Consider the following 89,617-nt stretch of genomic DNA (forward strand, 5'->3'; position numbering starts at 1 on the left):
CGCACCAGAAGGCGCGCGGTCGCGCCGGCCGCGGCCTCGTCGTGCGCCGGGACGACCTGCGCCAGGCCACCCGGGAGGGCCGCGAGGGCAACCTCGTGCTGTTCTGCGTCGACGCCTCCGGCTCGATGGCCGCCCGGCAGCGGATGAGCGCCGTCAAGGGCGCGGTGCTCTCCCTGCTCCTGGACGCCTACCAGCGCCGGGACAAGGTCGGCCTGATCACCTTCCGCGGCGCGGACGCCGAACTGGCGCTGCCGCCCACCTCCTCGGTGGACGCGGCCGCCGCCCGGCTGGAGAAGCTGCCCACCGGCGGCCGCACCCCCCTCGGCCCGGGCCTGCTCAAGGCCCGCGAGGTGCTGCGGATCGAGCGGCTGCGGGACCCCTCGCGCCGCCCGCTGCTGGTCGTCGTCACCGACGGCCGGGCCACCTCGGCCGGGTCCGTCGGCGGCGACCCGCGCGAGCTGTCGGGGCGCAGCGCCCGGCTGCTGGCCGCCGACGGCATCGCGTCGGTGGTCGTGGACTGCGAGTCCGGGCCGGTCCGGCTGGGGCTCGCGGGAGCACTGGCCGCCGATCTGGGCGCGCACGCCGTGACCCTCGACGGGCTGCGGGCCGACTCGCTGGCCGGGCTCGTGAAGAACGTACGTACCGCAGTGACCCACACGGCGTCACTGAACAGCATCCCCAGGAGGGCCGCCTAATGCCGCAGGGACAGCCGACCGTCGTTCCGGACGACGGGCTCACGACGCGCCAGCGCCGCAACCGCCCGCTCGTCTTCGTGCACACCGGGCCGGGCAAGGGCAAGTCGACGGCCGCGTTCGGCCTGGCGCTGCGCGCCTGGAACCAGGGCTGGCCGATCGGGGTGTTCCAGTTCGTCAAGTCGGCGAAGTGGAAGGTCGGCGAGGAGAACGCGCTGAAGGTGCTGGGCGCCTCCGGCGAGGGCGGGTCCGTCGTCTGGCACAAGATGGGCGAGGGCTGGTCCTGGGTCCAGCGGGACGCCCAGCTCGACAACGAGCAGGCCGCCAAGGAGGGCTGGGAGCAGGTCAAGCGCGACCTGGCCGCCGAGACGCACAAGCTGTACGTGCTCGACGAGTTCGCGTACCCCATGCACTGGGGCTGGATCGACGTGGACGAGGTCATCGAGGTGCTGCGCGACCGGCCCGGCACCCAGCACGTGGTCATCACCGGCCGCAACGCCCCCGAGAAGCTGCTGGAGTTCGCGGACCTGGTCACCGAGATGACCAAGGTCAAGCACCCCATGGACGCCGGCCAGAAGGGCCAGAAGGGCATCGAGTGGTGACGTCCGTGAACGTGCCCCGGCTGGTCATCGCCGCGCCGTCCTCCGGCAGCGGCAAGACCACCGTGGCGACGGGCCTGATGGCGGCCTTCGCGGAGCGCGGCCTCGCCGTGTCCCCGCACAAGGCCGGGCCCGACTACATCGACCCCGGCTACCACGCGCTGGCCACGGGCCGGCCGGGCCGCAACCTCGACGCCTTCATGTGCGGGCCGGAGCTGGTCGGGCCGCTGTTCGCGCACGGGGCGGCCGGCTGCGACCTGGCCGTGGTCGAGGGCGTGATGGGGCTCTACGACGGCGCCGCCGGACGGGGCGAGCTGGCCTCGACGGCACAGGTGGCGAAGCTGCTGCGGGCGCCGGTGGTGCTGGTGGTGGACGCCTCCTCGCAGTCCCGGTCGGTGGCGGCGCTGGTGCACGGCTTCGCCTCGTTCGACCCGCAGGTGCGGCTCGGCGGGGTGATCCTCAACAAAGTGGGCTCCGACCGGCACGAGGCGATGCTGCGGGAGGCGCTGGAGGAGGCCGGGATGCCGGTCCTCGGCGTCATGCGGCGGGCCCCGCAGGTGGCGACGCCGTCCCGGCACCTGGGCCTGGTCCCGGTGGCCGAGCGGCGGGCCGACGCCGTCGCCGCCGTCGCGGCGCTGGCCGAGCAGGTGCGGGCGGGCTGCGACCTGGACGCGCTGATGGCGCTGGCGCGGACGGCTCCGGCGCTGGAGTGCGAGCCGTGGTCCGCGGAGGAGGCCGTCACCCCCGTCGGGGGGCCCCGTCCGCGTCCCGTCGTCGCCGTGGCCGGCGGCCCCGCGTTCACGTTCTCGTACGCCGAACACGCGGAGCTGCTGCGCGCCGCCGGTGCGGAGGTGGTCACCTTCGACCCCCTCCACGACGAGGCGCTCCCCGAGGGCACGAGCGGGCTCGTGATAGGCGGCGGCTTCCCCGAGGTGTACGCGCCGGAGCTCTCCGCGAACGAGCCCCTGCGCAAGGCCGTCGCGGACTTCGCGGCGGCCGGCGGGCCGGTGGCCGCCGAGTGCGCCGGGCTGCTGTACCTGGCGCGGTCCCTCGACGGGAAGCCGATGTGCGGGGTGCTCGACGCCGACGCCCGGATGTCGGAGCGGCTGACCCTCGGCTACCGCGAGGCCGTCGCGGTGTCGGACAGCTCGCTCGCCGCCGCCGGGACGCGGCTGCGCGGGCACGAGTTCCACCGGACGGTGGTCGAGCCGGGCGCCGGAGCGGCGCCGGCGTGGGGCTTCACGCATCCCGAACGCCGCGTCGAGGGCTTCGTACGGCAGGGCGTGCACGCCAGTTACCTGCACACCCACTGGGCGGCGCAGCCGTCGGTCGCCCGGCGCTTCGCGGAAGCCGCGGCAGCGCACCGGTGACCGGCCTCCCCGGCCGGGGGTCAGTCCGCGAGGCCGACCACGAGCCAGATCCCGGCCACCCCGCCCACCGTGCACATCAGCGTGGACAGGGCGGGGTGCTCGTGGTGCGCCTCGGGGAGGATCTCGGCGGCGGCCAGGTACAGCAGGGCCCCGCCGAAGAACCCGAGGTACGCCCCGAGGGGTTCCTCCGGAAGGGTGAACAGCAGGGTGGACGCGGCGCCGACGACCGGGGCCACGGCGTCCGCGAAGAGCATCAGCAGGGCCTTGCGGCGGGCGTTCCCGTAGAGGCGGGTGAGCGTGTACGTGTTGAACCCGTCGGCGAAGTCGTGGGTGATGACGGCCAGCGCCACGGCCACGCCCATGCCGCCGCCGACCTGGAAGGCGGCGCCGAGGGCCACTCCGTCGGCGACGCTGTGGCCGACCATCGCGGCGGCCGCGGTGAGACCGACCTGCGGGACGCGTCCGCCGCCGTGGCCGTGCCCGTCGCGCCCGCCGTGGCCGTGCCCGTCGCGCCCGCCGTGGCCGTGGCCGCCGTCGTCCGCGGCGCCGTGCGCGGCCTGGCGTACGGCGAGCAGGCGCTCCACCACGTGGGCGACGAGGAAGCCGCCGACGAAGAGCAGCAGGGCCAGCGGGACGCCGAACACCTCCTGGCCGGCGGCGTGCATGGCCTCCGGGAGCAGGTCGAGGCCGACCACGCCGAGCATCAGCCCGCCGGCCAGGCCGAGCACCAGGTGGCGGCGGTCGGTGACGCGTTGCGCCGTCCAGCCGCCCGCCAGCGTCATGAGGAACGCGCCCAACGCCACGATCACCGCCATGTGCCCCTGAATACCGACTGGCGGCCGGGTGCGCACTTCCGCGCGCGGGTGGCGGGCGGCAGCGTGTTGACGAAGACAGACGGACGAGGGACGGAGGAGGTATCCCGGTGGGCGAGTACGTGACGCGGCTGGTGGTCGGGGTCGGCGGGCGTGCGGGGGTCTCCGTCGAGGAGGTCTGCGCGCTGGTCGAGGAGACGCTGCGGGGGGCCGGGCTGGCCACCGGGGCGGTGACGGCGCTGGCCACGGTGGAGTCGAAGACCGGGGAGCCGGGCATCGCGGGGGCGGCGGAACGTTTCGGCGTACCGCTGGTCGGCTATCCGGCGGAACGCCTCGCGCTGATCCCCGTACCGCACCCCTCGGCGTCGGTACGGGCCGCCTCCGGCACGGCTTCGGTGGCGGAGGCGGCGGCCCTGGCGGGCGGCGGGGAACTCCTCGTGCCGAAGCGGCGGTCGGTGGCGGCGACGTGCGCGGTCGCCACCGCCGAGGAGCACGACCTGCGCCACCACGGCGACGCGGAGGTCGCGGACGCGGGCGCCGCCCTGATCGACCTGGCGGTGAACGTACGCTCCGACACGCCGCCGGAGTGGCTCAAGGAGCGGATCGCGGCCTGCCTGGGCGACCTGGCGGCCTACCCCGACGGACGGGCGGCGCGCGCCGCGGTGGCGGCCCGGCACGGGCTGCCGGTCGAGCGGGTGCTGCTGACGGCGGGCGCGGCGGAGGCGTTCGTACTGATCGCGCGGGCCCTGGGGGCCGTACGGCCGGTCGTGGTGCACCCGCAGTTCACCGAGCCGGAGGCGGCCCTCCGGGACGCCGGGCACCGGGTGGAACGGGTCCTGCTGCGCCCCGAGGACGGCTTCCGGCTGGACCCGGCGGCGGTGCCGGAGGAGGCCGACCTGGTGGTGGTCGGCAACCCCACCAACCCGACGTCGGTCCTGCACCCGGCCGGTGTCCTGACGGCACTGGCCCGGCCCGGGCGGACCCTGGTGGTGGACGAGGCGTTCATGGACGCCGTCCCGGGCGAGCGGGAGGCACTGGCGGGGCGGATGGACGTACCCGGGCTGGTGGTGTTGCGGAGCCTGACGAAAACGTGGGGGCTGGCGGGGCTGCGCATCGGGTACGTGCTGGCCGAACCGGAGGTCATCGCGAAGCTGGCCGCCGCGCAGCCGCTGTGGCCGGTGTCGACGCCGGCCCTGGTGGCGGCGGAGGCCTGCGTCTCGCCCCCGGCACTGGCGGAGGCGGAGGCCGCCGCACGGCGGATCGCGGTGGACCGGGAGCACCTGCTGGCGGGGCTGGCGGAGTTCGAGGAGGTCACGGTGTCGGGCGTCGCCGAGGGCCCGTTCGTCCTGGTCCGCATCCCGGGCGCGGCGGACGTACGCACCCGCCTGCGCGCCCTGAGCTTCGCGGTGCGCCGGGGCGACACCTTCCCGGGCCTGGACCCCGACTGGCTCCGCCTGGCGGTCCGCGACCGAGCCACAACGGGCCGCCTCCTCCAGGCCCTGGACCACGCGCTGGCGCTGGGGGGGCGGTAGGGGGGTTTCGGCGCGGGCCGGCTATCTCCCCCTCGAGGGGGTGGGGGCTGGGGCGGGGGTTGCCCACCCGTCTCCCCGTCTGCGGGCCGGGGGTGGGGGGCGGTACCCCCTCGGGCGGTCTCACAGAAGCGTGGGGGCTTCCCGTCAGTCCCATCGTCCTTCCGGTTCGGGCCGGTCCCTCAAGGGCGCTCCTTCGTCGCGTCGCTACGCGATCGCCTTCGGCGACCCTTGACCGACCGACCCGAACCGGAAAGCCGAAAGACTGCCGGGAAACCCCCAAAGAAACGGCACGGTCCAGAGGAGCAGGGACGGCCGTATCAGCGATGAGACGAGGGGCCGGGCGCCGGCCCGCCAGGCATCCGGGCCCTCAAGAGTCGCGAGTCCGGACCAGGTGTGCGACTACCCGCACGAGAGGTTGACCAGAGCGACCTGCGGAGCCCCCAGGCGCAGCAGATCGCTACGCGCTCCTCAAATCTCAGCGTCCGACGACCGCCTTGAGCTGATACCCGCACCAGAGGACGAACAGAGCATCCCAGGCAGCGGACGGGCGCGACAGATCGCTACGCGCTCCTCGGATCTCGGCGGCCGGCGGCTTTCGGGGGTCCTGACGTGGCAGCGGGTTTCTAGCCTCCGTGGACGGCTCGGACGAGCAAGGTGCCTGTGCGCCGGCTCCCGGAGGGAGGGGCAATTACGGAGGCTGACACGTCGGTGTAGCCGTGTTCCTTGAGGATCAGCGCCCACACATCGGGTTCGAAGTCCCACCGTTTGACGACGGCGGGGTCTTCCTCGGGCCCGCGCGGGATGTAGGAAGCCTGGCAGCCGTAACAGCCCGTGATCGGAGGCCGGTGGGAGAACGCGAACACTCCACCGGGTTTGAGGTTGGCGTGGACGATCGGCAGCAGCAGGCCGGGGTCGGTGAACCAGGCGGCACCGAACACGCTGTAGATCGCGTCGAAGATCGTGAACGTGCCGCCGAGGTAGGTGAGTGCGTCAGCCTGGTGGAGTTCCATGCCGTCCGTGCCAGGCCATCGGTCGTGTGCCTTGTCGAGTTGGCGGGCGGAGAGATCGACACCTACGGCCTTCATACCGAGCGTGGCGAGGTGCGCGGTGTTTCCTGCGGACCCGCAGCCGAGGTCGAGTGCGGTGTCTCCGGGGTTGAGGTTGAGCACGTCCGCCCCGGGTCCGTGGTCCGGGTACTGAGTCCAGTTGAACCACGTGGTCTCGCCCTTGGCGTTGGCCAGCCGTCGTTGGGGCTTGCTCTGTGAGTAGGTGTCCCATGCGGCGCTACGAGCGTCAGTCATCACGTGTCCGTTCTCGTTCATGGCGACAGCCGCCCGGCACGATACCGGGCGGCTGAGGCAGTGGGGCTACTTCGCGACGGGGCTGTCGCCGCATCCGGCGTAGGACTGGCTGCAGTCGGCAGCGTTGTCGGCGGGCCAGAACTCGGGATCGGTTTCGAAGCCGTTGTCACGGATCATGTCGGCCGTCCGCCGCATCGCCGTTCGGCCCTCGGTCGGGTTGTGGCCGCTGTTGCGGTCCGGATGAACCGGCCGGCGACCGCTTCGCGGAAGTCGGCGTAGGGCTTGGTGTGGAGGACGAACGCGTGCCAGAAGAGGTCCACCCGCAGGCTCGGGGTCGCCTTCTGCGTGCTGTTCGCGGCGACGGCGAGGAAGGCCGCCATCTGATCGACGCCGCGTTCGCCCTCGTCGTCGGTCATCTCCGGCCAGGAGTCCTCGCGGACCATGGTGATGAGGTCGGTCCGAAGTTCCGGGGTGATGAGGTCGTACACGGTCTTCGCCGTGTCGGTGATCGTCACGTCTGTGCCTTCCTGGTCTGTGAGGAGCATTGGGGGCACCCGCAGGGCGGCCAGGCAGCAGAGTCCATGGGGGTCAACGGCTTCTCGGCGCTGCTGCTGGGGTAGATCACCTCAGAGCCGAACGTCTGGCCGGAGTCGTGAGACACCCGCACGGTCATGGTCATCGCTTGCCTTCCTCTGCCCGATCCGGTTGGTGAAGCGATGTTCCCGCCCGTCGGCCGGGCAGAGCGACGACGTTCCGGGCGTCTCCCAGGCGTCAATCACTGAGACGTCAATGACGCCCACTGAGGCGTCAAACCGGTGTCATTTCAAGACTGTTGGGTCTAGCGTTGAGCCATGACGACGACCGCCGTGGTGCCGAACGATGTGCTGCGGGCCGTGCGTATCGGCCTGCGCTTAAGCCAGGACGACTTCGCCAAGGCCCTCCGCCGGGCAGGTGTCGAACTGGGGGAACCGAACGAGGCTTCCAAGCGGCTGGTGCAGCGCTGGGAATCCGGCACGAGCAAGACGCCTCGGGGCGTGTACGCCAGGGCGTTGGAGCGGGTTACCGGCCGGCCGGTCGAGGCGCTGGGATTCGCTCTGCCGGTACCGATGGCACGAGTCCACGCAGACGGGAAGGGAGGACATGACATGGAGACCAGCGCAACCGGTGTCGCGTCTGCCGCTGTGGGCGCGCAGACAGGTGACGAGACCTTTTCGGGGGTGTGGCTCAGCCGCTACGAGTTCTTCTCCTCGAGCCGGGGCGACGCTTACGAGGGCAAGCACTACGTGGTGATCGTCCAGCACGGGAACCGGCTGACCGTCCAGAGTCTGCCCGGGGCGAGCAGCCACCCGGACAGCCCGCTCACGCTGGACCTCACCGTCGACCGCAACGTGGTCACGGGTACCTGGGTCGAGCAGACCGCCGCAGACGGCTACTACAACGGGGCCCGCTACCACGGGGCCATCCAACTCCTCGTCGAGCCGACCGGACGACGCATGGCCGGCAAGTGGGTCGGCTTCGGCAAGGACTTCGACGTGAACACGGGCCCCTGGGAACTGCGTCTGGTGGACCGATCCACGTCCAAGGCGACCCTGGAGAGGTACAGCCGGCCCCCGGAGTGATGCAACGGGCGATCGGTGCGAATATCAGCCCAGGACGGCCGCCGGCCGCCGAGATCAGAGAAGCGCGTAGCGATCCGTCGCGCCCACCGGCTCCTGTGGCTGCTCTGTTCGCCCTCTGGTGCGGGTAGCAGCCCCAGGCGGTCGCCGGACGCCAAGAAATGAGGAGCGCGTAGCGATCTGTCGCGTCTGGGGGCTTCCTGGGCTGCTCTGTTCGCCCTCTCGTGCGGGTAGTCGCGCACCGGCTCCGGATCTCGACTCTTGGGGGCCCGGATGCCCGGCGAGCCGGCCCCCGGCCCCTCGTCTCATCGCTGAGACGCCCGTCCCTCCACCATGGACCGTGCCGTTTCTTTGGGGGTTTCCCGGCAGTCTTTCGGCTTTCCGGGGCGGGTCGGTCTGTCAAGGGTGGAGCGAAGCGACATCGCGAAGCGACGCGACGAAGGAGCGCCCTTGACAGGCCGGCACGAACCGGAAGGACGATGGGACTGACGGGAAGCCCCCACGCTTCTCTGAGACCGTCCGAGGGGATCCCGCTCCCCGAACCACCGGCCCGCACCCAGGGAGGCGGGTGGGCAACCCCCGCCCCACCCCACGGGGTCGAGGGGGAGATAGCGGGCCCGCACCACAAGCCCCCCGCCCTCCGGGCGCGGGGCGCGGGGCGCGGGGCGCCGGCGGCGCGCCTAGCATGGCCGGAGCTACGAGACACAGGGGGCAGGGCATGAGGACGGCGGCGCGCGTGGGGATCGGGGTGGCGGCGCTGGCCTTGGTCGGCGGGGGCGTGTATGCCGTGCCCCGGGTGCTGGGGGACGGGGTCGAGGGTGCCGCCGAGCAGCGGTTGCAGGGGAAGCCGGGGACCGGGAAGGCCGCTCCGGCCGGGACGCCGTTCACGCTGGTGGCGACCGGCGACATCATTCCGTACCCGTCGATCATCCAGCGCGCGGCGGACGACGCCGGCGGCAAGGCCGGCGAGTACGACTTCCGGAAGATACTCGCGGGCGTCAAGCCCATCGTTTCCGCCGCCGATCTGGCGATATGCCACCACGAGATACCGTACGGCCGGCCCGGCGGCCCCTACACCGGCTATCCCGCCTTCAAGGCCCCGCACCAGCTGGCCGACGCCCTCAAGGACGCCGGGTACGACAGCTGTTCCACCGCTTCGAACCACACCCTCGACGACGGCTACGACGGCCTCACCCGCACCCTCGACCACCTCGACCGGGTCGGCCTGAAGCACGTCGGTTCGGCGCGCAGCGCCGAGGAGGCCAAAGCACCGGCCCTGCTCTCGGCCGGCGGCGCGAAGGTCGCCCAGCTGGACTACACGTACGGGACGAACGGCATACCGGTCCCGGCGGGCAAGCCGTGGGCCGTCAACCTGATCGACCAGGCCCGGATCGTCGCCGACGCCCGCGCGGCCCGGGCGGCCGGCGCGAACGTCGTGCTCCTCAGCATCCACTGGGGCACCGAGTGGCAGACGGCGCCCGACCAGCAGCAGAAGGACCTGGCGCAGGCGCTGACCGCCTCGCGGGGGGCGGACGGCCTGCCCGACATCGATCTGATCCTCGGTACGCACAACCACGTGCCGCAGCCCTACGAGAAGATCAACGGCACCTGGGTGGTGTTCGGCATGGGCGATCAGGTCGCGAGCTTCTACGAGCCGGAGAAGGCGCGGGGCAACATGTCCTCGATCCCCCGGTTCACCTTCGCCCCGTCGGCGAAGGACAGTGGCCGCTGGGAGGTGGTGAAGGCCGAGTACCTGACGCAGTTCTCGGACATGAAGCCGCCGTTCCGGGTCGTCTGTGCCTCCTGTACGCCGGACCGTGCCGACTACGCGAAGGTCGACAAGGAGGTCACGGCGGCCGTCACCTCGCGCGGGGCCGCCGGTCAGGGGCTGGAGCGCGCCACCCGCTGAGGGGGCGGGCGGTTACCGGGTCCTGCCGCGCCGGGTCACGACGAGGGCGCCCGCGCCGACGGCGAGCAGGAGGATGGCGCCGCCCGCGACGTACGGGGTGACCGAACCGGCGCCGGTCTCGGCGAGGTTCGCCTGTGCGGTGGTCTGCTTCGTGTTCGTGGTCTGCGCCGCCGTCTGCGGCTTGACGTCGGGCTTGCTGTCGGGCTTGCTGTCGGGCTTCGTGTCGGGCTTGGCCTCCGGCTTGGTGCCCTTGGGGGCTTCGCAGTGGGCTTCGGCCAGGACGACCTCGCCGTCGACCTGGGCCACGTTCAGGTCCAGCGGGTTGACCGACACCTTCAGGCGCAGCGCGGCCGCGGCGGCTGTGGTGGAGGTGGTCTGCGTGCCGGAGAGTTCCAGGGAGACGGATCCGACGCCGGGGACGTCGATCTTGGTGGCGGGGCCGCCGGCGGTGACGGTGACCTTCTTGCCGAGGGCGGTGACGGTGCCGAGGACGTTCGAGGTGGCGACGGGCTTCTTGCCGGCTTCGCAGACGGCCTTGGAGGTGACCTTCTCGACCTCGATGAGGGAGAGCCGGGGCAGGCCGGGGACGTGGACCTTGGCGTGGGCGAGGTTCGATTCGGCCTGGGCGGTGTTCTTGTCGGCGGTGGCCTTGGCGGTGGCGACGTCGGCCTTCAGGACGCTGACGGGCTGTCCCTGTTCGGCGCCGTCGAGGGTGACGGTGAGGGCCGTCTTCTCGGCGGTGGCGGGGGCGGTGACCTCGTTGAGGGTGGTCTTCAGCGGGACGTGGACGGCCTTGTTGAGCATGCCCACGTCCAGTCCGGCCCGCAGGACGACGGCTCCGGACGTTCCCTCGCTCCCGGCGCCGCCGCCCGTGGCGAGGGCGGGCGGCGCGGCGAGCAGGGCTACCGCCCCCGTGGCGAGCAGAACGGCCGCGGGCATGCGGAAGGTGTTGCTGTTCAAGATGGTGGAACCCCCGGGGAGTTGGGTGCCGCCGGGGGGCCAATGGGGGACATCGCGCGCGCCGACGGCTTCGACGTTCGAATCCTTGCGCACGGGGAGTGAACGGTCAGCGACCCGACGTGAGTTCACCCCAAAGGGTGGATTCCACGCGTGTTTTCGATTTGTGACGCCCCATCCAAAAGGGGGCGCCAGGCCGAGCCCAGACGCACCGGCCTTCGAGGGCGTCATGGCAGGCATCCGCGTCCCGCGAAACGGCCCGGGAAGACCCAGGGCCCCGAAACCGAGCGGCGGGGAACCTAACCAGAGGTGTCGGGAAGCCAGCTGGTAGCGCCGACCACTTCGCGCGCTATGTCGACCACGGAACGTCCGTCGGTCGCGACTCGCACCGTGTCCAGGGGTGTCTGCTCATCCAGAATTCGCGCCTTACGGGCGCTGCTCTTCAGCTCGTGCTCCAGCTCCGAGCCCAGTTCCCGACCCGTCAGCCGCTCCCGGGTGGTGGCATCGGACGCGGTGAGCACCACCCGTACGATCCTGACGTTCGCACCCATGGCGCGCCGGAACATGCCCTCGTTCTCGGCCAGAACGCTGACAGTGTGCGTGTAGATCAAGCGGTGGTACCCGAGCTCGGCGTAGTTCGACCAGAGCGCCGTCAGATTGCGCTCGGCGATCTTCTTGCGGCGGGGGTCCCCCTCCGGAGCAGGATGTGCCTGCCCCATGAAGTCACCTTCGATGACGCAGTGAGCAACCATCGCGGCGCGCAGACGCGCTGAGACCTCCCACCCCACCGTCGTCTTGCCGACGCCGGCGCGCCCTCCGATGAGCAATACCTCTGCTTGATCCATGACTGCACCCTGCCACCGAGCAGTCGAACCGCGCGAATCGCGCGAACCAGATCTGCGCGGATCGGGGAGACAGGTCCTAGGCCCGGACCACCCCGTTGACGATGACCCGGTCCGGCTGTGCGAGGGCCCGTACGTCGGCCCGCGGGTCGGTGGCGTAGACGACGAGGTCGGCCGGGGCGCCTTCGGTGAGGCCGGGGCGGCCGAGCCATGCGCGGGCCGCCCAGGCCGTCGCCGAGAGGGCGTCCAGCGGCGGGATGCCGGCCTTCACGAGCTCCGCGACCTCGGCGGCGACCAGGCCGTGCGGCAGGGAGCCGCCGGCGTCCGTGCCGACGTACACCTGGATGCCCGCGTCCCAGGCCGCCCGGACGGTGTCGTAGCGCCGCTCGTGGAGCCGGCGCATGTGCGCCGACCAGCGGGGGAACTTGGCGTCGCCGCCCGCCGCCAGCTTCGGGAACGTGGCGATGTTGACGAGGGTCGGGACGATCGCCACGCCGCGCTCCGCGAAGAGCGGGATGGTGTCCTCGGTGAGCCCGGTGGCGTGCTCGATGCAGTCGATGCCCGCCTCGACGAGGTCCCGCAGCGAGTCCTCGGCGAAGCAGTGCGCGGTGACCCGGGCGCCCAGACGGTGCGCCTCGGCGATGGCCGCCTCGACCTCGGCGCGCGGCCAGCACGCCGTCAGGTCGCCGGCGTCACGGTCGATCCAGTCGCCGACGAGCTTGACCCAGCCGTCGCCGCGCCGGGCCTCCCGGGCGACGTACTCGACGAGCTGCGGCGGTTCGATCTCGTGGGCGTAGTTGCGGATGTAGCGGCGGGTGCGGGCGATGTGCCGGCCCGCCCGGATGATCTTCGGGAGGTCGTCGCGGTCGTCGATCCAGCGGGTGTCGGAGGGGGATCCGGCATCGCGGACGAGGAGCGTGCCGGCGTCCCGGTCGGTGAGGGCCTGCGCCTCGGCGGTGGGGGCGTCGACCGGGCCGTGGGCGTCGAGGCCCACGTGGCAGTGCGCGTCGACCAGGCCGGGCAGGGCCCATCCGGTGACCGTGGTGACCTCGCGGGCGGCGGTCGGCCGCTCGTAGGAGATCCGTCCGCCGACGACCCACAGTTCGTCGCGCACCTCGTGGGGCCCGACGAGTACGCGTCCCTTCACATGGAGCACACCGTTGTGATCACTCATGTCCGCACTGTACGTGCGTGCTGGGTAGGCTCGGCCGGTAACCCCGGACGAAGAGAGCACCGCCGTGACCCACCCCCTGCTGGACCTGCCGCCGCTGACCGCCGAGCGCTTCGCGTCGATCGAGCGGGGGGTGGCGCGGCTGCTGGACACCCGGCACGACGTGGTGGTCACCCAGGGCGAGGCGCTGCTGCCGCTGGAGGGGTGCATCCGCTCGGGGGCGCGGCCGGGTTCGACGGCGCTGAACGTCGTCACCGGGCCGTACGGGACCACTTTCGGCAACTGGCTGCGGGACGCCGGGGCGAACGTGGTGGACCTGGCGGTGCCCTTCGACACGGCCGTCAGCGGTGAGCAGGTGGCGCGTGCGCTGGCGGAGCACCCGGAGATCGACTTCGTGTCGCTGGTGCACGCGGAGGCGGCCACCGGCAACACGAATCCGGTCGCGGAGATCGGTGAGGCGGTACGGGCGCACGGGGCGCTGTTCATGCTGGACGCGGTGGCCTCGGTGGGTGCGGAGCCGCTGCTGCCGGACGCGTGGGGCGTGGACCTGTGCGTGATCGGGGCGCAGAAGGCGATGGGCGGCCCGGCGGGGGTCTCGGCGGTGTCGGTGAGCGACCGGGCCTGGGAGCGGTTCGCGGCCAACCCGGCGGCGCCGCGCCGCTCGTACCTGTCGCTGCTGGACTGGAAGGAACGCTGGATCGACGGTGGCCGCAAGGCGCTGCTGCACGCGCCCGCGCAGCTGGAGATGCTGGCGCTGGAGGCGTGCCTGGACCGGATCGCGGCCGAGGGGCCGGCGCGCGTGCTGGGGCGGCACGCCGCGGCCGCCCGGGCCACCCGGGCGGGCGCGGCGGCGCTCGGTGTCGCCGCGTGGGTGGGCGACCCGGCGCAGGCCGCTCCGGTGGCGACCACGCTGCGGGTCGCGGACGCCTCGCTGGTGGTGGCGAAGGCGGTGGCGGTGGATCCGGCGGCCCCGCTCGCGGCGGGCGGCGGGGCGCTGGCGGGGGAGATGGTCCGGGTCAACCACTACGGCCCGGCCGCGTCGCCGGAGGCGGTCGGGGCCGCGCTGGGGGCGCTGGCGCGGGCCCTGGACGCCGATCCGGCGCCGGCGCTGGCCGCGGCTTCGGCGGCCTGGGCGTAGCTCGGGCGAGCCCGGGCGCGGCTTCGGCGGCCTGGGCGCGGCTCGGGCGAGCCCGGGCGCGGCTTCGGGGGCCTGGGCGTAGCTCCGGGCCCGCCGGACGTGACCGCGGCCCGCCGGACGGGACCGCGGGGCGGCGGGCGCGTCCGGAGGGCGGTCGGCGGATGCGCGTCCGCCGGCGCCGGTCAGCCGGTCAGCCGGTCAGCGCGTCCAGCAGGCGGTCCACGTCCGCCTCGGTGTTGTAGAGGTGGAAGGAGGCCCGCAGGGCGCCGTCGCGGGCGGAGGTGTGGATCCCGGCGGCCCCCAGGCCGGGCTGGCGGTGGGCCAGGCCCGGTACCGACACGATGGGGGCGTCGCCGGGGACGGGCTCGTGGCCGAGGCGGGCCAGCCCTTCCCGGTAGCGGGCGGCGAGGGCGGTGTCGTGGGCGTGGACGGCGTCGATGCCGACGCGCTCCAGCAGCGCCAGTGAGGGCTCGGCAGCGTGGTACGGGAGGAAGGCGGCGGACTCGTCGAAGCGGCGGGCGTCCCCGGCCAGTTGCCGCATGGGGCCGTAGACGGCGTCCCACTTGGACTCGGCCGCCACCCAGCCGGCGTGCAGCGGGGTCAGTCCCGGCTGGGCCTCCTCCGAGACCGTCAGGTACGACGCGCCGCGGCCGCCGAGCAGCCACTTGTAGCCGCCGGTGACGGTGTACTCGTACGGCGAGGCGTCGAAGGGCAGCCAGCCGGCGGCCTGGGTGGCGTCCACGAGCATCCGCGCCCCGTGCGCGGCGGTCGCCGTACGGACGGCGGCGAGGTCCGCTGTCCGGCCGTCGGCGGACTGGACGGCGCTGAGGGCGACGAGGGCGGTGTCGGGGCGGACGGCTTCGGCGAGGGATTCCAGCGGGGCGAAGCGGACCTTGAGGTCGCCGCGGAGCACGAAGGGGTTCATGACGGAGGCGAAGTCCCGCTCGGGGAACAGGATTTCTGCGCCGGGGGGCAGGGAAGCCGCGATCAGCCCGACGTGGACGGCGACGGACGAGCCGACGGCGACGCGCCGCGGGTCGGTCGAGACCAGCCGGGCGAAGGCGGCCCGCACCCGCTCGACGACGTCGAAGTCGCCCGCCCCGGCGGGCAGTCCGGCGCCCGCCGCCTCGGCCAGCTCCCGTACCGCGGCGATGGAGGCCTTCGGGAGCACTCCGGCGCCGGCGGTGTTGAGGTAGGTGGTGGAGTGCGCGAACTCGGCGGCGCACACGCGGGACAGGTGGGAGAGCGGAAGATCCATGCCGTCCACTCTGCGCCGACGCCGCCTGAAAGTCCATTGCCTGTTTTTGCGTGTGAGCTCCAAGCAGGACTTATATGAGGGTGCTCGGGCGGGTCAGCGCGGGCACCCCGGATGCGGGAGGGGCGGTCAGCCCTGGGGGACGGCGCAGGCGCCGTCGGGCTCGCAGGCCTCGGCGTCGGGGGCCGTCTCCACGGCCTCGCGCCCGGCCCAGGCCTGCTCCAGGGCCCGGGTGAAGACCTCTGCGGGCTGGCCGCCGGAGATGCCGTAGCGCCGGTCGAGGACGAAGAACGGCACGGCGTTGGCGCCCAGTTCGGCCGCCTCTCGCTCGTCGGCCCGCACCCGGTCCGCGTAGGCGGAGTCGTCGGCGAGGACCTCGCGGGCCTCGGTCTCGTCCAGTCCGGCCTCGACGGCCAGGGCGAGCAGCACCTCGGGGTCGAAGACGGACCGCTCCTCGGCGAAGTTGGCCCGGAAGGCGAGGTCGAGGAGCTGCTCCTGCCGGCCGCGGGCAGCGGCCAGGTGCAGCAGGCGGTGGATGTCGAAGGTGTTGCCGTGGTCACGGCCGTCGGTGCGGTACTCCAGTCCCTCCGCGCGGGCGCTGGCGGCGACGTGCTCCTCCATCGCGCGGGCCTCGTCGAGGGTGCGTCCGTACTTGCGGGCGAGCATCTCCAGCACGGGGGCGGTCACGCCCTTGGGGCCGTTGGGGTCGAGCTCGAAGGACCGGAAGACGACTTCCACCTCGTCGCGGTGCGCGAACTCGGCCAGGCCCTTGGCGAAACGGGCCTTTCCGATATAGCACCAGGGGCAGGCGATATCGGACCAGATCTCGACGCGCATGTTCCTTCTTCTCTCCGGGTGTGACTGAACGGTTTCCAGTTCAACCATCCGGGGCCCCGTCTCATTCCCCGGACGCCGGGCCGACCTCCAGCCAGAGCGTGCGATGGGAGCCCGCGGGGGTGCCGGCCGGGTCGGGGCGCCAGCCGTGGGAGGCGTAGAAGGCCTGGGCGCGCAGGTTGTGCTCGTAGACCTCCAGGCGGACCCGCTCGATTCCGGCCCGCCGCCAGGCGGCGAGGCAGGCCGCGTGCAGGGCGGCTCCGGTGCCCCGGCGCCACTGGTCGGGGTCCACGTGGAGCTGGGTGAGGGTGGTCACGCCGTCGGCGGTCAGGAAGGCCGCCACCCCGGTGACCCGGCCGTCCCGCTCGGCGCACAGCACCTGGCCCTGTGCCGCAGGCCGGGCCACCGCCCGCTCCCAGCCCTCGCGGGCGCGCGCCGCCTCGGTCTCACCCGCGTAGGCCTCCTCGGGGACGCGGCCCCGGTAGTACGTGGCCCTGGCCCTGGTGTGCAGGGCGGCGATGGCGTCGAGGTCGCTGGCGAGCGCGGTCCGGATCACGGGAAGGGGAACGCCCCGGGAACCATGTCGGTTCCCGGGGCGCCGCCCCCGGCGTTCGGCGGCTACTTCTTCAGCCACGCCGCCATCATCTTCTGGGCGATCGGCGCGGCCAGCTTGCCGCCGCCGATCTCGGAACGGTCGGTGTCCGAGTTCTCGATCATCACGGCGACGGCGATCTGCTTGCCGCCCGCCTTCGCGTACGAGGTGAACCAGGCCAGCGGCGGGATGTTGTTGTTGACGCCGCGCTGGGCCGTCCCGGTCTTGCCGCCCACCTCGGCGCCCGCGACCTGGGCGGGCTTGCCGCCGCCGTCGGTGGCCACCGTGCGCATGGCGTCCTGGAGCATGGAGGCCGTCTTCGGGCTCATCACCTGCTCGGTCTTCGGGTCCTTGAAGTCCTCCAGCACGTTGCCGTCGGCGTCGGTCACCTCGGAGACCATGTGCGGGGCGACCAGTTTGCCGCCGTTCTCGATCGCGGCGGTCACCATGGCCATCTGGAGCGGGGTGGCCTGCACGTCGAACTGGCCGATACCCGTCTGCGCGACCTGGTCGACCGACAGCTTCTTCGTGGGGTACTTGCTCGGCGGGTTGGTGCGGACCGGGGTGTCGATCTGCGTGTTGAAGCCGAGCTTCTCCGCCATCGCCCGCATCTTGTCCTGGCCGAGCTTGGAGGCGAGGTCCGCGAAGACGTTGTTGCAGGACAGCTTCAGGGCGGTGCGGGCCGAGACGTTGTTGCAGGCCTCGTCGCCCGCCTCGCTGGGCAGCTTGGTGCGGGTTCCGGGGATCGTGTACGCGCCCTGCACGCCCGTCGGCGTGTCGATGCTCGTCACCAGTCCGTTCTCGATGGCCGCCGCGAGGGTGACCAGCTTGAACGTGGAGCCGGGCGCCTGCGGCTTGCGCAGTGCCACGTTCTCCATGGCCTTGCCCTTGTCGGCGGACAGCTCGTCCCAGGCGGCCTTGTCGTTGGCGCCCGTGATGCGGCCCGGGTCGTAGGACGGGTTGTTGACCACGGCCAGGATCTCGCCGGTCGCCGGGTCGAGGGCCACGGCCGCGCCCTGCTTGCCGCCCAGGGCGTCGTAGGCGGCCTTCTGCACGCCCTTGTCGAGGGTGGTGAGGACGTTGCCCGGGTCGGCCCGCTTGTTGGTGAGCATGTCCATCACCGTCTTCAGCCGGGTGTCCGAGCCGTTGAGGACGTTCTTGTAGACGCCCTCCAGCATCGTCGTGCCGTAGGCCTGGGAGCTGTAGCCGGTGATCGGGGCGTAGAGCGGGCCGTCCACGTAGGTCCGCTTGTACCCGAAGTCCTTGCCGCCCGTCTGCGTGGAGCCGGTGATCGACTCACCGCCCACGATGATGTTCCCCAGCGGGTTCTCGTACTGCCCGATGAGATTGCGCCGGTTGTTCTTGTCGTCTGCGAGGGCCTGGCCTTGGTACGCCTGCACCCAGGTGACCCGCACCATGAGGGCCAGCACCAGAAGCAGACAGAAGACCGACGCACGCCTGATCGTCTTGTTCATCCCCCAGAAGGACGTACCAGCGGCCCGGGCCGTTCCGCTCTGCCCCGATTGTGGCCGGGTTCTCAGCCTTTCTTCATGATGAAGCCCCCCTCGTAGGCGGCGATCACGGCCTGGGTGCGGTCGCGGGAGCCGGTCTTGGCGAGGACGGCGGCCACATGGGTCTTGACCGTCTGCGGGCCCACGCCGAGGTGCTCGCTCATCTCCTGGTTGGACAGTCCGGTGGCCATCAGGCGCAGCACGTCGGCCTCCCGGTCGGTGAGCCGCGCCGCCCAGGCGGGTGCCGGGGGCTCGGCGGCCGCCGTGTGGGCGGCGGCCAGGGCACGGACCGCCGCGGGGAAGAGCAGCGAGTCCCCCCGGGCGACGAGGCGGACCGCGCCGATCAGCTCGTCGGGGTCGGCCCGCTTGAGGAGGAACCCGGAGGCGCCCGCGCGCAGCGCGTCGTAGACGTAGGAGTCGTTCTCGAAGGTGGTGACGACCACGATCCGGGGCGGGTCGGGCATGGAGCGCAGGATCTGCCCGGTGGCCCCGAGGCCGTCGATCTGCGGCATGCGGACGTCCATCAGCACCACGTCGGGGGTCAGCGAGCGGACCAGGGCGACGGCCTCGGCGCCCGTGGCCGCCTCGCCGACGACCTCCATGTCGGGTTCCGCGTCGAGGATGACCCGCAGTGCGGTGCGGACCATCCGCTCGTCGTCGGCGACGACGACGCGCAGCGGCGGCCGGCTCATCGCCCGGCTCCGCCGGCCGCGCCGGCCGGGGTGGCCGCGGAGCCGAGCGGGAGGACCGCGCGCAGCCGCCACCGGCCCTCGTGGGGGCCGGCCTCGACGCGGCCGCCGAGCAGGGCGGCCCGCTCGGCGGCGCCGCGCAGTCCGCGGCCCCCGGTGGTGCGCCGCCGCTCGCCGTCGGGGGCGGGCGGGTCCTGAGCGGGCGCGTTGGTCATGGTGATCTCCAGTTCGCGGTGGCCGTCGGGTGTGTGGACGCGGATGTGCAGGGCGATGGGGCCCAGGCCGTGCCGCAGGGCGTTGCTCAGGCCCTCCTGGACGATCCGGTAGGCCTCGCGGGAGGTGATGGCCGGGAGCTGCTCCCAGTCGCCGACCGGGCCGGGGTCCTGGCTGGCGGTGACGGTGGTGCCGCCAGCGCGGGTGCGGGCCAGCAGCCCGTCGAGGTCGGCCGCGAGGGTCGGGGCCGGCGCGGCGTCGGCCCGGGCGGGGTCCCCGTCGCGCAGCAGGCCGAGGACCGTGTCGAGCTCGCCGACGGTGCGCCGGGTGGTCTCCTCGATCGCGGCGAGCGCCTCCCGCACGAACTCCGGGTCGCGGTCGAGCACCCGCCGGGCCGCGCCCGCCTGGAGGGTGACGGCGCTCAGGGCGTGCCCCACGGCGTCGTGCAGCTCCCGGGCCAGCCGGTTGCGGACGGCGAGGTCGGCGGCCCGTTCCTCGGCGGCGGCCAGCCGGTCCGCCGCGGTCGGCCCGAGGAGCACGGGTGCCAGCCGGGCCAGCAGTGCCCCCGCCGCCGCGGAGCTCACGACGACCAGGACCAGCAGCCCCACCCCGAGGAAGGGGGTGACGTACGGGTTCACCCCGCTGCTGAACCAGCCCGCCCCGAGGGGTGCCCGGCGCAGGGTGGCGGAGAACGGTACGAGGATCAGCACCAGCGCCATGGGCGTGGCCGCGAGGGTCATCCCGCTGATCACCGCCCCGACGCCCAGGTGCAGGGTCCACCAGGCGGCGGCCCGCCACCGGGAGCCCCACGAGCGGGCCGGCCCGCCGGCCGACAGGTCCCCGGGGACCCCGCACATGGCCCGCACGGCCGTCACCGACAGCGGGCGCACCAGCCCGAACAGCCCGGTCACGGCGGCCAGGGGCAGCGCGGCGGCGTAGGAGGCGAGGGTCAGGGTCGGGGAGGCCAGGACGTTGCCCCGGCCGGCCACGATACCGACCCATACCTGGCTGAGCAGGAAGTAGGGCATCAGCAGGGCTCCGCCGAGTATCAGGTGCACCCAGCGCAGCCGGGCCCGTGCCCCCAGCGCCGCCCCGGTCAGCCGGCGCGCCGCCCCCGTGCCGCTCACGTCCGTACCCCTCCCCGTCATGGTCCGTGTCCCCCCGGGCCGCTCTCCCCGGCGGCCTGCCGCGCTCAGCGCGCCCGGCCGGCGGGGAGCCTGCGTATGAGGACCGCCCCCGCGAGCAGCCCGGTGATCATCTGGCCGGCGTAGGTCAGGGCAGTCCACGGTGGTGGCCGGTTCGCCCTGCCTGAAGTCCAGCCCGTACGCGCGCGGCCAGCATGAACGCGCCCCAGGTCAGCATCGCCGCCGAGCCGATCCAGGTGACGGCCTGCCACTGCCGCGCACGCCCGCCGCCCCGGGCCAGCATCACGGCGCCCACCGCCGCGGCGAGCGCGCACAGCCCGTACGCCGCCGACACCACGCCCGTCTCCGCCGAGTACGCCGCCACCCGCTGGGCGGACAGCCCCGCGCTCCCGCCGAAGGCCCAGTAGAGGAACGCCGCGCCCACCGCGGTGCCCGCCAGCGCGGCGGCTCCCGCCACCACCCCCGTGGGAGACGGGAGCCGCCGCTGCGACGCGCCCTGCCCGGCCCCGCCCCAGCGCTCCCGCGCATAGGCGACGAACAGCCCGGCGAGGGCCACCCCCTGGAGGATGAAACCGCCGTAGACGACGGTGAACACCCAGGGGTCGAGGAAGGGTTCCCGGGCCGCCTTGACGGCTTCGCCGGCGCCCATGCCCAGGGCCTTGACGAGGCTCTGGGCCGGGAACCCGAGGGCTATGGGGGCGAGCAGCCCGGTGGCGACGTACGCCGGGACGGTCAGCAGCCATCCCGGCAGCCGTCTGCCCCAGGGCCTGGTGAGCGCCAGTACGAGCACGATGACGGTGGCGTCCATGGCCAGCGTCACCGCGTTGGCCACGGTGATCGGGAGACTGCCCGTCAGCAGCTCGCTGCCGTCCGGTATTCCGATGTGGCTCCCGGCCAGCCAGGCCGCCTTGAGCGTCAGGTACGGGACGGTGGCCGCCAGCCCGACGGCCCGCAGGACCCGCCGCCCCGTCCCGAGACGGGGGGAGGGGATGCCCGTGGCGCCGGTGGTTCCGGTCGGGTGGATCGCGTGGACTGCTCGTGTCGTCGTCATGTCCCCACGGTCGCCCGCGCAGACCCCCCTCCGCCTCCCCCGCGAAGGTGAACCGCCTCCCCCGCACGGGGGAGGCGGTACCCCGGCGGGGTGCGCCGGGTCACCGAGGCGGCACCCCGGCGGGGGTCTCACATGCGCCGGGTCACGACCGACAGCCGGTCCCGCGCCTCGAACAGCGCCGCCTTGATGGCCCGTTCGTGGTCCTCCGTCAGCCGTGCCACCGGCACCGAGCAGCTCACCGCGTCGCGGGCCGGCGTCCGGTACGGGATGGCCACGCCGAAGCAGCGCAGGCCGAGCGTGTTCTCCTCCCGGTCCACCGCGTACCCCTGCTCCCGGACCAGCGCGAGCTCCTCCACCAGCTGCTCCCGGTCGGTGATGGTGTGCTCCGTGACCGCCTCCAGCCGCTTCGGCAGCAGCGCGCGCACCTCCTCGTCGGTGTGCGAGGCCAGCAGCGCCTTGCCGAGGGCCGTGGAGTGGACGGGGAGCCTCCGCCCCACCCGGGTGAAGGGCCGCAGGTAGTGCTGGGACTGGCGGGTGGCGAGGTAGACCACGCTCGTCCCGTCCAGCCGTGCCAGGTGGATGGTCTCGGTGGTGTCGTCGGAGAGCCGGTCCAGGGTGGGCCGGGCCGCCGCGACGACCTCGTCGCCGTCGATGTACGAGCTCCCGACCAGCAGCGCCCGTACGCCGATGCCGTACCGCGTGCCGGTGGCGTCGGTCTCCACCCAGCCCAGGTTCACCAGCGTGCGCAGCAGCATGTAGAGGCTGGACTTGGGCAGGGAGAGGTCGTTCTGGATGTCGGCGAGGCTGTGCAGGCCCGGCCGTGCCGCGAAGTGCTCCAGCAGCAGGACGGTGCGCACCGCCGACTTCACCGGCGCCGCCGGCACGGGGACCCCCGGTTCGGCCGGACCGGCCGTCTCCGCTGTCGTCATACGCCTCTTCCCCTCTGGTCGGCTCTGATCGCCCCTTGTCACCCGGTGGACGCGGAAATAGAGTCCGCAGCAGAAGTGATCATTCATCCACCGGAACGGCGTTCAGAATACTGAACGGTCCAGGAGGTAGCGGGCCATGGCAGGGACACCAGTCTGGAGTGTGGACCCCCGCACCGGGAAGCAGCTCGAAGAGGTTGCGGCGGAAGCCACACCCGAGGACGTGGACCGGGCCGTACGCGCGGCCCACGGGGCCCGCGGGGCGCTGGCGGACGCGGCCCTGCGGGCCCGTTTCCTGCGCACCGCCGCCGAGCTCCTCGACGGGGCCGGGCAGGACGTGGTGGAGGCCGCCGACGCCGAGACCGCGCTGGGCTCCGGCCGCCTCACCGGCGAGCTGGCCCGCACCACCGGCCAGCTGCGCGCCTTCGCCGACGCCGTCGAGGAGGGCTCCCACCTCGACATCCGGATCGACCGGGCCGACCCCTCCCTCAGTCCGCCGCGCCCCGAACTGCGCCGCTACAAGGTGCCGCTGGGCGTGGTCGCCGTCTACGCCGCCTCCAACTTCCCGCTGGCCTTCTCCGTGCCCGGCGGCGACACCGCGAGCGCGCTGGCCGCGGGCTGCCCAGTGGTGGTCAAGGCCCACCCCGACCACCCGGCCACCTCCGAGCTGTGCGCCTCCCTGCTGCGCCGGGCCGCGGTGGCGTGCGGGCTGCCGGCCGAACTGGTCACCGTCCTCCACGGCTTCGACGCCGGCGTGGAGCTGGTCCGCCACCCCCTGGTGTCCGCCGCCGGGTTCACCGGGTCCATCCGGGGCGGCCGGGCGCTGTTCGACGCGGCCGCAGCCCGACCGGTGCCGATCCCCTTCCACGGCGAGCTCGGCTCCCTCAACCCCGTCGTCGTCACCCCGGCGGCCGCCGCCGAGCGCGCCGAGGAGATCGGCTCCGGGCTCGCGGGCTCGGTCACCCTCGGCGTGGGCCAGTTCTGCGTCAAGCCCGGCCTGGTCCTGGTCCCCGAGGGGCCCGACGGCGACCGGCTCACCGGCGCGCTCGCCAAGTCCCTGGGCGAGACCGGCCCCGGGGTCCTGCTCGACCACCGGATGCGGGAGAACTTCCTGGCCGGCGTCCGGGAACGGGCCGCCCTCCCCGGGGTCACCGCGCCCGTCACCCCCGGTCCCGGCGGCGAGCACGCCGTCGGCGCCGGCTTCCTGAGCGTGTCGGCGGCCACCCTGCTGGAGGGCGGCGCCCACGGGGTGCTCCTGGAGGAGTGCTTCGGGCCCGTCACCGTCGTCGTCCGGTACGCCGGCCAGGGCGAGGCCGCCGCGGTCCTGGACCGGCTCGGCGGGAACCTGAGCGCCACCCTGCAGCTCTCGCGGGCCGAGACCGAGGGCGCGCCCGGACCGGCCGCCGCGCTGATCGCGCAGGTCACGGGGCTGGCGGGGCGGATCGTGGTGAACGGCTGGCCGACCGGCGTCGCGGTGGCCCCGGCCCAGCACCACGGCGGCCCGTACCCGGCGGCCACCTCGCACTCCACCTCCGTCGGCGGCACCGCGATCGAGCGGTGGCTGCGCCCGGTGGCCTACCAGTCGGTGCCCGACGCGCTGCTCCCGCCGGAGCTGCGCGAGGCCAACCCGCTGGGCCTGCCGCGCCGCGTGACCGGCACCGCGTAATTCCGTTGCCGCCCCGCCTCCCGGCGGGGCAGGCTGCGCTCCATGCCGAAGCCGCAGGGGTTCACGTACGAGGTGCTCAGCGACCGCACCGTCCGCATCACGCACCGGGGCCGGGCCGCGGGCACCCTGCGGGGTGCCCGGGCCGACAAGTTCCTGGCCGAGGTCGGGTCCGGTGACGCGCAGCTGGTGATGGCCCGCTGGACCGGCTCCTACAAGTTCGGCAACGAGCGCACCGCCCGCTACCACCCCCGCAACCGGCGGTCAACTTGACCCGGCCCTGAAAGGACCCGGGCTTGGAGGTAGGGCGCGGCTGGCTGCCGCGTGGTCTCCTCCGTCCAGTCACCCCTACGGGGTGGCAGGGACGCGTGACTCACGCCCCGCAATCCACACGGTCTCGCCCTTGCGGCCGATGTTGTGGGACGCGTTGTCGTCCGCGTGCATGAGGGCCCCGCAGGACCGGCACGCGAACGTTGCCTGATCGATCCGGTTCTTCCGGTCGATGTGGCCGCACTCGGAGCACTGCTGGCTGGTGTACGCCGGATCGACGTACACCAGCGGTACCCCGGCCCGCTTCGCCTTGTACTCCACGAAAGAAGCGAGCTGGTGGAAGCTCCACGAGTGCAGTGTGGTCCGCTGGTCCTTACGGTGCCGTACCCGGTCGCGGATGCCCGTCAGAGTTTCGAGGGCGATTCCGCGTCCGGTGCGTTCAGCGGTGGTGACGATGGTCTTCGAGACGATGTGGTTGACGTTGGCGGCGTGCCGGGCTTCCTTGCGGGAGCGCTTCTTGAGCAGCCGCTTCGCGGACTTGGTGCCCTTGGCCTGCAACTTCTTCCGCAGGTCGAGCTGCCGCTTGCGATGCCGGTTCAAGCCCCGTCCGGCAGCCCGGTAGCCCGTCGAGGTGGTGGCGATGTGGGCAATGCCGAGATCGACACCGAGGAACCCGTCCGGCTCGAACACCTCAGGCTCGGGCAGGTCGATCGTGGCGATCAGGTAGAACAAGCCGTCGCGTTCCATCAGGTCCGACTCGCCCTTGCGGTGCTCGCGCAGCATCCTGAGCGCATCCGGCGAACACGCGAAACGGACCTTCTTGAGCCGCCCGGCGGTGGTCCAGATCGAAACCGTCTGCTGGTCGTACTGCCAGGACAGGCACCGGTCGTCATACGGCTGCGCGGCCTCGGGCCGGAACGCGATCGGCTTCGACTCCGCCTTGCGGCGGCGCTTCGATCCCGGCCTGCCCAGGTTCCCGGCCCTGATGTTGGCCCTGAGTGTCGCGTACGCGTCGCGCGTCTTCTTGATGACGTGCTGCGCTGTTTGCGCCCCGAGACCCCGCGCCTTCAGCTCAGCATAGGTGTGCTTGCGCAGCTCGTACTCACGCGGGACACCGCGCTCGAACGCCACCGCCGACACCCAGCACGCGGACTCGTTGACCGTGCGCAGGGTGGAACGCAGCGCGGCGGCCTGGTCGGCCTCCGGCATCAGCTTCACCTGCGCCACGATCTTCATACGGGCAACGTAACAGGCCCCACTGACAACGCCCGTTCCGACAGAAACGGAACGAACTCCGGCGCTTCGCGCCTCCGATCCAAGGATGCCCTCCCGGGCGTGAACGCCCGAGGTTCCTCGCAAGATCCTGCTGAAAATACCGCCGAGGGTAAGGGAACGGCAAAGCCGCTCCGGTCGTTCTCCGGGCATGACCGCTATGACCCCTGGTTCCAACCTGCCGCTCGACACCGTCCGCGTGACGGTGGACGTGGCTGCCCCGGTGCGTCTCGACGTGTCGGGGCTCCTGCTCGCGGCGGACGGCAAGGTGCGCTCCGACGCCGACTTCATCTTCTACAACCAGCCCTCCGGGCCCGGTGTCAGCTACCGGTCCGGCGGCGGTTCGGCGCCGGATTCCATCACCGTGGACACCGGCGCGCTGCCCCCCGGCATCGAGCGGATCGTGGTCACAGCCAGTCCCGACGCCGCCGGGCAGAGCTTCCAGGGCATCGAGCCCACCGCCACCGTGCGGGACGCGGTCGGCGGCGCGGTGATCGCCACCTTCACCCCGCCGCGGCTCGGCCCGGAGACCGCCCTCGTCGTCGTGGAGATCTACCAGCGCGGCGGCGTCTGGAAGGTGCGCGCCGTCGGCCAGGGGTACGCCAACGGTCTCGCGGGCATCGCCACCGACTTCGGGGTCTCCGTGGACGAGGAGCCGGCCCCGCCGGCGGCGGCCGCCGCTCCCGTCGCCCCGGCCGCTCCGGTCGCCCGCCGCCCCGGTAGCCCCGCCGGCACCCGCCGCGCCGCCTGCCCCCGTCGCCGCCCCCGTCGGCGGCGGGAAGATCAACCTCGACAAGGGCCGGGTCAGCCTCCAGAAGAACCAGACCGTGTCCCTGGTCAAGGGCGGCCGCCCGCTGCTCTCCCAGGTCAAGATGGGGCTGGGCTGGGAGCCGGCCTACGGCGGCCGCGACATCGACCTCGACGCGTCCGTCATCGCCTACGGCCCGCAGCGCAATTTCATCGACAGCTGCTACTTCGGCAAGCTGTCGATCCTCGGCGGAGCGATCAAACACTCGGGCGACAACCTCACGGGTGACGGCGCCGGGGACGACGAGGTGATCGTCGTGGACCTGGGCCGGCTGCCCGCCGAGGCCACCGGACTGGTCTTCACGGTGAACTCCTTCTCCGGCCAGAAGTTCACCGAGGTCGCCAAGGCCTACTGCCGGCTGATCGACGCCGCGAGCGGGGAGGAGCTGGTCCGCTTCGACCTCACCAGTGCCGAGCCGCAGACCGGGGTCATGATGGCCAAGCTCATCAAGCAGTTCTCCGGCGAATGGGAGATGACGGCCATGGGCGAGTTTGTGAAGTCCCGCACAGTGCGCGGCATGGTCAAGCCCGCCTCGCAGGCACTCTGAGCAGGTGGGCGGGCATATGCCGAGACCGTGGAGCCGACGGGCGCGCATCCGGGTGATGGATGCCACGCGTAATCCGGAGGTGGCTGTCAGTGCCCGCCCGTAGCCTTGGAGGCATGCAGAACACACTCCGGCCCGCGGGTCCCGCGCGCCCGTCCGCCGCCGAGGCGAACGAGGCGATACGGCACCTCGTCGAGACCTGGGACGGGGAGTGGCCCTCGGAGGCGTACGAGTTCCTGCTCGAGGAGTGGGCAGCGGCCTCCCGCGCCGAGGAGCTGGCCGCCGTCCAGTAGCCGGCGTTCCCGGGGCACAGGGGTGCCCCGGGACCGCCGGCCGGCGCCCGCGTCAGCGCGGGGAGCGCCGCCAGGGGCCGGTGATGGCCAGCATGATGCCCGGGTCCTGGATGTTGGCGTACAGGGTGCGCCCGTCCGGGGAGAAGCAGACCCCGGTGAATTCCGAGTACTCCGGCTTGTCGGCCGTACCGATGTTGAGTTCGTTGCGCGCCAGCGGGTAGACGCGGCCCGACTCCGTGGCGCCGAGCAGGTGTTGCAGGCCCTCGCCGTCCTCGGCGATGACGAGGCCGCCGTACGGCGACACCGTGATGTTGTCGGGGCCGTCGTAGCCGCCGTCGGCGGCCGGGTCCCGGTTGACGCCGATCAGTACGACGAGCCGCACGGTGCGCCGCTTGGGGTCGTAGAACCACACCTGGCCGTCGTGCGCGGCGCCCGGGCTCTCCTCGCGCGCGTAGGAGGAGACGAAGTAGGCGCCCCCGTCGGCCCACCACATGCCCTCCAGCTTGCGGGCCCGGGTCACCGCGCCGGCCGCGAACTGCTTGCGCACCGAGAGGCTGCGCGCGTCGCGGTCGGTCACCTCCACCCAGTCGACCCCGTACACGGTGCCGGTCTTCGTGGCGCGCGAGAGGTCGTCCACGAGACGGCCCTGGCTGTCGAAGCACTTGGCGGCGGCGAGCACCCCGGCGTCGGGGGCGAGGGTGCGCAGCCGGCCGCGTCCGTGCCGGAAGCCGTGCGGCGGGGTCCAGCGGTAGAGCAGCCCGTTGGGGCCGGAGGCGTCCTCGGTCAGGTAGGCGTGGCCCTGGCGGGGGTCGATGACCACGGCCTCGTGGGCGTACCGTCCGAACGCCTTGACCGGCTGCGGGTCGCGGTTGGCCCGGCGGTCGTGCGGGTCGACCTCGAAGACGTAGCCGTGGTCCTTGGTCATGCCGTTCTTGCCGGCCAGGTCCTCGGTCTCCTCGCAGGTCAGCCAGGTGCCCCAGGGGGTGGCTCCGCCCGCGCAGTTGGTCGACGTGCCGGCGACGCCGACCCATTCGGCGACCTCGCCGCCGCGCCGGACCTCCACGACGGTGCAGCCGCCGGACGCGGCCGGGTCGTAGACGAGGCCCTCGGCGAGCGGTACGGGGTGTGCCCAGCCGCTGCGCGGGCCCTTCAGCTCGTGGTTGTTGACGAGGAGGGTGACTCCGTGGTGCCCCTCGAAGGCGGCGGTCCCGTCGTGGTTGGACGGGGTGCTCTCCCCGGATTCGAGGGTGGTGACACCGCTGCGGGTGATCACGCGGTAGGTGAACCCGGCGGGCAGGGCGAGCAGTCCGGCGCGGTCGGGCAAGAGCGGCCCGTAGCCGGGGGCGTGGGGGCGGCCGTGGGCGTCGAGCGCTTCGGGCCGGGGGTCGTCGGCGGCGAGTGCCCCGGGGGCGGTGGCGAGGGCGCCGACCGTCCCGGTCAGTGCGACGCCCGCGCCGGCGATGACGGTGCGGGCGGTGAAGTCCCTGCGGCTGAGGGGCATCGGGTCTCCAGGGGTGGGGAGGTGGTGCGCCTGGCGTACGGTCGCAGGCGCACACGCTCCCGCCCGTACGTGAACGGCGGCTGAACTACCCGCGAATGCGGGCCGAGCCCTTGCCTGTCGCCGGAATGGCGGAATTGATTCGAACGCTGTCCCGGAATCGGCCTGCTGTGCACCCTCGCCGAAACCTCCCCCGGTCCCCGCTCCGTACCCCCGCTCCGCCGCCGGAGCGCCCGGCCGGCCGGCGGGCACCGGTCCGGGCGCCCGCCGTCCGCCGACGGGCGCCCGGACGGGCCGCCGCGCTGGTCAGGGCTGCCGGGAGCGGGCCTTGAACGCGGCCTTCCGCGCCTCCTTCGAGGCCTTCTTGTCCGGGTGCAGCCGGCCCATGGCCTCCAGAACGTACGCGGTGGCGGGGTGCTCCACCCGCCACGCCTGCTCGAAGAACCCGGTGTGGTGCTCCGTCAGGCTCCGCATCAGCAGCGGGAGCTCCTCGGTCTCCCCGTCCGCCGCGAGCTGCGCCGCGATGGTGTCCACCGTCAGCCAGAACACCATCGTCTCGTCCGGTGCCGGTACGTCGGCCACCCCGTGCTCGGCGAGCCAGACCCGGGCGAGGCCGCCGAGCTCCCGGTCGTCCAGGACGGCCCGGACCGCCGGCTCGGCCTCCGGCCCGGCCGGGGCGAGGGCCTGCTGGCAGCGCAGCCGGCGCAGCGGGGCGCCCTCGTCGTCACCGCGTGCGGCGGCCAGCAGTTCGGCGACGGCGGCCGGCAGGTCCCGGCCGGCCAGCCACTGCTCGATCTCGGACTGGGCGGCGCCCTCCGGGTAGGAGGAGACGGCGTCGAGCAGCGCGTCGGCGCCCTTGTCGGCGAGCTCCCCGACGGCCGGGGCCTCGACCCCGGCTTCGAGCATCCGGGCGCGGACGCCGTACAGGCCGAGCGGGGTCAGCCGCACCATCCCGTACCGGGACACGTCCTCGTCGTCTTCCGGGCCCGCCGCGGCGCCCTGACCCGCCTCCTCGGAAGCGGCTTCGTCCGCCTCGGCGAGCAGCGCCTCGTCCACGGGGCGGTACTCGACCAGCCCGATGGGCTCCAGCTGCCGGAACTGGTCGTCGAGGCGCATCATCGCCTCCGACACCTGTTCCAGGACGGCGTCGGTGGGGTCGCCCATCTCGTCGGGCACGATCATCGAGGCGGCGAGCACCGGCAGTGGCACCGGGCCCTCGCCGGCGCCGCCTTCGGTGACGGTGAGCAGGTAGAGGTTGGCGAGGACCCCGTCGAGGAAGTCCGCTTCCCGCTGGGGGTTCCAGTCGAGGCGGTCGAAGTCGATCTCGCCGCCCGCGTCGAGGGCGTCGACGAGGTCGTCCAGGTCGGGTACGGCCGCGTCCGCGAGGACGGTGTCCAGGGCGGCGAGCCACAGGTCGAGCACGTCGCCGGGGGCGCCGCCGGCCAGCAGCGCGAGGTCCTCGCCGGGGGTGGCGGTGCCGTACTCGGGCTCGGCCGCCTCGGCGCCGTCGCCGCCGTCCTCCTCCGGCTCGGTGACGTCGACGAGGCCGGTGTCCACGGCGACCCGCCAGGCCTGGCTCGCGTACACGGGCGAGTCCTCGTCGGCGGTGTCGAGGCCGAGGACGGTGACGGCCTCGGGGAGCTGGTCGGGGGCGAGTTCGCCCCCGACGTCCACGCGGGTGTCGGGGCCGGCCCAGCGGGCGAGGCGTACGGCGCGGGCGAACAGCGGGGCGACGAGGGCGTCGCGGGCCAGCTCCGCATCGGAGTGCAGCCGTACCGGCGGCAGCGTGGGGTGCGGCTCTGCGGACATGGGGTGGTTCTCCTCGGAAGGGACGCACGGGGCGGTGGGGCGGCTGAGCGGTGGGGCGGGCCGGCGGCGTCCGGGCGGCATGACGCCGTCCGGCCGTGTGGCCGAAAACACATGCGGACGGGCCGTCAGGCCCGTTGCGGCGACCCAGCGTAGACGCAATCGGGGTGCGTCCGGCGGCCATCACCTTTGGTTCATCCCACAGTCAGCCTCCGTATCCCCTGGAGGCCTTGACAACGTCCCTGGTCACCCAGGAAATTGACGCGCGTAGATGTACACGGGCCGTCAAGCGCCCGCACCTTCTCCTCCACACACCGGAGTTCCCGCCCATGCGCTCCTCGCATCCCCGTTCCGCCGCCGTCGCGGCCCTCGTCGCCACCGCCCTGGCCACCGGCCTGCTCGCGGGCACCGCCGACGCGGCCGAAGGCGCCGTGTCCGCCGATCCGATACGCATCCACGACATCCAGGGCACCACCCGGATCTCCCCCCTGAACGGCAAGCAGGTCGCCGACGTCCACGGCATCGTCACGGGCGTGCGCACCTACGGCTCGCGCGGCTTCTGGATCCAGGACCCGGACGCCGACGACAACCCGGCCACCAGCGAGGGCGTCTTCGTCTTCACCAGCTCCGTCCCGACCGTCGCCGTCGGCGACGCCGTGAAGGTCTCCGGCACGGTCGGCGAGTACGTCCCCGGCGGCGCGAACTCCGGCAACCAGTCCGTCACCCAGATCTCCAAGCCCACGGTGACGGTGCTCTCCTCCGGCAACGCCCTGCCCGAGGCCGCCGCGGTCACCGAGTACTCCGTCCCCGCCGAGTACGCCCCCGCGGGCGACCCGGCGGCCGGCGGCAGCATCAACGGCCTGGCCCTGGAGCCCTCCCGCTACGCCCTGGACTTCTACGAGTCCCTGGAGGGCATGAACGTCAGGATCGGCACCTCGCGCGTGGTCGGCGCCACCGACGCGTACGGCGAGCTGTGGGTGACGGTGAAGGGCTGGGAGAACACCGCCAAGCGCGGCGGCACCGTCTACGGCTCGTACGAGTCCCAGAACACCGGCCGCCTCCAGATCCAGCAGCTCGCGCCGCTCGCGCAGCAGCCCTTCCCGGTGGCCAACGTCGGCGACAAGCTGACCGGCACCACCGAGGGCCCCCTGGACTTCAACCAGTTCGGCGGCTACACGCTGGTGGCGCGCACCCTCGGCACGGTCAAGGCGGGCACCCTCGCCCCGGAGAAGACCAAGGCCCAGTCGCCCGGCGAGCTCGCGGTGGCCACGTACAACGTGGAGAACCTCGACCCGAGCGACCCGCAGGAGAAGTTCGACAACCTCGCGAAGGCGGTCGTGACCAACCTGGCCTCGCCCGACATCGTGGCCCTGGAGGAGATCCAGGACGACAACGGCGCCAAGAACGACGGCACCGTCTCGGCCGAGCAGACGCTGACGAAGTTCACCGAGGCGATCAAGGCAGCGGGCGGCCCGGCCTACCAGTGGCGCTCCATCGCCCCCGAGAACAACAAGGACGGCGGCGAGCCCGGCGGCAACATCCGCCAGGTGTTCCTGTTCAACCCGGCGCGGGTCTCCTTCACCGACCGCGCCGCGGGCGACGCGGTGACGGCGACCGGTGTGACGACGGAGCGCGGCAAGGCCGCCCTGACCCACTCCCCCGGCCGGATCGACCCGGCGAACCCGGCGTGGGCCGACAGCCGCAAGCCGCTGGCCGGCGAGTTCCTCTTCCGCGGCCGCACGGTCTTCGTGATCGCCAACCACTTCGGCTCGAAGGGCGGCGACGAGGGCCTGACCTCGCACCACCAGCCGCCGGTGCGCAAGTCGGAGGAGAAGCGGCTCCTGCAGGCGCAGGCCGTCAACGGGTTCGTGAAGCAGCTGCTGGCCGTCGACAAGAACGCGGCCGTGCTCGCGGTCGGCGACATCAACGACTTCGAGTTCTCCGGCACGGCGAAGGCGCTGGAGGACGGCGGTGCGCTGTACTCGGCGATCAAGTCGCTGCCGAAGGCGGAACGTTACTCCTACGTCTACCAGGGCAACGCCCAGGTGCTGGACCAGATCCTGACCAGCCCGTCGATCAAGAACTTCGCGTACGACAGCGTGCACATCAACGCCGAGTTCTCCGCGCAGAACAGCGACCACGACCCGCAGGTGCTGCGCTTCCGCCCGTAACCCGAACCGCAGGGGCCCGGCGGCCGTCCCCGCCCGGGCCCCCTGCCGGGCCTGGGCCGGGGCGCCCGCGAGCGGGGCCGCGGGCCGGGCGCGAACCGTAGGTCGGGACCTTCGGCCCTGGCGTGACGCTGGACACACAGGGGACAAAATCTTCCGGTTGTGGTGTTGAGTGTCCCCACGCCCGAACTAGCCCTCCTTGTACCCCCGCAGCCCGGGAGGACCGCGTGTTCCCGTCCATGTCGCTCGCCCAGGAAATCGGCCTCGCCGTCCTCGCCGTGGCCGTCCTCGTGTGGGTCGTCGGTCTCGGCCACATGCTGTGGGACAGCCGCTTCCACCACCCGGAGCCAGGCGCCTACGAGGGCCTGCCGGTGATCCCGTCCCAGCGCACCGCGGCCACGCACCCGATGGAGACGGTGGAGCTGACCGAGGCGGAGGAGCGGGCCTTCGCGGGCCTGATCCGCACGATCGCCCTGAACTGACCGGGCGCGACCGCCCCCGGAAGTACCCGGAACGCCCCTCGCCCTCGCGGCGCGAGGGGCGTTCCGGCACGTCCGGGCGTCGCCTTCGCCCTCGGTTGCGGGTCCCGTCACGCGCGTCGATAGTGGGAGAGGCAGCCGCGCCTTGATCACCGGGGCCCGGGCGCCGCACGCGGGCCGCGGACGTTCCGGCCGGCCGCGACGGCATGAGCCCCGGGGCGCTCCCCCTCCCCCCTCCCGTTCCGCACCCGGACCGGCCGGGTCACCACCCGCACGGCGCGTCGCCCTGCCGATCTCCTTCACAGGACCGAGAGGAGCACCCCATGCGCCCCATGCGCCCCATGCGCCCCGTGCACTCCATGCGCCGGAAGACCCGGGTAAGCCGCTTCCTTGCGACGGCGTCGGTTTTCGCGGCCGGAGGCCTCATGCTGCTGCCCGCGCCCACCGTGGCGCAGCCGGCCGCGCCCACGGTCACGGTGGCCGACGTCCCCGAGGGCACGTACCAGCTCGTGAACGTGCAGACCGGCAAGTGCGCCACCGTCGCCGGCGGGTCCACCACCGCCAACAACCATCCGCTGGTCCAGTTCGACTGCGACACCCACCCCTCGCGCCGCTGGCGGGTGACGGACGAGGAGGACGGCGCCTTCCACGTCGTCAACGGGCAGACGGGCAAGTGCGCCACCGTCGCGGGCGGGACCACCACCGCCAACAACCATCCGCTGGTCCAGTTCGACTGCGACACCCACCCCTCGCGGCGCTGGCGCATCACCAACGGCGACGGCAGGTCCTTCCAGCTCGTGAACGCGCAGACGGGCAAGTGCGCCACCGTCGCCGGCGGCAGCACCACCGCCAACAACCACCCGCTGGTCCAGTTCGACTGCGACACCCACCCCTCGCGGCGCTGGTTCCTGCGGCTGGTGGGGTGAGTCCCGCCGCGCCGAAAGGCGAGTGCCCTCCCGCGTCGCGCGGGAGGGCACTCGGTGGTGACGGCGGCGGGCGCTGCCCGCGCGGCGTCAGTTGTGGCTGTGCAGGACCTCGTTGAGGCCGCCCCAGTTCGCCTTGTACGGGCGGGCCTCGACGGCGCCGGTGACCGAGTTGCGGCGGAAGAGGATGTTGTCGGCGCCGGAGAGCTCCAGGGCCTTGACGATCTGGCCGTCCGGCAGGGTCACCCGGGTGCCCGCGGTGACGTAGAGGCCGGCCTCGACGACGCACTCGTTGCCCAGCGCGATGCCGATGCCCGCCTCGGCGCCGACCAGGGTGCGCTCGCCGATCGAGATGATCTGCTTGCCGCCGCCCGAGAGGGTGCCCATGGTGGACGCGCCGCCGCCGATGTCGGAGCCGTCGCCGACGACGACGCCCGCGGAGATGCGGCCCTCGACCATGGAGGTGCCCAGGGTGCCTGCGTTGAAGTTGACGAAGCCCTCGTGCATGACGGTGGTGCCCTCGGCGAGGTGCGCGCCGAGGCGGACGCGGTCGGCGTCGGCGATGCGCACGCCCTTGGGGGCGACGTAGTCGGTCATGCGCGGGAACTTGTCGATCGAGGTGACCTGGAGGTGCAGGCCCTCGGCGCGCGCGTTCAGCCGGACGGTCTCGACCTGGTCGACGGCGACGGGGCCGAGCGAGGTCCAGGCGACGTTGGTGAGCAGGCCGAAGACGCCGTCCAGGTTCTGGCCGTGCGGCTTGACCAGGCGGTGGCTCAGCAGGTGCAGGCGCAGGTACGCGTCGTGCGCGTCCAGCGGCTTGTCCTCCAGGGAGCCGATGACGGTGCGGACGGCTACGACCTCGACCCCGCGGACCGCGTCCGAGCGGATGGCCTTGGCCGCGGCGGCGCCGAGGAGCTCCACGGCCTGCTCGGCGGTGAGGCGCTCGGTGCCGGCCGGGCCGGGCGCGTCGGCCAGCTCGGGGGCGGGGAACCAGGTGTCGAGGACGGTGCCGTCGGCGGTGATGGTGGCAAGTCCGGCGGCGACGGCGCCGGTGGTACGCGTAGCAGTCATGCCCGAAACCTAACCGGCGACGGGCCGCGGTCGCGAACCGGTCTCATGTGCCGGGCGCGCGGCGTGTCGCTCCGCGCGGCGCCGGGCGGCGCGCGCCTCGGTGCGGTACCGGGCCAGGACGACCGCGCCGGCGCCCGCCGCCAGGGCCGCGCACAGCGGCCACAGCAGGCCGGGGGCGGCGGCGTACAGGGCTCCTGCCGGCGGGCGGGCGAGGACGGTCCCGCTGACGGAGACCCCGGCGTACAGGCTCTGGAAGCGGCCTACGGCGTGCTCGGGCGCCTGGTCGGCGACGTAGGCGGTGGCGGTGGTCTTGTAGAGGATCTCGCCGAGGCTGAGCAGCACCATCATCGTGACGGCGGTCGCCACGCCGGCGCCGAGGAGCAGCGCCGCGTACCCGGCGCCGACCAGGACGAGTCCGCTTCCGATGACCGCCAGCGGCGGCCGGTCGCGCAGGGCGACGGCGGCGGGCAGTTCCAGCAGCAGGATGACGGCGCCGTTGAGGGCGATGACCAGTCCGAAGGCACGTACGTCGAGGCCGTGGGCGGCGAGGTAGACGGGGAAGAGGGAGTACTGCTGGCGGTAGACCACGTCCACGACGAGGATCGCGCCGAGCAGCACCAGGACCCCGGGGCGGGCCCGTAGGGCGGCCCACACCCCGCCGCGGCCCTGACCCCCGTCCGGGGCCGCGGCGGGCGTGCGGGGGGCGCCGCGCGCCGGGACGACGCGGGCGGTCCAGGCGGCGAAGAAGAGGGTGCCGAGGCCGTCGGCGAGGAAGAGCCAGTCGTACGAGAGCCCGGAGGCGAGCAGGGCGCCCAGCGGCGGGCCCAGGGTGAAGCCGCCGTTGGAGACGCAGCGGACGACGGCGAAGGCCTGCCGGCGGGCCCCCTCGGGGACGGTGACGGCGACCAGGGCGGAGTTCGCGGCGCGGATGACGCCCGAGGCGTACTGGGCCGCCGTCAGGGCGGCGTACAGCAGCGGGGTGGGCAGCGCCGGGAAGGACATCAGGGTGAGCCCGCCGAGGGCGGAGGCGGTGAGCAGGACCCGGCGGTGGCCGAAGCGGTCGCCGTACCAGCCGCCCGTGAAGTTGCCGGCGACGAGTCCGATGCCGCCGATGCCGGTGGCCAGGCCGGCCTGGGCGGCGCCGAGGCCGCGGGGGCCGGTCAGGTAGAGGAAGACGAAGACGAAGGTGAAGCTGACGACGGCGTTGACGAAGACCCCCGCGGCCAGCAGCCACACGACCCTCGGTACGTCCTTGAACCCCTGCAACCCCTGCAGCACACCCGTGTCCCCCGTGTCGGTCCGTAGTAAGTTCCTTTTGGGAACGGACTATGTCAGCATGACAGCCTTGGGTCAACGGACAAAGGAGTTCCCATGGCCCAGCGCACGCACCTCGGCGACGCGGACTGCTCCATCGCCCAGGCCCTCGACGTCGTGGGCGACTGGTGGACGCTGCTGATCGTGCGGGACACCGCGCGCGGCCTGTACCGCTTCGACGAGCTCCAGCGCGAGCTGGGGGTGTCCCGGAAGGTGCTCGCCGAGCGGCTGAAGCTGCTGGTCGAGGCCGGGGTGCTGACGCGCGAGCCGTACCAGGAGCGCCCGGTGCGGCACGAGTACCGGCTGACCCCGCGCGGGCGGGGGCTGCTGCCGGTCCTGGTGGCCCTCCAGGACTGGGGAGACACCTGGGTCCTGGGAGAGGGAGAGATGACGGCGACGACCGGGGAGTCCTCGAAGGAGGCCGTACGGGTCCACGCGCTGCGCGGCACCCGGCTGCCGGAGCTGCTGCTGCCGGACCGTTTCGGCGAGCTCCGCGACCCCGTGGCGGACGCCCCGTTCACCGTCCTGTACTGCTTTCCCGGCGCGTACGCCCGGGCCGAGTCCTACCCGCCCGGGTGGGCCGGGATCCCCGGCGCGAAGGGCTGCACGCTCGAATCGTGCACGTTCCGCGACCAGTTGGCGCAGTTCACCGCCTCCGGCGCCACCGTGCACGGCGTCTCCACCCAGCGGCCGGACGAACAGCGGGAGTTCGCCGAGCAGGAGCGGCTGCGCTTCCCGCTGCTGTCGGACGCCGGGCTGGACCTGGTGACGGCGCTGCGGCTGCCGACGTTCCGCGCGGCGGGGGTGAGCCGGATCAAGCGGCTGACGCTGGTCGTGGACCGGGAGCGCACGGTGCGCGAGGTGATCTACCCGATCACGGACATCGAGGCGAGCGTCGCGTCGGCGCTGGCGACGGTACGCGGCGCCACGGCCTGACCCCCTGACCCCTCCCCCCTTCCCCCTCCCCCCTTCCCCCGGCAGGGCGCGGCGCACGGAAGTGCCGGGGACTCCGGCACGGCGGAGAATCGGAGGTGGCGGGGCCGGCCCCGAGCGGCGCCGCAGGGGGGGCACGACCCACTACCGCGAGGGAACGGGGAGTCCGATGGCACCAGCGAAGCGAGCACGCCGGGTCCTGCACGTCTCCGCCGCCGGCCTGGCGTGCGCCCTGGCGGCGGTCACGGCGCCCCCGGCTCAGGCAGCCGAACCCGTCACGGGGGCGCCGACCCTGATGAGCCTGCGCCTCGACGCCCCGACGGCCTACCTCACCTTCCGCGACAACTCGGAACCCGACATCTCCTACACGATCGTCCTCACCGAGAAGGACAACCCGGGGTACACCAAGATCGTGCGGACCGCCCCCGGAGGGGTGCCCGGGACGGGCCGGGTCGCCACGCGCTCGGCCGACGGCATCAAGCCGGGCGTGGCCTACTGCGCGACGATCAGGGCGACCGTCCACTACGAGGAGTCCGTGCCCCAACCGTACGAACTGGAGGACCCGGTCACCCCCGAGTCCAACAAGGTGTGCGCGGACCCCGTCGACGCGTCCAAGCCCGGCAGCGCGCCGACGGACCTGTCGGTCGGTCCGATCACCGGCGAGGCGAACCCGCCCTCGGGCACCAACCGGAACTACTGGGTGGGCTACTCCAACAAGGGGGCCACGGCGACGGGCGTCGTGCTGGAGGTCTGGGCCACCGGGCCGATGACGCTCCGCAGGCCTCCGGCGGCGGGCACCTTCAGCGGCTTCACCTGCGCGCCCTCCGGAGCCTCGGGTTTCCGCTGCACGGGCGGTACCGTCAAGGCCGGGGAGAAGAACCAGATCCCGTTGCTGATCACGGTGACCAACGCCGGCAACGGCACCGTCCACGCGTCGATCACCGGCGCCCGTGACGCGAACACCGCCGACAACGGCGCCTCGTTCGCCTTCCAGGCGGTCCCGAGGACCCCTTAGAGGACCTCCGGCCCCCGCCGGCCGTCGGCGCCCGCGACCACCCGCCGCAGCAGCTCGCGTACGTACGCCCCGTCGTACGGGGTGCCCGTCAGGAGGACCTGGAGGCTGATGCCGTCCATCACCGCCACCAGGGCCCGCGCCGTCAGCGGGTCGGTGTGCTCCGCCAGGGCCGCGGTCACCGCCTCGCACCATTCGGCGGCGACCGGCCGCAGCGCCGGGCGGCGCAGGGCGGCGAGGTACAGCTCGTACTCCAGCTCAGCCCGCCCCCGGTCCGCCTCCAGGACCTCCCCCAGCAGCCGTGCCAGCGCCCCCGCCAGGTCCTCGCCCTCCCGGATCACCAGCGCGGGCGCGTACGCCTCGTTGGCCTGCCGCAGGGCGGCGACCAGCAGGTCGTCCAGCGTCTCGAAGTGGTAGGTCGTCGAGCCCAGCGGCACGTCCGCCTCCGCCGCCGCGCTCCGGTGGCTGAGCCCGGCGATCCCCTTGGCCGACACCACCCGGATCGCGGCGTCGATGATCCGCTGCCTGCGGTCGGGGTCGTAGCGGCGCGCTCCGGCGGCCATCAGTGCGCCGCCCCGCCCAGGTTCAGCAGCACCACGCCCCCGATGACCAGCGCGATCCCTGCGATCTTCGCGGCCGTGGCGGCCTCCCCCAGGAACACCATCCCTATCGCGGCGATGGCGGCGGTGCCGACCCCGGCCCAGATCGCGTACGCCGTGCCCACCGACATCGACTTCAGCGTCCGGGCGAGCAGGGTGAAGGCGATGACGTAGCCCACCAGGGTGCCCAGCGAGGGCCACAGCCGGGTGAAACCGTCGCTGTACTTCATGGCGGTGGTCCCGGCGACCTCCGCGGCTATGGCCAGGGCGAGCAGTACGTAAGGCATGTGTACGACAGTACACATCGAGGCGGCGATGCGTACAGATGTACACATGCACGGGCGGTCACAGCCGCGCCCATCGGAGCTACGGTGGCCCCCTCAGGGGACAGGGGGCCGCTCATGGCACAGCATTGGACCCACGCGGGCGGCGGCTGGCTGCCGCCGCGACGCCCCCGGCCCGGCGTGGTACCGCTGCGGCCCCTGGGGCCCGGGGAGATCCTCGGGGGCGCCGCCGCGACCCTGCGCCGGTACGGCGGAACGCTGTGCGGCGCGCTGCTCCTCGGCCAGCTCGCGGGGGCCCTGCTGGTCGCCGCGGCGGCCGGGGCGGCCACCCTGGCCTCCCTCAGCCGCAACTCCGGCAGCCGGGTCTTCGTCTGGACCCTGTTCCCGGCGGCGGCCCTGTTCCTGCTGTTCACCTGCGCCCTGGCCACCGCCCTGATCGCGGTGCTGCTGCGCCCGGCGGTGCTCGGCCGTGCCGTCACCGTACCGGGCCTGCTGCGGGCGGCGCTGACCCGGACCCCGGCCGTCCTCGGGGCGCAGCTGCTGGCACTTCTGGCCGCGGCGGCCCCGATCGTGGCGGCCGGGGCCGCCGGGCTGCCGGCGCTCGCGCTGCTGCCGCTGCTCCCGGTGGCCCTCTGGCTCGGGGTGCTGTTCGCCCTGGCGCCCACCGCCGCCGGATACGAGGGACTGCGGCCGGTGGCGGCGCTGCGGCGCTCGGCGCGCCTGGTGCGGGGCGCGTGGTGGCGCACCCTCGGGGTCACGGCTCCGGCGGTGGCGTTCACCTGCGCGGCCGGGTACGCGCTCCAGGCCTGGTTCGGGCCGGCGGGGGCGCTGTCGGCGCTGGTGCTGCTGCCGGCCTTCCCGCAGCTGCCCGCCGGGCTGCTCTACGTGGACCGGCTGATCCGCCGCGAGCACCTCGCCGAGGCGCTCGCGACGGACACGTAGCACTGCGCTATCGGCATCAGTTCAGGGTGAACCAGGCCGCGCGGGCCTTCTTCCACTCCGGGTGTGTCAGGTCCTTCGCCTCGACGCCGTCGCCGTACAGGTCGGCGGAGCCGCTGTCGGTGACGACCTGGACCCGGGCGCCGGGTGCGTTCAGGTCCGGCACCTCCACGATGGCCTCCCAGCCGCCGGGATCCGTCGTGGGCAGGTCGGCCCGCTTGACGGGGGCGTGGCCGGGGACGCCGTCCCACTGGTAGAGGGCGTACGGGTCGGAGTTGTCGTCCGCCGCCCAGGAGCCCGCCAGGATCAGGTACTGACCGGCCGCGTTCTTCCTGACGTCCCGTACCGACAGCCCGCCGAGGTCGAGCTCGACGCCCGCGCCGAAGACGGCCTTGGCGCCGCCGGCCAGCACCTGGTCGAAGTTGGTGACCGGCACGAGCAGGGCCTTGCCGCCCGGTACGGCCGGGGCGAGCGGGGCGCGGAAGCCGAGGTAGGCGGTGGTGGTGGAACCGGGCGCGAACTCCAGGCCCTCCACGTTGAACCCGTCGATCTGCTTCGGCGCCTCACCGGCCGCCGTGCCCGCCGCGAAGCCGTACCGGTTGCCGTTCGCGGTGTCCCAGGCGACGAGGTCGTCGCGGAGCTTCTTGTACGAGCGCCCGTACGCGAGCTGCGTGCCCGGGCCGGAGCCGCTGACGGTGGTGGTGAACACCGTGTTGCGGGGCGCCTTGTACTCGCCGTCCTTGTTGTTGCCGAGGGAGCCGGTCCAGTAGATGGTGTCGCCGATCCGGGTGGCGCCCTCGATGTCCACCTCCTTGGTGACGCCGAGCTGGGAGCTGAAGTCCCAGGTGCGCACGGGGGCGGCGGAGCGCGAACGGTCGTACAGGCGCAGCACGTTGTTCTCGTCGTCGGCGACGACGGTGTAGCCGCCGCCGACGTCGACGGCGGCCGAGGTGTCGGAGGCGCCGCTGAAGTAGCGGGCGTCGGCCGGGTTCTGGACGGCGGCGGACGCGGCGTAGGAGAGGGTCTTGGTGGCGGTCTTGCCGCCGAGCCCGGTGACCTTGACCGTCAGGTTGGTGTAGCCGCGGGCGTGCGCGGTCACGGCCAGCTGCCGCACGGCCCCGCTGCCGATGACGGTGACGTCCCCGGTGCCGGCGACGGAGGCCTTGCTGGAGGCCGAGGCGCTGACGGTCAGCGCGGAGGCGTCGGCGCCGCTCTGCCCGACGGTCACGGCGACGGTCTGGTCGCCGACCCCGTTGACGGAGCCGGACAGGTAGCCGGCGGACAGCGAGATGGTCGGGGTCCCGTAGGTGACCGCGTGCGCGGGCATGACCGTCGCGGCGACGATCAGTGCGGCGGTGCCCGCGGTCCCGGCGATGCCGAACTGCTTCTTCAAGGTGGCGTCCTCTCCCACGGCGTCACGCTGTGACGGCCGTCGAGAAGGTTCGGCCACCGTGGCCAACTGCCGGTGCACGTCACGCGTCGGCCCGGAGAACCCCGGCGAACAGGGAGAGCAGGGAGAACGGGAAGGGCCCCCGGCACGACCGTGCCGGGGGCCCTCACGCGCAGGCGCCGCTCAGACGTTGAAGCCGAGCGCGCGCAGCTGCTCACGGCCGTCGTCCGTGATCTTGTCCGGGCCCCACGGGGGCATCCAGACCCAGTTGATGCGGAGCTCGTTGACGATGCCCTCGGTCGCCGACTTCGCCTGGTCCTCGATGACGTCCGTCAGCGGGCAGGCCGCCGAGGTGAGCGTCATGTCGAGGGTGGCGATGTTCGCGTCGTCGATGTGGATGCCGTAGATCAGGCCCAGGTTGACGACGTCGATTCCCAGTTCGGGGTCGACCACGTCGTAGAGGGCCTCGCGGACCTCCTCCTCGGTGGCCGGCTTGATCGACGCCTCGGGCGTCGCGTTCTCGGTCATGCCGTCTTCCTCTCCGCGTCACCCAGCACCTGGGCGGTCGCGTCCTTCCACGCCATCCAGCTCAGCAGAGCACACTTCACGCGCGCCGGATACTTGGAGACGCCGGCGAACGCGACCGCGTCCTCCAGCACCTCCTCCATCTCCTCGTCCGGCTCCAGCTTGCCCTTGGACTGCATCAGCTCCAGGAACACGCCCTGGATCTTCTGCGCCTCGGAGAGCTCCTTGCCGACGAGCAGCTCGTTGAGCACGGACGCGCTGGCCTGGCTGATGGAGCAGCCCTGGCCCTCGTAGGAGACGTCGGTGAGCGTCTCCCCGTCGTACTTCACGCGGAGCGTGATCTCGTCGCCGCACGTCGGGTTGACGTGGTGCACCTCGGCGTCGCCGTCGCGCAGGCCGCGCCCGTGCGGGTGCTTGTAGTGGTCCAGGATCAGTTCCTGGTACATCGAATCCAGCTTCACAGCCTCGTCCTCGTCGCCTTCGTCAGCCGAAGAAGTTCCGTACGTGCTCCAGCCCGTCGATCAGCGCGTCGACCTCGGCGGGAGAGGAGTACAGGTAGAAAGACGCTCGCGTGGTCGCGGGAATTCCGTACCGGAGGCACACGGGGCGTGCGCAGTGGTGTCCCACGCGGACCGCGATGCCCTGCTCGTCCAGCACCTGGCCCACGTCGTGCGGGTGGATGTCGCCGAGCGTGAAGGAGATCGCCGCGCCGCGGTCCTCGGCCGTGGTCGGGCCGATGATCCGCAGGTCGGGCACCTCCAGGAGGCGCTTCACCGCGTACTCGGTGATCGCGTGCTCGTGCGCGGCGATCTTGTCCATGCCGATCGCGGTCAGGTAGTCCACGGCCGCGCCGAGGCCGACGGCCTGGGCGATCGGGGGCGTGCCCGCCTCGAACTTGTGGGGCGCCGGGGCGTACGTCGAGGCGTGCATCGACACGGTCTCGATCATCTCGCCGCCGCCGAGGAACGGGGGCAGGTCCTCCAGGAGCTCCTGGCGGCCCCACAGGACGCCGATGCCGGTCGGGCCGCACATCTTGTGGCCGGTGAAGGCCACGAAGTCGGCGCCGAGCGCCTGCACGTCCAGCGGCATGTGCGGAGCGGCCTGGGAGGCGTCGATCAGGACGAGGGCGCCGACGTCCTGGGCGCGGCGGACGATCGCCTCGACCGGGTTGACGGTGCCCATGATGTTGGAGACCAGCGTGAAGGAGACGATCTTCGTCTTCTCCGTGATGACCTCTTCGATGTTGGACAGGTCGAGCCGGCCGTCGTCGGTGAGTCCGAACCACTTCAGCTTCGCGCCGGTGCGCTGCGCGAGCAGCTGCCACGGCACGATGTTGGAGTGGTGCTCCATCTCCGTGATGGCGATCTCGGTGTCGCTGTCGACCCGGTAGGGCTCGTCCGCCCAGCCGAGCATGTTCGCGACCAGGTTGAGCGACTCCGAGGCGTTCTTGGTGAAGATCACCTCGTCGCGGCTCGGCGCGTTGATGAAGGCGGCGACCTTGTCGCGAGCGCCCTCGTACAGCGCCGTGGCCTCCTCGGCGAGCACGTGCACGCCGCGGTGGACGTTGGCGTTGTGCTGCTCGTAGTACTCGTTCAGCGCGTCGAGCACCTGGCGCGGCTTCTGCGAGGTCGCCGCGTTGTCCAGGTAAACGATCTTCTTCCCGTCGTGGACCACACGATCCAGCAGGGGGAAGTCCTTGCGGATCGCCTCGATGTCGAGGAGGCCAGGCAGCTGTGTCACGCGGTCGCGCCACCCTTCGTGCTGTACGACTCGTAGCCTTCCGCCTCCAGCTTGTCGGCGAGCTCGGCACCGCCGGACTCGACGATGCGGCCTTCCGAGAAGACGTGGACGAAGTCGGGCTTGATGTAGCGGAGGATCCGCGTGTAGTGCGTGATCAGCAGCGTGCCGACCTCACCGGTGGCGCGGACGCGGTTGACGCCCTCGGACACCTGGCGCAGCGCGTCGACGTCCAGACCGGAGTCCGTCTCGTCGAGGATCGCGATCTTCGGCTTCAGGAGCTCCAGCTGGAGGATCTCGTGGCGCTTCTTCTCACCGCCGGAGAAGCCCTCGTTGACGTTGCGCTCGGCGAAGGCCGGGTCCATCTGGAGCTGCTCCATCGCGGACTTGACCTCCTTCACCCAGGTGCGCAGCTTGGGGGCCTCGCCGCGGATGGCGGTGGCGGAGGTGCGCAGGAAGTTGGAGACCGAGACGCCGGGGACCTCGACCGGGTACTGCATGGCGAGGAAGACGCCGGCGCGGGCGCGCTCGTCGACGGACATCTCCAGGACGTCCTCGCCGTCGAGGGTCACGGTGCCACCGGTGATGGTGTACTTCGGGTGACCGGCGAGCGAGTACGCCAGGGTGGACTTGCCGGAGCCGTTGGGGCCCATGATGGCGTGCGTCTCACCCTGCTTGACCGTGAGGTCGACGCCCTTGAGGATCTCGCGGGCGCCGTTCTCGGCTTCGACGGAGACGTGCAGGTCGTGGATTTCAAGCGTTGCCATGGGTACCTCAGGACTCCTGGGTGAGGGAGACGAGCACGTCGTCCCCTTCGATCTTTACGGGGTAAACGGGGACGGGGCGCGTCGCGGGCAGACCGGAGGGCTTGCCGGTGCGCAGGTCGAAGGCCGACCCGTGCAGCCAGCACTCGATCATGCAGTCCTCGACCTCACCCTCCGAGAGCGAGACGTTCGCGTGCGAGCAGATGTCGTTGATCGCGAACACCTCCCCCTCGGTGGAGACGATGGACACCGGCGTGCCGTCGAGTTCCACCCGCTTGGGGGTGTTCTCCTCCAGCTCGCTCAGCGCACAGGCCTTGACGTAGCCCATCAGACGGCCGCCGCCAGCTCGGCCTCGATCTTCGTGATGAGGCGCTCCTCGATGTCCGCGACACCGATCTGCTGGACGAGCTCGGCGAAGAAGCCGCGCACGACCAGACGGCGGGCCTCGTCGGCCGGGATGCCGCGCGACTGGAGGTAGAAGAGCTGCTCGTCGTCGAAGCGGCCGGTCGCGGAGGCGTGGCCGGCGCCGACGATCTCGCCCGTCTCGATCTCGAGGTTCGGCACCGAGTCGACGCGCGCGCCGTCCGTGAGGACCAGGTTGCGGTTCATCTCGTAGGTGTCGGTGCCCTCGGCGGTCTTCTCGATGAGGACGTCGCCGATCCAGACCGCGTGGGCGTCCTGGCCCTGGAGCGCACCCTTGTAGACCACGTTGGACTTGCAGTGCGGGGCGTCGTGCGTGACCAGGAGGCGGTGCTCCTGGTGCTGGCCGGCGTCCGTGAAGTACACGCCGAGCATCTCGGCCTCGCCGCCGGGGCCCGCGTAGCTGACCCGCGGGTGGAGGCGCACGACGTCGCCGCCGAAGGTCACGACCACGGACTTGAAGCTCGCGTCGCGGCCGATGAGGGCGTTGTGCTGCGAGGTGTGGACGGCCGTGTCGTCCCAGTCCTGGACGGACACGAAGGTCACCTTGGCGCCGTCGCCGACGAGGATGTCGACGTTGGCGGCGCGGACGCCGTCGCCGGTGTGGTCGATCACGATGATCGCCTCGGCGAAGGGCTTGATGTCGAAGACGGTGTGCCCGAAGGTCGTGCCGCCCTCACCGTGGAGCGCGACCCGGATGGGCTCGGCGAGCACGGTCTCCTTGGGCACGGTGACGACCGTGGCCTTGGCGAACGAGGAGAAGGCCTGGGCGGCGACCCGGTCGACGGGGGTGCCGGCCTTGCCGATCCGCTCGTCGCCGCGCTCGACGGACTCGACCGTCACACCCTCGGGGGCGTCGATCTGGGCCTTCATGGTGCCGTTGGCGACCGCGGTGCCGTCGTGCAGGCCCTTGAGGCGGGCCAGCGGGGTGAACCGCCACTCCTCCTCGCGGCCGTGCGGGACGGGGAAGTCGGCCACGTCGAAGGACGGGGGCGCGCTCATCCGGGTGGCGACGGTGGACTCGGCGGCCACCGCGATCGCGCCGGCGGTGGTGGAGCCCGCCGCTGGGGGTGCCCCCACTCGAGCGGAGCCGAGAGTGGGGGAGTTCTGAGCCTCAGCCATGGCTGTCGTCTTGCTCTCTTCCATACGTGTGACGAATGTGCTGCGGGGCGGGGGCGGCCGCGGTGACGGCCGCCGTCGGGCTAGCCGACCGAGCCCTCCATCTGCAGCTCGATGAGCCGGTTGAGCTCCAGCGCGTACTCCATCGGCAGCTCCTTCGCGATCGGCTCGACGAAGCCGCGCACGATCATGGCCATGGCCTCGAACTCGGTGAGCCCGCGCTGCATCAGGTAGAAGAGCTGGTCGTCGGAGACCTTGGAGACGGTGGCCTCGTGGCCCATCGTCACGTCGTCCTCGCGGACGTCCACGTAGGGGTAGGTGTCCGAGCGGGAGATGGTGTCGACGAGGAGCGCGTCGCACAGCACGTTGGACTTGGAGCCCGCGGCGCCCTCGCCGATCTCGACCAGACCGCGGTAGGAGGTGCGGCCGCCGCCTCGCGCCACCGACTTGGAGACGATGTTGGAGGAGGTGTTCGGCGCCATGTGGACCATCTTGGAGCCGGCGTCCTGGTGCTGGCCCTCGCCGGCGAAGGCGATGGACAGGGTCTCGCCCTTGGCGTGCTCGCCCATCAGGTAGACGGCCGGGTACTTCATGGTGACCTTGGAACCGATGTTGCCGTCGATCCACTCCATGGTCGCGCCCTCGTACGCCACGGCGCGCTTGGTGACCAGGTTGTAGACGTTGTTCGACCAGTTCTGGATGGTCGTGTAGCGGCAGCGGCCGCCCTTCTTCACGATGATCTCGACCACGGCGCTGTGCAGCGAGTCCGAGGAGTAGATCGGGGCGGTGCAGCCCTCGACGTAGTGGACGTAGGCGTCCTCGTCGACGATGATCAGCGTCCGCTCGAACTGGCCCATGTTCTCCGTGTTGATGCGGAAGTAGGCCTGGAGCGGGATGTCCACGTGGACACCCTTGGGGACGTAGATGAAGGAGCCGCCCGACCACACGGCGGTGTTCAGCGACGCGAACTTGTTGTCGCCGACCGGGATGACCGTGCCGAAGTACTCCTGGAAGAGCTCCGGGTGCTCCTTGAGCGCGGTGTCCGTGTCGAGGAAGATGACGCCCTGCTCCTCCAGGTCCTCGCGGATCTGGTGGTAGACGACCTCGGACTCGTACTGGGCCGCGACACCGGCGACGAGGCGCTGCTTCTCCGCCTCCGGGATGCCGAGCTTGTCGTACGTGTTCTTGATGTCCTCGGGCAGTTCCTCCCAGGAAGCGGCCTGCTTCTCGGTGGAGCGCACGAAGTACTTGATGTTGTCGAAGTCGATGCCGGAGAGGTCGGAACCCCACATCGGCATGGGCTTCTTGTCGAACAGCTTGAGGCCCTTGAGGCGGAGGTTCAGCATCCACTCCGGCTCGGACTTCTTCGCCGAGATGTCGCGGACGACGTCCTCGGACAGACCCCGCTTGGCAGCGGCGCCGGCCGCGTCGGAGTCGGCCCAGCCGTATTCGTAGGTGCCCAGGCCATCGAGCTCAGGGTGAGCAGTCTCCGTGGTCATGCGGGGTTCCTCCCGGCCGTACTTGCAGATGCTGATGTGTCGGTCTGTGTGGCGCTTCGCGGGATGAACGTGGTGCACACCCCGTCGCCGTGGGCGATCGTGGCGAGGCGCTGCACATGCGTCCCGAGCAGGCGGGAGAAGACCTCGGTCTCCGCCTCGCAGAGCTGCGGGAACTGCTCGGCGACATGTGCGACCGGGCAGTGGTGCTGACAGAGCTGTTCACCGCTGTGCGGACCGGGAGCGCTCTTCGCCGTAGCAGCGTACCCGTCCGCGGTCAACGCCTTGGCCAGGGCCTCGGTGCGGGCCGCGGGTGCGGCCGCCTCCACGGCTTCCCGGTAGCTCCGCGCCTGCGTCTCCATCCGCGCCCTCGCGAAGGCGGCGACGGCCGCCTCGCCCTTCTCGCCCCCGCCGACGGACTGCGCGATCCAGCGCAGGGCGTCCGCGGCGAGGGTGTCGTAGGACTGGTCGAAGGCGTCTCGGCCGCAGTCGGTCAGCGCGAAGACCTTGGCGGGCCGGCCCCGGGTGCGCGCGCCGTACACGCGCTGCTCACGGGGTGCGACCACGTCGTCGGCGACGAGCGTGTCGAGGTGGCGGCGGACGGCGGCCTGGGTGAGGCCTAGGCGCTGCGCGAGGTCGGCGACGGTGGAGGGGCCGTGGTCCAGGATGGACCGCGCGACCCGGTTGCGGGTTGACCGCTCCCCGGTCGCGAGCTCCCCCTGGGGGGCCTCGCTCATCCGTTCGCCGTTTTTCACAACGCCATTGTTGCGTAAATAAGCGAGCCCCGACAAGCCGTGACCGACGCCACGCCCGGTGGCGTCCATCACTAAGGGTTACCTTATTTGTCTACGGAGAGTTAATCGGTAGATGGAATTCCGATTCCATTCCCACCCGGAGAACCCGCGTCCGCCGCACCGTGTTCGAATCGATTCCGCCTTTCCCGCCCGGTCCACCCCGGGGCCGGGGCCCTCTTCCCCGCCTCCGTAGACTCAGTCACCATGAGCAACGACCCCGCCGTGGAAATCCGCGGACTGGTGAAGCGGTACGGCCCCAAAACGGCGGTGGACGGCCTGGACCTCACCGTCCCGCGCGGCTCCGTCACCGCGGTCCTCGGCCCCAACGGCGCGGGCAAGACCACCACGGTGGAGACCTGCGAGGGCTACCACCGCCCCGACGCCGGCACCGTCCGCGTCCTCGGCCTCGACCCGGTCGCCCAGGCCGAGCGGCTGCGCCCGCGCGTCGGCGTGATGCTCCAGTCCGGGGGCGTCTACTCCGGCGCCCGCGCCGTGGAGATGCTGCGGCACATGGCGAAGCTGTACGCCGACCCCCTCGACGTCGACACCCTCGTGGAACGCCTCGGCCTCGGCGGCTGCGGCCGCACCACCTACCGCCGGCTCTCCGGCGGCCAGCAGCAGCGGCTCGCCCTCGCCATGGCCGTCGTCGGCCGCCCCGAGCTGGTCTTCCTGGACGAACCCACCGCCGGCCTCGACCCGCAGGCCCGCCGCGCGACCTGGGACCTCGTACGCGAACTGCGCGCCGACGGCGTCACCGTCGTCCTCACCACCCACCACATGGACGAGGCCGAGCAGCTCTCCGACGAGGTCGCCATCGTGGACGCCGGCAAGGTCATCGCGCACGGCAGCCCCGAGCAGCTGTGCCGCGGCGGCGCCGAGAACACCCTGCGCTTCACCGGCCGCCCCTCCCTCGACCTCGCCTCCCTGCTCAAGGCCCTGCCCGACGGCACCCAGGCCGCCGAGCTCACCCCCGGCGCCTACCGGGTCACCGGCGACGTGGACCCGCAGCTGCTGGCCACCGTCGCCTCCTGGTGCGCCCAGCACGGGGTCATGCCGGACAGCCTCTCCGTGGAGCGGCACACCCTCGAAGACGTCTTCCTCGAACTCACCGGTAAGGAGCTGCGCGCATGAGCGCCGGTACGTTCACCCCCCGGCCGGGGGCCGCGCCGGTGTCCCGGATGATCTGGGCGCAGACCGCGCTGGAGACCCGGATGCTGCTGCGCAACGGCGAGCAGCTGCTGCTGACCGTGATCATCCCGGCGCTGCTGCTGACCCTCTTCTCCGCCGTCGACATCGTGGACACGGGAGAGGGGAAGTCCGTCGACTTCCTGGCGCCGGGCGTCCTCGCGCTCGCCGTGATGTCCACCGCCTTCACCGGCCAGGCCATCGCCACCGGCTTCGACCGCCGCTACGGGGTGCTCAAGCGGCTCGGGGCCTCCCCGCTGCCGCGCCGGGCGCTGATGGCCGCCAAGACCCTGTCGGTGCTGGTCACCGAGGTGCTCCAGGTGGCCCTGCTGACGGCGATCGCCCTCGCGCTGGGCTGGTCCCCGCACGGGAACCCGCTGTCGGTCGCGCTGCTGCTGCTACTCGGCACGGCCGCGTTCTCCGGGCTCGGCCTGCTGATGGCGGGGACCCTCAAGGCCGAGGTGACCCTGGCCGCGGCCAACCTGGTGTTCCTGCTGCTGCTCGTCGGCGGCGGGGTGATCGTGCCGCTGGAGAAGTTCCCCGAAGCGGTGCGGTCCGTGCTGGGCCTGCTCCCGATCTCGGCACTGTCCGACGGGCTGCGCGAGGTGCTCCGCGACGGGGCCGCGCTGCCGTGGGGCGACGCGGCCGTCCTCGGCGTCTGGGCGGTCCTCGGGCTGGGCGCCGCCGCCAAGTGGTTCCGCTGGGAATGAGCCGGTCCGGCGGGCGCGCCCCGCTCCACCGGGAGTGAATCGGCGTCCCGGATCGTTGGCCCCGCGGGAGGATGACCAGCCTCCGCACATCGGAACGCCGGGGGGCACGGCATGGAGCAGCGGGAGGCCGCGCTGCGGCTGGACGGACAGTGGGCGCGGATCCGGGCGGGGGCCGAGCCGGCCGGGCCCGCCGAGAGCGAGCGGCTGCTGCGGGAGCTGATCGGCGCGCTGCGCGGGCCCGCGCGGACCGACCCCGAGTGCGCCGCCCGGCTCGGGCTGCGCCTGGGCGACCTCGCGGCACGCCGGTTCGGGGGCGGGGACCGGGCCGGGGCGCTGGCCGCCGTCGAGGAGGGGCTCGGGCACGCGCGGCGGGCCGCGCCGCACGCGCCGGAGTTCGCCCGCTGGTACGCGCGGGGGCTGATCAACCAGGGAGTCTGGCTGGCGTGGCCGCTGAGCGACGGGGCCCGCCTCCCCCTGCACCCGCTGGGCTCGGGCGGCGAGAGCGGCCCGGGTGCGATGGAACGGGCGGCCGGCGAGCGCGCCCGTGACGTGACGCGGGCCGCCGTCGAGGTCTGGGCCGGGCTGGACCAGGAGGACCCGGTCAACCGGCGGGGCCTCGCGCAGGCCAAGGTGTTCCTCGCGGACCGGCTCGCGGAGCTGGGCTCCGCGACGCAGGCGGTCGCCTGGGCGGTGGACGCCGAGGCCGGGTTCCGCCGGCTGCTGCTCGCGCACCCCGGGCCCGAGGCGGCGCAGGAGGCGGAGGAGGCCCTGGACCACATCGGCCGCCAGCTGGAGCTGCGGCTGCGCTTCCTCGGCTTCGACGCGCTGGCGGGGCTCCGGGCCGACGGGCTGCTGCCCGAGCGGCTGCTGCCGCAGGCGGTGGTGGCGGCCCGGATCCAGGGCGTGCCGGAGGCGGTGATCGGGGGCCGGCTGGGGCTGGACGCCGAGCAGGTGGCCACGATGCTGGAGGTGACCCCGTGGCTCGCGGTGTGGCGGGTCGAGGTGCGGGGCGCCGACGGGCTGTGGACCGTGCAGCCGGAGCCGTGGCAGGGGTCGGCGCAGGTGCGGGGGCTGACCGCCGAGGAGGTGGGGGCCGACCTGGTGCGGGGGTTCGCCGCCTCCCCGCTGCACCCCGGCGAGGGCGGCCTGTGGCGGGTGCTGGTGTGGTGGCACGAGGAGGGGGATCCCGCGGGGGCCAGGTTCCGCTCGGTCCTCGGGCCCGACGCTCCCGCCGGTACCCCCTCGTGAAACTTTGCACAAGGCGCCGCATACGATAGGCGCCGTGTTGAACCCATTCGCATACATCGCCGACCGCTGGACGCCGTCACCCCGGACCGTCCGGCGGGCCGCGTCCGCCGCGCTCCTGATGAGCGTGGCCATCATCGTCACCGGCGGCGCGGTGCGGCTGACCGGATCCGGTCTCGGCTGCGACACCTGGCCCAAGTGCACCGACGACAGCCTCGTCGTCACCCAGGCCCAGGGCTTCCACGGAGCCATCGAGTTCGGCAACCGGATGCTGACGTACGTGCTGAGCGCGGCCGTCGGCTGGTTCATCCTCGCCGCGCGCGCGGCCAAGCCGTGGCGGCACTCGCTGACCAGGCTCGGCTGGATCCAGTTCGCCCTGGTGATGGGCAACGCGGTCCTCGGCGGCATCACCGTGCTGACCGGGCTCAACCCGTACAGCGTCGCCGGGCACTTCCTGCTCGCCACCGGCCTGATCGCGGTCACCACCGTCTCCTGGCAGCGCACCCGCGAGGGCGACGGCGCCCCCCGCCCGCGCGTACCGGGCCCCGTGCGCAAGCTGTCGTGGGCGCTGATCGCCACCACCCTGGTGCTGATCGCGGCGGGCACGGTCGTGACCGGTTCCGGTCCGCACGCCGGCGACAAGAGCGAGATCAAGCGCATGCCGTTCGACTGGGCGGCCACCGCCCACGTGCACGCGATCGCCGCCTGGCTCGTCTGCGCGCTCGCCGTCGCGATGTGGCTGGTGCTGCGCGTGGTCGACGCCCCCGCCGACACCCGGGCGCGCGCCCGCGATCTGCTGGTCGTGCTGCTCGCCCAGGGTGCGATCGGCTACGTCCAGTTCTTCACGAAGCTGCCCGAGGTGCTGGTCGCCGCGCACATGCTGGGCTCCTGCCTGGTGTGGATCTCGGTGCTGCGCCTGACCCTGAGCCTGCGCGAGCGCTCCGCCGACCCGGTGGAGGCGCCCGCGCGGGACGAGGAGCAGCTCTCGGCGGTCTGACGCCGCCGGGCCGGCCGGCACGGTCGAAGGACACGGCCGTCGACGCCCGGCGCCGTCAGCCGCGCTCGTCGAGCCGGTAGACGCGCCGGGCGTTGCCGGCCGCGAGCATCCCCGCGACGCGCTGCGCGTCCTGCCAGGACCAGGCGCCCTCGGCGACCCAGCCCCCCAGGACCCGGCCCAGCGCCTCGCGGAACACCAGGGCGCCGACCGCGTGCAGCTCGGGCAGGTTGCGCCCGCCGCTGGAGTAGAGCAGCTTGCCGAAGGGCGCGACCTCCAGCAGTTCCGCCAGTACGGCGGCGGCCCGCGCCCCCGTGCGTACGAGGGCCGGGCCGAGGTCGGCGTGGACGTGCGGGTGCTCCGCCGCCAGGCGGGCCGTCTGCCGGTGGTACGGGTAACCGCCGCCCAGCACCAGCCGCGCGCCCAGGCCCGCCGTGGCCCGTACGAAGCCGCCCAGCGGCTCCGGGTCGGCCCCGCCGGTGTGCAGCTGGAGCGGCAGCCCGGAGGCCACCGCGCTCCAGACGAGGTGCCGCACGAGCACGGGGTCCCGCAGCTGCCCTCCCCTGGTGCGCCCGGCCAGCCATCGTCCGGCCGCCGCCCGGACCTCGCCGGGGCCGGGCGGTTCCGGATCTCCGGCCAGGGCGGCCCCGCAGCCGGTGCGGGCCCCGCAGGCGAAGCCGACGGCGCCGGAGGCGGCGTGGTGGACGGCTCCGGCGAGGTTGGCGAGGAAGGCGGCGACGGTCCCCGAGGTGTCGGCGGCCTGCTCGGCCAGTAACTCCAGCCGGGCCACCTCGAAGGCCTCCGCGTCCCCGGCCACGGCCAGCTCCTTGGGCCCGGTGAGGTCCCCGGGGGCTCCCGTGTCGACGAGGTACGCGCCCGTCCCCGAGCCCCGCAGCAGCCGTCTGGTGCTCTCCGCGGCGCCGAGCTCGCGCCGCCGGGCCAGGTACCGGGCGGGCGGGCAGTGCGGCTCCAGGCCGAGCAGGGGCGGGCACCAGCGGCGCACGGCGAAGCCGGTCTGGGTGTCGAAGAAGGTGGTGCCCGGGGCGGGCGGGCCGGCCGAGCGGATCAGCTGGGCCTCGAAGGTGGCGATGCCCAGCTCCGTGCGGAGCACCCCGCGGCAGTGCTGGTCCACCAGGGGCGGCGTTTCGATCATCCGGTCATCCCGTTGCGGACGTGGGGAAGCGGCTTCCACACGTCCTAACGGGTGAGCGGGGTGTGAAGTATTGCCCGCTCTGTTGACCGACCCCGGCGTTCGAGGATTCGGGCCGCCGGGGATCCGGGCGGCGGAGGATTCAGGCCGCCGGGTTGGCGGGGCCGCCGATCTGGATCCCGGCCATCCGGGTCCACTCGTACGGGCCGGTCTTCACCCGGGCGGCGAACTCCCCGTCGAACTCCTCGTGGAGCGTCAGCCCGGCCTGTTCGGCGGCGAGCTGGGCCACGGCGTACGTCGGGGCCACCAGGTCGCCCCAGCCGCCGTCGGTGCCCACGAGGACGATGCGGGTCCCGGCCTGGCCGATGTGCGCGAGCTGGCCCTCGGCGCCGCCGTGCTGCTTGGCGAACGCGCCGATCTGCCGGGCCAGCTTCGCGGCCGTGCGGCTGTGCTTCTTGTCCGCGGGCGCTGCGGCCCCGGAGGTGTCTGCGGTGTCTGCGGTCTCTGCCATGGACGGCATGCTACCGGCGAGTAATCAGCGGAGGAAGGGATCCACGGCCACGGCGACGAAGAGGAGCGACACATAGGTGATCGACCAGTGGAACAGCCGCATCTCCTTGAGCTTCGCACCCGTCACCCCGGCCTTGGCGCGGGCGCTCAGCGCGTGCGCCTCCCACAGCCACCAGCCGCCGGCCAGCAGCGCGACCGAGGTGTAGAACCAGCCCGTGTACCCCAGCGGGGTCAGCAGCAGCGAGACGGCCACCATCACCCAGCTGTAGAGGACGATCTGGCGCGCCACGGCCCTGTTGCCCGCCACCACCGGCAGCATCGGCACGCCGACCCGCGCGTAGTCGTCCTTGACCTTCATCGACAGCGGCCAGTAGTGCGGCGGCGTCCAGAAGAAGATGACCAGGAAGAGGATGACGGCGGCCCAGGAGACCTCGTTCTTCACCGCCGACCAGCCGATGAGCACCGGCATGCAGCCGGCGATCCCGCCCCAGACGATGTTCTGCGCGGTGCGCCGCTTCAGCAGCATCGTGTAGACGACCACGTAGAAGAGGAGCGCGCCGAGCGCGAGGGCGGCCGACAGCCAGTTGATCAGCAGCCCGAAGAACAGCGTCGAGACGACGCCGAGCGAGATGCCGAACACCAGGCACTCGGTCGGGCTCACCATGCCGGTCACCAGCGGGCGCTGGGACGTGCGGTCCATCAGCGCGTCGATGTCGCGGTCGATGTACATGTTCAGCGCGTTGGCGCCGCCCGCGGACAGGTAGCCGCCGAAGCAGGTGGCGAGCACCAGCCACAGCGACGGCACGCCCTGCTCCGCGAGGAACATCACCGGCACTGTGGTGATCAGCAGAAGTTCGATGATCCGCGGCTTGGTCAAAGCCACGAAAGCCATGACCCGGGCCCCGAACGGCCGGTGACCGGGGCTCGTCCCGAGCACCCCCGCTGGACGGGATTCGACGGCCGTCACGCACACCCCTGAGAGAGAATCCAGCAAGCTTCCGAAGCGATGCCTCCAGTAAATGAAGGCTCGGTAAAGGCTTGCGCGTACCACGCCACTGTAGACGTAGCTCTTACCCCGCCCCGCGCGGGGGTCGCCTCGTGTTGAGCCGATCGGACCGACGACAAGATCGCCGACGGCGGATCCCAGGTGAACGGCGGACACCGGGACGGCGACGCACTGCGTGCACTCGAATAGCCGCACGCCCTGGCGGGGGTAGGCTCGGAATCGCGCCGGTGTCACCGTTCGTCACCGGCAAAACAACATGTGGAGAGGAGCCCTGACCAACGGTGAGCACCAAGCCGACCACCCCAGAGCTCGAGTGGACCGAACTGGACCAGCGGGCCGTCGACACCGCCCGCATCCTGGCCGCCGACGCGGTCCAGAAGGTCGGGAACGGACACCCCGGTACGGCGATGAGCCTGGCCCCCGCCGCGTACACGCTTTTCCAGAAGGTCATGCGGCACGACCCCTCGGACCCCCAGTGGGTCGGGCGTGACCGTTTCGTGCTCTCCGCGGGGCACTCGTCCCTGACGCTCTACACCCAGCTCTACCTCGGCGGTTTCGGCCTGGAGCTGGACGACCTCAAGGCCTTCCGCACCTGGGGCTCCAAGACCCCCGGCCACCCGGAGTACGGCCACACGGCCGCCGTGGAGACCACCACCGGCCCGCTGGGCCAGGGCATCGCCAACGCGGTGGGCATGGCCATGGCCACCCGCTACGAGCGAGGCCTGTTCGACCCGGAGGCCGCCGAGGGCACGTCCCCGTTCGACCACATGGTCTACGCGATCGCGGGCGACGGCTGCCTCCAGGAGGGCATCTCCCACGAGGCGTCGGCGCTGGCCGGCCACCAGAAGCTCGGCAACCTGGTGCTGCTGTGGGACGACAACCACATCTCCATCGAGGGTGACACGGAGACGGCCGTCTCCGAGGACACCATGAAGCGCTACGAGGCGTACGGCTGGCACGTCCAGCGCGTCGAGCAGCAGGAGAACGGCGACCTCGACCCGAAGGCCCTGTTCGCCGCCCTCCAGGCCGCCAAGGCCGAGACCGGCCGCCCGTCCTTCATCGCGGCCCGCTCGATCATCGCCTGGCCCGCCCCGCACGCCCAGAACACCGAGGCCGCCCACGGCTCGGCCCTCGGCAACGACGAGGTCGCCGCGACCAAGCGCGTGCTCGGCTTCGACCCGGAGCAGACCTTCGAGGTCTCCGACGCGGTCCTCGGCCACACCCGCGCCCTGGTCGACCGGGGCCGTGACGCCCGCGCCGCCTGGGAGAAGGAGTTCTCCGCCTGGCGCACCGCCAACCCCGAGCGCGCCGCCGCCTTCGACCGCATCGAGGCCAACGAGCTGCCCGAGGGCTGGGAGGACAAGCTCCCCGTCTTCGAGACCGGCAAGGGCGTCGCCACCCGCGCCGCCTCCGGCAAGGTCCTCGAAGCCCTCGGCGCGGTCATCCCGGAGCTGTGGGGCGGCTCGGCCGACCTGGCCGGCTCCAACAACACCACCATCGACAAGAACTCCTCGTTCCTGCCGGTGGGCAACCCGCTGCCGGAGGCCGACCCGTACGGCCGCACCATCCACTACGGCATCCGCGAGCACGCGATGGCCGCCGTGATGAACGGCATCGCGCTGCACGGCCACACCCGCATCTACGGCGGCACCTTCCTGGTGTTCTCCGACTACATGCGCAACGCCGTCCGCCTGTCCGCGCTGATGCACCTGCCGGTGACGTACGTGTGGACGCACGACTCCATCGGCCTCGGCGAGGACGGCCCGACCCACCAGCCGGTCGAGCACGTCGCCTCGCTGCGCGCCATCCCGGGTCTGAACGTCGTCCGTCCGGCGGACGCGAACGAGACCGCCGTCGCCTGGCGCGAGATCCTCAAGCGCCACACCAAGGTGTACGGCAAGGGCGCCCCGCACGGCCTGGCCCTCACCCGCCAGGGCGTTCCCACGTACGAGCGCAACGAGGACGCGGCCAAGGGCGGTTACGTGCTGTTCGAGGCGGAGGGCGGCACCGCCGAGGTCGTCCTCATCGGCACCGGCTCCGAGGTCCAGCTCGCCGTCGCCGCGCGCGAGGCGCTGCAGGCCGAGGGCGTCCCGGCGCGCGTGGTCTCGATGCCCTCCGTCGAGTGGTTCGAGGAGCAGACCCAGGAGTACAAGGACAGCGTCCTGCCGCCGTCGGTGAAGGCGCGAGTCGCGGTCGAGGCCGGCATCGGCCTGACCTGGCACCGTTACGTCGGGGACGCGGGCCGGATCGTCTCGCTGGAGCACTTCGGTGCCTCGGCCGACGGCGCCGTCCTGTTCCGCGAGTTCGGCCTCACCGCCGAAGCCGTGACCGCAGCCGCCAAGGCCTCCATCGCCGCCGCGCGCTGAAGACCGGTACCTGAACCAGTAGGAGATGTAATTCTCATGGCAGACGCACTCAAGCGCCTCTCCGACGAGGGCGTGGCGATCTGGCTGGACGATCTGTCCCGCAAGCGCATCACGTCCGGCAACCTCGCCGAGCTCATCGACCAGCAGCACGTGGTCGGTGTCACCACCAACCCGTCGATCTTCCAGAAGGCGATCAGCAGCGGTGACGGCTACGAGCAGCAGCTCGCCGACCTCGCCGCCCGCAAGGTCACCGTCGACGAGGCCATCCGCATGATCACGACGGCGGATGTCAGGGACGCCGCCGACATCCTGCGCCCGGTCTTCGACTCGACCGACGGCCAGGACGGCCGCGTGTCCATCGAGGTCGACCCGCGCCTCGCGCACGACACGGTGGCGACCATCGCCGAGGCCAAGCAGCTCGCCTGGCTGGTGGACCGCCCGAACACGCTCATCAAGATCCCGGCGACCAAGGCCGGCCTGCCGGCGATCACCGAGGTCATCGGCAGGGGCATCAGCGTCAACGTCACGCTGATCTTCTCGCTGGAGCGCTACCGCGCGGTTATGGACGCGTACCTGGCGGGCCTGGAGAAGGCGAAGGCCGCCGGCCTGGACCTCTCCAAGATCCACTCGGTCGCCTCCTTCTTCGTGTCCCGCGTGGACAGCGAGATCGACAAGCGCCTGGACGGCATCGGCACCGGCGAGGCCAAGGCCCTCAAGGGCAAGGCGGCCCTCGCCAACGCCCGTCTGGCCTACGAGGCGTACGAGGAGGTCTTCTCCTCCGACCGCTGGGCGGCCCTGGACAAGGCGCAGGCCAACAAGCAGCGCCCGCTGTGGGCCTCGACCGGCGTCAAGGACCCGGCGTACAAGGACACCCTGTACGTGGTGGACCTGGTCGCCCCCGGCACCGTCAACACCATGCCCGAGGCCACCCTGGAGGCCACCGCCGACCACGGCGAGGTCTCCGGCGACACCATCCGCGGCACCTACGAGCAGGCGCGCGCCGAGCTGGACGCGGTCGCGAAGCTGGGCATCTCGTACGACGATGTGGTGCAGCTGCTCGAAGACGAAGGCGTCGAGAAGTTCGAGGCGTCCTGGAACGACCTGCTGAAGTCGACCGAGGCGGAGCTGACGCGCCTCGCCCCCGCGGAGGACTGAGTATTTTGTCGGTAAACGGAGCGAACCCGCTTCGTGACGCACAGGACCGGCGGCTCCCGCGCATCGCGGGGCCGTCCGGCCTGGTCATTTTCGGCGTTACGGGTGACCTGTCGCGCAAGAAGCTCATGCCCGCCGTCTACGACCTCGCCAACCGCGGCCTGCTGCCCCCGGGCTTCTCGCTGATCGGTTTCGCCCGCCGCGAGTGGCAGGACGAGGACTTCGCCCAGGAGGTGTACGAGGCCGTCAAGCAGCACTCGCGCACCCCCTTCCGCGAGGAGGTCTGGCAGCAGCTGGTGCAGGGCTGCCGGTTCGTCCAGGGCGAGTTCGACGACGACGCGGCCTTCGAGACGCTCAAGTCGACCATAGAAGAACTCGACAAGGCCCAGGGCACCGGCGGCAACTTCGCCTTCTACCTGTCGGTCCCGCCGAAGTTCTTCCCCAAGGTGGTCCAGCAGCTCAAGAACCACGGGCTGGCCCAGAAGGAGGGCTCCTGGCGGCGCGCCGTCATCGAGAAGCCCTTCGGTCACGACCTGAAGAGCGCGGAAGAGCTCAACCAGGTCGTCCACGAGGTCTTCCCGCGCGACGAGGTCTTCCGGATCGACCACTACCTCGGCAAGGAGACCGTCCAGAACATCCTGGCGCTCCGCTTCGCCAACACCATGTTCGAGCCGATCTGGAACCGGTCGTACGTCGACCACGTCCAGATCACGATGGCCGAGGACATCGGCATCGGCGGCCGGGCCGGGTACTACGACGGCATCGGCGCGGCCCGCGACGTCATCCAGAACCACCTGCTCCAGCTGCTGGCGCTCACGGCGATGGAGGAGCCCGGCTCCTTCCACCCCAAGGCCCTGGTGGCGGAGAAGCTGAAGGTGCTCAGCGCCGTCGAGATCCCCGAGGACCTGGGCAAGCACACCGTGCGCGGCCAGTACTCGGCGGCCTGGCAGGGCGGCGAGAAGGTCGTCGGGTACCTCGAAGAGGACGGCATCGACCCCAAGTCGAAGACCGACACCTACGCGGCCATCCGCCTGGAGATCAACAACCGCCGCTGGGCGGGCGTCCCGTTCTACCTGCGCACGGGCAAGCGCCTGGGCCGCCGGGTGACCGAGATCGCGGTGGTCTTCAAGCGGGCCCCGTACCTGCCCTTCGAGTCGGGCGCGACCGAGGAGCTGGGGCAGAACGCCCTGGTCATCCGGGTCCAGCCGGACGAGGGCGTGACGGTCCGCTTCGGCTCGAAGGTGCCGGGCACCTCCATGGAGGTCCGGGACGTCACGATGGACTTCGCCTACGGCGAGTCCTTCACGGAGTCCAGCCCCGAAGCCTACGAACGGCTCATCCTCGACGTCCTCCTCGGCGACGCGAACCTCTTCCCGCGTCACCAGGAAGTCGAGCTGTCCTGGAACATCCTCGACCCGATCGAGGAGTACTGGGACAAGCACGGCAAGCCCGCGCAGTACCCGGCGGGCACGTGGGGGCCGGTCGAGGCGGACGAGATGCTCGCACGAGACGGACGGAGCTGGCGCCGGCCATGAAGATCGACCTCACGGAGACCACCTCCAGCAAGATCAACGCCGCGTTGGTGCAGGCGCGCCGGGACATCGGCACGCCGGCCATCGGCATGGTCCTCACGCTGGTGATCGTGACCGACGAAGAGAACGCGTACGACGCGCTCAAGTCGGCGAACGACGCGTCCCACGAACACCCCTCGCGGATCGTCGTCGTGGTCAAGCGGGTCAGCCGCTCCCCGCGCAGCCGCCGCGACCCCCGCCTCGACGCGGAGATCCGCGTCGGAGCGGACTCCGGCACCGGGGAGACGGTCGTACTGCGCCTGCACGGCGAACTGGTCAACCACGCCCAGTCGGTCGTGCTCCCGCTGCTCCTGCCGGACGCCCCCGTGGTGGTCTGGTGGCCGGAGGGCGCTCCGGCGGACCTGGCGGGCGACCCGCTGGGCGCGCTGGGGCAGCGCCGGATCACGGACACGTACTCCTCGGAGGAGCCCATCGGGGCCCTCGGCCTGCGGGCGCAGGCGTACGCGCCGGGCGACACCGACCTGTCGTGGACCCGGATCACACCGTGGCGCTCCATGCTGGCCGCCGCGCTCGACCAGCAGACGGTCTCGGTGGTCTCCGCGACCGTCGAGGGCGAGGACGAGAACCCGAGCTGCGAGCTGCTGGCCATGTGGCTGGCGGACCGCCTCGGCGTCCCGGTCAAGCGGACGCTGTCGGACGGGCCGGGGCTGACGGCCGTACGCCTGGAGACCAAGGACGGCGTGATCGTCCTGGACCGCGCGGACGGCGCGCTGGCGACGCTGTGCATGCCGGGGCAGCCGGACCGCGCGGTGGCGCTCAAGCGCCGCGACACGGCGGAGCTGCTGGCGGAGGAGCTGCGCCGGCTGGACCCGGACAACACGTACGAGGCGTCCCTGAAGTTCGGCGTCAACCGCCTGGCGGCGGGGGGTGCGGGTGCGGGTGCCGGTGGCGGTGCCAAGGCTGACGCCGGTGCCGGTGCCAAGGCTGACGCCGCGGCCCAGGCCGGTGCCGGTACCGCGGCCCAGGCCGGTACCGGGGCCGGTGCCCGTGCCGGTGCCGCCGCCCAGGCCGGTTCCGATGCCCAGGCCGACAGCGCCCAGGCCGACGCCGGGGCCGATGGCAAGGGCTCCTCGGCGAAGCCGGCGGGCAAGCCGGCCAAGCGGGCGGCGGCCAAGTAGCAGGACGGGGGGCCGCTGCGCGGAGCGGTCCCCTACCCGCCCTTCCACCGTTCCCCGGGCTCCGCCCGGACCCGCGCCTCAAACGCCGGCGGGGCTGGATCTCGCCGGCCGTCGCCCGACGGGCTGGGGTGCGCGCAGCGCACTTCCAGCCCGTCCGGCGTTTGAGGACCGGGGTCCGGGGCGGAGCCCCGGTTTCGGGAAGGGGCGGGGTGGGGAAGGGCTCCGCGCAGCGGCACCCCGCGCACCCCGCGCACCCCGCGCACCCCGCGCACCCCGCGCACCCCGCGCACCCCGCAAGGCCCCAAGGGCCGTGGGGCAATCACCCAGGACTACCAAGAAGGCGGCAGCACATGGGTATGACGACTCCCCAGGTCGTCGTCCACCGGGACAAGGAGCTGATGGCCCAGGCCGCGGCGGCCCGGCTCATCACGAAGATCGTGGACGCGCAGGCCGCCCGCGGCAGCGCCTCGGTCGTCCTGACCGGCGGCCGCAACGGCAACGGCCTGCTCGCGGCCCTCGCCGCCGCCCCCGCGCGGGACGCGATCGACTGGTCCCGCATCGACCTCTGGTGGGGCGACGAGCGCTACGTCCCCGCCGACGACCCCGAGCGCAACCACGTCCAGGCCCGCGAGGCGCTGCTGGACGCCGTCCCCGTGGACCCGGCGCGCGTGCACGCGATGCCCGCCTCCGACGGCCCGTACGGCGACGACGTGGACGCCGCCGCGGCCGCGTACGCCGCCGAGCTGGCGAAGGCGGCCGGGCCCGAGGACCACGGCCCGGTGCCCACGTTCGACGTGCTGATGCTGGGCGTGGGCCCGGACACCCACGTGGCGTCCCTGTTCCCCGAGCACCCGGCGGCCCGCGAGACCGAGCGCACGGTCGTCGGCGTCCACGGCGCCCCGAAGCCGCCGCCGACGCGCGTCTCGCTCACCCTCCCCGCGATCCGCGCGGCCCGCGAGGTCTGGCTGCTGGCGGCCGGCGAGGACAAGGCCGGAGCGGTCGCCATCGCCCTCGGCGGTGCTGGCGGGGTGCAGGCCCCGGCCGCGGAGGCGTACGGCCGCAGCCGCACCCTGTGGCTGTTGGACCGCGCGGCGGCGGCCAAGCTGCCCGCCGGGCTGTACCCCCCGGCCTCCGCCTGAACCGGAGGAACGGGATCGTGAAGGGCCCCGCACCGGATCCTGTCCGGTGCGGGGCCCTCTGCGTCAGGCCGGGTCAGCCACGGCCGCGCAGCTCCCGGTACGTGGCCACCAGCGCCCGCGTCGACGGGTCGAGGCTCTCCACGTGCGAGCCCTCGGTCAGCGCCGGCTCCACGCGCTTGGCGAGGACCTTGCCGAGTTCGACGCCCCACTGGTCGAAGGAGTCGATGTTCCACACCGCGCCCTGGACGAACACCTTGTGCTCGTAGAGGGCGATGAGCTGGCCCAGCACCGAGGGGGTCAGCTCACCCGCGAGGATCGTCGTCGTCGGGTGGTTGCCCCGGAAGGTCTTGTGCGGGACGAGCGCCTCGGCGACCCCCTCCGCACGGACCTCCTCGGCGGTCTTGCCGAAGGCCAGGGCCTGCGTCTGGGCGAAGAAGTTCGCCATCAGCAGGTCGTGCTGGGCCTCCAGCGCCGGCGGCAGCTCCGCCACCGGCCGGGCGAAGCCGATGAAGTCCGCCGGGATCATCTTGGTGCCCTGGTGGATCAGCTGGTAGTAGGCGTGCTGTCCGTTGGTGCCGGGCGTGCCCCACACCACCGGGCCGGTCTGCCAGTCCACCGGATTGCCCTCCCGGTCCACGGACTTGCCGTTCGACTCCATGTCGAGCTGCTGCAAGTAGGCGGTGAAACGGGAGAGGTAGTGGCTGTACGGGAGCACCGCGTGCGACTGCGCGTCGAAGAAGGCCCCGTACCAGATGCCCAACAGGCCGAGCAGGAACGGGGCGTTGGCCTCCATCGGCGCGGTGCGGAAGTGCTCGTCCATGGCGTGGAAGCCGCCGAGCAGCTCGCGGAAGGAGTCCGGGCCGATGGCGATCATCAGGGAGAGGCCGATGGCGGAGTCGAAGGAGTAGCGTCCGCCGACCCAGTCCCAGAAGCCGAACATGTTGGCCGGGTCGATGCCGAACTCGGTGACCTTCTCGGCGTTGGTGGACAGGGCCACGAAGTGCCGTGCCACGGCGGCCTGGTCACCGCCCAGCCCCGCGAGCAGCCATTCCCGCGCCGAGGTGGCGTTGGTGATGGTCTCGATGGTGGTGAAGGTCTTCGAGGCGATGATGAACAGGGTCTCCGCCGGGTCGAGGTCGCGCACGGCCTCGTGGAGGTCGGCGCCGTCCACGTTGGAGACGAACTTCAGGGTCAGGTCGCGGTCGGTGAAGGCGCGCAGCGCCTCGTACGCCATCGCGGGGCCGAGGTCGGAGCCGCCGATGCCGATGTTGACCACGTTCTTGATGCGCTTGCCGGTGAACCCGGTCCACTCCCCCGACCTGACCTGGCCGGAGAAGGCCGCCATCTTGTCGAGGACCTCGTGCACGCCGGGGACGACGTTCTCGCCGTCGACCTCGACGACGGCCTCCCGGGGGGCGCGCAGCGCGGTGTGCAGGACCGCGCGGTCCTCCGTCACGTTGATCTTCTCGCCGCGGAACATGGCGTCCCGCAGCTCGGCCACGCCGGTGGCGGACGCCAGTTCGCGCAGCATCCCGAGCGTCTCGTCGGTCACGAGGTGCTTCGAGTAGTCGATGTACAGGTCCCCGACCCGCAGCGTGTAGCCGGTGCCCCGGTCCGGGTCCGACTCGAACAGCTCCCGCAGATGCGTCTGCCCCAGCTCTTCCCGGTGCTTGCCGAGTGCGTGCCACTCGGGCGTCCGGTTGAGCCTCGTACGGCTGTCTGCGTTCATCTCGGACATCAACCCACTTCTTCCGTCCTGTTGTGCCCCGCCAGCGTCCAACCTAAGGGATCGGAAGGGGGACAACGCACACAAAGGGGCCCGGTCCGCGGGATTCGTTCTCCCGCGGGCCGGGCCCTGGGTCGCTCTTGAGCGCGGTGCTTCGTGCCGGGACGGGCGGGCTCAGATCTCGCCGCGGAGCTTGGCGAGGGCCTCGGCGAGGATGGCCTCGCCGTCGGCGTCGGTGCGGCGCTCGCGGACGTACGCGAGGTGCGTCTTGTACGGCTCCGTGCGGGGCGGCGCGGGCGGGTTGTCCCGGTCCTGGCCGGCCGGGAACCCGCAGCGCGGGCAGTCCCAGGTGTCCGGGACCTGCGCGTCGCTGGCGAAGCTGGGCTGCGTCTCGTGCCCGTTCGAGCACCAGAAGGAGATGCGCAGGCGCGGCGCGGATTCACCGCGCTCGGCCTCGCCCATCGGCCCGGCTCCGACCCGACTTCCACGAATCGCGTTGCCACTTGCCACGGTCGTAACTCCCTGCGTGATGGTGCCGCGGAGCGTGCGGGATGTCCGCTGCGGGCGCCCCAGTCTACGTAAGGCCCAACGCACGTCCAGCAACCGGAGTTACTCGCTCCAGCCGCGGACGCAGGTCCTCATGATAGGCCGGGCGCCGCCGGCGGTACGGCCCGAATGGCCAGAACCGTCAGGAGGCGTTGGCCTTCATGAGCAGGCCGAGCGCGACGATGCAGGCGAACCACAGCAGGCCGACGACGACCGTGATGCGGTCGAGGTTGCGCTCGGCCACGGAGGAGCCGCCGACCGAGGACTGCATGCCGCCGCCGAACATGTCGGAAAGGCCGCCACCCTTGCCCTTGTGCATCAGCACGAGCAGCATCAGCAGAGCGCTGAAGACGATCAGGGCGATCGAAAACCCCATAACCACGGCTGATTCCTACTTTCTGGGCTTGCTGGGAGGAAGCGGGGGCCGGCTGCCGCGCGTACGCGGCCCCCGGCCCCCGCAAGGGTACGACGGATCGGCCCTACCGCATACTCACTGGTCGCGGAAGCGGACGATCTTGACGAACTCGTCCACGTCCAGCGCCGCGCCGCCGATCAGGGCGCCGTCCACGTCGGGCTGGGCCATGATCGCGGCGATGTTGCCGGACTTGACCGAGCCGCCGTACTGGATGCGGACCTTGTCGGCCAGCTCCTGGGAGTACAGCTCCGCGAGGCGGCCGCGGATCGCACCGCAGACCTCCTGCGCGTCCTCGGGGGTGGCGACCTCGCCGGTGCCGATCGCCCAGACCGGCTCGTACGCGATCACGATGGACTCGACCTGCTCGGCCGGAACGTCCTTGAGGCCGCCGTCGACCTGGGCCAGCGTGTGCGCGACCTGGTTGCCGGCCTTGCGGACGTCCAGGCCCTCGCCGACGCACAGGATCGGGGTGATCCCGTTGCGGTAGGCGGCCTTGACCTTGGCGTTGCAGACCTCGTCGGTCTCGCCGTGGTACTGGCGGCGCTCGCTGTGGCCGACGGCGACGAAGGTGCAGCTCAGCTTCGACAGCATCGGGCCGGAGATCTCGCCGGTGTAGGCGCCGGAGTCCTGCGCCGAGATGTCCTGGGCGCCGTACTTGATCTTCAGCTTGTCGCCGTCGACCAGGGTCTGCACCGAGCGCAGGTCGGTGAAGGGCGGGAGCACCGCGACCTCGACGGCGTCGTAGTCCTTGTCGGCGAGGGCGAAGGCGAGCTTCTGGACGTGGGCGATGGCCTCGAGGTGGTTGAGGTTCATCTTCCAGTTGCCCGCCATCAGCGGGGTGCGGCCGTTGACAGTGGTCATAGGGGTTCAGCCCTCCAGGGCGGCGAGGCCGGGGAGCGTCTTGCCCTCGAGGTATTCGAGGCTGGCGCCACCACCGGTGGAAATGTGACCGAAGGCGTTCTCGTCGAAGCCGAGGATGCGGACCGCGGCGGCGCTGTCGCCACCGCCGACCACGGTGAAGGCCTGGCTGTCGACGAGGGCCTGCGCGATGGCGGTGGTACCGCCCGCGTAGTCGGGGTGCTCGAAGACGCCCACCGGGCCGTTCCAGAAGACGGTCTCGGCGTCGGCGATCTTCGAAGCGTACAGCTCACGGGTCTTGGGGCCGATGTCCAGGCCCTCCTTGTCCGCAGGGATCCCGTCCGCGTCGACCGTCTCGAAGACGGCCGGGGTCTTGCCCTTGAGGTCCGGGAAGTCGGCGGAGACCAGGACGTCGACGGGGAGGACCAGCTCGACGCCGGTCTTCTCGGCGCGCTCCATGTACTCCGTGACCTTGGGCAGCTGGTCTTCCTGGAGCAGGGAGATGCCGACCTCGTAGCCCTTGGCCTTGAGGAAGGTGTAGGCCATGCCGCCGCCGATGAGGATGCGGTCGGCCTTGCCGAGGAGCTCGTCGATGACGGCGAGCTTGTCGGAGACCTTGGCGCCGCCGAGGACGACGACGTAGGGGCGCTTGACGTCGGCGGTCAGCTTCTTCAGGACGCCGACCTCGGTGGCGATGAGGTAGCCGGCCGCGTGCGGGAGGCGCGCGGGCAGGTCGAAGACCGAGGCGTGCTTGCGGTGGACGGCGCCGAAGCCGTCGCCGACGTAGACGTCGGCCAGCTCGGCGAGCTGGTCCGCGAAGGCGCCGCGCTCGGCGTCGTCCTTCGAGGTCTCGCCGGCGTTGAAGCGCAGGTTCTCGATGACGGCGACCCGGCCGTCGGCGAGGGCCGCGACGGTCTCCTTGGCGGAGGCGCCGACGGTGTCGGTGGCGAAGGCCACCTCCGTGCCGAGCAGCTCACCGAGCCGCTTGGCGGCCGGGGCCAGCGAGAACGCCGGGTCCGGGGCGCCCTTGGGGCGGCCCAGGTGCGAGGCGACGACCACGCGGGCGCCGGCCTCGGCGAGCTTCGCGATGGTCGGCTGGACGGCGCGGATGCGGCCGTCGTCGCTGATCTCGCCGTTCGCCAGCGGAACGTTGAGGTCGGCGCGGACGAAGACCCGCTTGCCGGCGACGCCCTCGGCGAGCAGTTCGTCGATCGTCTTCATGTGTTTCCTACTCCTTGGGAGACCTTCGCCCGGTGGGCGAGGAGGGGAGGGCCAGGCAAGCAACAGGGCCCGAACGGCGCCTCATCGCGCCGAGCGGACCCTGTGCTCACATCGTGTTGCCTATTGCCTTGCCCTACGCTTTTGGGATCTGACGGCCTTAGAGCTGACCGCCGACGAAGACGGTGAGGTCGACGAGTCGGTTGGAGTAGCCCCACTCGTTGTCGTACCAGCCGACGACCTTGACCTGCTTGCCCTGGACCATGGTCAGGGAGGAGTCGAAGGTACAGGAGGCCGGCCAGTTCACGATGTCGGAGGAGACGATCGCGTCCTCGGTGTAGTCGAGGATGCCCTTGAGCTGGCCCTCCGCGGCCTTCTGGAAGGCGGCGTTGATCTCGTCCTTGGTGACCTCGCGGTCGAGCTCCAGGACGAGGTCGGTGACGGAGCCGGTCGGGACCGGGACGCGCATGGCGATGCCGTCGAGCTTGCCCTTGAGCTGCGGCAGGACCAGCGCGGTGGCCTTGGCGGCACCGGTGGAGGTCGGGATGATGTTCTCGGCGGCGGCGCGGGCGCGGCGCAGGTCCGAGTGCGGGAAGTCCAGGATGCGCTGGTCGTTGGTGTAGGCGTGGACCGTCGTCATCATGCCCTTGACGATGCCGAAGTTCTCGTCGAGGACCTTGGCCATCGGCGCCACGCAGTTGGTGGTGCAGGAGGCGTTGGAGATGACGTGGTGGTTGGCCGCGTCGTACTTGTCCTGGTTGACGCCCATCACGATGGTGATGTCCTCGTCCTTGGCCGGGGCCGAGATGAGGACCTTCTTCGCGCCGGCCGCGAGGTGCTTGGCGGCGTCGGCCTTCTTCGTGAAGATGCCGGTGGACTCGATGACGATGTCGGCACCCAGCTCGCCCCAGGGGAGGTTCGCGGGGTCGCGCTCGGCGAAGGTCTTGAAGGTGTTGCCGCCGACGGTGATGGTGTCGTCGGTGTGGGAGACCTCGGCCTTGAGGCGGCCCAGAATGGTGTCGTACTTGAGCAGGTGCACCAGGGTGGCGTTGTCCGTCAGGTCGTTGACACCGACGATCTCGATGTCCGCTCCCTGCTCGAGAAGAGCCCGGAAGTAGTTGCGGCCAATTCGGCCAAAACCATTGATGCCTACGCGGATCGTCACGAACCGATCTCCTCGTTGGTGCGCCGGCCTGTCCCGCCGGCGAGCTGTATGGGATGTCCCCGACCGCTTACGACCCTACCTCTCTGTGAGCTTTTGAGTGACATCGGTCGGAGCCTGACACTCCCCGCTCTGCGCGGGGGACATGCCCGAGGCCCTGTACCAATGGCTCCGGCACGGGACGTCGGGGACTTCGGTCCCCGTCACGGAGAGTGAACGGGGACCGGGTCGTGGATCAGTGGTCCAGGGACCTGAGCGCCCTGCCGAGCACGGCGGCGCGGTCGGCCGGGGCCGTGAGGTGCTCCAGGCCGAAGCCGAGGAGAACCGTGTCACGCGTAGTGACCGCTGCGTAGGACTTGAACAGCTCTCCGGTCCTGGACCAATCTCCCGGAACGTCGGGACTCCCGGCGGGCGCCGGCTGTGCGGTCCACGTTCCGAGGGAGGCCTCGAAGCCCTCGGCGGGCTGGTCGGCGCCGCCGAGGGACAGCCGCGCCTCGTCGGCGAAGACGCCGCGGCCGCCCGAGGCGGGGTCGGTGATGTAGGCGAGGGAGACCTCCACCGTCTTGCCCGCGTAGGCGCTCAGGTCGAAGCTGACCTGCTTCCAGCCGCCGGAGGATCCGGTGAAGCTGTTCCACGCTCCGCTGCTGCCGGACGCGGTGCAGCCGCCGCCGGCGAGGGTGAGGTAGCGGCGCAGGAACGGGTGGCCGTTGACGAAGAAGCCGGCCTCGCACTCCGCCGGGACTGTGGCGGAGCTCAGTCCTCCCAAGTCCGGGAGTGTGGTCCAGTCGTCCCCGCCGGCCGTACGGGCCTCCAGGACGGCGTGGTCGTAGCCCTCCTCGGTGTTCCAGTTGAGGGCCGTCTTCAGCTTCGGCTGGTCGGCGGCGGTGACCTTGGTGAGGTCGATGGTCCGCGTGAGGCGCTTCCAGTCGTCGTCGTCATGGGTCGCCGACGCCATGCCGGTGCCCGCGTAGGGGGCGTACGGATTGGTCACCCCGGCGTACTGGCCCGCCTGGGCGCTCTTGAACTGCGGGAACTGCGCCGCCGGGAGCGTGTCGGAGGTGACGGTGTAGGCGCCGGGGGCGTTCAGCGGGTTGCCGGCCGCGTCGCCGAGGGCGCCCCGGGCGCCGGCCAGGGTGCCCGCGCCGGTGAAGCCGGTCGGGCCCTTGACCGGGGCGCGGCCGTAGGCGCCGAGGTAGTACTGGCTGAAGTCGTCGGTGAGGGCGCGGCCGACCTGGGCCCGGCCGCCGGCCAGTTCACCGGCCTCGACGAGCTTGCCGCCCTCGTTGAGGAAGTCGCGGACGGCCAGCTGGACGGGTCCGCCGGGGGCGCCCGCGCCCGTGTAGTGGACGGCCGTGCGGAAGTGGGAGAGCACGCCGAGGTGGTGCGGGACGCCCTGTGCGGCCACGTCCCACACGGCGGCCGACTTCCCGTTGGCCCGCAGCGCGTCCACGTACTCCCGGGCGTGCTGGGCCGTGGCGCCCTCCTCGGCGATCACCAGGACGTCCGCGCGCGGCCGCTCGGCCACGGTGTACGTGAAGTGCTCGCTGGAGACCTTCTTGTCGGAGCGGTCGCGGCCGGTGAACCAGACCTCGACCTTGTCCCCGGGCCTGGCGCCGTCCACCTTGCCCCGGTACTCGTCGAACCAGTTGTTGTCGTCGCCTCCGTAGACGTCCCCGCCCTTCCAGGCCTTGAGTCCGTCGTCGTGGGTACGGCCGCCGTTGATGCGGAAGTTGAGGCGCTTGTCCTTGAGCGCCTTGCGGGCGGTGACGGCGACCGTCTGGTCCTCGCCCTTGGCCGCGTAGGAGGTGGTGAAGGGGTCGGTGGTGAAGTCGGCGGCGCTCAGGCCGACGGAGGAGGAGGGACGGTCGGGGTGTGCGGCGCTCTCGCCGACGCTGAGCGCGAAGGGGACGTTCTTGGCGAACTCCTGCTGGATCAGCTTCTCGTCGTCGGGGAAGTTGAACCCGGAGGCGCAGTCCTCCGGCTTCCAGGCGTCGTTCGGATCGATCGCGGACGCCGTCTGGCAGGTGGTCATCTCCGGCGTGAACATCATGACGCCGTTGACGTTGGCCGCGTGGCCGTCGGCCTCGCCGTTGGTCGTGTACAGCTCGGAGGAGATCTGCGGGTAGTAGCCGGGCACGGCGGGGTTCTCGGGGGTGCCGGCGAGGGCCTTGTAGGCGACGTCGTCGGGGGTGGGGGTGGCGACCTGCCAGCCCACGCCGTACAGGATCAGCTCGGACGCCGAGTGGTAGTTGATCGCGTACTCGAAGCCGATGCGCTTCTCGAAGCCGTCGAGCGCGGTGGTCTCGGGCTCGGACTGCGCCTTGGGGCCGCGGAAGGTCTCGCTGGAGGGGCTCGGGGAGGAGCCCTCGTTGTCGTAGCCCCACTTGTGGGCGAAGTTGCGGTTGAGGTCGACGCCGTCCACCGCGGTGATCCTGCCGTCCCCGTCGTTGTCGCGGAGGTTCTTGCGCCACAGCCGGGTGCTGTCGGAGGTGAACGTGTAGTCGTAGCCGTCGGGGTTGGCGGAGAGCAGGAACCACAGCTCGGTGGAGTCCACCAGCTTGGTGATCCGCTGGTCCTTGCCGTAGTTGTCGAGGGTGTGGTGCATCAGCCGCCGGGTCATCTCGGGGGTGATCCACTCCCGGGCGTGCTGGTTGGACATGTAGAGCACGGACGGCTTGCCGCCGTCCCTGGTCCGCTTGGCGTCCTTGGTGACCTTGAGGGCGAGGATGTCCTTGCCCTGGAGGCTCTTGCCGATGGAGACGACCTTGGTGAGCGCCGGGTTCTCCTGCGCGGTCCGCAGGACCTCCTCCTGGAGGCCGCCCTTGCCGCTGTACGGGCGGAAGACGCCGTCCCCTGCGGCTTTGGCGCGGGCCAGGCCCTGGGCGGGGACCTTGCGCTCGGCGAGTACGACCCCCTGGGCGGCGAGCTGACCGGCCTGCTCCCCGGTGAGGAAGAGCTCGACGCGGGCGGTGCCCGTCTCCGGGGCGCGCTCGGAGAGTTCGTGGGCGTCCTGGCCGGCGGCGAGGACGAGCGGGACCTGCTCGCGGGTGATGTCGGCGTCGTAGACCCGCACCTCGTCGGCACCGGACGGCGTGCCGGACGCGGGCCGGGACTGGGTCTGGGCGTGGGCGTGGGCCGCGGCGGGTACCGCGGCCAGTGTGGTTCCGAAGACGAGTGCGCTTGCGGCGAGGATCGAACTCGCGCGGTGCCTCATGTGCCCCCCTGGGCGTCGTCTGCCACGAAAGCTTCGGACGCAAGGCTCACGATCCGAAGATGCACATGTCAACGGGACAAACGGGAACGGACCGGGCCCGCACGCGGGTGGGCGTGCGGGCCCGTCGGGAGCGTTCCGGAGATACGGGGTCAGCCGGCCATGTTGTCGGCCAGCTCCTCGCTGAGGTCCAGGTTCGACTCGGTGCCCGGGATGCCGAGGTCCTGGGCCCGCTTGTCGGCCATCGCCAGCAGGCGGCGGATCCGGCCGGCGACGGCGTCCTTGGTCAGCGGCGGGTCGGCGAGCGCGCCCAGCTCCTCCAGGGAGGCCTGCTTGTGCTCCATGCGCAGCCGGCCGGCCGCGGCGAGGTGCTCGGGGACCTCCTCGCCGAGGATCTCCAGCGCGCGCTGGACCCGGGCGCCGGCGGCCACCGCGGCCCGTGCCGAGCGGCGCAGGTTGGCGTCGTCGAAGTTGGCGAGGCGGTTGGCGGTGGCGCGCACCTCGCGCCGCATCCGCCGCTCCTCCCAGGCCAGCACCGACTCGTGGGCGCCGAGGCGGGTCAGCAGGGCGCCGATCGCGTCGCCGTCGCGGACCACGACCCGGTCCACGCCGCGCACCTCGCGCGCCTTGGCGGCGATGGAGAGCCTGCGGGCGGCACCCACCAGGGCCAGGGCCGCCTCCGGGCCGGGGCAGGTGACCTCCAGGGAGGAGGAGCGTCCCGGTTCGGTGAGGGAGCCGTGGGCCAGGAAGGCACCGCGCCAGGCCGCCTCCGCGTCACAGGTGGCGCCGGAGACCACCTGCGGGGGAAGACCCCGGATGGGGCGGCCGCGGCCGTCCACGAGGCCCGTCTGGCGTGCCAGCTGGTCCCCGCCGGCGACGACGCGCACGACGAAGCGGCTGCCGCGGCGCAGCCCTCCCGGGGCCATGACCACCAGGTCGGAGGAGTGGCCGAAGATCTCCAGGATGTCCTTGCGCAGCCGCCGGGCCGCGATCCCGGTGTCCAGCTCCGCCTCGATGACGATGCGGCCGCTCACCAGGTGCAGGCCGCCCGCGAACCGCAGGATCGCCGAGACCTCCGCCTTCCTGCAGCAGGTCCGGGTGACGGGGAGGCGTGAGATCTCATCCTTCACCGCGGGCGTCATCGCCATGGGCCGATCCTTCCATGCATCCGAAAAATACGGTCGTACGCGGCGGCCAGCAGCTCCGGATCGTGCTTCGGAGAACCGTCCTGTCTGGCCACGGGAGCCAGCTCGACCGCGGCACCGAACCGTTTCGCGGCATCGGCGAGGGACTCGCGGTCGGGTACGGCGGCCTCGTCGGCCAGCACCACGTCCAGGGCGAGTTTAGGGGCGTGTCGGGCCAAAACCTCCAAATGACGCTGCGGAGAGAAGCCCTCGGTTTCACCGGGCTGCGGCGCCAGGTTCAGCGACAGGACCCGCCGGGCCTTGGTCTGCACCAGCGCGTCCAGCAGCTCCGGCACGAGCAGGTGCGGGATCACGGAGGAGAACCAGGACCCCGGGCCCAGCACCACCCAGTCGGCGTCGAGCACGGCGGCGACGGCCTCCGGCACGGCCGGCGGGTCCGTCGGCACGACCTGCACGGAGAGCACCTCGCCGGGGGTGAGGGCCACCGTGGCCTGCCCCCGGACGGTGTCGACCTCGTCCGGGCGGGCCGGGTCGTGGCCCCTGACCAGGGCCTGGAGCTCCAGCGGCACCGCCGACATCGGCAGCACCCGGCCCTGCGCGCCGAGCAGCTTCCCGACCAGGTCGAGGGCCTGGACGGGGTCGCCGAGCTGCTCCCACAGGGCGACGATCAGCAGGTTGCCGACCGCGTGCCCGTGCAGGTCGCCCTCGGACTGGAAGCGGTGCTGGATGACCCGGGCCCAGGTCTGGCCCCAGTCGTCGTCGCCGCACAGCGCGGCCAGCGCCTTGCGCAGGTCGCCGGGCGGCAGCACGCTCAGCTCCTCCCGGAGCCGTCCGCTGGAGCCGCCGTCGTCCGCGACGGTGACCACGGCCGTGAGCTCGCCGGTGATCCGGCGCAGCGCGGCGAGGGAGGCCGACAGGCCCATGCCGCCGCCGAGGGCGACGACCTTGGGCGCGGCCACCTTCGACGCCGCGCGGCGGCCGCCGCGGCCCGCGCCCTCCTCGCCCCGTCCGGGGGTGAGGCGGCGCAGGCGGCGCAGCCGCAGGGTGCGTCCGGTCACTCGCGCCCCATGTCCCGGTGGACGACGACGGTCTCGACTCCCTCGGAGGCGAGGCGGGCGGCGAGCTTCTCGGACATGGCCACGCTGCGGTGCTTGCCGCCGGTGCAGCCGACGGCGATGGTCACGTACCGCTTGCCCTCGCGGCGGTAGCCGGCGGCGATGAGCTGGAGCAGCTCGGTGTAGCGGTCGAGGAACTCCTTGGCGCCGGGCTGGCTGAAGACGTAGCCCGACACCTCCTCGTTGAGCCCGGTGAAGGGGCGCAGCTCGGGGACCCAGTGCGGGTTGGGGATGAAGCGGCAGTCGACGACCAGGTCGGCGTCGACGGGCAGGCCGTACTTGAAGCCGAAGGACATGACGGTGGCCCGCAGCTCGGGCTCCTCGTCGCCCGCGAACTGGGCGTCCATCTTGGCGCGCAGCTCGTGCACGTTCAGGCTGGAGGTGTCGATGACCAGGTCGGCGTCACCGCGCAGCTCGCGCAGCAGGTCGCGCTCGGCGGCGATGCCGTCGACGATGCGGCCGTCGCCCTGGAGGGGGTGCGGGCGGCGGACCGACTCGAAGCGGCGGACCAGCGCGTCGTCGGAGGACTCCAGGAAGACGATGCGCCGGGTGACCCCGCGGGCCTCCAGGTCGGAGAGGGACTCGCGCAGGGCGTCGAAGAACTGGCGGCCGCGGACGTCGACGACGACGGCGATCCGCGCGACGTTGCCCTGGGAGCGGGCGCCGAGCTCCACCATGGTGGGGATCAGCGCGGGCGGGAGGTTGTCGACGACGAACCAGCCGAGGTCCTCCAGACACTTGGCCGCCGTACTGCGGCCGGCTCCGGACATCCCGGAGATGATCACCAGCTCGGGGATGGCGGTCTCGGCGTTGTCGCCGGGCTCCACGGTCGTGCCCGTACTCACCTGTGCTCCGTCTCGGTCGTGCTCGTTCGTGTGCTCGGTCGTCTGCTCGGTCATCTGCTCGGTCGTCGGTGCGGTCTCGTGCTGGGTCATGGCGCGGTCCCCCGTTCGGACGATGTCTCCGCAGGTGCGGAGGCCTCGTCCTCAATGATCTCTCCTGTCGCCGTGTTGACGGCAGGACCGGCGGGAACCGCCCCGGCGAGGGCGGCGGCCACGGTCTCCGCCGTCTTGCGGCCTATGCCGGGGACCTCGCAGATCTGGTCGATTGTCGCCTGTCTCAGCTTCTTCACCGAACCGAAGTGCTTCACGAGGGCCAGCTTGCGGCTCTCGCCGAGGCCCGGTACGTCGTCCAACGGGCTCACCCGCAGGCGCTTGCCGCGCTTGTTGCGCTGGTACTGGATGGCGAAGCGGTGGGCTTCGTCACGTACCCGCTGGAGCAGGTAGAGGCCCTCGCTGGTGCGGGGCAGCACGACGGGGTCGTCCTCGCCGGGCAGCCAGACCTCCTCCAGCCGCTTGGCGAGCCCGCACACGGCCACGTCGTCGATCCCGAGCTCCTCCAGGGCCCGCTTGGCGGCGGCCACCTGGGGCTGTCCGCCGTCGACGACGACGAGCTGCGGCGGGTAGGCGAAGCGCTTGGGGCGTCCGTCGTCCTCGGGGACCTCCCCGTCCTCCGCGTCCCACTCGCCCGTCTTGAGCTTCTCCTGGAGGTAGCGGCGGAAGCGGCGGGAGACGACCTCGTGCATGGAGCGGACGTCGTCCTGCCCCTCGAAGCTCTTGACCTGGAACCGGCGGTACTCGCTCTTGCGGGCGAGCCCGTCCTCGAAGACGACCATGGATGCCACGACGTCGTCGCCCTGGAGGTGGGAGATGTCGAAGCACTCGATGCGCAGCGGCGCGCCGTCCAGCTCCAGGGCCTCGGCGATCTCCTCCAGGGCCCGGGAGCGGGTGGTGAGGTCGCCGGCGCGCTTGGTCTTGTGCAGGGCGAGGGACTGCAGGGCGTTGCGGTGGACGGTCTCCATCAGCGCCTTCTTGTCCCCGCGCTGCGGGATGCGCAGGCTGACGCCGGACCCGCGCCGCCCGGCGAGCCACTGGCCGAGGGCGGGCGCGTCCTCGGGCAGCGCCGGTACGAGCACCTCCTTGGGGACGGCCTCGCCCTTCTCCTCCCCGTACAGCTGCTGGAGGGCGTGCTCGACGAGCCCGGCGGTGTCGACGGCCTCGACCTTGTCGGTGACCCAGCCGCGCTGGCCGCGGACCCGGCCGCCCCGGACGTGGAAGATCTGCACGGCCGCCTCCAGCTCGTCCTCGGCGACCGCGATGAGGTCGGCGTCGGTGGCGTCGGCGAGGACGACGGCGTTCTTCTCCATCGCGCGGCGCAGGGCGCCTATGTCGTCGCGCAGCCGGGCGGCCCTCTCGTACTCCATCTCCTCGGCGGCCTCGTGCATCTGCTTCTCCAGCCGGGAGAGGTAGGTGCCGGTGCGGCCCGCCATGAAGTCGCAGAAGTCCTCGGCCAGTTCCCGGTGCTCCTCGGGCGTGACCCGGCCGACGCAGGGCGCGGAGCACTTGCCGATGTAGCCGAGCAGGCAGGGGCGGCCGATCTGCGCGGACCGCTTGAACACCCCGGCGGAACAGGTGCGCACCGGGAAGACGCGGAGCATCAGGTCGACGGTCTCGCGGATCGCCCAGGCGTGCCCGTACGGGCCGAAGTACCGCACGCCCTTCTTCTTCGGTCCGCGCATGACCTGGACGCGGGGGTACTCCTCGTTCATGGTCACGGCGAGGGAGGGGTAGCTCTTGTCGTCCCGGTACTTGACGTTGAACCGGGGGTCGAACTCCTTGATCCAGGAGTATTCGAGCTGGAGCGCCTCGACCTCGGTGGACACGACGGTCCACTCGACGGAGGCGGCCGTGGTGACCATGGTCGCGGTACGGGGGTGCAGGCCGGCGATGTCCTGGAAGTAGTTCGCCAGGCGCTGGCGCAGGCTCTTGGCCTTCCCGACGTAGATCACCCGGCGGTGCTCGTCGCGGAACTTGTAGACCCCCGGGGAGTCGGGGACCTGTCCGGGCTCGGGACGGTAGCTGGAAGGGTCGGCCATGCCAACCACCCTACTGGCGGGGGCCGACAACCCCCCGCACCCCGGCCTCATCCAGCCTCGCCGGCGCTTGAGGCGACCCACCCACCCCGGCCCCGATCCAGCCCCGCCGGCGCTTGAGGCGACCCACCCACCCCGGCCCCGATCCAGCCCCGCCGGGCGTTTGAGGCGCGGGGTCTGGGGGCGGAGCCCCAGGGGGTCCGGGCGCAGCTCCTGGGGCACTCCCGCGTAGCCGGGGAGGAACGTGGAAGGGCGGGTAGGGGACAGCCCCGCAGGGCCCGGGCCCACGAACCGGGCAGCCGGACCCCGCGGAGCGGAGCGGCCCGGAACTACGCCCCGAGGGCCCGGCGCCGCCGGAGCAGGACGACCGCCCCGCCCGCACCCAGCGCCAGCGCGAGCGCCCCGACGCCGACCGCCGCCGGGACCCCGCCCGGGCCCCCGGGCTCACCGGGTCCGGAGACCTCGGCGAAGCCCCCGGCCCGGCCGGCCTCTGCGTACGCGGACCCGGGCAGCTTGTCGCCGTACAGTCCCGTGACCCGGGCCCTGTATCCGGCGAGCGTCGTCCCCCGGTCCCCCACGGCCCGCGCCGCGTCCTCGTCCAGCGGCAGCACCCGGTCTCCCCGGGCGACGTACCAGGCGTCGATCTGCGGCTCGCGGAACACGGTCCCGCCGGGCAGTTTCTCCGCGCCCAGCCGGGCGTAGCGGAACTCGTCGTCGCCGGTGGCGATGTTCACCACCTGCCAGCCCGTCCCGGTCTTCGCGGTCCACAGGGCGGCCCTCTGCCCGTCCGAGGAGACGGCCGCGCTCGCCAGGAACTCCAGCCGCGCGACCGGCGCCCCGGCCTTCCCGGCGACGAAGTCCGGCGAGAGGTAGCTCACCGGGATCACCTCGCCCTCGACCCGGGGCTGCGCGGCGGCGGCCGACACCTTCCCCTCGCGGGCGAAGAACCGGGAGAGGGTGGCCAGGGTGTCGGGAGCGGCGGCGGCCTCGTGGGCGGCCGCCCGGTTCTCGGCGGTGGCGGTCTGCGGCTGCGGTACGGGCGCGGCGGCGGCCTGCCCACCCGTGACCAGTACGACTACGGCGGCGGCAGCGAGGGCCGCGGCCGCGGAGGCGCGGAGCGTCATGGCGGTCACGCCCCGATCCGGTAGAGGGAGTGGGTCCAGGAGAAGGTGCTGTTGTCCACGTACCAGGCGTGGGAGGCCCAGTTGTAGCGGTCGCTGGAGGGCCAGGGGTCGCCCCAGTAGACCCAGCTGTTGGCGGTGTCGTAGCCGTAGACGACGTGCATGTGGCCGCCGCCGTTGGACCACTGGATGCGGGTCTCGACCGGGCGGTCGGCGTTGATCTCGGTCTGCACGGTGGAGTACTGGAGCCAGCCGGTCACGTAGCTGCCGGAGTTGATGCCGGCCCAGCGCAGCGCCGTCTGGACGTTGCCGAGGGTGGCCTGGTTGTTGGGGCACTCGGTGCCCTGCTGGCGGTTGAAGGCGGCGTTGCAGAACTGGTTCTGGCTGTAGTTGCGGCCGAACCAGGTGGTGATGGTGTTGCCGCCGGCGGCCCAGCACCAGTTGTTCTTCTGCTGGGCCTGCATGGTGATGCCCAGCCGCTTCCAGGCCAGGGCGGCGCTCGGGGCGCTCGGGGCGTCCGCGGCCGGGCCGGCGGCGGCGGTGGCGGTACCGGCGCCGACGCCCACGGGCAGCAGGACGAGGAGCAGGGCGGAGACCAGGGTGGAGATCAGGGCGGCGGCCAGGGACGGCCGCCCTCTTCTGTTGCGCATCGCGTTCCTCCCGAATGGGGACCCGAGGTGGGGACTCGGGGTGTGTGGGGGTGGAGGAGCGCGTCCGGACGCTGTGGAGGAGCATCAGGGTGTTGTCGCGATCAGGTCAACACGCTTCAATACGCGGTGACATTGCAGTGTGAACGGTGGGGCTGCGGTGTGAACGGTTACTGCCGTTCCACCAGGTCCCCCGGCACCACCGGCCCGGCCCCCCACCCGGCGCGTGTGAACGTTCACAAGAGGAGTCGCCATGCGACCCACCGGCGACCCGCCAGACGCGCCGGACGCGGCGCAGCTCGGACGGCTGCTGCGCGGCGGCCCCTTCCACGCCGCCCTGCGCGCCGCCATCGCCGCCCGCGGACTGCCCCTGCAACGCGTCCAGCACCGGCTCGCGGCGCGCGGCATCAAGCTCGGGGTGACCAGCCTCAGTTACTGGCAGCAGGGGGCCCGCACGCCCCGGCACCCCGAGTCGCTGCGGGCGGTCTCCGCCCTGGAGGAGATCCTGGAACTGCCCGGCGGCTCCCTGCTGCGGCTGCTGGCCGGCCCCCTCCCCGCCGCCGGCCCGCCCCGCCCGGCCGCCCGCTCCTACCGGGCGCTGGTGAGCGTGGGCGCGGCGGTGGAGGAGCTGCTGGCCGGCATGGAGCTCCCGGCGGACGGCGGCCTGCACACGGTCGGCCACCACGAGCGGGTCCGCATCGGACCGGGCGGCGAGCTGCGCACGCGGGAGTCGCAGCAGATCGTCCGGGCCCACCGCGACGGCGTCGACCGCTACCTCGCCGTCCACCACGGCGATCCGGGGTGCGACGCGACGCGGGTGGAGGTGACGGCGTACGAGAACTGCCGCACGGGCCGCGTGCGCCGCCACCCGGAAGCCGGGGTGGTGGTGGCGGAGCTCCTCTTCGACGCGCGGCTGCGGCGCGGGGACACGTACGTCTTCGGCTACGGGATCGCGGACGGCACGGGCGGCCGCAGCACGGAGTACGTGCGCGGCTTCAGCTACGCGGGCGGGCAGTACATGCTCCAGGTCGCCTTCGACGAGGCGGCCCTCCCGGTGCGCTGCCGCCGCTTCGCCCGCACGGGCCCCGGAGCCCCCCGCACCGCCCTCGGCGACCTCACCCCGAGCGGCCGGCACCGCGCGGTGCACCTGCTGGAGCAGGAGGTGCGGCGCGGGATCCTGGGCATCACCTGGGACTGGGATTGACCTCCGCTCCCCGCCCTCAAGAGGTCCTCAAAGGCGGGGATTCCTGCCACGGTCGTCTGACCGTCTCGGTGGGTGAGAGCGCGGCGTGCGCCGTGCTCGGCCGACCGGTACCCCGCTCCGGTCAGCCCGCGATCAGCTTGCCGTTCTCCACCTTGACCGGGACCGCCGGCAGCGGGTCGGTGGCCGGGCCGCGCAGGACCTTGCCGGTGGTGACGTCGAAGCGGCTGCCGTGGCAGGGGCAGTTGCCCTCGCCCTCGACGATCTTGTCCAGGACGCAGCCGGCGTGCGTGCACTGGGCGCTGAACGCCTTGTACTGGCCCTCCGCCTGGCAGCTGACGACGACCTTGCGCTCGCGGAACAGCTTCGCCCCGCCGACCGGGACGTCGGCCGCGCCGCCCAGCTCGACCGGCTCCTTCGGGACGGCCGGGCTGCCGGCGCCGCTGTTGCCCTCGGTGGAGCACGCGGTGAGCGCCGTCCCCGCGCCCACGGCCCCGGCGAGCGCGGCGGCGCCCTTGAGGACGGTACGGCGGGCGGCGGGCGGCTGCGCGGACATGCGGTTCTCCTGGCACGAGTGACGGGCCCCCGGGTGGGGGTCCACGGGTCGACCCGACGATACCGGCGTCCGATGGGATACCTTCCCCCGCGTGATCGTCGTCGGTGGAGAAGCCCTGATCGACCTCGTGCCCGTCGAGCGGCCGGCGGGCGCCCTGCTGCCCCGGCCCGGCGGCGGGCCCTACAACACCGCCCTGGCCCTGGGCCGGCTCGGGGCGGAGGTCGCCTTCTGCTCCCGGGTGTCGGCGGACGGCTTCGGCGAGGGCCTGCTGGCGGGGCTACGGGCCGCCGGGGTGGACCTCTCGCTGGTGCAGCGCGGGCCCGAGCCGACCACGCTGGCCGTGCCCTCCCTGGGCCCGGACGGCTCGGCCGTGTACGGCTTCTACGTCGAGGGGACCGCCGACCGGCTGTTCGCCCTGCCGCCCGCGCTGCCCGCGGGGGTACGGGCCCTCGCGCTCGGGACCTGTTCGCTGGTGCTGGAGCCGGGCGCGTCCGCGTACGAGGCGCTGCTGCGCCGGGAGTCGCGGCGCGGGCTGCTGACCCTGCTGGACCCCAACGTCCGCCCGGCGCTGATCGCGGATCCGGATGCGTACCGGGAGCGGTTCCTGGGGTGGCTGCCGTACGTGTCGGTGCTCAAGCTCTCGGAGGAGGACGCGGCCTGGCTGGGCGGCCGGGTCGGCGACTGGCTGGCGGCCGGCCCGTCGGCGGTGGTGCTCACCCGGGGCGCGGCGGGCCTGACGGTGTGGACCTCGGACGGCGCGGAGCACAGCGCGGCGGCTCTCCCCGTCGCCGTGGCGGACACGATCGGCGCGGGCGACACCGTCAACGCGGCGCTCCTGCACCGGCTCGCCGGGGCCCCGGACGCCGGCGCCGCCGACTGGCCGGACGTCCTGGCCTACGCGGCGCGCGCGGCCGCGCTGACCTGCACCCGGGCGGGCGCCGAGCCCCCGTACGCGGCGGAGCTGTAGCCCGGCGGAGCCCCCGGGGCACCTCCCAGCGGTAGCTGGGGGAGGAACGCTGGAAGGGCGGGTGGGGGACGGCCCCGCGCAGCCGCCCGCCCCCGCCACCGCCCCGGGGCTACGCCTTGCGGGTGCGGGCCGCCGCCTTCTTCGCCGGGGCCGCCGCCTTCTTGGCCGGGGCCGCCTTCTTGGCGGCCGCCCGCTTCCGGGCCGGAGCCGCAGCCGGAGGCGCCCCCGCGTCGGAGATCCGCTCCGCCCCCAGGATGTCCCGCAGGAACTTGCCGGTGTGGCTCGCGCCCACCGACGCGACCTGCTCCGGCGTACCCTCGGCCACCACCAGGCCGCCGCCGTAGCCGCCCTCGGGGCCCATGTCGACGACCCAGTCCGCGGTCTTGATGACGTCGAGGTTGTGCTCGATGACGATCACCGAGTTCCCCTTGTCCACCAGCCCGGACAGCACCTTGATCAGCTTCGAGATGTCCTCGAAGTGCAGACCCGTCGTCGGCTCGTCCAGTACGTACACCGTCCGGCCCGTCGACCGCTTCTGCAGCTCCGACGCCAGCTTCACGCGCTGCGCCTCGCCACCGGACAGGGTCGGCGCCGACTGGCCGAGGCGGACGTAGCCGAGCCCGACCTCGTTCAGCGTGCGCAGGTGCCGGGCGATGGTCGGCACGGCCTCGAAGAAGTCGAGCGCCTCCTCGATCGGCATGTTCAGGACTTCCGCGATGGACTTGCCCTTGTAGTGCACCTCCAGCGTCTCCCGGTTGTACCGGTCGCCGTGGCACACCTCGCACGGGACGTACACGTCCGGCAGGAAGTTCATCTCGATCTTGATGGTGCCGTCGCCGGAGCAGTTCTCGCACCGGCCGCCCTTGACGTTGAAGGAGAAGCGGCCCGGCAGGTAGCCGCGCACCTTCGCCTCCATCGTCTCCGCGAAGAGCTTGCGCACGTGGTCGAAGACGCCCGTGTACGTCGCCGGGTTGGACCGCGGGGTCCGGCCGATCGGCGACTGGTCGACGTGCACGACCTTGTCGACGAGGTCGTCGCCGTCCACCCGCGTGTGGCGGCCCGGCACCGACCGGGCGCCGTTCAGCTCGCGCGCCAGGTGCGTGTACAGGATGTCGTTGACCAGCGTCGACTTGCCGGAGCCGGAGACGCCGGTGACCGCCGTGAGCACGCCCAGCGGGAAGGACACGTCGATGTCCCGGAGGTTGTTCTCCTTGGCGCCGTGCACCGTCAGCCTGCGCTCGCCGTTCACGGGGCGGCGTACGTCCGGCACGGGGATCGACTTCTTGCCCGACAGGTACTGGCCGGTCATCGAATCGCCGTTCTCCAGCAGCTCCTTCAGGGAGCCGCTGTGCACGACCTTGCCGCCGTGCTCGCCGGCGCCGGGGCCGATGTCGACGACCCAGTCGGCCACCTTGATGGTGTCCTCGTCGTGCTCGACGACGATGAGCGTGTTGCCCATGTCCCGCAGCCGCACCAGAGTCTCGATCAGCCGGTGGTTGTCGCGCTGGTGCAGGCCGATGGACGGCTCGTCCAGTACGTACAGCACACCGACCAGGCCGGAGCCGATCTGCGTGGCCAGCCGGATGCGCTGGGCCTCGCCGCCCGACAGGGTGCCCGCGGCGCGGTTCAGGGAGAGGTAGTCCAGGCCCACGTCCACCAGGAAGCGGAGGCGTTCGTTGACCTCCTTGAGGACCCGCTCGGCGATCTTCTTGTCGCGGGCGTCGAGCTTCAGCCGCCCCAGGAAGTCGGCGCACTCGCTGATCGACATCGCGGCGACCTCGGCGATGGAGCGCTCCATCACGGTCACCGCGAGCACGATCGGCTTGAGCCGGGTGCCCTCACAGGTCGGGCAGGGCACCTCGCGCATGTAGCCCTCGAAGCGCTCGCGGCTGGCGTCGCTCTCGGACTCGGCGTGCCGCCGCTTGACGAACGGCACGGCGCCCTCGAAGGCCGTCGTGTACGCCCGCTCGCGCCCGTACCGGTTGCGGTAGCGGACCTCGATCTGGGTCTTGTGGCCGTACAGCAGGGCCTTCTTCGCCCGCTGCGGCAGCCCGGCCCACGGGATGTCGGTCCGGAAGCCCAGCTCTCCGGCGAGGGCGCCGATCAGCCGCTGGAAGTAGTCCTTGGTGTGGCCGAGCGCCCACGGCGAGACCGCACCCTCGTCCAGGGACTTGTCCTCGTCCGGGACGATCAGCTCCGGGTCGACCTCCATGCGCGTGCCGATGCCGGTGCACTCGGGGCAGGCGCCGAAGGGCGAGTTGAAGGAGAAGGAGCGCGGCTCCAGCTCCTCGAAGGAGAGGTCGTCGTAGGGGCAGTAGAGGTGCTCGGAGTACATCCGCTCGCGCTCGGGGTCGTCCTCCGCGAGGTCGACGAAGTCCAGGATCACCATGCCGCCGGAGAGGCCGAGCGCGGTCTCGACGGAGTCGGTGAGCCGGCGCTTGGCGCTGTCCTTGACGGTGAGGCGGTCGACGACCACCTCGATGGTGTGCTTCTCCTGCTTCTTCAGCGTGGGCGGTTCGGAGAGCTGGATGGTCTCCCCGTCCACCCGCGCCCGGCTGTAGCCCTTGGTCTGGAGGTCGGCGAAGAGGTCGACGAACTCGCCCTTGCGCTCGCGGACCAGCGGGGACAGCACCTGGAAGCGGCTGCCCTCGGGGAGCGCGAGGACCTTGTCGACGATCGCCTGCGGCGACTGCCGGGAGATCGGGCGGCGGCACTCGGGGCAGTGGGGCTTGCCGATGCGGGCGAAGAGCAGGCGGAGGTAGTCGTAGACCTCGGTGATCGTGCCGACGGTGGAGCGGGGGTTGCGCGAGGTCGACTTCTGGTCGATCGAGACGGCCGGGGAGAGGCCCTCGATGAAGTCGACGTCGGGCTTGTCCATCTGCCCCAGGAACTGCCGGGCGTAGGAGGACAGCGACTCGACGTAGCGGCGCTGCCCCTCGGCGAAGATCGTGTCGAAGGCCAGGGAGGACTTGCCCGAGCCGGAGAGGCCGGTGAAGACGATGAGCGAGTCGCGGGGCAGGTCGAGCGAGACGTTCTTCAGGTTGTGCTCGCGAGCGCCACGAACGATGAGACGGTCGGTCACGCCGGTCGCACCTTTCTTGAGTGAGCGGGGGCACGGGCCCCGACTGTCCAGGGTATGGGGGGCGCCTCTGCGATGGGATGGAGTCTGACTTCCGAGCGTATAGCACGCACATTCGATTTACGGCACTCCCGAGACCGCTTCACCCGATCGTGTGGCGGGGCCCCGTGAGCACTAGGCTCGGAACCATGACTGATCATGTGCACGACCTGGCCTCTGTACGTGAAGCCACGGACCGGCTGCTGACCGCAGTCGCGAAACTGGACAACGCCTCCCTCTCCGAGGAGTCACACCTCCCGGGCTGGACCCGCGGCCACATCCTGGCCCACCTGGCGCGCAACGCCGACGCCCTCGTGAACGTCCTCGAGGGCCGCCCCATGTACGAGAGCGCCGCCGCCCGCGACGCGGACATCGAGCGCGACGCCGGGCGGCCCCTGGAAGAACACCTGACGGACCTCCGTGATTCCGCGGCCCGCTTCCTCGCCACCACCGAGCCCGCCCAGGACTGGCAGCGCACCGTCGAGCTGCGCAACGGTGTGACCGACCTGGCCGCCAACGTGCCCTTCCGCCGCCTCGTGGAGGTCGAGCTCCACCACGTCGACCTGAACGTCGGCTACGAGCTCTCCGACCTCCCGACCGGGTTCGCCGACCGGGAGATCGCCTTCCTCGCCGACCGCTGGTCCGGCCGCCCCGACGTCCCGCCGGTCACCCTCCAGTTCTCGGACGGCGAGTTCGTCGCGCGCACGGGCGGTACCGAGGGCACCCCGGTGACCCTCAGCGGCGCGCGGGACGACCTGCTCGGCTGGCTGGCCGGCCGCGGCCCCAAGGGCGCCCACCTCGCCATCGAGGCCGGAGACGCCGTGCCCGAACTCCCCGCGCTCTAGGATTCCGACATGACGTACAGCGGAGCGGTCAAGGTCGGCGGTCCGGCCGACGTGCACGAACTCGCGGACCTGATGATTTCCAAGGTCGCGGTGGGTTCCATGAACAACAACGCGTACCTGCTGCGCTGCCGGGCCACCGGCGAGCAGCTGCTGATCGACGCGGCGGCCGAGGCGGACACGCTGCTGAACCTGATCGGCGACGACGGCATCGCGTCCGTCGTCACCACCCACCAGCACGGCGACCACTGGGGCGCGCTCCAGGCCGTCGTCGACGCCACCGGCGCGCGCACCTACGCGGGCGCCTACGACGCCGAGGGCATCCCGGTCCCCACGGACGTGCCGGTCCGGGACGGCGACACGATCACCGTCGGACGGGTCTCGCTGACCGCCCGCCACCTGGTCGGACACACCCCCGGCTCGATCGCGCTGGTCTACGACGACCCGCACGGCCACCCGCACGTGTTCACCGGCGACTGCCTGTTCCCGGGCGGCGTGGGCAACACGTGGGGCGACGCGAAGAACTTCGCCAGCCTCATCGACGACGTCCAGCACAAGCTCTTCGATCAGCTGCCGGACGAGACCTGGGTCTACCCGGGCCACGGGAACGACACCACGCTCGGCACCGAGCGCCCGCACCTCGCGGAGTGGCGCGAGCGCGGCTGGTAGTGACCGCGCGGTCAACACCGCGGGGCCATGCACTCCTTCCGGTCGACCTTTACCGAACGCATGTCCTGGGGGTGCGGGTTGGGGTAGTTGCTGCACCATGCAACAACACCCCTCCGCGCCCCCCGCCGCCTCCCCTCCCTCCCCCTCGATGCTCCGGCTCGCCACCGCCTCCCTGGTCGGCACCGCCATCGAGTTCTACGACTTCTTCGTCTACGGCACGGCCGCCGCACTGGTCCTCGGCCCGCTCTTCTTCCCCTCCTTCTCCCCGCTCGCCGGCACCCTCGCCGCCTTCGGCACGTTCGGCGTCGGCTTCGTCGCCCGCCCGCTCGGCTCGGCCCTCTTCGGCCACATCGGCGACCGCTACGGGCGCCGCCCCGTCCTGCTCGGCTCGCTGCTCCTGACCGGCCTCGCCACGGTCGCCGTCGGGTGCGTGCCCTCCTTCGCCTCCATCGGCATCGCCGCGCCGGTCCTGCTGCTCCTGCTGCGCTTCCTGCAGGGGCTGGGCCTCGGCGGCGAATGGGGCGGGGCCGTCCTGCTGACCGCCGAGCACGCCCCCGAGCGGCGGCGCGGGCTGTGGTCGAGCTTCCCGCAGATGGGCCCCGCGGCCGGGTTCCTGCTGGCCAACGGCCTGACACTGGGGCTGTCCGGGGCCCTGGACGAGGCCCAGTTCGCCTCCTGGGGCTGGCGGGTGCCGTTCTGGGCGGCCGGGCTGCTGGCGCTGGCCGGGCTGTGGCTGCGCCGGTCGGTCGAGGAGACCCCGGCGTTCCGCGGCCTCGCCGAGGCCGGCCGGCAGGCCGACGCCCCGCTCGCCGAGGTGGTGCGCGGCCACTGGCGGCTGCTCCTGCTGACCGGCGGGGCGATGGCGGTCGGGTACGCCGTCTTCTACACGGTCACCACCTGGTCCCTCGCGTACGCCACCGGCCGGCTCGGCGTGGACCGGACCGTGATGCTGGCCATCGTGATGGCGGCGGTCCTGCTGAAGGGGCTGGTCACCCCCGTCCTGGCGGTGCTCGGCGACCGCTGGGGCCGGCGGCAGCTCTGCCTGGCCGGCAGTGCGACCTGCGCGCTGTGGATGTTCCCGTTCGTCGCCCTGCTGGACACCGCGGACCCGCTGCTGATGACGGTGGGCTGCGTCGGCGCGCTGCTCGCGATGGTGCTGATGTTCGCGGTGGTCGGCGCCTACCTGCCCGAGCTGTACGCCCCGCGCCTGCGCTGCACGGGCGCGGCCGTCGGCTACAACCTGGGCGGTGTGCTGGGCGGTGCCCTGACCCCGGTCGTGGCGACGGCCCTGGCGGACGGCGCGGGCCCGCCGTGGGGGGTGGCGGTGTACCTGACGGGGATCTCGCTGGTCAGCCTGGCTTGTTTCGCCCTGCTCCCGGACACCCGGCCGGCCGTGGCCCGGGCGGCGCGGAGCGAGCCCGCGGTGGCGTGAGGCGGGCGTGGCGCCGCCGGCACGCGGAAGGACCCGGGAGCCGCTGCTCCCGGGCCCTTCCCGTACGGTCCGCCGGTCAGACGTCGGCGCCCTTCGGCTCGGCGGCGGCCCCGACCTCGGCGGCCTCGGCCTGCTTCTTCGAGGCGATCAGGCTGGTGATGGTGGTGATGACCAGGACGCCGCAGATGACGCCCAGGGAGACCGGGATGGAGATCTGCGGGACGTGCACCCCGGACTCGTGCAGGGCGTGCAGCACCAGCTTGACGCCGATGAAGCCGAGGATCACCGACAGGCCGTAGCTGAGGTGGACCAGCTTCTTGAGCAGGCCGCCGATCAGGAAGTACAGCTGGCGCAGGCCCATGAGGGCGAAGGCGTTGGCGGTGAAGACGATGTACGGGTCCTGGGTGAGGCCGAAGATCGCGGGGATCGAGTCCAGGGCGAAGAGCACGTCGGTGGTGCCGATGGCGAGCATGACGACCATCAGCGGGGTGAGGACGCGCTTGCCGTTGTTCCGGATGAAGAGCTTGGTGCCGTGGTAGCGGTCGGCGACGCCGAACTTCTTCTCGATCGACTTCAGGAGGCGGTTCTCCTCGAACTCCTCCTCGTCCTCGTCCTTGCGGGCTTCCTGGATGAGCTTCCAGGCGGTGTAGATCAGGAAGGCACCGAAGATGTAGAAGACCCACGAGAAGGTGGTGATGATCGCGGCGCCGGCCGCGATGAAGATCGCGCGCAGGACGAGGGCGATCAGTACGCCCACCAGCAGGACGCGCTGCTGGAGGTGGGAGGGTACGGAGAACTTCGCCATGATCAGGACGAAGACGAAGAGGTTGTCCACGCTCAGGGACTTCTCGGTGATGAAGCCGGCGAAGAACTCCTGGGAGGCCTGGCCGTTGCCGAAGAACAGCAGGCCGAGGCCGAAGAGGACGGCGAGCACGATCCAGACGACGGTCCAGATGCCCGCTTCCTTGATCGACACGTCGTGCGGTTTGCGGCCGATGAGGAAATCGGCGCCGATGAGGATGCACAGACCGGCAACGGTCAGCACCCACAAGGTCAACGAAACGTCCACGGTATTCACGCCTCCGGCGGATGGCTCAGCACATGGTCAGCGTCATCGCTGCCGGAGGTCTCTTCCACCCGGCGGCCGTCGGGCCGCGGGCCGGCGCCCCGGGATCCACTGCGTCAGATCACCACAGTGGTCCGTATTGACGGGCACGCCGCGCAGGAAATAGCAGGAATACTCCCCTCCGCGGGTCCCAGGGTACCTGCGGAGGAGGCAAAAGGTAAAGGGCTCCCCAAGAGGAGGTCACCCACCGGTCATGGCCGGGTCACGGGCGGGTCGTGCGCCGCGCCTCCCGCACCCGGTCCAGGGCCCGTTCGAGGACGGTGCTGCCCTGCGGGGGCAGGTCCGGCTCGAAGGTCCAGGCGTGCTGGACCCAGGGGTCGGCGAGGTGGCCGTCCGGCACCGGGGACAGCCGCATCAGCGAGCGCCACAGCGGATCCAGCAGCGGCCCGTAGGCGGAGGCCTCCTCCCGGTCCGCGACCATCAGCAGGTGCACCCCGACCGCGGGGCCCTCGTCGGCCAGGTAGCGCAGCTGGGTCACCGCCCGGTCGTCGAAGCCGTGCGGGAAGTCGTGCACGACCAGCAGCTGCTCGGCCCGGTCCACGTCCGCGGGCAGCTCGTCGGGGGCGCCGGCCCGCAGCGCCATCTGTACGAGGTCCACGCGCCGCGTGAGCTGCGCCAGGGTCCGGCCGACCCCCTCGGCGCCGGCGGCGGGCGGTGCCGCGAGCACCCCGGCCCGTACCAACGGGGCCAGGGAGGCGGCGCCCGCCCCGGCGGCGTCGATGACGTGGACGGAGAACCGGTCGGCGGGGTGCACCGCGAGGAGCCGCACGGCGTGCGCGACGGCCATGTCCATGGCGGCGCGGCGCAGCCGGTCGGTGTCCATGGCCATGGCGGCCTCGGAGCCGGTGCGGCCGTTGTCGATCCACAGGCCGCGCTCCAGCGGGAGCCGCATCAGCATCGGGATCCGCAGGCCCGGCATCTCGGGCAGGCTCAGGTTGCCCAGGCGCAGCGCGAGCGGGGCCTCCTCGGGCACGCCGCCGCCGTGCCAGACGGGGTTGTCCCAGCGGGCGTACGCGGCCGGCAGCGCGGGCTCGACCACTTCGGACTCGGCGACCAGCTGGGCGAGGTCCCGGTCCAGGACGGCCCTGGCCTGCGCGACCAGGTCGTCCCGGCGGGCCCGGGCGGTCTCGCGGGCGGCGTCCCGGCGCCGCCGACGCGGTGGCGCGG

At 72.3% G+C, this 89,617-nt stretch carries 79 protein-coding genes and 2 pseudogenes; 31 read left to right on the forward strand and 50 right to left on the reverse strand.

Features of this window, described 5'->3' with window-relative positions:
* From SSNG_RS08445 to SSNG_RS08455, 3 genes are all read left to right on the forward strand, one after another.
* Positions 1-695 (forward strand): VWA domain-containing protein (locus SSNG_RS08445; RefSeq protein WP_128636896.1); only part of this gene is annotated, 695 nt, incomplete at its 5' end.
* Positions 695-1,294, forward strand: coding sequence for a cob(I)yrinic acid a,c-diamide adenosyltransferase (cobO, locus tag SSNG_RS08450; protein WP_007263394.1), 600 nt, complete (start codon positions 695-697; stop codon positions 1,292-1,294). The genes SSNG_RS08445 and cobO, both read left to right, overlap by 1 nt.
* Before the next feature lie 5 nt (positions 1,295-1,299).
* Positions 1,300-2,661, forward strand: a complete 1,362-nt coding sequence (locus SSNG_RS08455; protein ID WP_042803123.1) for a cobyrinate a,c-diamide synthase — start codon at positions 1,300-1,302, stop codon at positions 2,659-2,661.
* Between the two features lie 20 nt (positions 2,662-2,681).
* On the opposite strand, the gene SSNG_RS08460 is transcribed toward SSNG_RS08455, so the two are convergent.
* A complete protein-coding gene (locus SSNG_RS08460; protein WP_007263396.1) occupies positions 2,682-3,476 on the reverse strand; it encodes a ZIP family metal transporter in 795 nt (264 codons plus the stop codon).
* Positions 3,477-3,595: 119 nt separating this feature from the next.
* On the opposite strand from SSNG_RS08460, the gene cobC reads away from it, so the two are divergent.
* A complete protein-coding gene (cobC, locus tag SSNG_RS08465; RefSeq protein ID WP_128637417.1) occupies positions 3,596-5,005 on the forward strand; it encodes an Rv2231c family pyridoxal phosphate-dependent protein CobC in 1,410 nt (469 codons plus the stop codon).
* A 623-nt stretch (positions 5,006-5,628) separates the two neighbouring features.
* Here cobC and SSNG_RS08470 read toward each other — a convergent pair.
* Both SSNG_RS08470 and SSNG_RS08475 read right to left on the reverse strand, forming a co-directional pair.
* Positions 5,629-6,306 carry a class I SAM-dependent methyltransferase gene (locus SSNG_RS08470; RefSeq protein WP_007263398.1) on the reverse strand — a complete coding sequence of 226 codons (678 nt, stop codon included), beginning with the start codon at positions 6,304-6,306 and terminating at the stop codon, positions 5,629-5,631.
* Between the two features lie 173 nt (positions 6,307-6,479).
* Positions 6,480-6,821 (reverse strand): hypothetical protein, encoded by a 342-nt coding sequence (locus tag SSNG_RS08475; protein WP_241695008.1) that lies wholly within the window; start codon positions 6,819-6,821, stop codon positions 6,480-6,482.
* A 336-nt stretch (positions 6,822-7,157) separates the two neighbouring features.
* Between SSNG_RS08475 and SSNG_RS08480 the strand changes: the two genes are divergently transcribed.
* Together SSNG_RS08480 and SSNG_RS08485 are read left to right on the forward strand one after the other, a co-directional pair.
* Positions 7,158-7,925 (forward strand): helix-turn-helix transcriptional regulator, encoded by a 768-nt coding sequence (locus SSNG_RS08480; RefSeq protein WP_007263401.1) that lies wholly within the window; start codon positions 7,158-7,160, stop codon positions 7,923-7,925.
* Between the two features lie 715 nt (positions 7,926-8,640).
* Positions 8,641-9,831 carry a CapA family protein gene (locus SSNG_RS08485; protein ID WP_128636897.1) on the forward strand — a complete coding sequence of 397 codons (1,191 nt, stop codon included), beginning with the start codon at positions 8,641-8,643 and terminating at the stop codon, positions 9,829-9,831.
* Between the two features lie 12 nt (positions 9,832-9,843).
* Here SSNG_RS08485 and SSNG_RS08490 read toward each other — a convergent pair whose 3' ends face one another.
* From SSNG_RS08490 to SSNG_RS08500, 3 genes are all read right to left on the reverse strand, one after another.
* Positions 9,844-10,791 carry an SCO1860 family LAETG-anchored protein gene (locus SSNG_RS08490; RefSeq protein ID WP_042803126.1) on the reverse strand — a complete coding sequence of 316 codons (948 nt, stop codon included), beginning with the start codon at positions 10,789-10,791 and terminating at the stop codon, positions 9,844-9,846.
* A gap of 296 nt (positions 10,792-11,087) precedes the next feature.
* Entirely contained in the window at positions 11,088-11,633 is a 546-nt protein-coding gene (locus tag SSNG_RS08495; protein ID WP_007263404.1) for an AAA family ATPase, read from the reverse strand.
* A gap of 76 nt (positions 11,634-11,709) precedes the next feature.
* Positions 11,710-12,804 (reverse strand): amidohydrolase family protein, encoded by a 1,095-nt coding sequence (locus tag SSNG_RS08500; protein ID WP_007263405.1) that lies wholly within the window; start codon positions 12,802-12,804, stop codon positions 11,710-11,712.
* A 64-nt stretch (positions 12,805-12,868) separates the two neighbouring features.
* Between SSNG_RS08500 and SSNG_RS08505 the strand changes: the two genes are divergently transcribed.
* Positions 12,869-13,939, forward strand: a complete 1,071-nt coding sequence (locus SSNG_RS08505) for an aminotransferase class V-fold PLP-dependent enzyme (protein WP_007263406.1) — start codon at positions 12,869-12,871, stop codon at positions 13,937-13,939.
* Positions 13,940-14,129: 190 nt separating this feature from the next.
* Here SSNG_RS08505 and SSNG_RS08510 read toward each other — a convergent pair whose 3' ends face one another.
* The 8 genes from SSNG_RS08510 to SSNG_RS08545 all read right to left on the reverse strand — a co-directional run bounded on the left by SSNG_RS08510 (position 14,130) and on the right by SSNG_RS08545 (position 22,158).
* Positions 14,130-15,197 carry an aminotransferase class V-fold PLP-dependent enzyme gene (locus SSNG_RS08510; RefSeq protein WP_042803127.1) on the reverse strand — a complete coding sequence of 356 codons (1,068 nt, stop codon included), beginning with the start codon at positions 15,195-15,197 and terminating at the stop codon, positions 14,130-14,132.
* A 126-nt stretch (positions 15,198-15,323) separates the two neighbouring features.
* Positions 15,324-16,031 (reverse strand): DsbA family oxidoreductase, encoded by a 708-nt coding sequence (locus SSNG_RS08515; protein ID WP_007263408.1) that lies wholly within the window; start codon positions 16,029-16,031, stop codon positions 15,324-15,326.
* Positions 16,032-16,092: 61 nt separating this feature from the next.
* Positions 16,093-16,662 (reverse strand): GNAT family N-acetyltransferase, encoded by a 570-nt coding sequence (locus tag SSNG_RS08520; protein WP_007263409.1) that lies wholly within the window; start codon positions 16,660-16,662, stop codon positions 16,093-16,095.
* Positions 16,647-18,095, reverse strand: a complete 1,449-nt coding sequence (locus tag SSNG_RS08525) for a penicillin-binding transpeptidase domain-containing protein (RefSeq protein WP_007263410.1) — start codon at positions 18,093-18,095, stop codon at positions 16,647-16,649. The genes SSNG_RS08520 and SSNG_RS08525 overlap by 16 nt, the downstream gene beginning before the upstream one ends.
* Before the next feature lie 62 nt (positions 18,096-18,157).
* Complete coding sequence (locus tag SSNG_RS08530) at positions 18,158-18,823, reverse strand: response regulator transcription factor (protein WP_007263411.1); 666 nt, start codon at positions 18,821-18,823, stop codon at positions 18,158-18,160.
* The gene (locus SSNG_RS08535; RefSeq protein ID WP_241695009.1) at positions 18,820-20,160 is read right to left on the reverse strand and encodes a histidine kinase; all 1,341 of its coding nucleotides are present in this window, start codon (positions 20,158-20,160) and stop codon (positions 18,820-18,822) included. Before SSNG_RS08535 ends, SSNG_RS08530 begins: the two co-directional genes overlap by 4 nt.
* 145 nt (positions 20,161-20,305) lie before the next feature.
* On the reverse strand, positions 20,306-21,229 hold the full coding sequence (locus tag SSNG_RS08540) for a hypothetical protein (protein WP_241695010.1): 924 nt from the start codon (positions 21,227-21,229) through the stop codon (positions 20,306-20,308).
* Positions 21,230-21,357: 128 nt separating this feature from the next.
* Positions 21,358-22,158 (reverse strand): IclR family transcriptional regulator, encoded by an 801-nt coding sequence (locus tag SSNG_RS08545; protein WP_007263414.1) that lies wholly within the window; start codon positions 22,156-22,158, stop codon positions 21,358-21,360.
* Between the two features lie 136 nt (positions 22,159-22,294).
* On the opposite strand from SSNG_RS08545, the gene SSNG_RS08550 reads away from it, so the two are divergent.
* Both SSNG_RS08550 and SSNG_RS08555 read left to right on the forward strand, forming a co-directional pair.
* Complete coding sequence (locus SSNG_RS08550) at positions 22,295-23,821, forward strand: aldehyde dehydrogenase (NADP(+)) (RefSeq protein WP_007263415.1); 1,527 nt, start codon at positions 22,295-22,297, stop codon at positions 23,819-23,821.
* Positions 23,822-23,863: 42 nt separating this feature from the next.
* Positions 23,864-24,091 carry a hypothetical protein gene (locus tag SSNG_RS08555; RefSeq protein ID WP_007263416.1) on the forward strand — a complete coding sequence of 76 codons (228 nt, stop codon included), beginning with the start codon at positions 23,864-23,866 and terminating at the stop codon, positions 24,089-24,091.
* Positions 24,092-24,166: 75 nt separating this feature from the next.
* On the opposite strand, the gene SSNG_RS08560 is transcribed toward SSNG_RS08555, so the two are convergent.
* Entirely contained in the window at positions 24,167-25,324 is a 1,158-nt protein-coding gene (locus tag SSNG_RS08560) for an RNA-guided endonuclease TnpB family protein (RefSeq protein WP_007263417.1), read from the reverse strand.
* Between the two features lie 196 nt (positions 25,325-25,520).
* Between SSNG_RS08560 and SSNG_RS37825 the strand changes: the two are divergent.
* Both SSNG_RS37825 and SSNG_RS41960 read left to right on the forward strand, forming a co-directional pair.
* A pseudogene (locus SSNG_RS37825) lies at positions 25,521-26,715 on the forward strand (TerD family protein).
* A gap of 113 nt (positions 26,716-26,828) precedes the next feature.
* Positions 26,829-27,005 carry a hypothetical protein gene (locus SSNG_RS41960; protein ID WP_165364985.1) on the forward strand — a complete coding sequence of 59 codons (177 nt, stop codon included), beginning with the start codon at positions 26,829-26,831 and terminating at the stop codon, positions 27,003-27,005.
* A gap of 52 nt (positions 27,006-27,057) precedes the next feature.
* Here the strand turns inward: SSNG_RS41960 and SSNG_RS08575 are convergent, their stop codons facing one another.
* Both SSNG_RS08575 and SSNG_RS08580 read right to left on the reverse strand, forming a co-directional pair.
* Entirely contained in the window at positions 27,058-28,506 is a 1,449-nt protein-coding gene (locus SSNG_RS08575; RefSeq protein ID WP_007263420.1) for an alkaline phosphatase PhoX, read from the reverse strand.
* Positions 28,507-28,809: 303 nt separating this feature from the next.
* On the reverse strand, positions 28,810-30,312 hold the full coding sequence (locus SSNG_RS08580; protein WP_007263421.1) for a hypothetical protein: 1,503 nt from the start codon (positions 30,310-30,312) through the stop codon (positions 28,810-28,812).
* Between the two features lie 326 nt (positions 30,313-30,638).
* Between SSNG_RS08580 and SSNG_RS08585 the strand changes: the two genes are divergently transcribed.
* The 3 genes from SSNG_RS08585 (at position 30,639) to SSNG_RS08595 (ending at position 33,882) form a co-directional block, all read left to right on the forward strand.
* Positions 30,639-32,480 (forward strand): endonuclease/exonuclease/phosphatase family protein, encoded by a 1,842-nt coding sequence (locus tag SSNG_RS08585; RefSeq protein ID WP_007263422.1) that lies wholly within the window; start codon positions 30,639-30,641, stop codon positions 32,478-32,480.
* Between the two features lie 224 nt (positions 32,481-32,704).
* Complete coding sequence (locus SSNG_RS08590; RefSeq protein WP_128636899.1) at positions 32,705-32,959, forward strand: hypothetical protein; 255 nt, start codon at positions 32,705-32,707, stop codon at positions 32,957-32,959.
* A 320-nt stretch (positions 32,960-33,279) separates the two neighbouring features.
* A complete protein-coding gene (locus SSNG_RS08595) occupies positions 33,280-33,882 on the forward strand; it encodes an RICIN domain-containing protein (protein WP_241695011.1) in 603 nt (200 codons plus the stop codon).
* Between the two features lie 87 nt (positions 33,883-33,969).
* Here SSNG_RS08595 and dapD read toward each other — a convergent pair whose 3' ends face one another.
* Positions 33,970-34,950 carry a 2,3,4,5-tetrahydropyridine-2,6-dicarboxylate N-succinyltransferase gene (gene dapD, locus SSNG_RS08600; protein WP_007263425.1) on the reverse strand — a complete coding sequence of 327 codons (981 nt, stop codon included), beginning with the start codon at positions 34,948-34,950 and terminating at the stop codon, positions 33,970-33,972.
* A gap of 9 nt (positions 34,951-34,959) precedes the next feature.
* Entirely contained in the window at positions 34,960-36,228 is a 1,269-nt protein-coding gene (locus SSNG_RS08605; protein ID WP_241695012.1) for an MFS transporter, read from the reverse strand.
* A 93-nt stretch (positions 36,229-36,321) separates the two neighbouring features.
* Here SSNG_RS08605 and SSNG_RS08610 point away from each other — a divergent pair, with 93 nt between their 5' ends.
* Positions 36,322-37,200: a winged helix-turn-helix transcriptional regulator gene (locus SSNG_RS08610; protein WP_007263427.1), complete on the forward strand. Its 879-nt coding sequence runs from the start codon at positions 36,322-36,324 to the stop codon at positions 37,198-37,200.
* A 166-nt stretch (positions 37,201-37,366) separates the two neighbouring features.
* Positions 37,367-38,212 carry a DUF11 domain-containing protein gene (locus SSNG_RS08615; RefSeq protein WP_042800753.1) on the forward strand — a complete coding sequence of 282 codons (846 nt, stop codon included), beginning with the start codon at positions 37,367-37,369 and terminating at the stop codon, positions 38,210-38,212.
* Here the strand turns inward: SSNG_RS08615 and SSNG_RS08620 are convergent.
* Positions 38,209-38,772, reverse strand: coding sequence for a TetR family transcriptional regulator (locus SSNG_RS08620; protein ID WP_007263429.1), 564 nt, complete (start codon positions 38,770-38,772; stop codon positions 38,209-38,211). The genes SSNG_RS08615 and SSNG_RS08620 overlap by 4 nt on opposite strands.
* Positions 38,772-39,095, reverse strand: coding sequence for a multidrug efflux SMR transporter (locus tag SSNG_RS08625; RefSeq protein WP_042800754.1), 324 nt, complete (start codon positions 39,093-39,095; stop codon positions 38,772-38,774). The genes SSNG_RS08620 and SSNG_RS08625 overlap by 1 nt, the downstream gene beginning before the upstream one ends.
* 114 nt (positions 39,096-39,209) lie before the next feature.
* Between SSNG_RS08625 and SSNG_RS08630 the strand changes: the two genes are divergently transcribed.
* Positions 39,210-40,034: a hypothetical protein gene (locus tag SSNG_RS08630; RefSeq protein WP_007263431.1), complete on the forward strand. Its 825-nt coding sequence runs from the start codon at positions 39,210-39,212 to the stop codon at positions 40,032-40,034.
* A 16-nt stretch (positions 40,035-40,050) separates the two neighbouring features.
* Here the strand turns inward: SSNG_RS08630 and SSNG_RS08635 are convergent, their stop codons facing one another.
* The 9 genes from SSNG_RS08635 to SSNG_RS08675 all read right to left on the reverse strand — a co-directional run bounded on the left by SSNG_RS08635 (position 40,051) and on the right by SSNG_RS08675 (position 48,219).
* Positions 40,051-41,358, reverse strand: coding sequence for a hypothetical protein (locus SSNG_RS08635; protein WP_241695212.1), 1,308 nt, complete (start codon positions 41,356-41,358; stop codon positions 40,051-40,053).
* Positions 41,359-41,604: 246 nt separating this feature from the next.
* On the reverse strand, positions 41,605-41,949 hold the full coding sequence (locus SSNG_RS08640) for a metal-sulfur cluster assembly factor (RefSeq protein ID WP_007263433.1): 345 nt from the start codon (positions 41,947-41,949) through the stop codon (positions 41,605-41,607).
* On the reverse strand, positions 41,946-42,407 hold the full coding sequence (sufU, locus tag SSNG_RS08645; RefSeq protein WP_007263434.1) for a Fe-S cluster assembly sulfur transfer protein SufU: 462 nt from the start codon (positions 42,405-42,407) through the stop codon (positions 41,946-41,948). The genes SSNG_RS08640 and sufU overlap by 4 nt, the downstream gene beginning before the upstream one ends.
* A 22-nt stretch (positions 42,408-42,429) precedes the next feature.
* A complete protein-coding gene (locus SSNG_RS08650) occupies positions 42,430-43,686 on the reverse strand; it encodes a cysteine desulfurase (RefSeq protein ID WP_007263435.1) in 1,257 nt (418 codons plus the stop codon).
* Positions 43,683-44,450 carry a Fe-S cluster assembly ATPase SufC gene (gene sufC, locus SSNG_RS08655; RefSeq protein WP_007263436.1) on the reverse strand — a complete coding sequence of 256 codons (768 nt, stop codon included), beginning with the start codon at positions 44,448-44,450 and terminating at the stop codon, positions 43,683-43,685. Before sufC ends, SSNG_RS08650 begins: the two co-directional genes overlap by 4 nt.
* 7 nt (positions 44,451-44,457) lie before the next feature.
* Positions 44,458-44,775 (reverse strand): bifunctional 3-phenylpropionate/cinnamic acid dioxygenase ferredoxin subunit, encoded by a 318-nt coding sequence (locus tag SSNG_RS08660; RefSeq protein ID WP_007263437.1) that lies wholly within the window; start codon positions 44,773-44,775, stop codon positions 44,458-44,460.
* Positions 44,775-45,989, reverse strand: coding sequence for a Fe-S cluster assembly protein SufD (sufD, locus tag SSNG_RS08665; protein WP_042800756.1), 1,215 nt, complete (start codon positions 45,987-45,989; stop codon positions 44,775-44,777). The genes SSNG_RS08660 and sufD overlap by 1 nt, the downstream gene beginning before the upstream one ends.
* Positions 45,990-46,069: 80 nt before the next feature.
* Complete coding sequence (gene sufB, locus SSNG_RS08670) at positions 46,070-47,485, reverse strand: Fe-S cluster assembly protein SufB (protein WP_007263439.1); 1,416 nt, start codon at positions 47,483-47,485, stop codon at positions 46,070-46,072.
* Positions 47,482-48,219 carry an ArsR family transcriptional regulator gene (locus SSNG_RS08675; protein ID WP_007263440.1) on the reverse strand — a complete coding sequence of 246 codons (738 nt, stop codon included), beginning with the start codon at positions 48,217-48,219 and terminating at the stop codon, positions 47,482-47,484. The genes sufB and SSNG_RS08675 overlap by 4 nt, the downstream gene beginning before the upstream one ends.
* 261 nt (positions 48,220-48,480) lie before the next feature.
* Here SSNG_RS08675 and SSNG_RS08680 point away from each other — a divergent pair, with 261 nt between their 5' ends.
* The 4 genes from SSNG_RS08680 to SSNG_RS08695 all read left to right on the forward strand — a co-directional run bounded on the left by SSNG_RS08680 (position 48,481) and on the right by SSNG_RS08695 (position 52,413).
* Entirely contained in the window at positions 48,481-49,407 is a 927-nt protein-coding gene (locus SSNG_RS08680; protein WP_007263441.1) for an ABC transporter ATP-binding protein, read from the forward strand.
* Positions 49,404-50,171 carry an ABC transporter permease gene (locus SSNG_RS08685; protein WP_007263442.1) on the forward strand — a complete coding sequence of 256 codons (768 nt, stop codon included), beginning with the start codon at positions 49,404-49,406 and terminating at the stop codon, positions 50,169-50,171. The genes SSNG_RS08680 and SSNG_RS08685 overlap by 4 nt, the downstream gene beginning before the upstream one ends.
* Before the next feature lie 111 nt (positions 50,172-50,282).
* A complete protein-coding gene (locus tag SSNG_RS08690; RefSeq protein ID WP_007263443.1) occupies positions 50,283-51,419 on the forward strand; it encodes a hypothetical protein in 1,137 nt (378 codons plus the stop codon).
* 34 nt (positions 51,420-51,453) lie between these two features.
* On the forward strand, positions 51,454-52,413 hold the full coding sequence (locus SSNG_RS08695) for a COX15/CtaA family protein (RefSeq protein WP_241695013.1): 960 nt from the start codon (positions 51,454-51,456) through the stop codon (positions 52,411-52,413).
* Positions 52,414-52,468: 55 nt separating this feature from the next.
* On the opposite strand, the gene SSNG_RS08700 is transcribed toward SSNG_RS08695, so the two are convergent.
* The 3 genes from SSNG_RS08700 to SSNG_RS08710 all read right to left on the reverse strand — a co-directional run bounded on the left by SSNG_RS08700 (position 52,469) and on the right by SSNG_RS08710 (position 55,037).
* Positions 52,469-53,563: an amidohydrolase family protein gene (locus tag SSNG_RS08700; RefSeq protein ID WP_007263445.1), complete on the reverse strand. Its 1,095-nt coding sequence runs from the start codon at positions 53,561-53,563 to the stop codon at positions 52,469-52,471.
* A 139-nt stretch (positions 53,564-53,702) separates the two neighbouring features.
* Positions 53,703-54,071, reverse strand: a complete 369-nt coding sequence (locus SSNG_RS08705; protein ID WP_042803141.1) for a hypothetical protein — start codon at positions 54,069-54,071, stop codon at positions 53,703-53,705.
* 24 nt (positions 54,072-54,095) lie between these two features.
* Positions 54,096-55,037, reverse strand: a complete 942-nt coding sequence (locus tag SSNG_RS08710; protein ID WP_042800757.1) for a heme o synthase — start codon at positions 55,035-55,037, stop codon at positions 54,096-54,098.
* Between the two features lie 320 nt (positions 55,038-55,357).
* On the opposite strand from SSNG_RS08710, the gene tkt reads away from it, so the two are divergent.
* From tkt to pgl, 5 genes are all read left to right on the forward strand, one after another.
* Positions 55,358-57,442, forward strand: a complete 2,085-nt coding sequence (tkt, locus tag SSNG_RS08715) for a transketolase (RefSeq protein ID WP_007263448.1) — start codon at positions 55,358-55,360, stop codon at positions 57,440-57,442.
* 36 nt (positions 57,443-57,478) lie between these two features.
* On the forward strand, positions 57,479-58,597 hold the full coding sequence (gene tal / locus SSNG_RS08720; RefSeq protein WP_007263449.1) for a transaldolase: 1,119 nt from the start codon (positions 57,479-57,481) through the stop codon (positions 58,595-58,597).
* Positions 58,598-58,599: 2 nt separating this feature from the next.
* Positions 58,600-60,129, forward strand: coding sequence for a glucose-6-phosphate dehydrogenase (zwf, locus tag SSNG_RS08725; RefSeq protein WP_042803143.1), 1,530 nt, complete (start codon positions 58,600-58,602; stop codon positions 60,127-60,129).
* Entirely contained in the window at positions 60,126-61,304 is a 1,179-nt protein-coding gene (gene opcA / locus SSNG_RS08730) for a glucose-6-phosphate dehydrogenase assembly protein OpcA (protein WP_007263451.1), read from the forward strand. The genes zwf and opcA overlap by 4 nt, the downstream gene beginning before the upstream one ends.
* Positions 61,305-61,660: 356 nt before the next feature.
* Positions 61,661-62,443, forward strand: a complete 783-nt coding sequence (gene pgl / locus SSNG_RS08735) for a 6-phosphogluconolactonase (RefSeq protein ID WP_007263452.1) — start codon at positions 61,661-61,663, stop codon at positions 62,441-62,443.
* 73 nt (positions 62,444-62,516) lie between these two features.
* Here pgl and pgi read toward each other — a convergent pair whose 3' ends face one another.
* The 13 genes from pgi to SSNG_RS08800 form a co-directional block, all read right to left on the reverse strand.
* Positions 62,517-64,172: a glucose-6-phosphate isomerase gene (gene pgi / locus SSNG_RS08740; protein ID WP_007263453.1), complete on the reverse strand. Its 1,656-nt coding sequence runs from the start codon at positions 64,170-64,172 to the stop codon at positions 62,517-62,519.
* A gap of 171 nt (positions 64,173-64,343) precedes the next feature.
* Positions 64,344-64,679 carry an RNA polymerase-binding protein RbpA gene (locus tag SSNG_RS08745; RefSeq protein WP_007263454.1) on the reverse strand — a complete coding sequence of 112 codons (336 nt, stop codon included), beginning with the start codon at positions 64,677-64,679 and terminating at the stop codon, positions 64,344-64,346.
* 178 nt (positions 64,680-64,857) lie between these two features.
* Positions 64,858-65,091 (reverse strand): preprotein translocase subunit SecG, encoded by a 234-nt coding sequence (gene secG, locus SSNG_RS08750; RefSeq protein WP_042800760.1) that lies wholly within the window; start codon positions 65,089-65,091, stop codon positions 64,858-64,860.
* Positions 65,092-65,205: 114 nt separating this feature from the next.
* Positions 65,206-65,991: a triose-phosphate isomerase gene (gene tpiA / locus SSNG_RS08755; RefSeq protein WP_007263456.1), complete on the reverse strand. Its 786-nt coding sequence runs from the start codon at positions 65,989-65,991 to the stop codon at positions 65,206-65,208.
* Positions 65,992-65,997: 6 nt separating this feature from the next.
* On the reverse strand, positions 65,998-67,209 hold the full coding sequence (locus SSNG_RS08760) for a phosphoglycerate kinase (protein ID WP_007263457.1): 1,212 nt from the start codon (positions 67,207-67,209) through the stop codon (positions 65,998-66,000).
* Between the two features lie 157 nt (positions 67,210-67,366).
* Positions 67,367-68,371 (reverse strand): type I glyceraldehyde-3-phosphate dehydrogenase, encoded by a 1,005-nt coding sequence (gap, locus tag SSNG_RS08765; protein WP_007263458.1) that lies wholly within the window; start codon positions 68,369-68,371, stop codon positions 67,367-67,369.
* 232 nt (positions 68,372-68,603) lie between these two features.
* A complete protein-coding gene (locus SSNG_RS08770) occupies positions 68,604-71,582 on the reverse strand; it encodes a M14 family metallopeptidase (protein ID WP_007263459.1) in 2,979 nt (992 codons plus the stop codon).
* Positions 71,583-71,731: 149 nt separating this feature from the next.
* Complete coding sequence (whiA, locus tag SSNG_RS08775) at positions 71,732-72,727, reverse strand: DNA-binding protein WhiA (protein WP_030237199.1); 996 nt, start codon at positions 72,725-72,727, stop codon at positions 71,732-71,734.
* Positions 72,718-73,782: a uridine diphosphate-N-acetylglucosamine-binding protein YvcK gene (gene yvcK, locus SSNG_RS08780; RefSeq protein ID WP_007263461.1), complete on the reverse strand. Its 1,065-nt coding sequence runs from the start codon at positions 73,780-73,782 to the stop codon at positions 72,718-72,720. The genes whiA and yvcK overlap by 10 nt, the downstream gene beginning before the upstream one ends.
* A complete protein-coding gene (gene rapZ / locus SSNG_RS08785) occupies positions 73,779-74,738 on the reverse strand; it encodes an RNase adapter RapZ (protein WP_050779847.1) in 960 nt (319 codons plus the stop codon). The genes yvcK and rapZ overlap by 4 nt, the downstream gene beginning before the upstream one ends.
* 32 nt (positions 74,739-74,770) lie before the next feature.
* The gene (uvrC, locus tag SSNG_RS08790) at positions 74,771-76,774 is read right to left on the reverse strand and encodes an excinuclease ABC subunit UvrC (RefSeq protein WP_042800761.1); all 2,004 of its coding nucleotides are present in this window, start codon (positions 76,772-76,774) and stop codon (positions 74,771-74,773) included.
* 326 nt (positions 76,775-77,100) lie between these two features.
* A complete protein-coding gene (locus SSNG_RS08795; protein ID WP_042803149.1) occupies positions 77,101-77,895 on the reverse strand; it encodes a hypothetical protein in 795 nt (264 codons plus the stop codon).
* 5 nt (positions 77,896-77,900) lie between these two features.
* Positions 77,901-78,542: a papain-like cysteine protease family protein gene (locus SSNG_RS08800; RefSeq protein ID WP_007263465.1), complete on the reverse strand. Its 642-nt coding sequence runs from the start codon at positions 78,540-78,542 to the stop codon at positions 77,901-77,903.
* 250 nt (positions 78,543-78,792) lie between these two features.
* On the opposite strand from SSNG_RS08800, the gene SSNG_RS08805 reads away from it, so the two are divergent.
* Positions 78,793-79,743, forward strand: a complete 951-nt coding sequence (locus SSNG_RS08805) for a hypothetical protein (RefSeq protein WP_007263466.1) — start codon at positions 78,793-78,795, stop codon at positions 79,741-79,743.
* A gap of 121 nt (positions 79,744-79,864) precedes the next feature.
* Here SSNG_RS08805 and SSNG_RS08810 read toward each other — a convergent pair whose 3' ends face one another.
* Positions 79,865-80,296, reverse strand: coding sequence for a Rieske (2Fe-2S) protein (locus SSNG_RS08810; protein ID WP_007263467.1), 432 nt, complete (start codon positions 80,294-80,296; stop codon positions 79,865-79,867).
* 91 nt (positions 80,297-80,387) lie between these two features.
* Between SSNG_RS08810 and SSNG_RS08815 the strand changes: the two genes are divergently transcribed.
* On the forward strand, positions 80,388-81,263 hold the full coding sequence (locus SSNG_RS08815; protein WP_007263468.1) for a carbohydrate kinase: 876 nt from the start codon (positions 80,388-80,390) through the stop codon (positions 81,261-81,263).
* A 109-nt stretch (positions 81,264-81,372) separates the two neighbouring features.
* Here SSNG_RS08815 and uvrA read toward each other — a convergent pair whose 3' ends face one another.
* Positions 81,373-84,345, reverse strand: coding sequence for an excinuclease ABC subunit UvrA (gene uvrA, locus SSNG_RS08820; RefSeq protein ID WP_042800763.1), 2,973 nt, complete (start codon positions 84,343-84,345; stop codon positions 81,373-81,375).
* Positions 84,346-84,530: 185 nt separating this feature from the next.
* Between uvrA and SSNG_RS08825 the strand changes: the two genes are divergently transcribed.
* From SSNG_RS08825 to SSNG_RS08835, 3 genes are all read left to right on the forward strand, one after another.
* Complete coding sequence (locus SSNG_RS08825; RefSeq protein ID WP_007263470.1) at positions 84,531-85,226, forward strand: maleylpyruvate isomerase family mycothiol-dependent enzyme; 696 nt, start codon at positions 84,531-84,533, stop codon at positions 85,224-85,226.
* 9 nt (positions 85,227-85,235) lie between these two features.
* Positions 85,236-85,892 carry an MBL fold metallo-hydrolase gene (locus tag SSNG_RS08830; RefSeq protein ID WP_007263471.1) on the forward strand — a complete coding sequence of 219 codons (657 nt, stop codon included), beginning with the start codon at positions 85,236-85,238 and terminating at the stop codon, positions 85,890-85,892.
* Positions 85,893-86,040: 148 nt separating this feature from the next.
* Positions 86,041-87,324 carry an MFS transporter gene (locus tag SSNG_RS08835; RefSeq protein ID WP_042803151.1) on the forward strand — a complete coding sequence of 428 codons (1,284 nt, stop codon included), beginning with the start codon at positions 86,041-86,043 and terminating at the stop codon, positions 87,322-87,324.
* A gap of 76 nt (positions 87,325-87,400) precedes the next feature.
* Here the strand turns inward: SSNG_RS08835 and SSNG_RS08840 are convergent, their stop codons facing one another.
* Together SSNG_RS08840 and SSNG_RS43625 are read right to left on the reverse strand one after the other, a co-directional pair.
* Positions 87,401-88,393, reverse strand: a complete 993-nt coding sequence (locus SSNG_RS08840) for a TerC/Alx family metal homeostasis membrane protein (RefSeq protein WP_042800765.1) — start codon at positions 88,391-88,393, stop codon at positions 87,401-87,403.
* Positions 88,394-88,652: 259 nt separating this feature from the next.
* Positions 88,653-89,617 (reverse strand): annotated as a pseudogene (locus SSNG_RS43625) (export associated protein); the annotation flags it as partial.

The sequence above is a fragment of the Streptomyces sp. C genome (genome assembly GCF_000158895.1).
Classification (GTDB): domain Bacteria; phylum Actinomycetota; class Actinomycetes; order Streptomycetales; family Streptomycetaceae; genus Streptomyces; species Streptomyces racemochromogenes.

Bases quoted from the DNA above. Each gene is read 5' to 3' on its own strand.
- cobO (WP_007263394.1), top strand. From the start codon at position 695: ATGCCGCAGGGACAGCCGACCGTCGTTCCGGACGACGGGCTCACGACG.
- SSNG_RS08460 (WP_007263396.1), bottom strand. From the start codon at position 3,476: ATGGCGGTGATCGTGGCGTTGGGCGCGTTCCTCATGACGCTGGCGGGC.
- SSNG_RS08470 (WP_007263398.1), bottom strand. From the start codon at position 6,306: ATGACTGACGCTCGTAGCGCCGCATGGGACACCTACTCACAGAGCAAG.
- SSNG_RS08480 (WP_007263401.1), top strand. From the start codon at position 7,158: ATGACGACGACCGCCGTGGTGCCGAACGATGTGCTGCGGGCCGTGCGT.
- SSNG_RS08485 (WP_128636897.1), top strand. From the start codon at position 8,641: ATGAGGACGGCGGCGCGCGTGGGGATCGGGGTGGCGGCGCTGGCCTTG.
- SSNG_RS08495 (WP_007263404.1), bottom strand. From the start codon at position 11,633: ATGGATCAAGCAGAGGTATTGCTCATCGGAGGGCGCGCCGGCGTCGGC.
- SSNG_RS08500 (WP_007263405.1), bottom strand. From the start codon at position 12,804: ATGAGTGATCACAACGGTGTGCTCCATGTGAAGGGACGCGTACTCGTC.
- SSNG_RS08510 (WP_042803127.1), bottom strand. From the start codon at position 15,197: ATGGATCTTCCGCTCTCCCACCTGTCCCGCGTGTGCGCCGCCGAGTTC.
- SSNG_RS08515 (WP_007263408.1), bottom strand. From the start codon at position 16,031: ATGCGCGTCGAGATCTGGTCCGATATCGCCTGCCCCTGGTGCTATATC.
- SSNG_RS08525 (WP_007263410.1), bottom strand. From the start codon at position 18,095: ATGAACAAGACGATCAGGCGTGCGTCGGTCTTCTGTCTGCTTCTGGTG.
- SSNG_RS08530 (WP_007263411.1), bottom strand. From the start codon at position 18,823: ATGAGCCGGCCGCCGCTGCGCGTCGTCGTCGCCGACGACGAGCGGATG.
- SSNG_RS08540 (WP_241695010.1), bottom strand. From the start codon at position 21,229: ATGACGACGACACGAGCAGTCCACGCGATCCACCCGACCGGAACCACC.
- SSNG_RS08545 (WP_007263414.1), bottom strand. From the start codon at position 22,158: ATGACGACAGCGGAGACGGCCGGTCCGGCCGAACCGGGGGTCCCCGTG.
- SSNG_RS08550 (WP_007263415.1), top strand. From the start codon at position 22,295: ATGGCAGGGACACCAGTCTGGAGTGTGGACCCCCGCACCGGGAAGCAG.
- SSNG_RS08555 (WP_007263416.1), top strand. From the start codon at position 23,864: ATGCCGAAGCCGCAGGGGTTCACGTACGAGGTGCTCAGCGACCGCACC.
- SSNG_RS08560 (WP_007263417.1), bottom strand. From the start codon at position 25,324: ATGAAGATCGTGGCGCAGGTGAAGCTGATGCCGGAGGCCGACCAGGCC.
- SSNG_RS41960 (WP_165364985.1), top strand. From the start codon at position 26,829: ATGCAGAACACACTCCGGCCCGCGGGTCCCGCGCGCCCGTCCGCCGCC.
- SSNG_RS08575 (WP_007263420.1), bottom strand. From the start codon at position 28,506: ATGCCCCTCAGCCGCAGGGACTTCACCGCCCGCACCGTCATCGCCGGC.
- SSNG_RS08580 (WP_007263421.1), bottom strand. From the start codon at position 30,312: ATGTCCGCAGAGCCGCACCCCACGCTGCCGCCGGTACGGCTGCACTCC.
- SSNG_RS08585 (WP_007263422.1), top strand. From the start codon at position 30,639: ATGCGCTCCTCGCATCCCCGTTCCGCCGCCGTCGCGGCCCTCGTCGCC.
- SSNG_RS08595 (WP_241695011.1), top strand. From the start codon at position 33,280: ATGCGCCCCATGCGCCCCATGCGCCCCGTGCACTCCATGCGCCGGAAG.
- dapD (WP_007263425.1), bottom strand. From the start codon at position 34,950: ATGACTGCTACGCGTACCACCGGCGCCGTCGCCGCCGGACTTGCCACC.
- SSNG_RS08610 (WP_007263427.1), top strand. From the start codon at position 36,322: ATGGCCCAGCGCACGCACCTCGGCGACGCGGACTGCTCCATCGCCCAG.
- SSNG_RS08615 (WP_042800753.1), top strand. From the start codon at position 37,367: ATGGCACCAGCGAAGCGAGCACGCCGGGTCCTGCACGTCTCCGCCGCC.
- SSNG_RS08620 (WP_007263429.1), bottom strand. From the start codon at position 38,772: ATGGCCGCCGGAGCGCGCCGCTACGACCCCGACCGCAGGCAGCGGATC.
- SSNG_RS08625 (WP_042800754.1), bottom strand. From the start codon at position 39,095: ATGCCTTACGTACTGCTCGCCCTGGCCATAGCCGCGGAGGTCGCCGGG.
- SSNG_RS08630 (WP_007263431.1), top strand. From the start codon at position 39,210: ATGGCACAGCATTGGACCCACGCGGGCGGCGGCTGGCTGCCGCCGCGA.
- SSNG_RS08635 (WP_241695212.1), bottom strand. From the start codon at position 41,358: ATGCCCGCGCACGCGGTCACCTACGGGACCCCGACCATCTCGCTGTCC.
- SSNG_RS08640 (WP_007263433.1), bottom strand. From the start codon at position 41,949: ATGACCGAGAACGCGACGCCCGAGGCGTCGATCAAGCCGGCCACCGAG.
- sufC (WP_007263436.1), bottom strand. From the start codon at position 44,450: ATGGCAACGCTTGAAATCCACGACCTGCACGTCTCCGTCGAAGCCGAG.
- SSNG_RS08660 (WP_007263437.1), bottom strand. From the start codon at position 44,775: ATGGGCTACGTCAAGGCCTGTGCGCTGAGCGAGCTGGAGGAGAACACC.
- sufD (WP_042800756.1), bottom strand. From the start codon at position 45,989: ATGGCTGAGGCTCAGAACTCCCCCACTCTCGGCTCCGCTCGAGTGGGG.
- sufB (WP_007263439.1), bottom strand. From the start codon at position 47,485: ATGACCACGGAGACTGCTCACCCTGAGCTCGATGGCCTGGGCACCTAC.
- SSNG_RS08675 (WP_007263440.1), bottom strand. From the start codon at position 48,219: ATGAGCGAGGCCCCCCAGGGGGAGCTCGCGACCGGGGAGCGGTCAACC.
- SSNG_RS08680 (WP_007263441.1), top strand. From the start codon at position 48,481: ATGAGCAACGACCCCGCCGTGGAAATCCGCGGACTGGTGAAGCGGTAC.
- SSNG_RS08685 (WP_007263442.1), top strand. From the start codon at position 49,404: ATGAGCGCCGGTACGTTCACCCCCCGGCCGGGGGCCGCGCCGGTGTCC.
- SSNG_RS08690 (WP_007263443.1), top strand. From the start codon at position 50,283: ATGGAGCAGCGGGAGGCCGCGCTGCGGCTGGACGGACAGTGGGCGCGG.
- SSNG_RS08700 (WP_007263445.1), bottom strand. From the start codon at position 53,563: ATGATCGAAACGCCGCCCCTGGTGGACCAGCACTGCCGCGGGGTGCTC.
- SSNG_RS08705 (WP_042803141.1), bottom strand. From the start codon at position 54,071: ATGGCAGAGACCGCAGACACCGCAGACACCTCCGGGGCCGCAGCGCCC.
- tal (WP_007263449.1), top strand. From the start codon at position 57,479: ATGGCAGACGCACTCAAGCGCCTCTCCGACGAGGGCGTGGCGATCTGG.
- opcA (WP_007263451.1), top strand. From the start codon at position 60,126: ATGAAGATCGACCTCACGGAGACCACCTCCAGCAAGATCAACGCCGCG.
- pgl (WP_007263452.1), top strand. From the start codon at position 61,661: ATGACGACTCCCCAGGTCGTCGTCCACCGGGACAAGGAGCTGATGGCC.
- pgi (WP_007263453.1), bottom strand. From the start codon at position 64,172: ATGAACGCAGACAGCCGTACGAGGCTCAACCGGACGCCCGAGTGGCAC.
- secG (WP_042800760.1), bottom strand. From the start codon at position 65,091: ATGGGGTTTTCGATCGCCCTGATCGTCTTCAGCGCTCTGCTGATGCTG.
- tpiA (WP_007263456.1), bottom strand. From the start codon at position 65,991: ATGACCACTGTCAACGGCCGCACCCCGCTGATGGCGGGCAACTGGAAG.
- SSNG_RS08760 (WP_007263457.1), bottom strand. From the start codon at position 67,209: ATGAAGACGATCGACGAACTGCTCGCCGAGGGCGTCGCCGGCAAGCGG.
- SSNG_RS08770 (WP_007263459.1), bottom strand. From the start codon at position 71,582: ATGAGGCACCGCGCGAGTTCGATCCTCGCCGCAAGCGCACTCGTCTTC.
- whiA (WP_030237199.1), bottom strand. From the start codon at position 72,727: ATGGCGATGACGCCCGCGGTGAAGGATGAGATCTCACGCCTCCCCGTC.
- rapZ (WP_050779847.1), bottom strand. From the start codon at position 74,738: ATGACCGAGCAGACGACCGAGCACACGAACGAGCACGACCGAGACGGA.
- uvrC (WP_042800761.1), bottom strand. From the start codon at position 76,774: ATGGCCGACCCTTCCAGCTACCGTCCCGAGCCCGGACAGGTCCCCGAC.
- SSNG_RS08795 (WP_042803149.1), bottom strand. From the start codon at position 77,895: ATGACGCTCCGCGCCTCCGCGGCCGCGGCCCTCGCTGCCGCCGCCGTA.
- SSNG_RS08800 (WP_007263465.1), bottom strand. From the start codon at position 78,542: ATGCGCAACAGAAGAGGGCGGCCGTCCCTGGCCGCCGCCCTGATCTCC.
- SSNG_RS08805 (WP_007263466.1), top strand. From the start codon at position 78,793: ATGCGACCCACCGGCGACCCGCCAGACGCGCCGGACGCGGCGCAGCTC.
- SSNG_RS08810 (WP_007263467.1), bottom strand. From the start codon at position 80,296: ATGTCCGCGCAGCCGCCCGCCGCCCGCCGTACCGTCCTCAAGGGCGCC.
- SSNG_RS08825 (WP_007263470.1), top strand. From the start codon at position 84,531: ATGACTGATCATGTGCACGACCTGGCCTCTGTACGTGAAGCCACGGAC.
- SSNG_RS08830 (WP_007263471.1), top strand. From the start codon at position 85,236: ATGACGTACAGCGGAGCGGTCAAGGTCGGCGGTCCGGCCGACGTGCAC.
- SSNG_RS08835 (WP_042803151.1), top strand. From the start codon at position 86,041: ATGCTCCGGCTCGCCACCGCCTCCCTGGTCGGCACCGCCATCGAGTTC.